77 protein-coding genes and 5 pseudogenes (1 of these 82 only partly in view) are annotated in these 90635 nt (G+C 71.2%); 36 read left to right on the plus strand and 46 right to left on the minus strand.

The window, feature by feature from the left end; all coding sequences use genetic code 11:
* On the plus strand, window positions 1-294 hold the final stretch of the coding sequence (locus ACWCPI_RS32835; RefSeq protein WP_451041596.1) for an FUSC family protein. 2172 nt of this gene lie to the left of the window's left edge; only the last 294 of its 2466 coding nucleotides appear in the window; the start codon falls outside the window, past its left edge; its stop codon occupies window positions 292-294.
* On the opposite strand, the gene ACWCPI_RS32840 is transcribed toward ACWCPI_RS32835, so the two are convergent.
* Entirely contained in the window at window positions 221-1252 is a 1032-nt protein-coding gene (locus ACWCPI_RS32840; protein ID WP_451041597.1) for a YhjD/YihY/BrkB family envelope integrity protein, read from the minus strand. The two genes, ACWCPI_RS32835 and ACWCPI_RS32840, sit on opposite strands and share 74 nt — an antisense overlap.
* A gap of 332 nt (window positions 1253-1584) precedes the next feature.
* Here ACWCPI_RS32840 and ACWCPI_RS32845 point away from each other — a divergent pair, with 332 nt between their 5' ends.
* Entirely contained in the window at window positions 1585-3423 is a 1839-nt protein-coding gene (locus ACWCPI_RS32845) for a glycoside hydrolase family 15 protein (RefSeq protein WP_451041598.1), read from the plus strand.
* Between the two features lie 39 nt (window positions 3424-3462).
* On the opposite strand, the gene ACWCPI_RS32850 is transcribed toward ACWCPI_RS32845, so the two are convergent.
* The 6 genes from ACWCPI_RS32850 to ACWCPI_RS32875 form a co-directional block, all read right to left on the minus strand.
* The gene (locus ACWCPI_RS32850; RefSeq protein ID WP_451041599.1) at window positions 3463-4302 is read right to left on the minus strand and encodes an SDR family oxidoreductase; all 840 of its coding nucleotides are present in this window, start codon (window positions 4300-4302) and stop codon (window positions 3463-3465) included.
* Between the two features lie 817 nt (window positions 4303-5119).
* Window positions 5120-6517: a chloride channel protein gene (locus ACWCPI_RS32855; protein ID WP_451041600.1), complete on the minus strand. Its 1398-nt coding sequence runs from the start codon at window positions 6515-6517 to the stop codon at window positions 5120-5122.
* Window positions 6518-6533: 16 nt separating this feature from the next.
* Window positions 6534-6824, minus strand: coding sequence for an SHOCT domain-containing protein (locus tag ACWCPI_RS32860; RefSeq protein ID WP_451041601.1), 291 nt, complete (start codon window positions 6822-6824; stop codon window positions 6534-6536).
* Window positions 6825-6884: 60 nt separating this feature from the next.
* The gene (locus ACWCPI_RS32865; RefSeq protein WP_451041602.1) at window positions 6885-7346 is read right to left on the minus strand and encodes a DUF6325 family protein; all 462 of its coding nucleotides are present in this window, start codon (window positions 7344-7346) and stop codon (window positions 6885-6887) included.
* 182 nt (window positions 7347-7528) lie between these two features.
* Window positions 7529-7675, minus strand: coding sequence for a morphogenic membrane protein MmpA (gene mmpA / locus ACWCPI_RS32870; protein ID WP_451041603.1), 147 nt, complete (start codon window positions 7673-7675; stop codon window positions 7529-7531).
* A 62-nt stretch (window positions 7676-7737) separates the two neighbouring features.
* Window positions 7738-8433, minus strand: coding sequence for an endonuclease V (locus ACWCPI_RS32875; RefSeq protein ID WP_451041604.1), 696 nt, complete (start codon window positions 8431-8433; stop codon window positions 7738-7740).
* A 63-nt stretch (window positions 8434-8496) separates the two neighbouring features.
* Here ACWCPI_RS32875 and ACWCPI_RS32880 point away from each other — a divergent pair, with 63 nt between their 5' ends.
* Window positions 8497-8793, plus strand: a complete 297-nt coding sequence (locus ACWCPI_RS32880) for a YciI family protein (protein WP_451041605.1) — start codon at window positions 8497-8499, stop codon at window positions 8791-8793.
* A gap of 3 nt (window positions 8794-8796) precedes the next feature.
* Here the strand turns inward: ACWCPI_RS32880 and ACWCPI_RS32885 are convergent, their stop codons facing one another.
* Together ACWCPI_RS32885 and ACWCPI_RS32890 are read right to left on the minus strand one after the other, a co-directional pair.
* Window positions 8797-9120, minus strand: coding sequence for a plasmid stabilization protein (locus ACWCPI_RS32885; protein WP_451041606.1), 324 nt, complete (start codon window positions 9118-9120; stop codon window positions 8797-8799).
* Window positions 9121-9185: 65 nt separating this feature from the next.
* Window positions 9186-10301 (minus strand): WD40/YVTN/BNR-like repeat-containing protein, encoded by a 1116-nt coding sequence (locus ACWCPI_RS32890; protein ID WP_451041607.1) that lies wholly within the window; start codon window positions 10299-10301, stop codon window positions 9186-9188.
* A gap of 241 nt (window positions 10302-10542) precedes the next feature.
* Between ACWCPI_RS32890 and ACWCPI_RS32895 the strand changes: the two genes are divergently transcribed.
* The 5 genes from ACWCPI_RS32895 to ACWCPI_RS32915 all read left to right on the plus strand — a co-directional run bounded on the left by ACWCPI_RS32895 (window position 10543) and on the right by ACWCPI_RS32915 (window position 17283).
* A complete protein-coding gene (locus ACWCPI_RS32895) occupies window positions 10543-10959 on the plus strand; it encodes an SsgA family sporulation/cell division regulator (protein WP_451041608.1) in 417 nt (138 codons plus the stop codon).
* 307 nt (window positions 10960-11266) lie between these two features.
* Window positions 11267-12946: an ABC-F family ATP-binding cassette domain-containing protein gene (locus ACWCPI_RS32900; RefSeq protein ID WP_451041609.1), complete on the plus strand. Its 1680-nt coding sequence runs from the start codon at window positions 11267-11269 to the stop codon at window positions 12944-12946.
* A gap of 10 nt (window positions 12947-12956) precedes the next feature.
* A complete protein-coding gene (locus tag ACWCPI_RS32905) occupies window positions 12957-15212 on the plus strand; it encodes an ATP-binding cassette domain-containing protein (RefSeq protein WP_451041610.1) in 2256 nt (751 codons plus the stop codon).
* A 101-nt stretch (window positions 15213-15313) separates the two neighbouring features.
* Complete coding sequence (gene ddaH, locus ACWCPI_RS32910; protein ID WP_451041611.1) at window positions 15314-16090, plus strand: dimethylargininase; 777 nt, start codon at window positions 15314-15316, stop codon at window positions 16088-16090.
* 218 nt (window positions 16091-16308) lie between these two features.
* Window positions 16309-17283, plus strand: coding sequence for an acyl-ACP desaturase (locus ACWCPI_RS32915; RefSeq protein ID WP_388806381.1), 975 nt, complete (start codon window positions 16309-16311; stop codon window positions 17281-17283).
* Between the two features lie 451 nt (window positions 17284-17734).
* On the opposite strand, the gene ACWCPI_RS32920 is transcribed toward ACWCPI_RS32915, so the two are convergent.
* Entirely contained in the window at window positions 17735-17995 is a 261-nt protein-coding gene (locus tag ACWCPI_RS32920; RefSeq protein ID WP_388806383.1) for a WhiB family transcriptional regulator, read from the minus strand.
* A gap of 272 nt (window positions 17996-18267) precedes the next feature.
* Here ACWCPI_RS32920 and ACWCPI_RS32925 point away from each other — a divergent pair, with 272 nt between their 5' ends.
* Complete coding sequence (locus ACWCPI_RS32925; RefSeq protein WP_451041612.1) at window positions 18268-19059, plus strand: VOC family protein; 792 nt, start codon at window positions 18268-18270, stop codon at window positions 19057-19059.
* A gap of 202 nt (window positions 19060-19261) precedes the next feature.
* Here ACWCPI_RS32925 and ACWCPI_RS32930 read toward each other — a convergent pair whose 3' ends face one another.
* The 3 genes and pseudogenes from ACWCPI_RS32930 to ACWCPI_RS32940 form a co-directional block, all read right to left on the minus strand.
* Entirely contained in the window at window positions 19262-20299 is a 1038-nt protein-coding gene (locus ACWCPI_RS32930; RefSeq protein ID WP_451041613.1) for a LacI family DNA-binding transcriptional regulator, read from the minus strand.
* A 104-nt stretch (window positions 20300-20403) separates the two neighbouring features.
* Window positions 20404-21340 (minus strand): annotated as a pseudogene (locus ACWCPI_RS32935) (NAD(P)-binding domain-containing protein).
* Between the two features lie 14 nt (window positions 21341-21354).
* Entirely contained in the window at window positions 21355-22368 is a 1014-nt protein-coding gene (locus ACWCPI_RS32940) for a multicopper oxidase domain-containing protein (RefSeq protein WP_451041614.1), read from the minus strand.
* A gap of 178 nt (window positions 22369-22546) precedes the next feature.
* On the opposite strand from ACWCPI_RS32940, the gene ACWCPI_RS32945 reads away from it, so the two are divergent.
* A complete protein-coding gene (locus ACWCPI_RS32945; protein ID WP_451041615.1) occupies window positions 22547-25030 on the plus strand; it encodes a ThuA domain-containing protein in 2484 nt (827 codons plus the stop codon).
* A gap of 56 nt (window positions 25031-25086) precedes the next feature.
* A complete protein-coding gene (locus ACWCPI_RS32950; protein ID WP_451041666.1) occupies window positions 25087-27240 on the plus strand; it encodes an OmpL47-type beta-barrel domain-containing protein in 2154 nt (717 codons plus the stop codon).
* Here ACWCPI_RS32950 and ligD read toward each other — a convergent pair.
* Window positions 27227-28261, minus strand: a complete 1035-nt coding sequence (gene ligD, locus ACWCPI_RS32955; RefSeq protein WP_451041616.1) for a non-homologous end-joining DNA ligase — start codon at window positions 28259-28261, stop codon at window positions 27227-27229. The two genes, ACWCPI_RS32950 and ligD, sit on opposite strands and share 14 nt — an antisense overlap.
* A 115-nt stretch (window positions 28262-28376) precedes the next feature.
* On the opposite strand from ligD, the gene ACWCPI_RS32960 reads away from it, so the two are divergent.
* Entirely contained in the window at window positions 28377-28601 is a 225-nt protein-coding gene (locus ACWCPI_RS32960) for a hypothetical protein (RefSeq protein ID WP_388806399.1), read from the plus strand.
* 236 nt (window positions 28602-28837) lie between these two features.
* Window positions 28838-29908, plus strand: a complete 1071-nt coding sequence (locus tag ACWCPI_RS32965; protein ID WP_451041617.1) for an ATP-dependent DNA ligase — start codon at window positions 28838-28840, stop codon at window positions 29906-29908.
* An 18-nt stretch (window positions 29909-29926) separates the two neighbouring features.
* Here ACWCPI_RS32965 and ACWCPI_RS32970 read toward each other — a convergent pair whose 3' ends face one another.
* Window positions 29927-31117 carry a zinc-dependent alcohol dehydrogenase gene (locus ACWCPI_RS32970; RefSeq protein WP_451041618.1) on the minus strand — a complete coding sequence of 397 codons (1191 nt, stop codon included), beginning with the start codon at window positions 31115-31117 and terminating at the stop codon, window positions 29927-29929.
* Window positions 31118-31334: 217 nt separating this feature from the next.
* On the opposite strand from ACWCPI_RS32970, the gene ACWCPI_RS32975 reads away from it, so the two are divergent.
* Window positions 31335-32339: a DUF3048 domain-containing protein gene (locus ACWCPI_RS32975; protein ID WP_451041619.1), complete on the plus strand. Its 1005-nt coding sequence runs from the start codon at window positions 31335-31337 to the stop codon at window positions 32337-32339.
* A 17-nt stretch (window positions 32340-32356) separates the two neighbouring features.
* Here the strand turns inward: ACWCPI_RS32975 and ACWCPI_RS32980 are convergent, their stop codons facing one another.
* Window positions 32357-32821 carry a MarR family winged helix-turn-helix transcriptional regulator gene (locus tag ACWCPI_RS32980; RefSeq protein WP_451041667.1) on the minus strand — a complete coding sequence of 155 codons (465 nt, stop codon included), beginning with the start codon at window positions 32819-32821 and terminating at the stop codon, window positions 32357-32359.
* A 211-nt stretch (window positions 32822-33032) separates the two neighbouring features.
* On the opposite strand from ACWCPI_RS32980, the gene ACWCPI_RS32985 reads away from it, so the two are divergent.
* The 8 genes from ACWCPI_RS32985 (at window position 33033) to ACWCPI_RS33020 (ending at window position 40339) form a co-directional block, all read left to right on the plus strand.
* On the plus strand, window positions 33033-33788 hold the full coding sequence (locus ACWCPI_RS32985) for a CoA transferase subunit A (RefSeq protein ID WP_451041620.1): 756 nt from the start codon (window positions 33033-33035) through the stop codon (window positions 33786-33788).
* Window positions 33788-34432 (plus strand): CoA transferase subunit B, encoded by a 645-nt coding sequence (locus ACWCPI_RS32990; protein WP_451041621.1) that lies wholly within the window; start codon window positions 33788-33790, stop codon window positions 34430-34432. The genes ACWCPI_RS32985 and ACWCPI_RS32990 overlap by 1 nt, the downstream gene beginning before the upstream one ends.
* The gene (locus tag ACWCPI_RS32995) at window positions 34429-35631 is read left to right on the plus strand and encodes a thiolase family protein (RefSeq protein WP_451041622.1); all 1203 of its coding nucleotides are present in this window, start codon (window positions 34429-34431) and stop codon (window positions 35629-35631) included. The genes ACWCPI_RS32990 and ACWCPI_RS32995 overlap by 4 nt, the downstream gene beginning before the upstream one ends.
* Before the next feature lie 27 nt (window positions 35632-35658).
* Complete coding sequence (gene pcaH, locus ACWCPI_RS33000) at window positions 35659-36432, plus strand: protocatechuate 3,4-dioxygenase subunit beta (RefSeq protein WP_451041623.1); 774 nt, start codon at window positions 35659-35661, stop codon at window positions 36430-36432.
* Window positions 36433-36438: 6 nt separating this feature from the next.
* Window positions 36439-37044: a protocatechuate 3,4-dioxygenase subunit alpha gene (pcaG, locus tag ACWCPI_RS33005; protein WP_451041624.1), complete on the plus strand. Its 606-nt coding sequence runs from the start codon at window positions 36439-36441 to the stop codon at window positions 37042-37044.
* Window positions 37041-38354, plus strand: a complete 1314-nt coding sequence (gene pcaB, locus ACWCPI_RS33010) for a 3-carboxy-cis,cis-muconate cycloisomerase (protein WP_451041625.1) — start codon at window positions 37041-37043, stop codon at window positions 38352-38354. The genes pcaG and pcaB overlap by 4 nt, the downstream gene beginning before the upstream one ends.
* A complete protein-coding gene (gene pcaDC, locus ACWCPI_RS33015; protein WP_451041626.1) occupies window positions 38351-39478 on the plus strand; it encodes a bifunctional 3-oxoadipate enol-lactonase/4-carboxymuconolactone decarboxylase PcaDC in 1128 nt (375 codons plus the stop codon). Before pcaB ends, pcaDC begins: the two co-directional genes overlap by 4 nt.
* A 69-nt stretch (window positions 39479-39547) precedes the next feature.
* A complete protein-coding gene (locus ACWCPI_RS33020; protein ID WP_451041627.1) occupies window positions 39548-40339 on the plus strand; it encodes an SDR family NAD(P)-dependent oxidoreductase in 792 nt (263 codons plus the stop codon).
* A 15-nt stretch (window positions 40340-40354) separates the two neighbouring features.
* Here the strand turns inward: ACWCPI_RS33020 and ACWCPI_RS33025 are convergent, their stop codons facing one another.
* Window positions 40355-43030, minus strand: a complete 2676-nt coding sequence (locus ACWCPI_RS33025; protein ID WP_451041628.1) for an ATP-binding protein — start codon at window positions 43028-43030, stop codon at window positions 40355-40357.
* A gap of 572 nt (window positions 43031-43602) precedes the next feature.
* On the opposite strand from ACWCPI_RS33025, the gene ACWCPI_RS33030 reads away from it, so the two are divergent.
* Window positions 43603-44613 (plus strand): DUF2510 domain-containing protein, encoded by a 1011-nt coding sequence (locus ACWCPI_RS33030; protein ID WP_451041629.1) that lies wholly within the window; start codon window positions 43603-43605, stop codon window positions 44611-44613.
* A gap of 244 nt (window positions 44614-44857) precedes the next feature.
* Here the strand turns inward: ACWCPI_RS33030 and ACWCPI_RS33035 are convergent, their stop codons facing one another.
* Complete coding sequence (locus ACWCPI_RS33035; protein ID WP_451041630.1) at window positions 44858-45472, minus strand: TetR/AcrR family transcriptional regulator C-terminal ligand-binding domain-containing protein; 615 nt, start codon at window positions 45470-45472, stop codon at window positions 44858-44860.
* 200 nt (window positions 45473-45672) lie between these two features.
* Here ACWCPI_RS33035 and ACWCPI_RS33040 point away from each other — a divergent pair, with 200 nt between their 5' ends.
* Window positions 45673-46500: a phosphatase PAP2 family protein gene (locus ACWCPI_RS33040; RefSeq protein ID WP_451041631.1), complete on the plus strand. Its 828-nt coding sequence runs from the start codon at window positions 45673-45675 to the stop codon at window positions 46498-46500.
* Window positions 46497-47465 (plus strand): DMT family transporter, encoded by a 969-nt coding sequence (locus ACWCPI_RS33045; protein WP_451041632.1) that lies wholly within the window; start codon window positions 46497-46499, stop codon window positions 47463-47465. The genes ACWCPI_RS33040 and ACWCPI_RS33045 overlap by 4 nt, the downstream gene beginning before the upstream one ends.
* A gap of 18 nt (window positions 47466-47483) precedes the next feature.
* Here ACWCPI_RS33045 and ACWCPI_RS33050 read toward each other — a convergent pair whose 3' ends face one another.
* Window positions 47484-49535, minus strand: a complete 2052-nt coding sequence (locus tag ACWCPI_RS33050; protein ID WP_451041633.1) for a phosphocholine-specific phospholipase C — start codon at window positions 49533-49535, stop codon at window positions 47484-47486.
* A gap of 162 nt (window positions 49536-49697) precedes the next feature.
* Between ACWCPI_RS33050 and ACWCPI_RS33055 the strand changes: the two genes are divergently transcribed.
* Window positions 49698-50996, plus strand: a complete 1299-nt coding sequence (locus ACWCPI_RS33055; protein WP_451041634.1) for an MFS transporter — start codon at window positions 49698-49700, stop codon at window positions 50994-50996.
* 31 nt (window positions 50997-51027) lie between these two features.
* On the opposite strand, the gene ACWCPI_RS33060 is transcribed toward ACWCPI_RS33055, so the two are convergent.
* The 3 genes from ACWCPI_RS33060 to ACWCPI_RS33070 all read right to left on the minus strand — a co-directional run bounded on the left by ACWCPI_RS33060 (window position 51028) and on the right by ACWCPI_RS33070 (window position 54122).
* Window positions 51028-51468, minus strand: coding sequence for a hypothetical protein (locus ACWCPI_RS33060; RefSeq protein WP_451041635.1), 441 nt, complete (start codon window positions 51466-51468; stop codon window positions 51028-51030).
* Window positions 51469-51546: 78 nt separating this feature from the next.
* Window positions 51547-52083 carry a cysteine hydrolase family protein gene (locus tag ACWCPI_RS33065; protein WP_451041636.1) on the minus strand — a complete coding sequence of 179 codons (537 nt, stop codon included), beginning with the start codon at window positions 52081-52083 and terminating at the stop codon, window positions 51547-51549.
* Window positions 52084-52136: 53 nt separating this feature from the next.
* A complete protein-coding gene (locus ACWCPI_RS33070) occupies window positions 52137-54122 on the minus strand; it encodes a glycoside hydrolase family 31 protein (protein ID WP_451041637.1) in 1986 nt (661 codons plus the stop codon).
* Between the two features lie 523 nt (window positions 54123-54645).
* Here ACWCPI_RS33070 and ACWCPI_RS33075 point away from each other — a divergent pair.
* The 4 genes and pseudogenes from ACWCPI_RS33075 to ACWCPI_RS33090 form a co-directional block, all read left to right on the plus strand.
* The gene (locus ACWCPI_RS33075) at window positions 54646-56955 is read left to right on the plus strand and encodes a beta-L-arabinofuranosidase domain-containing protein (RefSeq protein ID WP_451041638.1); all 2310 of its coding nucleotides are present in this window, start codon (window positions 54646-54648) and stop codon (window positions 56953-56955) included.
* A gap of 149 nt (window positions 56956-57104) precedes the next feature.
* The gene (locus tag ACWCPI_RS33080; protein WP_451041639.1) at window positions 57105-58520 is read left to right on the plus strand and encodes a non-reducing end alpha-L-arabinofuranosidase family hydrolase; all 1416 of its coding nucleotides are present in this window, start codon (window positions 57105-57107) and stop codon (window positions 58518-58520) included.
* 89 nt (window positions 58521-58609) lie between these two features.
* Complete coding sequence (locus tag ACWCPI_RS33085; RefSeq protein ID WP_451041640.1) at window positions 58610-60256, plus strand: glycoside hydrolase family 27 protein; 1647 nt, start codon at window positions 58610-58612, stop codon at window positions 60254-60256.
* Window positions 60257-60475: 219 nt separating this feature from the next.
* A pseudogene (locus ACWCPI_RS33090) lies at window positions 60476-60737 on the plus strand (DUF418 domain-containing protein); the annotation flags it as partial.
* On the opposite strand, the pseudogene ACWCPI_RS33095 reads toward ACWCPI_RS33090, so the two are convergent.
* From ACWCPI_RS33095 to ACWCPI_RS33115, 5 genes and pseudogenes are all read right to left on the minus strand, one after another.
* Window positions 60737-60928 (minus strand): annotated as a pseudogene (locus tag ACWCPI_RS33095) (hypothetical protein); the annotation flags it as partial. The pseudogenes ACWCPI_RS33090 and ACWCPI_RS33095 sit on opposite strands and share 1 nt — an antisense overlap.
* A 9-nt stretch (window positions 60929-60937) precedes the next feature.
* Window positions 60938-61267, minus strand: coding sequence for a hypothetical protein (locus ACWCPI_RS33100; RefSeq protein ID WP_451041641.1), 330 nt, complete (start codon window positions 61265-61267; stop codon window positions 60938-60940).
* Between the two features lie 212 nt (window positions 61268-61479).
* Window positions 61480-62586 (minus strand): ricin-type beta-trefoil lectin domain protein, encoded by a 1107-nt coding sequence (locus ACWCPI_RS33105; RefSeq protein ID WP_451041642.1) that lies wholly within the window; start codon window positions 62584-62586, stop codon window positions 61480-61482.
* Window positions 62587-62775: 189 nt separating this feature from the next.
* Window positions 62776-62919 (minus strand): hypothetical protein, encoded by a 144-nt coding sequence (locus ACWCPI_RS33110; RefSeq protein WP_451041643.1) that lies wholly within the window; start codon window positions 62917-62919, stop codon window positions 62776-62778.
* A 711-nt stretch (window positions 62920-63630) separates the two neighbouring features.
* Window positions 63631-64989: a glycoside hydrolase family 43 protein gene (locus tag ACWCPI_RS33115; RefSeq protein ID WP_451041644.1), complete on the minus strand. Its 1359-nt coding sequence runs from the start codon at window positions 64987-64989 to the stop codon at window positions 63631-63633.
* A 496-nt stretch (window positions 64990-65485) separates the two neighbouring features.
* Here ACWCPI_RS33115 and ACWCPI_RS33120 point away from each other — a divergent pair, with 496 nt between their 5' ends.
* Window positions 65486-66916, plus strand: a complete 1431-nt coding sequence (locus tag ACWCPI_RS33120) for a glycoside hydrolase family 43 protein (protein ID WP_451041645.1) — start codon at window positions 65486-65488, stop codon at window positions 66914-66916.
* Window positions 66917-67407: 491 nt separating this feature from the next.
* On the opposite strand, the gene ACWCPI_RS33125 is transcribed toward ACWCPI_RS33120, so the two are convergent.
* The 7 genes from ACWCPI_RS33125 to ACWCPI_RS33155 all read right to left on the minus strand — a co-directional run bounded on the left by ACWCPI_RS33125 (window position 67408) and on the right by ACWCPI_RS33155 (window position 73551).
* Window positions 67408-68283 carry a glutathione S-transferase C-terminal domain-containing protein gene (locus tag ACWCPI_RS33125; RefSeq protein ID WP_451041646.1) on the minus strand — a complete coding sequence of 292 codons (876 nt, stop codon included), beginning with the start codon at window positions 68281-68283 and terminating at the stop codon, window positions 67408-67410.
* Between the two features lie 515 nt (window positions 68284-68798).
* Window positions 68799-69071: a hypothetical protein gene (locus ACWCPI_RS33130; protein WP_451041647.1), complete on the minus strand. Its 273-nt coding sequence runs from the start codon at window positions 69069-69071 to the stop codon at window positions 68799-68801.
* An 81-nt stretch (window positions 69072-69152) separates the two neighbouring features.
* On the minus strand, window positions 69153-70316 hold the full coding sequence (locus ACWCPI_RS33135; RefSeq protein ID WP_451041648.1) for an LLM class flavin-dependent oxidoreductase: 1164 nt from the start codon (window positions 70314-70316) through the stop codon (window positions 69153-69155).
* Between the two features lie 26 nt (window positions 70317-70342).
* Window positions 70343-71539 (minus strand): SfnB family sulfur acquisition oxidoreductase, encoded by a 1197-nt coding sequence (locus ACWCPI_RS33140; RefSeq protein WP_451041649.1) that lies wholly within the window; start codon window positions 71537-71539, stop codon window positions 70343-70345.
* Window positions 71536-72093, minus strand: a complete 558-nt coding sequence (gene ssuE / locus ACWCPI_RS33145) for an NADPH-dependent FMN reductase (RefSeq protein WP_451041650.1) — start codon at window positions 72091-72093, stop codon at window positions 71536-71538. The genes ACWCPI_RS33140 and ssuE overlap by 4 nt, the downstream gene beginning before the upstream one ends.
* A 39-nt stretch (window positions 72094-72132) precedes the next feature.
* A complete protein-coding gene (gene sfnG / locus ACWCPI_RS33150) occupies window positions 72133-73260 on the minus strand; it encodes a dimethylsulfone monooxygenase SfnG (RefSeq protein ID WP_451041651.1) in 1128 nt (375 codons plus the stop codon).
* 210 nt (window positions 73261-73470) lie between these two features.
* A complete protein-coding gene (locus ACWCPI_RS33155) occupies window positions 73471-73551 on the minus strand; it encodes a putative leader peptide (protein ID WP_351078001.1) in 81 nt (26 codons plus the stop codon).
* A 139-nt stretch (window positions 73552-73690) separates the two neighbouring features.
* Between ACWCPI_RS33155 and ACWCPI_RS33160 the strand changes: the two are divergent.
* From ACWCPI_RS33160 to ACWCPI_RS33170, 3 genes and pseudogenes are all read left to right on the plus strand, one after another.
* Window positions 73691-73873, plus strand: a pseudogene (locus ACWCPI_RS33160) (LysR family transcriptional regulator); the annotation flags it as partial.
* A gap of 511 nt (window positions 73874-74384) precedes the next feature.
* Complete coding sequence (locus ACWCPI_RS33165; protein ID WP_451041652.1) at window positions 74385-75203, plus strand: DUF1684 domain-containing protein; 819 nt, start codon at window positions 74385-74387, stop codon at window positions 75201-75203.
* A gap of 97 nt (window positions 75204-75300) precedes the next feature.
* Window positions 75301-75669 (plus strand): annotated as a pseudogene (locus ACWCPI_RS33170) (ATP-binding cassette domain-containing protein); the annotation flags it as partial.
* A gap of 69 nt (window positions 75670-75738) precedes the next feature.
* Here ACWCPI_RS33170 and ACWCPI_RS33175 read toward each other — a convergent pair.
* The 12 genes from ACWCPI_RS33175 to ACWCPI_RS33230 all read right to left on the minus strand — a co-directional run bounded on the left by ACWCPI_RS33175 (window position 75739) and on the right by ACWCPI_RS33230 (window position 86915).
* On the minus strand, window positions 75739-76866 hold the full coding sequence (locus ACWCPI_RS33175) for an LLM class flavin-dependent oxidoreductase (protein WP_451041653.1): 1128 nt from the start codon (window positions 76864-76866) through the stop codon (window positions 75739-75741).
* Window positions 76859-77944: an LLM class flavin-dependent oxidoreductase gene (locus ACWCPI_RS33180; RefSeq protein WP_451041654.1), complete on the minus strand. Its 1086-nt coding sequence runs from the start codon at window positions 77942-77944 to the stop codon at window positions 76859-76861. Before ACWCPI_RS33180 ends, ACWCPI_RS33175 begins: the two co-directional genes overlap by 8 nt.
* A complete protein-coding gene (locus tag ACWCPI_RS33185; protein ID WP_451041655.1) occupies window positions 77941-79314 on the minus strand; it encodes an NtaA/DmoA family FMN-dependent monooxygenase in 1374 nt (457 codons plus the stop codon). The genes ACWCPI_RS33180 and ACWCPI_RS33185 overlap by 4 nt, the downstream gene beginning before the upstream one ends.
* Window positions 79315-79333: 19 nt before the next feature.
* Window positions 79334-80539, minus strand: a complete 1206-nt coding sequence (locus tag ACWCPI_RS33190) for an LLM class flavin-dependent oxidoreductase (RefSeq protein WP_451041656.1) — start codon at window positions 80537-80539, stop codon at window positions 79334-79336.
* An 81-nt stretch (window positions 80540-80620) separates the two neighbouring features.
* On the minus strand, window positions 80621-80767 hold the full coding sequence (locus ACWCPI_RS33195) for a putative leader peptide (protein ID WP_451041657.1): 147 nt from the start codon (window positions 80765-80767) through the stop codon (window positions 80621-80623).
* Between the two features lie 127 nt (window positions 80768-80894).
* On the minus strand, window positions 80895-82163 hold the full coding sequence (locus tag ACWCPI_RS33200) for a vanadium-dependent haloperoxidase (RefSeq protein ID WP_451041658.1): 1269 nt from the start codon (window positions 82161-82163) through the stop codon (window positions 80895-80897).
* 255 nt (window positions 82164-82418) lie between these two features.
* Window positions 82419-83402, minus strand: coding sequence for an ABC transporter substrate-binding protein (locus ACWCPI_RS33205; protein WP_451041659.1), 984 nt, complete (start codon window positions 83400-83402; stop codon window positions 82419-82421).
* A 38-nt stretch (window positions 83403-83440) separates the two neighbouring features.
* Window positions 83441-84247, minus strand: coding sequence for an amino acid ABC transporter ATP-binding protein (locus ACWCPI_RS33210; RefSeq protein WP_451041660.1), 807 nt, complete (start codon window positions 84245-84247; stop codon window positions 83441-83443).
* Window positions 84244-85266, minus strand: a complete 1023-nt coding sequence (locus tag ACWCPI_RS33215; RefSeq protein WP_451041668.1) for an amino acid ABC transporter permease — start codon at window positions 85264-85266, stop codon at window positions 84244-84246. Before ACWCPI_RS33215 ends, ACWCPI_RS33210 begins: the two co-directional genes overlap by 4 nt.
* 31 nt (window positions 85267-85297) lie before the next feature.
* Complete coding sequence (locus ACWCPI_RS33220) at window positions 85298-86254, minus strand: ABC transporter substrate-binding protein (protein WP_451041661.1); 957 nt, start codon at window positions 86252-86254, stop codon at window positions 85298-85300.
* Window positions 86251-86775 (minus strand): GNAT family N-acetyltransferase, encoded by a 525-nt coding sequence (locus ACWCPI_RS33225; RefSeq protein ID WP_451041662.1) that lies wholly within the window; start codon window positions 86773-86775, stop codon window positions 86251-86253. The genes ACWCPI_RS33220 and ACWCPI_RS33225 overlap by 4 nt, the downstream gene beginning before the upstream one ends.
* Complete coding sequence (locus ACWCPI_RS33230) at window positions 86772-86915, minus strand: hypothetical protein (protein ID WP_451041669.1); 144 nt, start codon at window positions 86913-86915, stop codon at window positions 86772-86774. Before ACWCPI_RS33230 ends, ACWCPI_RS33225 begins: the two co-directional genes overlap by 4 nt.
* Window positions 86916-87510: 595 nt before the next feature.
* On the opposite strand from ACWCPI_RS33230, the gene ACWCPI_RS33235 reads away from it, so the two are divergent.
* Both ACWCPI_RS33235 and ACWCPI_RS33240 read left to right on the plus strand, forming a co-directional pair.
* Window positions 87511-88518: an amino acid ABC transporter permease gene (locus tag ACWCPI_RS33235; protein WP_451041663.1), complete on the plus strand. Its 1008-nt coding sequence runs from the start codon at window positions 87511-87513 to the stop codon at window positions 88516-88518.
* The gene (locus ACWCPI_RS33240; protein ID WP_451041664.1) at window positions 88515-90491 is read left to right on the plus strand and encodes an FAD/NAD(P)-binding protein; all 1977 of its coding nucleotides are present in this window, start codon (window positions 88515-88517) and stop codon (window positions 90489-90491) included. The genes ACWCPI_RS33235 and ACWCPI_RS33240 overlap by 4 nt, the downstream gene beginning before the upstream one ends.
* Window positions 90492-90635: the final 144 nt, after the last annotated feature.

Consider the following 90635-nt stretch of genomic DNA (forward strand, 5'->3'; position numbering starts at 1 on the left):
GCGGCCTGGGCGCGCGAGGCCGCCGAGTCGACGGCAGACGCGGCCGACCTGGCCGCCGGCTTTCCGCAGGGCGGCGTGCGGGTGCCGCCGGTGCGCATCCCGTACGCGATCGCGTCGTCACTGACCGGCCCGTTCCTGCCGGTCCTGGTGGACGTGGAGAACTGGCTCGGCACCCTCGGTGCGGACCTGCGGGCGATCGGCGACGACACCGCGCCCGCGGTCAGGGCGGTGATGTCGGCGTTCCCAGGCGGCGCCTCAGGAAGGGCTCCTGGGACAGCACGGCGCCCACGCTGAGGCCGATGGCGACGGCCACGCACACGACGATCAGCCAGGACAGCAGCACGAAGACGGAACCCGCGGAGCCGTAGTCGGCCAAGGCCCGGTCGAGCGCCCGCGGCATGTAGAAGTGGGCCGTCACCGACAGACAGCTGACCGCGACCGCCGTGATGGCGGCACCCGGCACGAGGGGCGCCCAGCGGACCGCCCCGCCGAGCAGCAGGTGCTGGGTCCACCACCACATCACCATCTGCATGGCCAGGACGATCGGGAACCCCGCCCACGCCCCCAGCCCGAGCCCGTTGTGCAGCAGCCCCTGCACGACGAGTGAGCCGAGCCACAGGAGGATCCATGCGACCCAGCGCCACGGAGCGACCTTGCCCACTGTCCGGGGCAGCTGCCAGGCGCGTCGGCACAGGCGCTGCACCGCGCGGCTGACCGCGGTGGCCGACAGCAGCACCATCAGCCCGCCCACCAGGCCGGTCGCCTGGCGCAGGTCCTCGGTCGGCGGCTCGAACGCCTGCTCCACCTGCGCCTTCGTCTGCCCCGTCAGTCCGAAGACGGAGCTGATCGACGCGGCCACCTGGTCCTGCACCGCCTCCGGGGCGTAGGCGCCGAGCACGAACAGCAGGGGCACCGCGGTCAGGAAGCACTGCGCAGCGATACGGGTGGCGGAGTCGAAGATGTTCACCGACACCAGGCGGTCCACGAGTGCGGTGACCACCGGGAAGCGGGTCTCCACGCGCGCGTGGAGCGTCTTCTGCCAGGCCGTCAGGCTCTCGATGCGGCCACGCCACCACGACGGGCGCAGCAGGGCGCGGATCCGCCGGTGGCCGCCGGCCGCACGGCTCACGCGGGCGGGCCGGCTCGGCGGCTTGCCCGCGTCGCCGGCGGCTTCGCTGCGGAAGTCTCCATCGAGCCGCTCCTTCCCGACTCCAGGGTGCGTGACGAGGCGGGGCCCGGCACGCCGCGTCACGAGGCGCCGCCCGGGTCCGCCGCGTGCGGACGCGGCGGACCACGGCCGTACTCACCCTCGACCCGTACGGCGCCCGAGCACGGGTGGCGGGTCTCTGGCGTGTCCTCCCGGTGATCGACCTGGTCCCGGCCCTGACCGGCGGGCAGCCCCGGAGCCGAGGGGACTTCCGTCGACGCCGCACCTCTCGGCGGAGCTCGTCGCCGGTCTGTCGCTGGTCGCGTACGGCCCGCACGGCGTGGCGACGGCCCCCGCCCGCGCGCCGTTCTCCGGCCCTCGGCTTAGTCTGATCCAGGGGCGTTCGGGTGAATCGCACACCGAAAGGGCGGGCCCCGATGCACGACTACCCGCTGATCGAGAACCACGGCCTCCTCGGCGACCTCCAGACCGCCGCACTGGTGACGACCGACGGAAGCGTCGACTGGTTCTGCGCCCCGAGATTCGACTCGCCGAGCGTGTTCGGCGCACTGCTGGACAAGGACAAGGGCGGGCACTGCACGGTCCGCCCGATGCACCGGTCGTACGCGACCAAGCAGTTGTACCTTCCCGACACGGCGATCCTGGTCACCCGCTTCATGACCGAGGCGGGCGCCGGAGAGGTCATCGACTTCATGCCGGTGACCGGCCGCACGGTCACGCAGCGCCACCGACTGGTGAGGATGGTCCGCTGTGTACGCGGCAGGATGACGTTCGAGGTGGAGATAGCGCCGAGGTTCGACTACGGGCGGCGGCCGCACCGTCTGCGCATCGGCACGCACGGAGCGGTGTTCACCGCGGAGGGCGGCGCGGAGCTCACCGTGCACCGCATCCGCGAACCGGACGACGAGCGGCTGCTGGACGTGCTCGCCGACCGCCGGGACGCCCTGCACTTCACGCTGACGCTGGAGGCGGGCCAGGAGCGGGGGCTGGCCCTGGAGTGGGCAGCCGACGGGCCGCCGAGGGAGATGCGGCTGTCGGAGTACCAGCAACTCTTCGACGAGACGGTGCTGTTCTGGCGCGGTTGGCTGCGCCAGTCGCGGTACAAGGGACGCTGGCGTGAGACCGTGGAGCGCTCCGCGATCACGCTGAAGCTGATGACCTTCGCGCCCACCGGCGCCGTGGTGGCCGCTCCGACCACGGCGCTTCCCGAGCAACTGGGCGGGGAGCGCAACTGGGACTACCGGTTCACGTGGATCCGGGACGCGTCCTTCTCGGTGTACGCCCTGCTGGGGCTCGGCTTCACCGACGAGGCCAGGGCGTTCATACAGTGGCTCTCGGACCGGGTCGAGGAGCGGGCCGGAAGGGACGGCGACACCGGTCCGCTGAACGTCATGTACCGGGTGGACGGCTCCTCCGACCTGGACGAACAGATCCTCGGCCACTGGGCGGGCTACGCGGGTTCGGCGCCGGTGCGCATCGGGAACGGCGCCGCCGCACAGCTCCAACTGGACATCTACGGCGAGGCGCTGGACAGCATCTACTTCGCGCACCGGCACGGACTGCAGATGGGGCACCGCGGCTGGAACGCGCTGCTGACCAACCTCGACTGGCTGGCGGACCACTGGGACCAGGCGGAGGAGGGCCTGTGGGAGACCCGCGGCGGCCGGGAGGACTTCACGTACGGCCGTGTCATGTCGTGGGTCGCCTTCGACCGCGCCCTGCGGCTCGCCGAGTCCAACGGCCGGCCGGCCGCCGCCCACCGCTGGCGCGGCGCCCGGGACGACTGCTACGAACAGGTCATGGCCAAGGGCTGGAGCGAGGGGCGCCAGGCCTTCGTCCAGCATTACGGCGGCGATGTCCTCGACTCCTCGCTGCTGCGTATGGCGACGGTCGGGTTCATCACCCCCGACGACCCCCTGTGGACGTCGACGCTTGTCGCCATGGAACAGGAACTGGTCAGCGACAGCCTGGTCTACCGCTACAACCCGGAAGCCTCACCGGACGGCCTGCGCGGCTCGGAAGGCACCTTCTCGCTGTGCACCTTCATGTACGTCGACGCCCTGGCCCGCGCGGGGCGGACCGACAAGGCGCGGCTGGTGCTGGAGAAGATGATGGGGTACGCCAACCACCTCGGTCTGTACTCGGAGGAGATCGACCCGACGGGCCGTCAACTGGGCAACTTCCCGCAGGCGTTCACCCATCTCGCCCTCATCGACGCGGCGATCACCCTCGACTCGGCCCTGGACCGTGCGTAGGCCTGCCGGCTGCGGCCTGGCCGGCACACCGCGGAGGGGTCAGCCGCCGGTGGCGAATCCCGGGAAGAGGGTCATCCCGCCGTCCACGAAGAGCGTGGCGCCCACCACGTAGTCCATGAGGTCGGAGGCGAGGCCGACGGCCGCGTTCGCGATGTCCTCCGGGTCGCCGATGCGGTCGTAGGGAATCAGCTTGAGGAGGTCCTCGCGGGCCTGGGCCGTCTCCCAGGCGCTGTGGTTGATGGGGGTCTGGATGGCGCCCGGGGCGATGGCGTTCACGCGGATCTTCTTCGGCGCGAGTTCCTGGGCGAGCGTCTCCATCATCATCCGCACGCCCCCCTTGGAGGAGGCGTAGTTGACGTGCCCGGCCCAGGGGATGACCTGGTGCACGGAGCTCATGCAGATGATCTTCCCGGCCGCACGCGACACCTCGGGGACGACACCGCGCCGCAGGAACTCCTTGGTGGCCTCGCGGGCGCACAGGAACTGGCCGGTGAGGTTGACGTCGATGACCTTCTGCCACTGGGCGAGCGTCATCTCGGTGAAGGGGGCGTCGCGTTGGAGGCCGGCGTTGGCCACCAGGATGTCGAGGGTGCCGAACTCCTCGACCGTCCGGTTCACCATGGCGACGACCTGGTCCTCGTCGGAGACGTCCGCCTCGTGGGCGACCGCCCGCACGCCGAAGGACCTGATCTCCTCGACGACCTTCTCGGCTTCCTCGGGTCCGGCCACGTAGTTCACGACCACATCGGCCCCGGCCCGGCCCATGGCCAGGGCCGTCGCCCTGCCGATGCCGGAGTTCGCGCCGGTGACCAGGGCCTTCTGGCCCTTGAGCAGTTGGGCGGGGATCACGTCGCGGGGCGTGCCCTCGGGGGAACTCACGATGGCTGTCTCCTGCACTGCGGGGCCGGGTCGCCCGGGCCGTGGCCCGGAGGTCGAAGCGTCACCCAATCACCGGGTGCGGGCCGCGTCGTCGCGGCACGAACCGGTGTTGCGCCGACCGGCGGAGGATCTTCCCCCGCCCGAAGACGGGTCCCCCGCTCCCGGTCGAGTCAACCGCTCCACGAGGTGATCACCCACCCTCAGGGCGTTCGCCATGGCCGTCAGGGACGGGTTGACCGGGGCCGGGGCCGCCTCGTCGTTGCCGTCCGACCCGAGGACGGCCACGCCCGCGGCCGGAAGCGCATCGTCTGCGGATGCGGACCGGCACGGGCCCGAGCCGGGTCCCAGGCACCGAGGGTGCGGCGTCGACGACGGGGCCCACCCGCACGAACAGCGGGTCGCCCGGCCCGACCGTGGCCCCTGGGCGGACCGGGCGGCCGCCGGGTCACAGGCGCTCACCTGGTCGCCGGGCTCCAGCCACGGCACGCCTTGCACCCGGGAGCGCCCAGCGGGACACCGCGTCCGGCACCCACCACGGCCACCACACGCCCGGGCGTGAGCGAGGCCAGGGCCCCCGGCCGGCGCTCCGTGTCCGCGGTCGCCGACGCGGACAGCCCCTGGCACGGGCCCTGAAGTCCGTCTCGGACATGCGGTGCGTGCGGTGTCGCAGCGCCGGTCATGTGGCTCCTTCCCGGCAGGGCTTCGGTCCCCAGTGGGTCGCCGTCGGCGGGCGCGCATGCCCGGTCGGTGCGGCGCGAGGGCGGGCCGGGAACGCGTCACCGGGTCCGGCGCGCCGGCGCCGCGGGCCCCGGCCGGATCAGCCGCGCTCGGGCCCGCCGCCCCGCCTGCCGGGGGCCCGTTCGGCCGTCGCCCTGTCCGGCTCTTCGGGTGGCGGAACGGCGCGGCCCGGTGGCAGCAGTTCGGCCGTCACGAAGCTCACCACCGCCGCGATGATCACCACGGAGGTCATCGCCCCGCTGCCCAGCAGCAGGACGACCAGCACCGCGCTGCTGACCGGCAGCCGCAGGGCCGCGGCGCCCGTGGCCGCCATGCCGGCGGCCAGCCCGGGCACGACGCCCAGGCCGGGGAGCGGGGCCAGCAGCACGCCCGCCGCGGCCCCGAGGAACAGCGCGGGGAAGACCGGGCCACCGCGGAGGCTGCCCAGGCACAGCGCGTACGCCGCGGCCTTGCACAGCAGTACGGCGATCAGCGCGCCGACGCTCCAGGCGTGCGGGTCCTCGGCGAGGCGGGCGAGGGTTGCCTGGCCGGACGAGGCGACCTCCGCCGGGGAGCGGTCCACGGCCAGCGCGTACACCGAGGCGCACGCCCCGGCGGCCAGGGCGCAGGCCACCGTGTGCACGACGGTTCGTCTGCGGACGAACAGCGCGGTCAGGCGGCCGGTGTTCAGCACGTAGTGCGTGGCGGTGCCGAGGGCCACGGCCATCGGCACCGTCCAGAGGATGTCCCCGGCGTCGAGGCGGGACGCCGGGAGCCCCTTCAGTGTCAGGTCGCCGGTGGACAGACCGGTCCAGCGGCCGAACCCGGTGAAGACGAGCGAGCCGACCCCGCTGGACAGGAGTGCCGGAAGCATGACGGCGAACAGCCGCGCGCCGCCCAAGCCGGCCACCTCGATGAGGATCACCGCTCCGACCAGCGGGTTGCCGAAGATCGCCGGAAGTGCCGCGGCGGCACCTGCGGCGCCGAGCAGGGCGGTGCTCTGCGGTGTCAGCGGGGCCCTGGCCGCTCGCGCGAGGAGGAGGGCCAGACCGCCGCCGAGGGCGATCAGCGGGCTTTCGGGGCCGAGGACGGCACCGAGCGGCAGGCCGGCGAGGGCCGCGAGGAGGATCCCCGGCAGGGCGGAGGGGGCCGCTCCCTGGGGGTGCAGACCGGAGGCGGCGACGTGGCCGCCGGCTCCGGGCAGGTGCCGTACCACGAGACCCACGGCGACCCCGGCGAGGGTCAGCAGGGGCAGCGGCCACCACCAGGGAGGGGTGTGCCGGCCCAGTGCGGCGGGCAGTTCGACCCACCACGCGTGTTCGAGTTCGTGCACCGCGGCCAGGAACCAGAACGCCGTCAGGGCGACCGGGACGCCGATGAGCACGGAGAAGACGAGCGCTTTCCGGTAGGCCGGTTGCCGCAGCACGTCGCGCAGCCGTTCGGCCGCTTCCGGCTGCGTGCCGAGGGCGGGCGCAGCCGGGGGCTCCGGTTCGGTCACGACCTGTGCTTCCGCGTCAGCCGAGGACCCGGCGCTTCTGGGCCGCGAACTCCTCGTCGGTGAGCGCTCCCGCGGCCCTGAGGTCGGCGAGTTGCTTCAGCTGGTCGATCTTGCTGGTCATGTCGTCGGCGGCCGGTGGAGCGGCGGCGGGCGCCGGAGGCTCGACGGCCTGCTCGTAGGTGCGCTGCCGTTCGCGGTCCTGCTGCGCCCATCGGCCCGCCTGGCGCCGTGAGACGCGGTTGGACACCGCTGTGGCCGTACCCGAGATGACGGCGGTGCGGGCGACGCCGCGGAGGAGTCCTGGCATGTCACTCATCTCCCTGCGATCCGTGCGCGGTGCGGCGCTTCCTGCCGGCGGAGGGCGCTCTCACCCGGCGGTGACCCCACCCGGAGGGACAGTCCCCTCGGCGGCGTCCAGCGAGGCCAGCAGGGCGTCCACGGGGATGCGCCCACTGGCCACCAGCTCGGCCCCGCCGCGCCGCAGCGCACCGGCCAGGGGCGCGGCCCACACGTTCTCGTACACCAGGACCGCGGCGGAGTTTCCGGGCTCCAGAGCGGCACCGGCGTCCTCCAGGTCGCTCTGGTCCAGCAGTCCCGAGGAGGCTCCCTCGAACACCGTCAGATCGACCTCGTCCCCGATGTTCCTGAGTTCCAGCGCCTCGACCGACCCGTCGGTGCCCTTGCGGAGGAAGACGAGGTCGAGGATGCGGATGATGCCTCTGTCGACGAGGTCCACGAGGAGGGGCAGGCCCTCTCCGGTCATACGGCTGCCGGGGAACTCGACGATCAGGTAGTCGACGGGCCCCATCTCCCCGATGTCCTGGTGCATGGCCGCTCCTCAGCCGGACGGTCCCCTCAGCCATTGCAGCATTCGGTACGGCCGTCTGCATGTTCAGGCGCGAGCCGCCCGCCCGGGTCCGGGTCCCGTCGTCCGCCCGGAGGGCGGCCCGGCTGCGTGCCAGGCGTCGCAGGGCAGGCGTCGCAGGGCAGGCGGGAATGTGACGGCAGGACCTAGAGGGGCCATTCCGCGAGCGTGTAGATCATCCCGGCGATCCAGCCCAGCCCGGCCAGTGTGGCCAGGACCAGCGCCGCCGTCACGGCGTGCTCGACGGGGCGGTCGGGGTCGGCGAGGGGCTTCGGGGAACGGTGCGTCGTCATGCGGCCCACCCTGCCGACCGGGCCGATCCCGCCGCATCCGTACGGGTACTCAGGGCACGTACTCAGATCGCGCGGGTCGCCTGCTTCAGCGCCTGCCGGCACAGGGCGTCCGCACGGCGTGTGGTCTCCGGCAGCCGGTAGCCGGGCGTCAGGGCCAGGGTGTGGGCGCAGGCGTTGTCGAGGCTCACGCGGTGGCCGACGGACACGAACACCGGTTTCACGCCGTCCCGGGTGCGCAGGGCGCGCCCGACCTCCTCCTCGTCGGCCATGAGGGGCGCTGACGAGCCGCGTGCGGCGCCGGGGTCGTCGTAGGTGAAGGTGAAGGGGTTCTTGGCCACGCCGATGGTCGGCAGGCCGGTGAGAACGCCGAGGTGGGCGGCGAGGCCGAAGCGGCGGGGGTGGGCGAGGCCGTAGCCGTCGCAGACGACGAGTCCGGGCGCGCAGGGCAGGGCGTCGAGCGCGGCCAGGACCGTGGGGATCTCGCGGAAGGCGAGCAGGCCGGGGACGTACGGGAAGGAGATCCGCCCGACGGCGGTGGCCTCGGCGACGACGTCGAGGCTCGCCGCGTCCAGGACGACGGCCGCGGCGGCGACCACGTCCCGTTCGTCGTCGTAGGCGACGTCGACACCGGTGACGTGCCCGGAGCCCGGCGGGGGTCCCGGCTCGTCGAGCACCACCCGCTCGCGCAACTCGTCCTGGACGGCGCGGGCTTCTTCGTCGGTCGCGGGCCAGCCCGCGGGAATGCGTACGGTCGTCATGGTGGGCACGAGCGTACGGGGTCGTGGCCGGCGGGCGCGGGCCGCGGGGGTAGTCTCGCGGTCATGTTCGTACTGGAGTTGACCTACACCGCACCGCTGGCTGCCGTCGACGCCGTGCTGGAGGCGCACGTGGCGTGGCTCGACGAGCAGTACGAAAAGGACCTCTTCCTCGCGTCCGGGCGCAAGAACCCCCGCGACGGCGGAGTGATCCTCGCCGTCGCGGGGGACCGGGCGCTCATCGAGGAAGTCACCGCCACGGATCCGTTCGTCGTGGCCGGCGTGTGCGCGTACCGCGTCACGGAGTTCGCCGCCACGAGGACGGCCCCGGAGCTGGCGCGGTACCGCGAGACGCCCGGCTGAGCCTCACTTGCCCAGTGCCTGCTTGAGCTGGCTCTTGTTCATGTCCGAACGTCCGTGGATGTTGCGCTTCTTGGCCTCCTCGTACAGCTGGTCGCGGGTGGGGCCCTGGGAGCCCTTGCCGGACCGCTGGCCGCCCCGCTTGCCCGAGGACATGTCCTGGGTGGAGGTACGGCTGGCGGACTTGGACTCGCCGGACCGTGCGCGTTCCTTGTTCACCGTCCGCGCCGCGATCTCCTCGGCGCGCGAGGCGCTCTCGCCCCGGTCCTGGGCGCTCTTCTTGATGTGCTCGTACTGGCGTTCCCGCTTCGGGCTCGAACCGGCCGGCATGTGAGTCACTCCTCTCGCAGTCGGCGACCGAGTGCGGTCGGCGACCGGGTACCCACATTCCGGCGTCAGCTCTCCAGCCGCGCGACCCGGCCCTTCTCCCCCGCCGCCCAGCAGCCGAGGTCCGGCGTGCAGTCCACGGTGTCGTACGAGCCGGTGTCGACGGTCCGCCAGGTGCGGCCGCCGTCCGTCGTCAGGTCGGTCCCGGTGGGCCCGACGGCGAGGGCGGCGGTGCGGCTGTGCGGGAGCCAGGCGACTGCGGAGCGGTAGGCGGGCACCGGGCTCGCGGCTGCCCGCCAGGTGGCGCCCCGGTCGCCGGTACGGGCCGCGGCCCGCGGGGAGGGCTGGTCGGGGCGGTAGTCGCCGCCGACCGCGAGGCCGTGCGTGCGGTCGCGGAAGGCCAGGGCGAAGACGCCGCGCGCCGGGTCGCCGGCCGGGACCGGTGTGTCGGCGGCCGTCCAGGTGAGCCCTCGGTCGGCGGAGTGCAGCACACGCGCGCGTGCCGCCCCGCCGGTGGCCAGCCAGACGTCCTTCGGTCCAGAGGTGACCAGGCACTGCCCGCTCGCCGCGAAGCCCGCCTCACCCTCCAGCGCGGCGGGCATCCCCGTGTTCGGCAGCACCGTCCAGGAGCGGCCGCCGTCACTGGTCGACAGGATGCGGAACCGGCCGTCCACCGGGTCGCTCATCGCCAGGCCGTGCCGGTGGTCGAAGAAGGCGAGGCAGTCGTAGAAGGCCCGCGCGTCGGTGTTGCGGAAGGACTCGGTCCAGGTCGCGCCGCCGTCGTCCGTGCGGTACACACGGGACGCCTCGCCCTCTCCGATGGCCAGCACCACGGCACGGCGCGCGTCGAACGCCTCGACGTCCCGGAACTGGAGTTCGCCGGCCCCGGGCGGTGAGACGTTCCGCCAGGTCGTGCCGCCGTCGGTGGTGCGCAGGACGGTGCCCTGGGTTCCGGCCACCCAGGCGGTCTTCCGACTGACCGCGGACAGCCCCCGGAAGCGCACCTCGGGCGCGCCGCTGTCCTTGGGCTCCCAGTGCGGGACCCCGCGCTCCGGCAGGTCCGCCTGTGCCCGCGCCTGTGCGGGCAGCACGGTCAGCGCGGCCAGCGCCGCGCCGCAGACCACCCCCGCCGCACTTGTCCGAAACCAGTACCCCGACCGTCGCGTGTTCCCCGAACGCCTCATGGCGGGCGAAGCTAGCCCAGTGCCGTATCGGCGTCCAGATGGCCTCGGGGGCCACAGGAGGGACGGGAGACACAGGTGACTTTCCTGGCACACAAGGGCATACGGATCCCTCCCGTGCATGAAGGCGGTGACCGAGGTCACTCGGCTTCGGGGTGCACGGATTGGCCGATTCCATCGTCTCTACCAGTGCCCGGTCTCGTCCGCCCGGATAGTCGTCCAGCCGTCACAAGGGAGCAAGGCGTTGTCCACCGTCATCGAGCAGCCCGTCGAGGCCCGTCTGGTCGCCGCCGCGCCGCGGATGCCGAGCATTCCCGCGACCCTTCACTACGACCGGCGCGACCCCTTCGCCGTCCGTATGACCTTCCCGGCGCCGGCCACCCTGGAGGGTGTCGAGGTCTGCTGGACCTTCAGCCGTGAGCTGCTGGTGTCCGGCCTGGAGGGCCCCGAGGGGCACGGGGACGTCCGGGTGCGGCCGTACGGCTTCGACCGCACGGTCCTGGAGTTCCACGCTCCCGAGGGCACGGCGGTCGTGCACATCCGTTCCGGCGAGGTGCGGCGCTTCCTGCAGGCCACGAGCGAGCTGGTGCCGCTGGGGCTGGAGCACCTCCAGCTCGACCTGGACCACGACCTCGCCGAGCTGATGCGGGACGCCTGCTGAGGCATCCCGCCCAGGGTCTCCCCCGCTGAGACCTCCGCGCAGGACCGTCAATTGCGTTGACACCGTCGGCACCCGCTCCTACGGTGTACAGCGGTCCTGTTGCCGTCGATTGGAGAAGGACGTTGCTCGTCTGAGGTCCTGAGACACCGCGCCACACCTGAGGTGTGTGCGCCGCGTGCGACCTCGGCGTTCGAGCCGTCCTCCGGAAACAGGGCTTTTCTCATGCCCTCCTGAGGCCTCCCCGTGGGTCGCCGGTGTCTCGAAACGCGTTTGCCCTTGATCGCTTCGAGCATCCGCGGAGGCCCGTATGTCTACTTCCATCACCTGTACGTCCCTTGCCTTCACCTGGCCCGACGGCACCCCCGTCTTCGAGAACCTCGACGTCGCCTTCGGCCCCGGCCGCACCGGCCTCGTCGGGGCCAACGGGTCGGGGAAGTCGACCCTGTTGAAGCTCCTCGCGGGAGAACTCACCCCGCTCGACGGCGCCGTACGCGTCGCGGGCGAGGTCGGCTACCTCCCGCAGAACGTCACGCTGGACACCGCCCTGAAGGTCGACGAGGCGCTCGGCATCGCCGCCAAGCGGACCGCGCTGCACGCCATCGAGGCGGGCGACGTGGCCGAGGTGCACTTCGAGACCGTCGGCGACGACTGGGACGTGGAGGAGCGCGCGCTCGCCACGCTCGGCGAACTCGGGCTCGGCCACGTCGAGTTGGACCGCACGATCGGCGAGGTCTCGGGCGGCGAGTCCGTGCTGCTGCGCCTGGCCGCGCTGCTGCTGCGCCGCCCCGACGTCCTGCTGCTCGACGAGCCCACCAACAACCTCGACCTGTACGCGCGCCGGCGGCTGTACACGGCCGTCCAGTCCTGGCCGGGCGTGATGGTCGTCGTCAGCCACGACCGTGAACTGCTCGACCTCGTCGACCAGATCGCCGATCTGCGCCGAGTGAGTCCTGCGGCGCGAGGCGCCTCGGCCGAGGGCGGTGGTGGCGGACGGGTGGGCGAGATCACCTGGTACGGCGGCAACTTCTCCGCGTACGAGCATGCTCTGGAGATCGAGCAGGAGGCGGCCGAGCGCATGGTGCGGGTCGCCGAGGCCGACCTGAAGAAGCAGAAGCGTGAACTGGTCGACGCCCAGGTCAAGTTGGCCCGCCGCAAGCGGTACGGCCAGAAGATGTGGGACCAGAAGCGCGAGCCGAAGATCGTCATGGGGGCACGCAAGCGCGCGGCACAGGAGTCCGCGGGCAAGCACCGCATCATGCACGAGGAGAAGCTCACCGAGGCCAGGGAGCGGCTCGACGACGCGGTGGAGGCCGTACGGGACGACGACGAGATCCGCGTCGATCTGCCGTACACGGCCGTTCCGCCGGGCCGCGGCGTCCTCACGCTGCGGGAGCTGGAACTCGTGTACGGCGCCCGGGTGGCCGGTGGTCTCGATCTGCACGGCCCGGAGCGGATCGCGCTGATCGGGCGCAACGGCTCGGGCAAGACGACGTTGCTGCGGACGATCGCCGGGGAGCTGGCGCCGGTGGCCGGCGAGGTGACGGCCCATGTCCCGCTGCGCTTCCTGCCGCAGCGGCTGGACGTCCTCGACGACGAGCTGACGGTCGCCGAGAACGTGGCCCGGTTCGCGCCGGCCGCCACCAACAACCGGATCCGGGCGCGGCTGGCCCGCTTCCTGTTCCGGGGTGCCCGTGCCGACCAGAAGACGCAGACCCTCTCCGGAGGCGAGCGCTTCCGGGCGGCGCTGGCCGCGCTGATGCTGGCGGAGCCGGCACCGCAGCTGCTGATGCTGGACGAGCCGACGAACAACCTGGACATGGCGAGCGTGCGGCAGCTCACCACAGCCCTGGAGTCGTACGAGGGCGCACTGATCGTGGCCAGCCACGATCTGCCGTTCCTGGAGTCGATCGGCATCACACGCTGGCTGATGCTGGAGGACGGAGAACTGAAGGAAATCACGCCAGAAGCTGTCGGGTATACCGCCTAGCTTCGACTGCATGCCCGATTTCATCACCATCACCGGAGCCCGGGAGAACAACCTCAAGGACGTCACGCTCCGCATCCCGAAAGGCCGGCTGACCGTGTTCACCGGCGTTTCGGGATCGGGGAAGTCCTCGGTCGTGTTCGACACGATCGCGGTGGAGTCCCAGCGCCAGCTGAACGAGACCTTCACATGGTTCGTGCGCAACCGGCTGCCCAAGTACGAGCGCCCGCACGTGGAGGACCTCCAGGACCTCTCCCCCGCGATCGTCGTCGACCAGCGGCCCATCGGGGGGCACTCCCGGTCCACGGTCGGCACGATGACCGACATCCAGTCGGTGCTGCGGGTGCTGTTCTCCCGGTACGGCGCCCCCAGCGCCGGACCGGCGACCGCGTACTCGTTCAACGACCCCTCCGGCATGTGCCCGGACTGCGACGGCCTCGGGCGGTCGGTCCGGCCCGACTGGGACCGCATCCTCGACCCGGCCCGCTCCCTGGCCGACGGCGCGGTGCGCTTTCCGCCCTTCGCCGCGGGCACCTGGCAGGGGCAGGCGTACACCAACAGCGCCGACCTCGACCCGGACAAACCCGTCGGGCGTTTCACCGCCGCCGAACGCGAGTTCCTGATGCGCGGCCGCCCCGGCAGCAAGGTCACCGTGTCCGGCTCGGGCGGCACCTGGACCACCGACTACGAGGGCCTGGCCACCCGCTTCGAGCGGTTGTACCTGAAGCGGGACCTGTCGGCGATGAGCCAGAAGACCCGCGACCTGGTGCGGGAGTTCCTGACGGAGGGCACCTGCCCGGCCTGCGACGGGGCCCGGCTCAACGCGGCGGCGCTCGCGACCCGGATCAACGGCCGGAACATCGCGGAGTGCGCGCGCATGCAGGTCACCGACCTGATCGCGGTACTCAAGGACATCGACGACCCGGTGGCCGGCCCCGTCGCACGCGCCGCCGTCACCGCACTCGAACGCGTCGACGCCATCGGCCTGGGCTATCTCAGTCTCGATCGCGAGACGTCCACGCTCTCCGGCGGCGAGGGACAGCGCCTGAAGACGGTCCGCCACCTGGGCTCCAGCCTCACGGGCATGACCTACATCTTCGACGAGCCCAGCGTCGGCCTGCACCCACGCGACGTCGGACGCCTCGGCGACCTGCTGCTGCGACTGCGCGACAAGGGCAACACCGTGCTGGTGGTCGAGCACGACCCGGACCTCATCGCGCTCGCCGATCACGTCGTCGACATGGGACCGGCGGCCGGCGCGGGCGGCGGACGGGTCGTGTTCGAGGGGACGCCGGCCGAGCTGGCCGGGTCGGGCACGGTGACCGGGCGGTGCCTGGGCCGCCGTACGGCGATCAAGGCGGACGTACGGCCGGCGAGCGGTGGGCTCTGGGTGAAGGGCGCCGACCGGCACAACCTGCGGGAGGTGACGGTGGAGTTCCCGACCGGGGTGCTGACCGTGGTGACCGGGGTCGCCGGGTCCGGGAAGAGCACGCTGGTCGCGCAGTTCACGACGGCTCACGAGGGCGCGGTGGTGGTGGACCAGTCGTCGATCGGGATCTCGGGGCGGTCGACTCCGGCGACGTACCTGGGAATCATGGACACGGTACGGAAGATCTTCGCCCGCGAGACGGGCGCCGAGCCGGGCCTGTTCAGCTTCAACTCCTCCGGGGCGTGCGGCACCTGCGAGGGCCGCGGGATCATCTACACCGACCTCGCCTTCATGGATCCGGTCACCACGACGTGCCACGACTGCGAGGGACGGCGCTTCAAGGACGAGGTGCTGCGGCTGACCGTCGAGGGCAACTCCATCGCGGACGTCCTGGAGATGACGGCGGACCAGGCACTGGAGTTCTTCCGGGATCCGGGCGTGCGCCGGCGTCTGCGCGCCCTGCGGGACGTGGGGCTGACCTACCTCACGCTGGGCCAGCCGCTGTCCACGCTGTCCGGCGGGGAACGGCAGCGCATCAAGCTCGCGACGCGGCTGCACCGCACCGGCGCGGTGTACGTCCTCGACGAGCCGACGACCGGGCTGCACATGTCGGACGTCGACGGGCTCCTCGGGCTGCTGGACCGGCTGGTCGACGCGGGCAACACGGTCGTGGTCGTCGAGCACAACCTGGAGGTGGTGGCGCACGCCGACTGGATCATCGACCTGGGGCCGGACGCCGGTCGCGACGGAGGACGGGTGATCTTCGAGGGGACCCCGCGGCAGCTCCTCGCGGCACACGGCTCCTTCACCGCGGAGCATCTCAGGAGGGCCACAGCCTGACCACGAGGGTTTTGTACCGGCGGGTAGGCACTGCATGATGGCGGACCGGCGGCCCGTGCATCATGGTCGCCGACACCTGCCACCGATCCGGAGATCCCGTCGTGCCCAGCAAGAAGGCCCTCGTCCGCCGCCCCAGCCCGCGCCTCGCCGAAGGGCTGGTGACGCACATCGAGCGGGAGAAGGTGGACGTCGACCTCGCGGTCGAGCAGTGGGAGGCGTACGTGGCGGCCCTGCGGACGCACGGCTGGGAGACGATCGAGGTCGACCCGGCCGACGACTGCCCCGACGGGGTCTTCGTCGAGGACACGGTCGTCATGTACCGGAACGTCGCGCTGATCACCCGGCCCGGTGCCGAGTCCCGGCGCGGGGAGACCGCCGGCGTCGAGGAGGCCGTCGCCTCGCTCGGCTGCTCCGTGAACTGGATCTGGGAACCGGGCACGCTGGAGGGCGGCGACGTCCTGAAGGTCGGCGACACGATCTACGTCGGCCGCGGCGGCCGTACCAACGCGGCCGGCATCCAGCAGCTGCGGGCCGCCTTCGAACCGCTGGGCGCACGGGTCGTCGCCGTACCGGTCAGCAAGGTGCTGCACCTGAAGTCGGCGATCACGGCGCTGCCCGACGGAACGATCCTGGGCCGTATCCCGCAGCTGGACGTACCGTCGCTGTTCCCGCGCTTCCTGCCGGTTCCGGAGGAGTCCGGCGCCCATGTGGTGCTCCTCGGAAGCGACAAGCTGCTGATGGCCGCGAGCGCGCCGAAGACGGCGGAGCTGCTCGCCGACCTCGGCCACGAACCCGTCGTCGTGGACATCAGCGAGTTCGAGAAGCTCGAAGGATGTGTGACATGTCTCTCGGTCCGCATGCGGGAGCTGTACGCCTGACCGGCTGAACGCGAGACTCGTCCAGCCCCAGGACCTGCGGGTCCTGGGGCTTTTCGCGTCCCCGGTGAGTCCGGACGGAACAGCCGCTGATCAGCGGTCTTTACATCACTCTTAACCTACGGCTTCGTAACCTACGGCTTCGTAGCCTACGATCCCGTAAGTTCCCGGCGACCGCTCGCCGGGTGCCTGCCTGTGTTGTGCGTCCCCCTGGAGTACCCGTGACGATCACTTCCCCTCACCTCGGCAGTCCTGCCGTCTGGACCGACGCCCGGCTGTTGTACGCGCTGGAGGAAGTCGTCGAGCAAGAACTCAACCGGCACCTGAAGATCGCCAAGGACTGGATGCCGCACGAGTACGTGCCCTGGACGGACGGCCGTAACTTTCCCGGCCACTTCGAGGACGGGGAGGCCTGGGACAAGGAGCAGTCCAAGGTCACCGAGATCGGCCGCATCGCCCTCGTCGTGAACCTGCTGACCGAGGACAACCTGCCCAGCTACCACCACGAGATCGCCTCGCTCTTCGGCCGGGACGGCGCCTGGGGCACCTGGGTGCACCGCTGGACCGCCGAGGAGGGCCGGCACGGCATCGTGATGCGCGACTACCTGCTCACCTCGCGCGCGGTGGACCCCGACAAGCTGGAGCAGTTCCGGATGGCCCACATGAGTGAGGGCTTCGAGTCGGACAACCGGCACTCGATGCTGCACTCGGTCGCCTACGTCGCCTTCCAGGAGCTCGCGACCCGCATCTCGCACCGCAACACCGGCCACCAGTCCGGTGACCCGGTCTGCGACCGCATGCTGGCGCGCATCGCGACCGACGAGAACCTCCACATGGTCTTCTATCGCAACCTGCTCAAGGCGGCGTTCGAGCTCGCGCCGGACCTCACGATGCAGGCGGTACGTGACGTGGTCGTGAACTTCCGCATGCCCGGCCACGGCATCCCCGGGTTCGAGCGCGCCGCCGCCCAGATGGCCATCGGTGAGGTGTACAACCTGCGCATCCACCACGACGACGTCCTGCAGCCCGTGCTCCGCTTCCTGAAGATCATGGAGATCGACGGCCTCGGCCCGGAGGGGCAGAAGGCGCAGGAGGAGCTGGGTCTGTACATGGGCGGCCTCGACGCTGAGGCTGCGAAGTTCGACGAGAGGCTCGCGGCGCGCAAGGCCCGGATGGCGGCCCGCGCCGCCGGCTGACCGGTAGCACCCGCCGAGACGACGGCCGGCCCGCTCACCCGCGGGCCGGCCGTCGTCGTCCCGGTACGGGCCCCCCGCACGCCATGGACGCGTGGGAACAGCGGGGTGGAGGAGGCGGTCGGCCTTCTGCCGGGCCCGGTCGGCGGGAACACCACCGAGCGAGTCGGGGAAGGTACCGGGATGAGCACTTGGGTGACCGTGAGGATGGCTGGGCGGTGCATGCGGGGCGTGTCCAGGACGCTCTCGACCTCGGCGAGCGTCCGGCGCGGCTGACGCACGTCCCCTTGAGAACGCCCGGAAGCCGTGGGACGGCGGGCGCGATCGCCTGGCGTGAGGAGGCTCCCCCTCGCGAGGGGGCCGGGGCGGCCGGCCGCGAACCAGTGTGTTCCGGTTCCGGGAGACATCGCCCGGGATGCGGCTGGGAACCGGCCGGGTGAACGGCCGCACCGGTTCACGTCCAGCGGGACGTGCGCCTGAGCTGGAGTCGTTCCTTCTCCGACAGGCCGCCCCAGACGCCGAAGCGTTCGTCGTTGTTCAAGGCGTACTCAAGGCAGGCGGAGCGGATCGGGCACATGCCGCAGATCCGCTTCGCCTCCCGCACGGAGCTGCCCGGCTCGGGGAAGAAGAAGTCCGCTCCGGTCTGCGCGCACAACGCCTCCTGCTGCCAGGCCAGATCGGGCGAGGTGATCGTTGCGATCGTTTCGATGTGCATGCCCGGGATCGTGCCGGTCGGCGAAAAACGTTCGATCAACGCGCGATATACGGCGCGCGGCCACGACCGGGGCCGAGCCGATGGTCCCCCGCCGCGCGTAGCGGTGCACGACGGCGCGCGGAAGCGGGCGGGAGCCGGCGGACCGGCAGCCGGTCACCGACCCTGGTCACCGTAGGCCGCCTCCGCCGACTGCGTGCTTCCGGCGGCGGTTGTCAGTGGGCGGTGCGAGACTCGGCGGAGCAGGCAACGGGACCCTTCCGAGGAGGGCGATCATGCTCACCACCCGTTATGTCACGGGCGCGCCGATCTGGATCGACCTCGGCACACCCGACATCGAGGGCTCGAGTTCCTTCTACGGCGGGCTGTTCGGCTGGCGTTTCCAGCCGGGCGGGCCCGAGACCGGTGGTTACGGCCTCTTCCAGCTGGACGGCAGGACCGTGGCCGGCGGCATGCAGACCACACAGGAACAGGGCCCACCGTCCTTCACCGTGTACTTCCGGACGCCGGACGTGGACGCCACGGCCAAGGCCGCCGAGCAGGCGCACGGCTCGGTGCTGGTGCAGCCCATGGACGTGATGGACCTGGGCCGCATGGCCATCCTGGCCGACAAGGCGGGCGTCGGCTTCGGCCTGTGGCAGCCCGGCACCAACAAGGGCATGGACGTCGTCCAGGAGCCGGGCTCACTGTGCTGGCTGGAGCTGTACACCACGGACGTGCCGGGCGCGGCGGGGTTCTACAACGCGACGCTCGGGATGGAGACCTTCGCGGTCGACTTCTTCGGCGGCACGTACACGACGTTCGCGCCCGGGGGTGAAGGGGAGGACGCCATGTTCGGCGGGGTCGTGGACAAGGCCGACGACCCGGCGGAGGCGCACGGCCCCCCGTACTGGCTGCCGTACTTCGAGGTCACCGACACGGACGCCACGGTCGCCAGGGCGCAGGAACTGGGCGGCACGGTCCGGATGCCCGCCACGCATCTGCCGGACGTGGGCCGGGTGGCCAAGCTCGCCGACCCCTACGGGGCACGTTTCGCGGTGATCAGGAGCGAGCCGCCGCAGGGCTGAGCGGACGCCGGGGCCTGCTCGGGTCGGCTGCGTCCAGCCGTTCGTCCCAGCCGACCCGGACGACGGGCCCAGGTGTGCTGCTCGGTCAGGTTGGTGACGCGGCCGGCTGGTGCGTGCTCCGGGGGTGCTCCGGTCGAGGGCCGGGGGCGTGCAGGGCAGAGCCCCTCGTACGGGATGTGCCGACCTGGTCCGTACGACGGACCTAGGCGGAAGCCCGCCGCACCAGCGTGGTCGGCAGGACGACGCCGGACGGCGCGGCGACCCCGTCCGGCTCGGCCGTGTGCCGGTCGAGGCCCCGCAGCAGCAGGCGGGCCATCAGCCGGCCCATCTCCTCGATGTCCTGACGGACCGTGGTCAGGGGCGGCTCGGTCTGCTCCGCGACGGGCAGCATGTCGTCGAACCCGACCACGGCGACGTCGTCCGGCACCCGTCGTCCCGCCTCGCGCAGCACCCGTAGGGCGCCAGCCGCGGTGAGGTCGTTGGCGGCGAACACCGCGTCCAGGTCGGGGCAGCGTTCCAGCAGCTCGCGCATCGCCCGTTCCCCGCCGCCCGGCGTGAAGTCGCCCTCGACGACGAGCCGGGGATCGGCGCCGGCCATGACGTCCCGGTAGCCGTCGAGCCGATCCACCGCCGAAGTCTGGTCGAGGGCGCCGGTGATGTGCGCGATGCGGGTGCGGCCGAGGGAGGCGAGATGGCGTACGGCGTCGCGGGCGCCGCCGCGGTTGTCGCTGTCGACGTAGACGACGCCGTCCCGGTCGCCGTGCCAACCGGGGCGTCCGCCGAAGACGGTGGGTACGCCGGCGCGCTGGATCAGCTCGGGCAGCGGGTCCTGGAGGTGCAGCGAGAAGACGAGTGCCCCGTCGACATGCCCGCCGGCGAGGTAGCGGCCGACCCGGGCGTGGTCGTCGCGGCCCTCCGTGAGCAGCAGCACCAGCTGGTTGTCGTGGGCGGTCAGCTCCTTGCTGATGCCGCGCAGTTGCAGGGCGAAGAACGGGTCGGCGAAGACCCGGGTCTCGGGTTCGGCGACGACGACCGCGATGGCGTCGTGCCGCCGGGTCACGAGGCTGCGGGCGGCCTGGTTGGGCACGTACCCGAGCTCGTCGACGGCCTTGCGGACCCGCTCGACGAGCGGCTCCCTGACCCCGTCCCCGCCGTTGACCACCCGGGACACGGTGGCCCGCGAGACACCGGCCCGTGCGGCCACGGCCTCCAGGGTGGGACGCGGGGCGGTGTCGGTCACTTCGGGACTCCTCGTCGGCGGTTGCGGATCAGGATAGCCGCCGGGAAGCCGGAGGTGAGAGCGCTCTCGGGCCGTTCGTGGATCACCCGAAGCGCTCTGCGACCTCAAGCCGGCAGGTCCACCGTCCGCCCCACGCCCTCCCGCCGCGCCGCCCGGTACGCCGGCCGGCTCAGCGCCAGGTCCTGCCAGGGCAGCCCCACGGGTGCGGAGACCGTACGGCTTCGGGCGCTCACCCACCCCGGATGGTCGCCCCGCGGCACATCCGTCAAGGTGGCGTCGGCGGCGTGCGGCGGGAGGCCGCCCGCCGCCAGGGCCCCGTTCTCGCGGCGAGTCCACGGTCGTCCACCACGAGCAGCGCGGCCCGCAGCAGATCGGCGGACAGCTCCTGCTTGCCGGGTTCGTCGGCGCCCAGGCTCGTCAGGTGCCGGCCTTCCGGTGTGTCCGACAGCCGCGGCAGCGGCTCTCGGGCCCCGGTCGCCAGCAGCACGGTGTCGGCGGCCGCGGCGGCCTCCCGAGCCGAGTCCGCGGCCCGGCCCCGGTGCCGTACCGCGAACGCGGCGGCCCGTTCGGCGTCCGTGTCGTGGACGACGAGCGCGCGGTGCGGCCGCAGCTCCGCCAGGCCCCGCACCATCTACTCGGCCTGGGCGCCCGCGCCGATCACACCGGGGTCGCGCCCCGGGCCGGCCAGCAGATGGGTCCCGAGCGCCGCCGACAGCCCGGTGCGCCACGCGCCGTCGCGGTCGCCGAGGTCAGCAGCGCCGGCAACTCCCCGTCCTGCCCGCTGCGCAGGCAGATCACCCCGCGCAACGCGGGCCGCGCGAAGGGGAGCTTGGCGTTCACCTTCACCGTGTATGCCTCGACGCCCGGCAGCACACCGGGGATCAGCGCGGTGGCGGTGCCGGGGAAGGGCAGGTCGGTCCGCACCCGTTGCCCCCAGACCGCGGCGTCCGGGGCGCGCAGGAAGCCGTCCCGCAGCGCCTCCGGACAGGGTCCGGGTGCCAGTACCGCTTCCAGGTCGCCACGCGTCAGGACAAGGGTCAACCGCACATGAGGGGTCAATGCCGGTGCGCGGACCCCGAGGAGGACGATCCATGGCCGTGTTCGTGCGGGTCGTAGCCGGGAATCGTCCCGTCCGCCTTCTTCACCAGGAACAGCCCCACCATGCCCATGTCCGAGTGGCTCTGCACATGGCAGTGGTACATCCAGGCGCCCGCGCCGACGCCCTCACCCGCGATCACCTGGAAGCCGAAGGAGTCCGCAGGGCCGACGATCTTGTTGTCGACGACCTGGCTGGGGTCGTCGGGCCCGGTGAACATGCCCGTACGGTTGTCCGCCCAGCGGTGACCGTGCATGTGGAAGGTGTGGTAGTACTCGCCGTGCGTGATCACCACGAACTCGACGCGGTCGCCCACCGTGGCCTCGAAGTGGGGGCCGCTGTGCGCCGGTCGGTTGTTGATGAGCATGTCGTTCAAGACGACTGTGTGGGTCGCGTCGGGAAGGACGTCGCCCTTGCGGCGCACGATCACCGGCCCGTACAGGCCCTTGCGGATGCCGCCCGTGCCGTGCTCGGTGCCCACGACGTGGTCGTGGTAGTGCCAGTAACCGGCGCTGCCCGCCCGCCAGGTGCCGTCCTTGCGGCGGCCGGGGGCATGGGTGCGCCAGGTGTAGGTGCGGGTGCCGCCGGGTTCGACGTGGCTCCTGTTCAACTTCGTGCCGTCGCTGGTGATCTCGTAGTCCAGTCCGTGGACGTGCAGGCTCACCGGTACGTCCATCGTGTTCTCGAACTCGATGTGCAGGGTGTCGCCCTCGTTGAGCTCGATCAGCGGGCCGGGGATCGTCGCCTTGCCCTTCTCCAGGCCGTATCCCATCTGCCCGTCGGCCAGTTTCTCGGCGTACAGCTTGAGGTGTCTGGTCTCGCCGCCGGCCGGGGCCGTCCGGGGCGGGGCGTCGGCGCCCGCGGCCTGGGGCACCGACCCCAGCGACAACGATGTCGCGACGGTCGCGCCGCCCAGCAGTACGCGCCGGTTGAAGGTGCGCCTGTCGACGTTGCGTCTGTTGCCTGTGTCCATGCCGAACTCCCCATGGCAGTAAGGACATTGCGGGGGTGAACCGGTGAGACGGTACCGGCCGCTCCGCCGTTCATCCACTGTCAGGACAAAGTTCGCCCCAGTCCGGTCATAGGTATTGGCGAGTCGCTCAAAGGGGTCTAGCTTCCTTGTCGCTGTTGCTGTGACCGAGGAGGTGCCCATGCACGTGCGAGGGCTGAGCGCGAGAAGACGCACCTGGGTGGCCACCGTGGCTGCCGGGGCCGTCGCCGCCGGAGTGATGTCGGCCCCGGCAGCCGACGCACGCCCGGCCCCGGAGCCATCCCTGACAACGATGTCCGTCAAGTCGCCGCCGGGCGGCGCGAATGTACGGGTGCTGATCTTCCACGGGTCGGCGGCGGCCGGTGAGGAGTCGCCCCTGGTGAACGCCGGTATCGAGGCGATCGAGAAGATCGGCCTGTCCGGGCCCGCCGACCGGCGCTTCGAGGTCGAGGCCACCAAGGACGCCTCGGTCTTCACCGACGGGACGAAGCTGGGCCGCTTCAACGCGATCGTGTTCCTCACGGGCGGCGGCGACGTCCTCGACCCGGAGCAGGAGGCGGGCCTTGAGGCCTACATGGAGGCGGGCGGCGGTTTCGTCGGCATCCATGACGCGGCCCGCGCCGAACCGTACTCGGACTGGTTCACCGGATTGATCGGCGCCCGCCCTGCGGCCGGTGGCCCGGCGGACGTGCAGCGGGCCGTCGTCGAGGTCGGCGACCGGCGGCATCCGGCCACCAAGGACCTGCCGTTGCAGTGGAAGCGGCCGGACAAGTGGCTGAACTGGGCCAAGAACCCGTCCGGCACGGTGCACACGGTCGCGCGGGTCCGGGAGGCGTCGTACCGGCCCGGCACGGCCGCCAACGGCTGGGACCACCCGGTGAGCTGGTGCCGCGACTACGACGGCGGCCGCTCCTTCTACACCGGCATGGGCGGCACGGTGTCGTCGTACGACGAGACCGACTTCCGTGCGCATCTGCGCGGCGCCCTGCTGTGGACCACCCGGCTCGCCCAGGCCGACTGCAAGGCCACCATCACCGGCAACTACCAGGCCGAGCGCCTGACCAAGGCCAACCAGCCCGGCCGCAACGACCAGATCGGCGAGCCCCACGGCCTGGTCACGGCGCCCGACGGACGGGTGCTGTACATCGGGCGGGGCGGGGCCGACTCCTCCCAGCCGGTGATCACCGACTGGAACAACCCGGACATCGGCAAGGGCAAGGGCGAGATCCACGTCTACGACCCGAGGACCAAGAAGGTCACGCTCGCGGGCGAGTTGACCGTCTTCGGCAACAAGGGCGGCGGGGACGAGCTGATCAAGGTGGAGGAGGGGCTGCTCGGCATCGAGCTGGACCCGCGCTTCGAGCAGAACGGCTGGGTGTATCTGCACTACACCCCGCACTCGCGGATCAACCGCGACACGCGGATGGCCGAACGGCGGGTCTCCCGCTTCACCCTGGACCCGGCCACCGACAAGCTGGACCTGGGCAGTGAGAAGGTGCTGCTCACGTGGCCGGTGCAGATCCACAGTTGCTGCCACGCGGGTGGCGGGATGGCCTGGGACTCCCAGGGCAACCTGTACATCGCGACCGGCGACAACAACTCCAGCCGCTTCAGCGACGGTTACTCGGGCAACAACCCGGAACCGAACCACAAGGGCGTGTCCTTCGCCGACGCGCGCCGCACCGCCGGCAACACCAACAACCTCAACGGCAAGATCCTGCGCATCCACCCGGAGCCGGACGGGACGTACACGCTCCCCGACGGCAACCTCTTCACCGGCGAGGAGACCGACGAGGGCGGGGGCAAGACGCGCGGCGAGATCTATGTGATGGGCGTCAGGAACCCGGCGCGCATCTTCGTCGACCAGCGGACCGACACCCTGTACGCCGGCTGGGTCGGCCCGGACGCCTCGGCGCCCTCCCCGACCTGGGGCCCGGCGAAGTACGACACGTTCGCCGTCATCACCGAGGCGGGCAACCGGGGCTGGCCGTACTGCATGGGCAACAAGCAGCCCTACCGGGACCGCAACCTGCCCGATCCGACGAAGCCGCTCGGCTGGTACGACTGCGACCACCCGAAGAACGAGTCCCCGAACAACGACGGCCTGGTCAACCTCCCGCCGGTCACCGGCAACAACATCTGGTACGCGCCGCAGGGGGGCGCCCCGGACTTCCCGCGCGACGCGAACAACGTTCCGTCGTACAAGCAGGACGAGGCCACGTACGGGCTGCCCTGGCTCAAGGGCGGCGGGCAGGCCGCCATGAACGGGCCGGTCTACCGGTACGACGCCGCATCGGCCGACAGTGGCGTCAGGTGGCCGGCGTACTGGGACGGCAAGTGGTTCGTCGGCGACTTCTACGACGGCGACCAGCCCCGCCACGCCGTGATCACCGACCCGAAGACGCACGGGGACGGCGGTCTGCCGGTGCACTCGGAGTCGCTGAAGAAGATCGTGCCGACCGGCAACGAGGGGATCAGGAACCTCATGGACTGGAAGTTCGGTCCGGACGGCGCGCTGTACGTGCTCGACTACGGCCGCGGCTTCTTCACCTCGGACGCCAGGTCGGCGCTGTGGCGGGTGACCTACACGGGCGGTGGGCCGACTCCGGCCGCCGACCTGCTGGCGAGAGGAGGAGGCCGGTGATACGCCGCAGTCGGCGACGAAGGGTCTGGACGGCGCTGCTGGCGGCGCTGCTGGTGATGCTGGGCCTGCAGGCCGCGCCCGCCGCCGGGCAGCCCGAGCCCCTGTCCGACACGGCCGCGGCGGCGCAGGTGCTCACCTGGACCGCCGGTGACGACATCACCAGGTACACGACGGCGCCCACGACGGCCGTCGCAGGTCGGGCGACGATCGTCTTCGAGAACAGCACGGCGACCGGGAACACCACCGGGATGCCGCACACGCTGACGTTCGACACCTCGGACGTCGAGTTCAACAGCGATGTGCAGCTCAACATCCTCGCCAACCCGAACGACGACCAGGGCGGCCGGCACACCGCCGAGGTCACGCTCACCCCCGGCCGCTACCGCTACTACTGCACGATTCCCGGTCACGGGCAGATGCAGGGCATCCTCGTGGTGACCGAGGGCACCGGCGAGGACACAACGGCGCCCGAGGCGTCGGCCCACGTCAGCGGGGTGCAGAACGCACAGGGCCAGTACGTCGGTTCGGCGAGCGTGGCGATCCACGCCACCGACGAGGGCGGCTCCGGGCCGGACCGGATCGAGTACGCGGCCGGTGACGCGGGCGCCTGGCAGCCGTACACCGCCCCGGTCGTCGTCGACCGGGTCGGCGACCACCGGATCCGTTACCGCGCCTTCGACAAGGCGGGGAACGTCTCGGCGGAGAAGAGCGTCGCGTTCACGGTCGTCGCGCCGCCGACCGACGACACGACGGCGCCCGAGACGTCGGCGACGGTCACCGGCGAGCAGAACCCCGACGGTGCGTACATCGGCATGGCGACCGTCACCGTCTCCGCCTCCGACACCGGTTCCGGCGTCAACACCGTCGAGTACGCGATCGGTTCCGGCGCCTGGCGGCCGTACACCGCGCCCGTGATGGTGCACGAGGCCGGCACGCACACGGTGCGCTACCGGGCCACCGACAAGGCGGGCAACGTCACCGCCGAGAAGAGTGTGCGGTTCGCCGTCGTGGTGACGCCGGATCCGGACACGACGCCCCCGGTGACGGGTGTGACGGTCGAGGGCACGAAGAACTCGGACGGGGCGTACGTCGGCAACGCCAGGGTGACCCTCACGGCGACCGACGCGCACGGCTCGGGGATCGACCGGATCGAGTACGCGCTGGACGGCGGGCCGTACCTGGCGTACGGCGCCCCGGTGGTCGTCGACCGCGCGGGTACCCACACCCTGGCGTACCGGGCGACGGACAAGGCGGGCAACACGTCGGCGGCGCGCACGGTGACCTTCACCGTGGTGTCCGGTCCGGTGCCGGCCCCCGACTGCCCCGAACTCGACGAGCGGTTGACGGTGATCGTCGGCACGGTGGATTCGGGTGTCCCGAACCGCCTGACCGAGAGCAGGTGCCGGATCAACGAGTTGATCGAGGACGAGAAGCAGTGGACGTCCCACGCGCTGTTCCTCAAGCACGTCACGACGGTCCTCGACAAGCTTTTGACCCGAGGCGTCGTCGACCGGCGCGAGTACGACGCCGTCCGCAAGGCCGCCCGGCAGTCGGGGATCGGCAAGCCGGGGCAGACCGAGGGCTACCGTCCGATCCTGGACGGAAGCTCGGAGTCCTTCGCCAAGTGGCAGCACGTGGGCGGCGGTTCGTTCGGCCGCAACACCGACGGGTCGATCACCAGCGGGACGACCAGGCCGGGTCTTGGCATGCTGTGGTTCCCGCAGCGCAAGTACGGTGACTTCTCGCTGCGGCTCCAGTGGCGGGACGACGCGCCGGGCACGGGCCACGCCAACTCCGGCGTGTTCGTCCGCTTCCCGTGGATCCACGACCACCCGGAGGAGCCGCGTCCCGAATGGGTCGCCATCAAGTACGGCCATGAGGTGCAGGTGCTCGACCGGCCCGACGGCGACATGTACAAGACGGGCTCGGTCTACGGCTTCGACCGCGTCGGGCTCGCGGGCGCCGGCGTCACGCAGAAGGGCACCTGGAACGACTACGAGATCCGTGTGGTCGACCAGCACTACTCGGTGTACCGCAACGGCGTGCTGATCAACGAGTTCGACAACGCCGGCGGCCAGGCGTTCACCCCGCCGCGCTCGGACGACCCGGGCACGGACGGGCGCCGGTTCGCCTCCGGCTACATCGGCCTCCAGGTGCACGGCACGACGGACGTGGTGTCCTACCGGGACATCCGGATCAAGGAGCTGTAGGAGGCGCCTCGGGTGCCTTCCTGGCGCGGCTCGGCTGTACCCGCTTGGGTTCTCCCGGCATCTTCGGATACTCGGGCGGGTACGGCAGATCACCGAGTCCATGGTCGCGCTCGTCCTGGTTGGCCAGCTCCAGCAGGGCCTCCAGGGAGAAGCGGTGGTCGTCCATGTCCGCGTGTACGTCGCCGAGTTCGGCGAAGCGCGCGGGCATGGTGGCCAGGTCGAAGTCCCGGGGGTGGGCGACGCCCACCTCGTCCCAGCGCAGGGGTGCGGAGACCGGGGCGTGCGGGCGTGGCCGTACGGAGTAGGCGGAGGCGATGGTCCGGTCGCGGGCCGTCTGGTTGTAGTCGAGGAAGATGCGCTCGCCCCGCTCCTCCTTCCACCACTTGATCGTCACACGGTCCGGCATCCGCCGCTCCATCTCCCGGCCCACGGCGATCGCGGCCCGCCGCACCTGGGTGAAGGTCCAGCGCGGCTCGATCGGCACGAAGACATGCAGGCCGCGGCCGCCGGAGGTCTTGGGCCAGCCGCGCAGGCCACCGAACTCGTCGAGCACGGCCCGCAGTTCGTGAGCGGCGCGGACGGCGTCGTCGTAGTCGGTGCCGGGCTGCGGGTCGAGGTCGATGCGCAGTTCGTCCGGGCGGTCGACGTCGTCGCGACGCACCGGCCAGGGGTGGAAGGTGAGCGTGCCGTACTGGGCGGCCCACACGACGGCGGCCTCCTCGGTGGGGCACATCTCGTCGGCGCTGCGGCCGCTGGGGAAGGTGATGTGGGCGGTCGGGATCCAGTCGGGCATGTTCTTCGGCGCCCGCTTCTGGAAGAACCACTCGCCGGTGACGCCGTCCGGGTAGCGCTCCAGGGTGGTGGGCCTGTCGCGCAGGGCGCGCAGGATGCCGGGCCCGACGGCGACGTAGTAGCGGGCGAGGTCGAGCTTGGTGAAGCCGCGCTCGGGGAAGAAGACCTTGCCCGGATTGGACAGGCGCACGGTCCTGCCGCCCGCCTCCAGCTCCACCGCTTCTCCCATGCGTGCCACGGTAGGCGGACGGGGCACACCTCGCACACCGGGCGGCGGCCGTGCACCCACGTCCGAACCGGGGCGCCCGGATGCGGGCCCGGGGGCGCCGCATGATCCTGGTGCCATGCAGACGCCGCCGCCTGTGATCGTCTACCCGCCCGCCGAGGACGGCGGGCGACGGGTCCGTGCCGGTGATCACTTCCTCGGGATGGCGTACACGCTGCTGGACATCGTCGAGTTCCTGCGCCGCTTCGGCCATGAGGACGTCGAGCCGGAGGACGTCGCGGCGGCCACGTGGATCGAGTGGCGGGGCGGGGGCCCACAGGTCTGGACCGGGACCGCCGGGTGAGAACCGAACCTCGACTCGGCGCCTCGGCAAGCCCGGCTGGGGAAGCGCTGTCGTGCGCCGGTGGGTTCGGCCTCCTCGCTCGGTAGCGCCTTCCCGGGTGGGTCCGTCGGCAGCGGCATGCGTTCCGGGCGGCCTGGCCGCGTCCCGCGGGACGGGGCAAACACCCAGGTGACAGGGAGTGCCGTGGTGCGGGCGTGCGGCAGGCGGGCTCCGGGAACCGCTCGTAGAGTCGGAGCATGGACCTGCCGGTGATGCCGCCCGTGAAGCCGATGCTCGCCAAGTCGGTCGCGAGGATCCCGCCGGGCATGCAGTACGAGGCGAAGTGGGACGGGTTCCGGGCGATCGTGTTCCGGGACGGCGCCGAAGTCGAGCTGGGCAGTCGTACCGGAAAGCCGTTGACCAGGTACTTTCCGGAGCTGGTGGCGGGTCTGAAGGAGCGGTTGCCGCAGCGGTGCGTGCTGGACGGGGAGATCGTGATCGCACGGGAGGGGCGGCTGGACTTCGACGCGCTCACCGAGCGCATCCACCCGGCCGACTCCCGGGTGCGGATGCTGGCCGAGCGGACCCCCGCGTCCTTCGTGGCTTTCGACCTGCTCGCGCTGGACGACCGGTCCACGCTGGACGTCCCGCTCGCGGACCGGCGGGCGCTGCTCACCATGGCGTTGTCCGGTGTGACGGCTCCGGTGCACGTGGCCCCCGCGACCACCGACATCGAGACGGCCCAGGGATGGTTCGAGCAGTACGAGGGGGCCGGGCTCGACGGTGTCATCGCCAAGCCGCTCACCCTGCGCTATCTGCAGGACGAGCGCGCCATGTTCAAGATCAAGCACGAGCGGACGGCGGACGTCGTCGTCGCGGGCTACCGCCTGCACAAGAGCGGTCCGGTGGTGGGATCCCTGCTGCTGGGCCTGTACGACGACCACGGCGTCCTGCAGCACGTGGGCGTGTCGGCGGCGTTCCCGATGAAGCGGCGCGCCGAACTCGTCGAGGAGCTGGAGCCGCTGCGCATGGAGGAGGTGCGAGGGCACCCGTGGGCCGCCTGGTCCGACGAGGCGGCGCACGAGTCGGCCCGGCTGCCGGGCGCGCCGAGCCGCTGGTCGGGCAAGAAGGACCTGTCCTGGGTCCCGCTGCGGCCGGAGTGGGTGGCCGAGGTGGCGTACGACCACATGGAGAACGGGGCGCGTTTCCGGCACACGGCACGCTTCCGTCGCTGGCGCCCCGACCGCACCCCGGAGAGCTGCACCTACGCGCAGTTGGAGGAGCCGGTGCGCTACGACCTCGCGGAGATCTTCGCGCCCCAGGCCTGAGCCACCGCGGCGTCAACGTCAGGGCTTCATCAGCACCTTGATGGCGCCCTCCTCCTTGCGCTGGAACATCTCGTACGCGTGCGGAGCCTCGCTCAGCGGCACCCGGTGCGTGGCGAAGTCGTCGACGCCGAGGGGATCGTCGTCCGTCAGGTACGGCACGATGTCGTCGCTCCAGCGGCGGACGTTGGCCTGGCCCATCCGGATCTGGATCTGCTTGTCGAACAGCGTGAGCAGCGGCAGCGGGTCGGCCATGCCGCCGTAGACGCCGGACAGCGAGATGGTGCCGCCGCGCCGTACCAGGTCGATGGCGGTGTAGAGGGCGGCGAGCCGGTCGACGCTGAAACGCTCGGCCATCGGGCCGCTCAGCTTGCGCGGCAGCAGGGCGGAGGTGTTCTGCACCAGCCGGGCCACCGCGCTGCCGTGGGCCTCCGTGCCGACCGCGTCGATCACCGCGTCCGGGCCACGGCCGTCGGTCTCGTCGCGGATCGCGGCGACCAGTTCCTTCTCGTCGTCGAAGGACTTGAGGTCGTACGTGTCCACGCCCCGCTCCCGCACCCGGCGCAGCCGTTCGGGCACCAGGTCCACGCCGAAGATGCGTCCTGCGCCCCGCAGCCGGGCGATCCGGCAGGCCATGTCACCGATGGGCCCAAGACCGAGCACCGCGACGCTGCCGCCCTGCGGGATCCCGGCGTACTCGACCGCCTGCCAGGCTGTGGGCAGGACGTCGGAGAGGTAGACGAACCGGTCGTCGGCCGGCCCCTCGGGGATCTTGATCGGGCCGAACTGCGCCTGCGGTACCCGTAGGTACTCGGCCTGGGCACCCGGCACCGAGCCGTACAGCCGCGTGTAGCCGAACAGGGCGGCCCCCATGCCCTCGCCGCTGACCTGGGTGGTCTCGCACTGGGTCGGCAGCCCGGTGAGGCACATCCAGCAGTTGCCGCAGGCGATCTGGAACGGCACCACGACCCGGTCGCCGGCCTGGAGGTCCGGCACGGCGGCACCGACCTCCTCGACGATGCCGATCGGTTCGTGGCCGAGGATGTCCCCCGGGGTCATGAACGGGGTGAGCACCTCGTACAGATGCAGGTCGGAGCCGCACAGCCCGGTCGACGTGACGCGGATGACCGCGTCCGTCGGCTCCTCGATCCGGGGATCCGGCACGTTCTCCACGCGCACGTCACGCTTGCCCTGCCAGGTCACTGCCCTCATCGCCCCGTGCTCCCTCCGTCGCCAGTGCGCGTCCGTTCGTACGGTGGGCGCCGGGTACCCCTGGGGTCCTCGGCCGAACCGCTCGACGGACCCGATCGGCTGCCGACCCGTGGGCCGATAGGTGGACCACCGCGGACGGCTCGGAACCGATCGGGTATGGGCATCTATGAACTGATAAGCACACAATTGATGACACGGATCGGGTGGGTGGGTGCGGGTGACGAAAGCGCACGGACGACGAGGGGCGCGCACCAGACGCGTCACGGCCCTGGCGGGCCTGCTGGCCGCCGCGCTGACGGCCTCCCTGGCGGCAGGCTGCACGACGTCGGACGGTTCTCGCGACGACGGCCGCGGCCAGGTGCTCCCCCCGTCGCCGAGCGAGCGCGCGAACGGGTCCCTCGCACCGGAGAAGGCGGTGCTCGCCGTCAAGATCGACAACGCCCGCGCCGCTCGTCCCCACACGGGCCTGAACGCCGCGGACATCGTCTACGTCGAGCAGGTCGAAGGCGGTCTGAGCCGTCTGATGGCGGTGTACGCGCAGCAGCTGCCGAAGTACGTCGGGCCGGTACGCAGCGCGCGCGAGACCGATCTGGAGCTGCTGCGCCAGTTCGACCGGCCGATGCTCGCCTACTCGGGAGCGCAGAGGAAGCTGGAGCCGCTGATCGACAAGGCCCCTCTGCAGGCGAGGCCGGCGGAAGACACCTCCCGCGCGTACTTCCGCTACTCCAAGCGGCCCTCGCCGCACAACCTCTACCTGCGCCCCCACCGGCTGATGGCCTCTCCGCCGGGCACCGACGTCCTGACGACGGGCTTCCGCTTCGGCGCCGCCCCACCGGGGGGCAAGGCCGTCGCCGCCCAGACCGTGCGCTACCCGGCGGCGCGCTTCACGTTCACCTGGTCCAGGAGTCACGACCGCTGGCTGGTCGCCATGGACGGCAAGGCCGCGAGGACGACCGACGGAAAGCGCGTGACGGCCGGGACGGTCATCGTCCAGTACGTCAAGGTGCGCGCGTCCGCCTTCCATGACTTCCTCGGCAACAACACGCCGTACACCGAGACGGTGGGTGCGGGAAAGGCACGGGTGCTGCGCGACGGGCTCGCCTACGACGTCAGATGGAAGCGCCCGAAGACCACTTCCGGCACGAGGTTCACCACCGCCGCGGGCAAGCCGATGCTCTTCCAGCACGGTCAGGTGTGGGTGGTCTTCGCGGAGGCGCGCTGAGCGTCCGGCAGGCGGGCTCAGGGTCGGCCGGCGAGGGGTTCGGCAGGGTTGCGGAGCCCCTCGGCCGCGTCCGCGACGCGCCGGATCAGATCGAAGAACTGCGTCTGCTCCTCTGCTGACAGCGGAGCGAGGAAGACCTGGTTCATCCGGGCCGTGCGCACGGTCAGCTTGCGGTGGGTGCGCAGCCCGTCGTCCGTCAGTCGCAGCAGGAAGCGGCGGCCGTCCTGGGGGTCGCGCACCTTGTCCAGCAGCCCGCGACGGCCGAGCCGGCTGATCACCTCGGCGATGGTGGACCGGTCGAGCCCCACTCGCTCGCCCACCGTGCGCTGGTCGAGGCCCGGCTCGGCGACGAGGGTGTTGAGGACGGCGAACTGGGGCGAGGTGATCTCCTCGGAGACCATCGTGTTCCACAGCAGGTAGTGCGCCTGCTGGAGCCGCCGGGCCAGATGCCCGGGGTGCGTCGCGAGGTCCACGGCGGCCATCCGCGCTCCCATGGTCGTCATCATCGGTGCACTGAACAATACTCGACGCCGTGGGCAGTGTCTCGGGTCCCATCGCCCCAGCGGCGTTCGTGTTTGCCGAGGTCTTGACGGTTTACCGCGACAGTGGCAGCGTGAGAGCCAACCTCACACAAATAATCAGTGCCCTGATTAACCCGGGTGCTGACGCTCGGGAAGAGATGGGGCTCCTCGGATGGACAAGGTGGTCGCCACGGCCCTGGAGGCGGTGGCCGATGTGGGCGAGGGCGCGTCGCTCGCGGTGGGTGGCTTCGGGCTGAGCGGCGTGCCGAACGCGCTGATCCAGGCGCTGTACGAGCGTGGCGTGTCCGGGCTGTCGGTCGTCTCCAACAACTGCGGGGCGATGGAGTCGGGGCTGGCCGTCCTGCTCTCGGCGGGGCGGATCGCGCGGGTGACCGGCTCCTACATCGGCGCCAACAAGGAGTTCGCCCGCCAGTACCTGGCCGGGGAGCTGGAGGTCGAGATGATCCCGCAGGGCACGCTGGCCGAGCGGCTGCGGGCCGGCGGGGCGGGAATCCCCGCCTTCTACACGCCGGCCGGGGTGGGCACGCAGGTCGCCGAGGGCGGGCTGCCCTGGCGCTACGACGGCTCCGGCGGGATCGCGCTCGCCTCGCCGCCCAAAGAGGTGCGCGAGTTCGACGGCACCGAGTACGTGCTGGAGCGCGGGATCCGCACCGACTTCGCGCTGGTACGGGCGGCGAAGGGCGACCGGCACGGGAACCTGGTGTTCAACAAGTCCTCCCGGAACTTCAACCCGCTGGCCGCGATGGCCGGGCGGGTGACGATCGCCGAGGTGGAGGAGCTCGTGGAGCCCGGGGAGATCGATCCGGACGCGGTGCACCTGCCGGGGATCTTCGTGCAGCGGGTGGTGGCTCTCACGCCGGAGCAGGCCGCCGACAAGGGCATCGAGAAGCGGACGGTGAGCAGCTGATGGCCTGGACACGTGAGGAGATGGCCGCGCGGGCCGCGCGCGAGCTCCAGGACGGGCAGTACGTCAATCTGGGCATCGGGCTGCCGACCCTGATCCCGAATTACCTGCCCGAGGGCGTCGAGGTCGTCCTGGAGTCCGAGAACGGCATCCTGGGCACCGGCCCCTACCCCACCGAGGACGCCGTCGACCCCGACCTGATCAACGCGGGCAAGGAGACGGTGACCGTCCTGCCGGGCGCCGCTTTCTTCGACTCGGCGCTGTCCTTCTCGATGATCAGGGGCGGGCACATCGATGTCGCCGTACTCGGCGCCATGCAGGTGTCCGAGAAGGGCGACCTGGCGAACTGGGCGATCCCCGGCAAGATGATCACCGGGATCGGCGGGGCGATGGACCTCGTCCACGGCGCCCGCACGGTCGTCGTCGTGATGACCCACACCGCCAAGGACGGCTCGGCAAAGATCCGCACCGAGTGCGCCCTACCGCTCACGGGCGCGGCGTGCGTGAACCGGATCATCACCGATCTCGGCGTGCTGGACGTCACCGGCGAAGGCCTGGTGCTCGTGGAGACCGCGCCCGGCGTGAGTGTCGACGAGATCACCGCGAGGACCGACGCGAAACTCACCGTCGCGGAGAATCTGCTGTGAACACCGTGTACATCGTCGACGCCGTCCGCACACCGATCGGCCGCTACAACGGCGCTCTCGCCCCCGTACGCCCCGACGACCTGGCCGCGCACACCCTGCGCGCGCTCATCAGCCGTACGCCCGCCTTGGACCCGTCCCGCATCGAGGACGTGTACTTCGGCAACGCCAACGGCGCCGGCGAGGAGAACCGCAACGTGGGCCGCATGGCGGCGCTCCTCGCCGGCCTGCCCACCTCCGTACCCGGCGTGACCGTCAACCGGCTGTGCGCGTCGGGACTGGAAGCCGTCGTCCAGGCGGCCCGCGCCATCGCCCTCGGCGACGCCTCCGTCGCCGTCGCGGGCGGCGTGGAGTCGATGACGAGAGCACCGTACGTGCTGCCCAAGTCCGACAAGCCGTTCCCGGCCGGGCACACGGAGCTGTACTCCACCACACTCGGCTGGCGCATGGTCAACCCCAGGATGGAACCGCAGTGGACCATCCCCCTGGGCGAGTCCGCGGAGCTGATCGCCGAGAAGCACAAGATCAGCCGGGAGCAGCAGGACGAGTTCGCCCTGCACAGCCACCGCAAGGCCGCAAGGGCGCAGGCGGAGGGCCTGTTCGACGCCGAGCTCGCGCCCGTGCCGATCCCGCGGGGCAAGGGTGATCCGGTCGTCCTCGGCGCCGACGAATGCGTACGGCCCGATGCCTCGCCGACGGCGATGGCGGGGCTCAGACCGTCCTTCCGCACCGCTGAGGGGACCGTCACCGCGGGCAACGCCTCCCCGCTCAGCGACGGTGCCGCCGCCCTGCTCCTCGTCGACGAGGAGGGCCTGAGGGCCACCGGCCGCGAACCCCTCGCCCGGGTCTGCGCCACCGGCGTCCACGCCCTCGACCCCGACTGCTTCGGCCTCGCCCCCGTCGAGGCCGTCAACCGGGCCCTCGCCAAGGCGGGCAGGACGTTCGACGACCTGTCGGTCCTCGAACTGAACGAGGCCTTCGCGGCCCAGGTGCTGGGCTGCGTCGCCGAGTGGCCCGACGTCGACCCGGCGATCCTCAACCCGCAGGGCGGCGCCATCGCCCTCGGCCACCCGCTGGGCGCCTCCGGTGCCCGCCTCGCCGGTACCGTCGCCCACCAACTCGCCCGCCGGGGCGGCGGAGTCGGTGTCGCCACCCTCTGCATCGGCGTCGGCCAGGGCCTCGCCCTCGTCCTCGAACGCTGAGAAACCCAGGAACCCGCAGGGAGCCCCATGACTCTCACCCAGCACGACATCGACCAGGAGATCGCGGCCGAGCACGCCGCGTACGAGAAGCGGATCGCCGACGGCGCCCCCGTCGAGCACCACCCGCGCCGCGACTACGCGCCGTACCGCTCCTCCGTCCTGCGCCACCCCGAGCAGCCGCCGATCGCCATCGACGTCACCAAGGACCCGGAGCTGGTGGAGCTGTCCTCCCCCGCCTTCGGCGAGCGCGACATCACCGAGACCGACCACGACCTGACCCGGCAGCACGACGGCCAGCCGATCGGTGAGCGCATCACCGTCTCGGGCCGGCTCCTCGACCGCGACGGCCGCCCGGTCCGCGGCCAGCTCATCGAGATCTGGCAGGCGAACTCCGCCGGTCGCTACGCCCATCAGCGCGAGCAGCACGACGCCCCGCTGGACCCGAACTTCACCGGTGTCGGCCGGACCCTGACCGACGACGGCGGCCGCTACGCGTTCACCACCATCCAGCCGGGCCCGTACCCGTGGAGCCAGCACGTCAACGCCTGGCGGCCGGCCCACATCCACTTCTCGCTGTTCGGTACGGCGTTCACCCAGCGGCTCGTGACGCAGATGTACTTCCCGAACGACCCGCTGCTGCGCTACGACCCAATCATCCAGTCGGTGACGGACGACGCGGCCCGGCAGCGACTGGTCGCGACCTACGACCACAGCCTGTCGGTGCCGGAGTTCTCGATGGGCTACCACTGGGACATCGTGCTCGACGGCCCGCACGCCACCTGGATCGAAGAAGGACGCTGAGCCGCCATGACGAAGATCGACACGAGCCGTCCGGAATCCGTGCTCCCCACTCCGTCGCACACGGTCGGCCCCTTCTACGGACACGCACTGCCCTTCCCCGGCGGCGGAGACATCGCGCCGATCGGCCACCCGGACACGATCGCCCTGCAGGGCTACGTCACCGACGGCGAGGGCAAACCGCTGCCGGACGCCTTCCTGGAGCTGTGGGGTCCCGACCCGGACGGCAACCTGCCGCGGGTCGACGGCTCGATGCGGCGCGACCCGGCGAGCGGCGGCTTCCTCGGCCGCAACGGCGTGGAGTTCACCGGCTGGGGGCGCGTCCAGACCGATGCGAACGGGCACTGGAGTGCGCGGACGCTGCGGCCGGGGGCACGCGGGCGCAGCGCGCCCCATCTCAGCGTGTGCGTCTTCGCGCGCGGGCTGCTGGTGCACCTGTTCACCCGGATCTACCTGCCCGGCGACGAGGCCGCGCACGCCGCCGACCCGCTGCTGTCCCGGCTGGACGCGGAACGCCGCGACACGCTGATCGCGGTGGACCAGGGCCGCGGGACATACCGTTTCGACATCCGCCTTCAGGGCGAAGGCGAGACGGTCTTCCTGGAGTTCCGGTGACACCACCTGTCGACCCCGCCGTATCCGAAGCCGACGTCGGCCTGCTGGCCCCGGGGCGGGTCGGCTCCCCGGCCGCCGCCGCGACGAGCGACACCGCCTGCCTGCGGGCGCTGCTCGACGCGGAGGCCGCGCTGACCCGGGCTCAGTGGGCGCTCGGCCTCGCCCCCGCCGAGGCGGCCACCGCGGTGACCGAGGCGGCCGGCGGCCACCCCTTCGACATGCGGTCCCTGGCCGAGCGGGCCCGCGCGGGCGGCAACCCCGTGATCCCCCTGGTCGCGGAGCTGACGAAGGCGGTCGGCGACGAGTACGGCCCCTACGTCCACCGGGGCGCGACCAGCCAGGACATCATGGACACCGCCATGATGCTGGTCGCCGTGCGCACCCTCGACCTGATCCTCGGCGACCTCGGCCGCACCGAACGGGCACTGGCCGGCCTGGCCGCCGAGCACCGGGACTCCGTGATGCCCGGGCGCACACTGACCCAGCACGCCGTGCCGACCACGTTCGGGCTGAAGGCGGCCGGATGGCGGTCGCTGGTCCTCGACGCCCGGGACCGGGCCACGGCCGTACGGGACTCACTGCCCGCCCAACTCGGCGGCGCGGCCGGGACGCTGGCCGCCTTCGGGGCGTACGGCGCGAGTGATCCGACCGCGCTGCCGGCGGCCTACGCCCTCGAACTCGGCCTGCGGGCGCCCACCCTGCCCTGGCACACCCTGCGCACCCCCGTCGCCGACCTCGCCGGGTGTCTCGCCTTCACGGCGGGCGCGCTCGGCAAGCTCGCGGCGGACGTCCTCACCCTGTCCCGGACCGAGATCGCCGAGGTCGCTGAGGGCGGCGGCGGAGGTTCGTCCGCCATGCCGCACAAGTCCAATCCCGTACGCTCCACGCTCATCGCCTCCGCAGCACGGCGCGCCCCCCAGCTCGCGGCCGTCCTGTACGGCGCGCTGGCCGCGGAGGACGAACGGCCGGCCGGCGCCTGGCACGCGGAGTGGGAGCCGCTCAGGGATCTGCTGCGGCTGGTCGGCGGGGCCGCCCGGGACGCAGTCGAGCTGGCCGAGGGACTGCGGGTCGAGGACCACGTCATGCGCGAACACCTCGACCTGACCCACGGGTTGATCGTCTCCGAGCGGCTGGCCGCCGAGCTGGCCCCGGTGCTGGGCCGGGCGCATGCCAAGGAGCTGCTCACCAGACTGGCCTGCGCAGGTGAACCGCTCGACCGGGCACCGGAGTTGGCGGACGTCGACCTCGACCCCACGCACTACACCGGCTCCGCGGGAGCCCTCACCGACCGCGCTCTGGAGCGACAGTGAAACTGCTTCACCACCGTGCCGAAGGACCCGCTTTCGGGCCTCCCCTCCTGCTCGGGCCCTCGCTCGGCACCTCGTACGCCCTGTGGGAGAAGGTCGCGCCGGAGCTGTCGAGCACGCATCGGGTGGTCCGCTGGGACCTGCCGGGGCACGGCGGTTCGACGGGCGATCTCATCGCGGCGGGCGCCACGGTCGGTGACCTCGCCCGCCTGGTGCTCGCGCTCGCCGACGCGCTCGGGATCGAGCGGTTCGCGTACGCGGGGGTGTCGCTGGGCGGTGCGGTGGGACTGCACCTCGCCGTGCACCACCCCGAGCGCGTCGAGTCCCTGGCCGTGATCTGTTCGTCGGCCCACTTCAACGGTGCGAAGCCGTGGCAGGAGCGGGCCGCGCTGGTGCGGCGCGAGGGGCTGGCGGCTCTCGCCGAGACCGCGAACGACCGCTGGTTCACCTGCGGCTTCACCGTGCCCGAGCTGGTCCGGGACCACCGGGACGCCGACCCGGAGGCGTACGCGGCATGCTGTGACGCGCTCGCCGCCTTCGACGTGCGCGACCGGCTGGCCGGTATCCGCGCGCCCACGCTGGTGATCGCCGGTCGCGAGGACCCCGCGACCCCGCCGGCGCATCTGCGGGAGATCGCGGACGCCGTGCCGGGTGCCGCGCTGGTCGAGATCCCGGGCGCCTCGCATCTGGCGCCGGCGCAATGCCCGGAGGCCGTGCTGACGGCCCTGCGCGCCCACCTGGGCGGGAGTGCCGGGCGGGGCATGGAGGTACGGCGGCAGGTGCTCGGGGACACCCATGTGGACCGCGCCCAGGCTCGGCAGACCGCCTTCACGGCCCGCTTCCAGGACTTCATCTCCCGCTACGCCTGGGGCGAGATCTGGACCGATCCGACACTCACCCGGCGCGAGCGCAGCATGATCACCCTGACGGCGCTGGTGGCGCACGGCCACTACGAGGAGCTGGCCATGCACGTACGGGCGGCCCGGCGCAACGGGCTGTCCCCCGACGAGATCGGTGCCGTACTGCTCCAGACGGCCGTGTACTGCGGCGTTCCGGCGGCGAACTCGGCGTTCGCGACGGCCCAGCGCGTGCTCGCCGAGGAGTCCGAGGAAGACGCGGGCGCCTGAGGGTGACCCCGGCGGTCGTACGCTCGGCGGCGCCTCGCACATGTCTCCACCCGTGCCTACGGTGGAGACATGTCGACCGTTCTGCTCACCGGCGCCACCTCGGGGCTCGGCCGCCACGTCGCCTTCGAGCTGGTCCGTGCCGGGCACCGTGTCCTCGCGCACGGACGGGACGCGGAGCGCACCGAGGGGCTCGTCGAGGAGCTGCGGGCCGAGGGCGAGGCCGAGGGGTTCGTCGCCGATCTGGCCTCGCTGGGTCAGGTCCGGGAACTGGCGGCCCATGTCGCCGGGGCACACCCCGAGCTGGATGTGCTGATCAACAACGCGGCCGTGGGCGCCGGGCCGCCCGGTTCCGGGCGGGAACTGAGTGCCGACGGGCACGAACTGCGCCTGGCCGTGAATTACTTGGCGCCGGTCGCGCTGACCCGTGCCCTGCTCCCGGTGCTGCGCTCCAACGCTCCCGCGCGGGTGGTGAACGTGGGCTCCGCCGGACAGGAGCCCCTGGACTTCGGCGATCCGGAGTCGGCCCGCGGCTACTCGGGACTCTCGGCGTACTGCCGTGCCAAGTTCGCCCTCGCCGCGTACACGTTCGTCCTCGCCGAGGAGCTTCGGGGCACCGGCGTCTCGGTGAACGTGCTGCACCCGGCGACCCACGGGGACACGGCGATGGTCCGCGAGGGCGGCTTCCCGCCCCGGCACAGGGTCGCCGACGGCGCACCCGGTGTCCTGGCACTGGCCACCCGGGACCTGGGGACGGGCCGGTACTTCGACGGCACCCGTCCGGCACGGGCGCACGAGGGAACGTACGACCCGGAGGTCCGCAAGCGGCTGGCGGCGGTCACCGACCAGCTACTGGCCCTCTGAGCGATCCGGCCCCGCCTACACCAGCCCCGCCGACAGGGCCGCCTCCGCCTGTGCCACCAGTCCGTCCGCTCCGCACGAGCGGGCCAGGGTCAGACCTCGCTGCAGCTCCGCGGACGAGCGGGCGGCGATGCCGAACTCGACACGGGCGGCCGCGTGCTCGTACTGGCAGGGCGATGCCTCCAGATAGGTCACGGCCTGCTCGGCCAGGCGTACCGCGCGCTGGCCGGTCTCCAGGGCGGCGGCGCAGCGCAGGGCCTCACCGATGGCGGTGTCGGTGCCGAGTCGCTCGGCGCGGCGGCGGACGTCGGTGGCGAGCCGGCCGGCGCGCGCCGGGTCCTCGTTCGCGAGGGCGCGGGTCAGGTCGACGGCCCAGGGCACCAGCACCGGGTTGTGGTGGCCGCGCACCGCCGCCGCCTTCTCCGCCGCCTCCAGTTCGTTGACGCCCTCCTTGGTGCGGCCGACCGCGAGGAGCAGGCGACCGCGGACCGAGCGGGGGTCGGGCAGGACGATGGTGGACGGGTAGGGCGGGGCGAAGCCGTACTCCTCGGCTACCCGCCACGCCTGCTCGACATGGCCGCGGGCGAGCAGGGTGTCGACGAGGTTGCAGGTCGCGGACCAGTGCAGGGGCAGCCGACGGCCGACGCGCTCGGCGAGCGCCAGCGACTTGCGCAGGGACGCCTCGGCCTCGCGGAGCCGGCCGCGTCTGCGGTGCCCGAGGCCGACGTAGGCGTGGGCCAGCGAGAGGTGGCCGCCGCTCCAACCGGCGGACTCGTAGGCGCGCAGGGCCTCGTTGTAGAGGGCCTCGGCCCGGTCGAGCCGGTCGGTGAAGGCGTAGGAGCTGGCCAGCATCATCGGCAGCTCCAGGCCCCATTCGGGGTCGGTCCAGCCGAGTCCGGGGGCGAGGCGGCCGTTGATGAGGGCGCGGTCGCACAGTTCGACGACCTCTTCGGCGTTCTCGCCGCGGGCCATCGCGTCGAAGCCGCGCAGGATGAGCAGGGCGCGCTCGGCGTTGTCGCGGCCGGTACAGGTGGCGGCGAGTTCGGCGAGGCGTGCGGAGCGTCCCGCGGCGGTCGCCTCGCCCGCGTGGATGCCCTCCCACATGAACTGCACCGCCTGGAGCCGCAGTTTGACCGGCCCGGCCGGGTGGCGGGCGGCCTCCGCCTCGACGGTGCGGACGGCCTCCTCCAACTGGTCGTTGTGGAGCAGGGCCTGGGAGAGGCGGTAGACGGCGTCGATGCGTTCGTCGCCGTCCAGGCCGGGCATCGCGAGGGCGGTCTGGAGGTGGTCGATGGTGGTGGCGGGCGCGGTGAGGAGGGTGGCGCAGCCGAGTTCGTGGAGCACGCGCGCGTGGACCTCGCGCGGCGGCGGTTCGAGCAGGGCCCGCTCCAGGCAGCGGCGGGCGGCGTCGGGCGCGCCGACGGCCAGGTGTTCGCGGGCGGCCTCGCGCAGCTGCTCGACGAGTTCCTCGTCGCTGTCCGGGTGGACTTCGAGCAGGTGGCGGGCTGCGACGGCGGCTCCCCGGCCGTTGTCGGTGACGACACGGGCGGCGATGCCGTGCATCGCGGTGCGCAGCGCGTCGGGGATGGAGTTGTACACGGCGGTGGCGATCAGGGGGTGGACGAACTGCAGCTCGCCGTCGTCCGGTTGGACCCCCGCCGGGTCGGGCTCGGTGAGGATGCGCGCGGTGCGCAGCAGCTCGGCGCAGCGCACGGCGTCGTCGAGGCTCATGGTGGCCAGCTCGGCCACCAGGTCGACGGAGATGCCGGTGCCGAGGATCGCCGCCGCCCAGGCGAACCGGGTGGCGTCGATGCCGAGCGTCTCCAGGCGGGCGACGAGTCCGCCGCCGCGTGCCGCGCGGTTCAGGGCGCGTAGTTCACCGGCGGCGGACTCGGTCGGCTCGAACTCGCTGTCCTGCACCTTGGCGAGGAGTTCGACGGTCTCGTACGGGTTGCCGCCGGTGACGGCCCAGACCTCGCGGCAGAACGGGGCGTCGGCGTGCGCGCCCAGGGTGGCGCGGGTGAGGCCGGTGGTGGCGTCCGGGGTGAGGGCGCTCAGGTTGGCGACGGAGCTGCCGGCGGCGGCGACCGTGTCCAGGTGGCGGGCGCTGTCGCCGCCGACCTCGCCGGGGCGGCGGGCCACCATGACCAGGACGTTCTGCTCGCCCACCCGTTCGGCGAACGCGGCGAGCCAGCGCAGGGACTCCTGGTCGGCCCAGTGCGCGTCGTCGATCAGCAGCACCAGCGGCCAGTCGCGCCGGGCCAGGCGGCGCACCGCGGCCACGAGGCCGTCGCACACGCCCTGCGGATCGGCCTGGCGCTCACCGGGGTCCGTGATGCCGAGGGCGGGTCCGGCGATGTCGTACCAGTCGCCGAGGTACTCGCGTGCCTCTTCCGGCATCAGCGACAGCAGCGCGGGCTGCATCAGCTGCCGTACGACGTTGAAGGGGACGGAGCGCAGGGTCTCGCTGCCGCGGGCCGCCCACACCGTGCAGCCACGGGCTTCGGCTATACGGCGGGTTTCGGCCAGCAGTGCGGTCTTGCCGAGTCCGGCCTCGCCCCGGAGCACCAGGAGACTGCCCGAGGAGGACTTGTCCGTGCACAGGGTGTCGAGCGCCCGCTCGACGGCGGCGAGTTCCTCGTCACGCTCCCACAGGGCGGCCGAGGCGGCCGGTGTGGGCCGTACCTCCGTCATCCCGCTCCCTCCCCAAGTAGCCCGAACGACGTTCAGATCGAGCGTAGCCTTCCGGCCGACCGAGTGGAGGGTGCTCGGGGCAGCTGTTGCCGTGAAGGGTGACGGCGGGTCCGGACGGGCGACGCGCAGGGCCCCCGACCTGCCCGGCTGAAACTTACTCATAGTCAAAAACCGTCGGTGGAAAGGCGCGTGCACGAAGCCGACGCTCGGCGACCGTGGCCCGGTCCACCGATCGAGGGCGGCGCTGGGGTTCAGCGGCGGGCCGCCGGTGCCCGGCGTGGACGGGGCACCGGCCGGGTCCGTGACGCTGCCGGCGGACGACGTCGTCGCCACGCCGACCTCGCCGACGGCTCGTACGGTCTCCGTGGCCGTGTGCGCGCCGCGGGCGACGGAGGTGATCGCCTCGGGTGGCGGGCCGCGTGATCACCCCGGGACGCGACGCCCTGCACCCGCCACCACCTGCTCGGCAGCGGCCGGTACGGCCCGTCGTGGAGTGAGGCCGGCCGGCATCCGCGGGCCCATGAGCGGGGTCCTCTCATCCGGCTTTCACCGAGACCTCATACGGTGGGCCCATGACGCAGGTGACACCACCCGGCTGGTACCCCGACCCCGGCCGGAAAAGTGACGGTCCGCCCACCGAGCGCTGGTGGGACGGCAAGGCATGGACGGACCAGGTCCGGCCCGCGGGGTCGGCCGCGGCGTGGGCCCCTCCGCAGCCGCCGGCCCCGGGCGCGCCCGTGGGGCAGCCGACGGCCCCCGGGGCGCCTGCGGCCTACCCGGGCTATCCGGTGCACCCGGGGTATCCCGGTCAGGTGCAGTCGGGTGGGCGGCGTGGTCTGCGTACGGGCATAGCCGTGGGCGTGGCGGCCGTGGTGCTCGCGAGCATCGGCGTCGGTGTGTACGCGCTGACCGCCGACGGCGGCTCGGGAGGCGGTGGCGCCGAGTCGCAGCGGCGGGGGCCCGGTGGGCCCGGCGGGCCCTTCGGTGACCCGGGAGGCGGCGGTGGCGGGGACGGCGGGCGGTCGCCCTCTCCCGACGGGTCCGCAGCGCCGCGGGTCGAGAGCGGTGCGGTGACGGACTCGGTGAACGGGATCAGCCTGCCGGTGCCGGACGGCTGGTACGGCGAGAAGATCAACTGGGGTGCGCAGGTGTCGTCCGACGACACGTACAAGTGCCCCGACGGCACCTCCGACCGCTGCACGAAGGGCGGCGCCTTCTCGGCGCCCGCACTCGCGCTCGGCACCAAGGGCGACACGGCCGAGGAGATCGCCAAGGCGGACATCTCCGAGAACGCGGAGCAGTCCTACGGCAAGGGGTACGGCGAGATCACCTCGCACCAGGTGCTGGCCTCCAAGGCGGTGACCGTGGCCGGGCAGAAGGGCTACATGGTCCGCTGGAAGGCCGTCACCAGCAAGGGTGCCGACGGCTATGTCGAGTCCCTCGCCTTCCCGTCGCCCGTCAACGAGCAGCAGCTCGTCGTGGTCCGGTTCGGCGTCGACGTCGACGAGGGGCAGGCGGTCCTGGACGAGATCACCAAGGGCATCAAGGTGTCCACGGGCGGCGGCGACGGCCAGGAGGTCTAGGTCCTGTCGTCACATTCCCGTCGTCCGCCCGCAGGGCGGGCCCGGCGGCGTCTGATGCTCAAGACCCGCCAGGGTCAACAACGCTCGTGATCAACACACCTGGGGAGTCCCGGGCGGCCGGGTGGGGTGCCCCTCCGCTCAAGAGGAACCCCACCCGGCCGGGGGGTGCGCGCCGCCCCCGTCCCCACGGTGCGGCGCGGAAACAGGTCGCCGCCCAGTCATCCCGTGGACGGCGGCCTGAGTCTCAGGTCAGTCCCAGGCAGGGCAGCACGGCGGCCTCCACGAAGCCGACCAGGTAGTCGGCGTCGGCGTCCTCGCCGTCCAGGACGGGACGGGCGCGCAGCACACCGAAGATCTGGGCCGGGACGTAGTCCAGCGCCGGGTGGTCGGCGGCCACCTCTCCTCGGGCCACTCCTCGCCGCAGCAGCTCCTTCAGCGCGTCGATCTCGGGTTCGATGAGTGCCTCGCGCAGGGCGCACCTGAGTTCCGGGTCCTGCATCGCGGCGTGACCGAGTGCCTGGAAGAGCCGGGTGTCCTTGCCCGACCAGGCGCCCGCGACCCGCGCGGCCTGGCGCAGGTCCCCGGCGAGCGTGCCGGTGTCGATGCCCTCGAAGCGGCTGCGGCGGCTGGCGCGCAGGGCGGCCGCCACGAACTGCGGCTTGGTCTTCCACTGCCGGTAGAGCGTGGACTTGCTGCAGCGCGTGCTGGCGGCGACGCCCTCCATGGTGACGGCGTCGTAGCCGCACGCGCGGATCTGTTCGAGCACGGCGTCGAAGAACTCCCGCTCACGCTCGGGCGTGATCTTGGAGCGGCGCGAGGCGATGACCGTCTCCGGTCCGTCCGCTGCCTGGGACGTCATGACTCTTCTCCTCACTCGGTGCGACGACCGGTTCGTCCGGCGGTGGTGTGGGCCCGACTCCAGTGTGTCGCACGTCTATCGATACGCCACTGTACCGGAACGGTCGCGTATCGGTACAGTGGCGTATCGGTACAGATGCGTTTCGGTACGCCGACGTGTCGATGCCGCATGCACCAACCGTTCGGCGAAAGGGCCGGGGGATGAATGGCCGCACCGAGCCCGCACCGGCGCAGACCGCACCGGCGACGCGGCCCCCGATCGTCCGTGAGCTCCTGCTGGTCGCCGGGCTCTTCCTCGTCTACAAGTTCGGCCGGCAGCCGGCCGCCGACCACACCGGTGAGGCCTTCCGCAACGCCGACCGCGTCTGGGGCCTCGAACGCGCCGTCCACCTGCCCGGCGAGGGCTCGGTGCAGCACCTCCTGCTGCACGGCGACACGCTCATACGCCTCGCGAACACCTATTACGCGACCGTCCACTTCCCGGCCACCGCCGCCTTCCTGATCTGGCTCTGGCTGCGGCGCCCCGCGCACTACGTCCGGGCCCGCCGCGTCCTCGCCGCGGTCACCGCGATCGCCCTCGTGGTCCATCTGGCGTTCCCGCTGGCCCCGCCGCGCATGCCGGCCGCGACCGGTCTGATCGACACCGGGCGGGTCTACGGCCCCTCCGTGTACGGCTCCCCCGAGACCGACCATCTGTCGAACCAGTTCGCGGCGATGCCGTCACTGCACTTCGGCTGGGCCCTGATGGTGGCGATCGGCCTGATGGGGGCGACCCGGTCGCGGTGGCGTCTGCTGTGGCTGCTGCATCCCCTGGTGACACTGCTGGTCATCGTGGGCACGGCCAACCACTGCTGGCTCGACGCGATCGTGGCGACGGCCCTGCTCGGCCTGGCGCTCACCGCGGTCGGCCGGCCAGGGCTCCCGGCCGCGACGGCCGGACCCGGCGCCGACCGGTTCGTCCCGGCTCGGGCGGCCGGGAGCGGGAAGAGCGCCGAGAAGGACGTCGTACTCGCGGGAGCGACCCGATGAACGCCACCGTCCTCGCCGTCACCCTGTCCCTGTTCTCCGCCGCCGCCTACGCCGCCGCGGCCGTCGCCCAGGAGCGGCTGGCCGCCCGCGCCCCCGGCACGGGCCTCGTACGGCTGCTGGGTTCCGGCGCCTGGTGGGGGTCGGTCCTGCTCAACGGCTCCGGCGCCCTGCTGCATGTCGTGGCCCTCACGTACGGCCCGCTGACCGTGGTCCAACCGCTCGGCGCGCTCACCCTCGTCGCCGCGGTACCGCTGGGCGCGCGGCTCGCGGGGCGGCGGGTCAGCGCGGTCGAGTGGCGGGGCACGGCCCTGACCCTGGCCGGGCTGTCGGCGATCCTCGTCACGGCGTCCGGACCCGCCCCTCAGGACGTGCTGAGCGCGCCCCAGGCGCTGGCGGTCGCGGCGGTGACGACGGCGCTGATCGGCATGCTCTCGTGGCCGGGCACCCGGCCCGGCCTGCGGCACGCGACCGCGTCCGGCATCGCCTCCGGGGTCGCCTCGGCGCTCACGCAGACCGTGACGGTGGCCGCGTCCGACCGTGCCGGTGCACTGCTCAGCGTGCAGGTGGTCGGGGTGGCCCTGCTGGTCGCGGCCTTCGCGGCGAGCGGACTGCTGCTGTCGCAGACCGCCTACCGGGGCGGCCTGGGCGCCCCGCTGGCGGTGGTGACCCTCGCCAACCCGCTGGCCGCCGCGCTGATCGGCCTCGTCCTGCTCGGCGAGCGTCTGCAGGGCGGCGCGGTGGGCGTGCTCCTCGCGTCGGCCGGTGCGGGGCTCGCGTCCTGGGGCGTGGTGCTGCTCAGCCGGGCCGCGCCGGAGCTCACCGGCGTGGCCGGTGAGCTGACCGACCCCGCCTGCGAGGCGGACCACCCCGTGGCCGCGGTCCTGGCCCTGGAGCCCGGGTCGGCCGCCACGGGACCGGGATTGGTGCCCCGGCAGCCGGAACCGGGGCACCTCAGTCCGCTGTGAACGGACCTCCGGTGGGGACTACTCCGTGATGATCGCGGGGTCGCTGACCCCGGGCCGCCCGTTCTCGACGTGCCCGGCGAACCGCCGCAGGAACGCCGGGTCGGTGTCCGAGGTGACGGTCAGGTCGTACCAGCGCCTGCTCGCCGCGAGGCCGATCCTGCGGCACACGGTGGCGCCGGGTCGTACCGTCACGGTCGTGGGCCGACCGCCGTATCCGTCGACGATCTTCAAGCGGGCACTTCCCTTTGCCTTGTTGGTGCAGGTCAGCTCGATGTCGTCGCCCCGGTGCCGCGCGGTGACCTCGGGCCCGTCGGCCTTGTTCGAGCCCTTGAACCAGCGCACGAAGCCTGCGGGGCCGTGCACGGTCAGGTCGTAGGAGCCGTTCGAGTACGCCGAGTTCCAGGTGTCGGCGATGCTCTTGCCCGCCTCGGTGGTGTACATCCACGGGCCGTCGGCGCGGTTGCCGGAGGTGACGTGGAAGGCGGCACCGGCCTTGGCGCCGGAGGCGAAGGTGAGCGTGAACCGGCCCGCGGCCACGTCCACCGAGCCGTCCACGTGCGGGGCGTACTTCAGCGGGCGCGACGGGCGCAGACCGGGCTCCTGCCCGGGCATGTCCGGGTCGGCCGGCGGCGTCGGCCGGTAGTCGGGGTGACGCTCGCGGTCCGGCGGCTCGTACGCCTCGGTCCCAGGCAGCGCGGCCGGGCGGCTGTCCTTGCGGGAGAAGTCGAAGGCCGAGGTCAGGTCACCGCAGACGGCCCGGCGCCACGGCGAGATGTTGGTCTCCCGGACGCCGAAGCGGCGCTCCATGAACCGCAGGATCGAGGTGTGGTCGAGGGTCTCGGAGCAGACGTAGCCGCCCTTGCTCCACGGCGAGACGACCAGCATGGGCACGCGCGGGCCGAGGCCGTAGGCACCCGCCGGGCGTTTGCTGTCGCCGGGGTACAGGTCGAGGGAGACGTCGACCGTGGACCTGCCCCGCGAGGCGTCCTTCGGCGGGAGCGGCGGCACCACGTGGTCGAAGAAGCCGTCGTTCTCGTCGTACGTGATGAACAAGGCGGTCTTCGACCAGACCTCCGGGTTGGAGGTGAGGGCGTCCAGCACCTGGGCGATGTACCAGGCACCGTAGTTCGAGGGCCAGTTGGAGTGCTCGGAGAAGGCCTCGGGGGCGGCGATCCAGGAGATCTGCGGCAGCCTGCCGGCCTTGACGTCGGCGCGCAGCCGGTCGAAGTAGCCGTCACCGTTCTTGACGTCGGTCCCGGTGCGTGCCTTGTCGTACCAGGGGTCGCCGGGCTTCGCCTCACGGTACTTGTCGAAGTACAGCAGCGAGTTGTCGCCGTAGTTGCCCCGGTAGGCGTCCTCGATCCAGCCCCAGGAGCCGGCCGCGTCGAGTCCGTCGCCGATGTCCTGGTAGATCTTCCAGGAGATCCCGGCCTGCTCCAGGCGCTCGGGGTAGGTCGTCCAGCCGTAGCCGAGCTCGTCGTTGCCGAGGACCGGTCCGCCGCCGGTGCCGTCGTTGCCGGTGTAGCCCGTCCACATGTAATAGCGGTTCGGGTCGGTGGAGCCGATGAACGAGCAGTGGTAGGCGTCGCAGACGGTGAAGGCGTCGGCGAGGGCGTAGTGGAAGGGGATGTCGTCACGGGTGAGATACGCCATGGTCGTGGTGCCCTTGGCGGGGATCCACTGGTCGTACTTGCCGCCGTTGTAGGCCTGCTGGCCGTCGTTCCAGCCGTGCGGCAGGCCCTCCAGGAACTGCATCCCGAGGTCGTCGGCGTCCGGGTGGAACGGCAGGACGTCCTTGGTGCCGTTCGACTGGTGCCAGATGGACGTGCCGTCGCCGTGCTTCACCGGGCGCGGGTCGCCGAACCCGCGGACGCCGCGCAGCTTGCCGAAGTAGTGGTCGAAGGAACGGTTCTCCTGCATCAGGACGACGATGTGCTCGACGTCCTCGATCGACCCGGTGCGGTGGTTCGCCGGGAGGGCGGCGGCCCGCTGGATGCTGCTCGACAGCGCCGTGAACGCCGTGGTGGCGCCAGCGAGTTGAAGGAATCTGCGCCGGTTGACTTCGGGCATGAGTGAGGGACCTCTTCCCATAGGGGGGTGGTGTGACCGGCCGTTGGTGACGGAATGCGCGCGGAAGGAGTGTTCCAGGAGCATCAAACGTCAGGGAAGGGTCCGGTGGCGCTCGTGTGAAAGTCGCCGGTACGGGAGGTGTGCCGCTGCCGGTCCACGGGGATGGTCGCGACCATGACACAGACGACGCGCACGGGTTCCCCGCCCGCGAACCGGCCCGCACGTCAGCTTCTCGCGGCCTCCGTGGGCAACGCCGTGGAGTGGTACGACTGGTACGCCTACACCTTCCTGGCCACTTTCATCGCCGCCGAGATCTTCCCCAAGGGCGCCGGCAACTCCCTGGTGCCGCTGCTGTCGACGTTCGCGGTCTTCGCGGTGGGCTTCTTCATGCGGCCGGTGGGCGGGCTGCTCATGGGTGCGATCGCGGACCGCCGCGGCAGGCGGGCCGCCCTGACGGTCACCATCCTGCTGATGGGCGGCAGCAGCCTGCTGGTCGGCCTGACCCCGACGTACGCGTCGGCAGGCGTCCTCGCCCCGGTGATCCTCGTCCTCGCCCGGCTCCTCCAAGGGCTGTCCGTGGGGGGCGAGTTCGCGGCGTCGACGACCTTCCTGGTCGAGTCGGCCGGACCGGGCCGCCGCGGGCTGTTCTCCAGCTTCCAGTACGTGTCGACGACCACCGGGCAGCTGGTGGCGTCCGGCATCACGGCACTCCTGGTGGACACATTGAGCGAGGGCCAGATGAACGGCTGGGGGTGGCGGGTGCCGTTCGTTCTAGGGGCCGTGCTGAGCCTGGTCGGCTTCTGGATCCGGCGGGGCGCCCAGGAGACGCGGAGCGCCGAGCAGCAACAGGCGCCCCGTCCGGGCCTGTTGGAAGCACTGCGGCGCCATCCGCGCCAGTCGCTGCTGATCTGCGGGATCACGGCGGGCGGCACGATCGCGTACTACACGTGGACGTCGTACCTGCCGACGTACGCCGAGCTCAACGCCGGCGTCGAGAAGTCCGACGCGCTGCTCGCGGGCACCATATCGCTGGCCTTCTTCGCCCTGCTCCAGCCCGTCGGCGGACTGCTCTCCGACCGCTTCGGCCGCCGTCCCCTGCTCCTCTTCTCCGGCCTGGGGTTCACCCTCCTGACCGTCCCCCTGCTGCACGCCCTGCGCGACTCCTTCACGGTGCTGCTGCTGGTGCAGTGCGCCGGCATGGTGCTGCTGACCGGGTTCACGTCGATCAGCGCGGCCGTGAACGCCGAGCTCTTTCCGCCGCGGGTGCGGGCGGCCGGTATCGGGTTCCCGTACTCGCTGACGGTGGCGCTGTTCGGGGGCACGGCGCCGTACGTGGGGACGCAGTTCAAGGAACTCGGGCACGCGGATCTCTTCCCCTGGTACGTCGCCGCCCTGTGCCTCGGCTCCTCGCTGGTGTACCTGCGGCTTCCCGAGACGGCGCACAAGGCGTTGCGGCGCTGAGCCCGCCTTTGCGCCGTCCGGGAGCCGGCCGTCAGATCCGCCCGCCGGTCAGACGGGTGATCGGACCCAGCGTCCGGCGGCCCGCACGCCGGCCCGCCGCGTACGACGTCGCGCCCAGGGCGGTCAGTCCCGCGCCCAGCCCCGCGGCGAGGACCTTGCGGTCGGCGACGACCGTCCAGGCCGTCTTGGCGAGGACCGCCGCCCTGCCCGATGCGGCGACGACGGCCTGCCGGCCGGACTCGACACGCTCGGCCGCCGTGTGGGCGACCTTGGTGGTCACCTCGGCCGCGCGCCCCGCGCCACGTCCCGCCGTGTCCGCGGCCGCAGACGCCGCGTCACCGGTCTTGCCGGCCGCCTTCTCCGCCGCCGTGGACGCCGGCGCGGTCGCCTTCGCCGCGGTGCTTCGGGCCTTGGACGCCGTCCCGCGTGTCGATCCGGACTCTTGGTTCGTGTCGTTGTTCGAAGGACTCATGGACAACGCGTTGCCGCTCCCCTCGACGCCAAACACATCCGGGCCGGTCCATGTGCGCCGGGCCCGCGACGACCACCCTCACTTCCACAGGTCGTCGCTCGCGCAGACGTGGGCGCCCATGTTCCGTTCCATCATGCGGAGCGCGGCGTCGGCCAGGTCGGTGTGGATGTGGGCCACCGCGTCCCGGGGGACGGTCACGTCGAGGTGGCGGATGTGCGCGTCCAGCGCCGAGTAGAGGACGCACTGCTCGGTGACCTGCCCGGTGAGGACCAGCCGGTCGATGCCCTGCTGGGACAGCAGGTACCCCAGGGGGGTCTCGAAGAAGATCGAGTGCCGGGCCTTGACGACGAAGAGGGAGCTGCCGTCGGGCCGCAGCGGCTCGACGAGCGAGGCGTGCGGCCCGGCGAGCGCCTTGTCGAGGAGCTCACCGTGATGCGAGCGCCACTCGCCGAAGTTGTCGTTGACGTAGATGACCGGGGCGCCGCTCCCGCGCGCCCGTTCCAGAAGTGCGGCGACGTTCGGCACCACTTTCGCCGCGGCGGGCAGAAGCAGGTCGGCGTCGGCGTGATCGTAGGTGTTGATCATGTCGATGACGATCAGCGCGGTCTTGCCCATGCTCTCCAGGGTGCCCCGAAACACGGCGACGCGCCTCACGCAGACCCAGGAGGTCAGCGGAGCCACGCTGCGACGTCGGCCCCTTCCCGTACGTACACGGGGATCCGTTCCAGTGGGGTCTGCGCGTCGAGCCGCGTACCGCCCTTCAGCACGCGCCCGGTGATCGCGTCGAGCCACTGCGCGCCGACCGGCAGATACACCTGGCGGGCCCGCGCGCCCGCCTCGTACACGGGTGCCACCAGCACATCGGGGCCGAGCAGGAACTGGTCGTCCACGTCCCACGCCCGCGGGTCCTCGGGGAACTCGAAGAACAGCGGGCGCATCGCCGGGGCGCCGGTGCGGTGGGCCTCCTCGGACAGCCGGGTCAGGTACGGGCGCAGCCGCTCGCGGAGCATCAGGTGGTCGCGGAGGATGCCGTACGCCTCCTCGCCGTAGGACCAGACTTCGTTGGAACCCCCGGTCATGTCCGTGGAGAACGCGGGGTGGTTGGGCTTCCGGTCCCCGTGCAGCCGCATGACGGGGCTGAAGGTGCCGTACTGGAACCACCGGATCAGCAGCTCGCGGTACGCGGGATCGTCCGGGTCACCGCCGCCGAAGCCGCCGATGTCGGTGTTCCACCAGGGGATGCCGCTCATCGCGACGTTCAGCCCGGCCCTGATCTGGCGTGCGAGGGAGTCGAAGGTGGTGGGGATGTCACCGGACCACAGCAGGGCCCCGTGCCGCTGGCTGCCCGCCCACGCGGAACGGACCAGCGATAGCGGCCGGTCCTCACCCGCGGCGCGCAGGCCGTCGGCCACCGCGCGGGTGTGCAACAGGGGGTAGAGGTTCGCGGCCTCGGCAGCCGGCCCGGCCGCGTAGACGGCGCGGTCGGCGACCTCCCGGGGCAGATCGGGCTCGCAGGCGTCCAGCCAGAAGCAACCCACCCCCAGCGCGCGGTAGTTGTGGTCCAGCCGCTGCCACAGCGCGGCGCGGGCCCCGGGGTGGGTGGCGTCGTAGTACGCCATGGGGAGCGTCAGCGCCTGCCCGGCCTCCCGGGACGGCCACGCGAAGGTGAGCAGAGCGCCGTCCGCGTCCCGAACGAGGTGTCCGCAGGTGCGCAGCTCGTCGTAGGTGTCGCTGCCGGGCTCGACGGTCGGCCACACCGAGACCGCGAGCTTCACCCCGAGGCCCGCCAACTCCTCGGTCATGGCCGCGGGATCGGGCCACTCGCTCTCCTCGAAGCGCCAGTCACCCATCTTCGGCCAGTGGAAGAAGTCGCAGACGATGACCGACAGCGGCAGCCCTCGTGCCTTGTACTCCCGTGCCACCGCCAGGAGTTCGTCCTGGGTGCGGTAGCGCAGTTTCGACTGCCAGAAACCGGACGCCCACTCGGGGAGGAGGGGCGGGCGCCCGGTGACCAGGGTGTAGGCGTCGAGGATCTGGGCCGGGGTGTCCCCGGCGGTGATCCAGTAGTCGACCCGCCCGCCGCCGTCGGCGGTCCACCGGGTGGTGTCGGCGCCGAGCTCGACGCGGCCGGTGGCGGGGTTGTTCCACAGCAGTCCGTAGCCGCGCGAGGAGTGCAGGAAGGGGATGGCGGCCACGGTGTTGCCCTGGACGAGGTCGATCACACAGCCCTTCTGGTCCAGGCGCCCGTGCAGATGCTGCCCGAGACCGTGCAGCCGTTCCCCCTCGTACGCCTCGAAATGCTGCTCCGTGCGGCCGCCCGCCGCGTGGACACGAGGGCCGGCGTGATGGGTGTAGGGGGCCTTGTCCGCGAGGAGTTCACGGCCCGAGACGGCGTGGCAGAACCTCAGCCGGCCGTCGGCCAGGGCCTCGACGACGAGGCGGCCGTTGAGGAGACGGGCACGGCCGTCGTCCGATACGAGCGCTTCGGCCTGCGGGGAGGGCGAGGGCGGGCTCTCCAGCGCGCCCGGGGCGGTGGGGTCGATGCTCCCCGATGAGGCCCGGACCCGGACGGCGTCCGGCCCCCAGGGCTCGATGCGGAGGACTTCTTCGGCGGTGTGCCGTTCCAAGCCGCCTTCACGGACACGGTAGGACAAGGGGATTCCTCGGTTCGGCTCGAGTGCCCGGGCACATGGTCCGTGCGGGCAGGGGCTGCTGTCGGTGTCCACGCGTTGACCCGGAGCGGCGCAGGCGGGGCGGGAGCCCTGTCGACAGTTCGAGGCGACCTTATCCAGCCCGCGAGTTCCTCACACTCTTCACGGCACTCCAATGTCTGACTCTGCGTCAGACGACGGGCCGAACACATACCCGCAGGTAATAAAGTCTTTCGCGTCGCAAGACTAGACAGAGGCAACGTTCGTATCCGTTAATCCATCCCATGTATCTGTGGAGAGGGGTGATGGGACCGAGACCTCTATGTATTCCAGGCCTCGTTGCCCAGCAGGGCTGCCGCCCGGCTCACCGTGGCCGCCCACGGCCTTGCTGCGATGTCGTCGGCCTGCCGCGTACGGCGCCGCATCGGCAGCAGACCAGCCCGTGACATACCGCGCCCGACCGTCCCACAGCGAGGGAAGGCATCGACGGCCAAGCAGTCACTCTCCCCTCACCGAAAGGTTCAAGATGTCTTCCTCCGTCAGCAGACGGCGCCTGCTCCAGATGGCCGGGGCCACCGCCGCCGCCTCTGCCACCGGGGCCTTCGTCGGGGCTTCCGCCGCCCACGCGGCGGCCGTTCCTCCCGCGCGGCCCGACATCGGGGTCTCCGCGCACCCCTTCGAACTCGACCAGGTCCGGCTCACCGCGAGCCGGTGGCTGGACAACCAGAACCGTACGCGGAACTACCTGCGGTTCGTCGATGTGGACCGGCTGCTGTACAACTTCCGCGCGAACCACCGGCTGTCGACCAACGGCGCGGCTGCGACCGGCGGTTGGGACGCGCCGGACTTCCCCTTCCGCACCCACGTCCAGGGGCACTTCCTCACGGCATGGGCACAGCTGTACGCCGTGACCGGGGACACCGTCTGCCGGGACAAGGCCACCCACATGGTCGCGGAGCTGGCCAAATGCCAGGCCAACAACAGCGCCGCCGGCTTCAACACCGGGTATCTCTCCGGCTACCCCGAGTCCGACTTCACCGCTGTCGAGCAGCGGACCCTGAGCAACGGCAACGTGCCGTACTACACCATCCACAAGACCCTCGTCGGCCTGCTGGACGTATGGCGCCACATCGGCAGTACACAGGCCCGGGACGTGCTGCTCGCCCTGGCGGGATGGGTCGACTGGCGCACCGGCCGGCTGACCGCCCAGCAGATGCAGGCCATGCTGCAGACCGAGTTCGGCGGCATGAACACCGTGCTGACCGATCTCTACCAGCAGACGGGCGACGCGCGGTGGCTCACCGCCGCCCGGCGGTTCGACCACGCCGCGGTGTTCGACCCGCTGGCGTCCAACCAGGACCGGCTCAACGGACTGCACGCCAACACCCAGGTACCCAAGTGGATCGGTGCCGCCCGGGAGTTCAAGGCCACCGGCACCACCCGCTACCGGGACATCGCCACCAACGCCTGGAACATGACAGTCAACTCGCACACCTACGCCATCGGCGGCAACAGCCAGGCGGAGCACTTCCGCGCCCCGAACGCCATCGCCGGGTTCCTGAACAAGGACACGTGCGAAAGCTGCAACACCTTCAACATGCTCACCCTCACCCGGGAACTGTTCGCCCTGGACCCGAACCGAGTCGCGTTGTTCGACTACTACGAGCGGGCATGGCTGAACCAGATGATCGGCCAGCAGAACCCGGCCGACGACCACGGCCACGTCACCTACTTCACGCCGCTCAACCCGGGAGGCCGACGCGGTGTGGGACCGGCATGGGGCGGCGGCACCTGGAGCACCGACTACGGCACCTTCTGGTGCTGCCAGGGCACGGGCCTGGAGATGCACACCAGGCTGATGGACTCCATCTACTTCCACAGCGACAACACGCTGATCGTCAACATGTTCGTGCCCTCGGTGCTCAACTGGTCGCAGCGCGCGATCACGGTCACCCAGACCACGACCTATCCCGTCAGCGACACCACCACCCTGCAGGTCACCGGCAACGTCAGCGGAACCTGGGCGATGCGCATCCGCATCCCGAGCTGGACCTCCGAGGCCACCATCAGCGTCAACGGCACACGGCAGAACATCGCCACCCACCCCGGCAGCTACGCCACCCTGAACCGCTCGTGGACCTCCGGCGACACGGTCACCGTCCGCCTGCCCATGCGGGTCGTCATCCGAGCCGCCAACGACAACGCGAACGTCTCCGCGATCACCTACGGCCCGGTGGTCCTGTCCGGCAACTACGGCAACACCGCGCTCAGTTCCCTCCCGACGCTGAACACGTCCTCGATCACCCGGACCAGCAGCACCTCGCTCGCCTTCACCGCCAGTGCCAACGGCTCCACGGTCAACCTGGGCCCGTTCCACGACGCGCACGGCCACAACTACACCGTCTACTGGAACGCCGGCGGCAGCGTCCGTCTCGTCAACGCCTCCAGCGGTCTCCTGCTGGGCATCCAGAACATGTCCACGGCCGACGGTGGGCGCGCTCTGCAGTGGTCGGACAACGGCACCGCCGACCACGACTGGTACATGATCACCGACGGAAGCGCGGTCCGCCTCCGCAACGCCCACAGCGGCAAGGTGCTCGGCGTCCAGGGCATGTCCACGGCAGACGACGCGACCGTCCTGCAGTGGTCGGACAACGGCACCGCCGACCACCGGTGGACGCTGCTCGACCAGGGAGACGGGACCTACAAGATCCGCAACGAGAACAGCGGCAAGCTGCTCGCCATCGCGAACGACTCCACCGCTGTCGGCGCGTTCGCGGTCCAGGACTCGGACGACGGCAGCGCCGACAACCGGTGGCGCATCGTGAGGAACTGAGAACTGGTCGCGCTCCGCCCTTCAGTTTTGCTCGACGCTTCGACCGTCGTTCGGCATACCGAACGACAGGGGTCGAGTCGCAGCACATCAGTCCGGACAGCCTCTGACGGGGCCGCCCGGAACCGCTCACCCAAGAAATGAAGGTCCCCATGCTCAGACGTAATTTCAGCCGCAGGCACGCGCCCGTGGTGCTCGCGGCCCTGGTCGCCTCCGCGGCGACGCTCGTCGCCAACCCTGCTCAGGCGGCCACCACCAGCGCCGTGCGCGGCGTCGGTTCGGGCCGGTGCCTCGATGTGCCGGGCGCCGGCCAGGCCGACGGCACGAACGTGCAGATCTGGGACTGCCACGGCGGGACCAACCAGCAGTGGACACTGACGGACAACAACCAGCTGACCGTGTACGGCAACAAGTGCCTCGATGTTCCGGGCCACGCCACCACGGCCGGGACGCGGCCGGTGCTCTGGTCCTGTAACGGCGGCACCAACCAGCAGTGGCGGGCCAACCCCGACGGCACGATCGTCGCCGTGGAGTCCGGGCTGTGCCTGGACGTCAGCGGCGGCGCCACGGCCAACGGCACGGCGGTGCAGCTCTGGAACTGCACCGGCGGCAGCAACCAGAAGTGGACCGGCCTGTCCGGGTCGCCGGGCAACACGTGTGCCCTTCCGTCGACGTACCGGTGGAGTTCGACCGGCGCGCTGGCGCAACCGGCGAACGGGTGGGCCTCGCTGAAGGACTTCACCACCGTGACGCACAACGGCAGGCACCTCGTCTACGCGACCTACTCTGACGGTTCGTCGTGGAAATCGATGGCGTTCAGTCCCTTCACGAACTGGTCGGACATGGCGTCGGCCCCCCAGACCGCGATGAGCCAGGGCGCGGTGGCTCCCAAACTGTTCTACTTCGCGCCCAAGAACATCTGGGTGCTGACCTCGAACGGGTGGGGCACCCAATGGCCCTTCGTCTACCGCACGTCGAGCGACCCCACCAACCCCAACGGCTGGTCCGCGGCGCAGCCGCTGTTCACCGGCAGCCTCCCCGACGGCAGCGCGATCGACCCGACCATGATCGCCGACGACCAGAACATGCACATGTTCTTCGCCGGTGACAACGGCAAGATCTACAAGTCGACCATGCCGATCGGGAACTTCCCGGCCAGCTTCGGCTCGTCGTACACGACGATCATGAGCGACACGGTGAAGAACCTGTTCGAGGCGCCGGAGGTCTACAAGGTCCAGGGCCAGAACCAGTACCTCATGATCGTCGAGGCTCGCGGTGTGAATGAGAACCGCTTCTTCCGCTCGTTCACGGCCACCAGCCTGAACGGTCCGTGGACCCCGCAGGCCGCCACCGAGAGCAACCCCTTCGCGGGCAAGGCCAACAGCGGCGCCACCTGGACCAACGACATCAGCCACGGTGACCTGGTCCGCAACAACCCCGACCAGACCATGACCATCGACCCCTGCAACCTGCAGTTCCTCTACCAGGGCCTGTCCCCCGACGTCCCGCCCGGCACCGACTACATAGACCTGCCGTACCGGCCGGGCCTGCTCACCCTGCAGCGCTGACCCGCGGGCACACGACCTGAAGCTTGTGACCGTGCCTGACAGGCACGGTCACAAGCGGCTTCCGCTTGTCTCCCAGGAAGGAACCCCCCATGGTCCCCATACACAGACGACTGCTGCGCCTCCTCGCGGCCACCGCACTGACGCTCACCGCCTGCGTCACCGCCTCCGCCGGCACGACCGCCGAGGCCGCGCCGGGCAGCCCCGCGCTCACCCCACCGCTGGGCTGGAACAGCTGGAACAGCTTCGGGTGCGGGATCACCGAGGCGCAGGTCCGCGAGGCCGCCGACGCGATGGTGTCCTCGGGCATGCGCGACGCCGGCTACCAGTACGTCGTCGTCGACGACTGCTGGTTCGACCCGCAGCGCGACGCGGCCGGCAACCTGCGGGCCAACCCGACCAAATTCCCCAGCGGCATGAAGGCGCTCGGGGACTACATCCACAGCAAGGGACTGAAGTTCGGCATCTACCAGGCGCCCAACGAAAAGACCTGCGCGCAGGGCGTGGGCACCTACCCCGGCTCCACCGGCAGCAAGGGCCACGAGGTCCAGGACGCCAACACGTTCGCCTCATGGGGCGTGGACTACCTCAAGTACGACTGGTGCTCCGGCAACGGCACCCTCAGCGAGCAGGTCGCGCAGTTCACCCTCATGCGCGACGCCCTGCGCGCCACCGGCCGCCCGATCGTCTACAGCATCAACCCCAACAGCTTCCACGCCCCCACCGGAGACAAGTTCAACTGGGGCGAGGTCGCCGACCTGTGGCGGACGACCGAGGACCTGCTCGACATCTGGCAGAACAACAACACCAACAGCTACCCGATGGGCGTCGGCAACGTCCTGGACGTCACCGCGCCGCTGGCCGCGCAGTCGGGTCCGGGACACTGGAACGACCCCGACATGCTGGTCGTCGGCCGTCCGGGCCTGTCCCTGACCGAGTCCCGCTCCCACTTCGCCCTGTGGTCGCTGCTGGGCGCCCCGCTCATGGCCGGCAACGACATCCGCACGATGTCCGCCGACGTGAGCGCGATCCTGCGCAACCCGCGTCTGCTGGCGGTGAACCAGGACTCGCTGGGCGCGGGCGGGCGCCGGGTGCGCGACGACGGGGACACCGAGGTGTTCGCCAAGCCCCTGTCGGACGGCTCGGTCGCGGTCGGCCTGTTCAACCGGGGAGGGAGCACCACGACCATCACCGCCACGGCCGCCCAAGTCGGCCTCACCGGCGGGCCGTTCACCCTCACCGACCTGTGGACCGGCGGCACGTCCAGCACCTCCGGCCAGATCTCCGCGAGCGTCCCCGCGCACGGTGTCGCCGTGTTCAAGATGACCGGCGGAAGCCCGCTGGCCGCCACCACCGCACGCCTGCGCGGTACCGGGTCCGGCCGCTGCCTGGACGTGGACCGCGCCGCCACCACGGCCGGGACGACGACGCTCGTCTGGGACTGCCACACCGCCGCCAACCAGCTGTGGACCAGCTGGGCCGGAGGCGAGATCCGCGTCTACGGCGACAAGTGCCTGGACGCCCGCAACCAGGGCACCACCAACGGCACACCGGTCGTCATCTGGCCCTGCAACGGCCAGAACAACCAGAAGTGGACCATGCAGGCCGACGGTTCGGTCCGCAACGTCCACGCCGGGCTGTGCCTCGACGTCAACGGGGCCGGCACCGCCAACGGGACACCGGTCATCCTGTGGACCTGCAACGGCCAGAACAACCAGAAGTGGACCACGCTCCGGTAAACCCGCCACCCCTGGCACCGCGCAGCACGACACCCGACCGGAAGGGGGCAGTCCCACCGCAGCGGGCCAAGCTGCGGGGGCTGCCTTCCCGCGCCGGGACCGGGACTTCGCGCCCATCGCCGACCCCCGCCGATCGGAGGGGGTCGGCCGCCCGAGTGCGGGGCACCTCCTGTGGCCCGGCGGATGGTCGAGCGTCGGCGCCTGAGCCAGGTTGTCCCGGTGTCAGAGATCGAAAGCGCCGAGAAGGCGCCTTTCCAGCCCTTACCCGCACCCGAGTCCGCCCCGGCGACGGAACATCCCTCGTCGACGGCGCGGCTGGTCGGGGTGGACCTGGCCCGTGCGGTGGCCGTGTTCGGGATGTTCGCCGTGCACGTCGGCCCCTTCAACCCCCTTCCCCACGTCCGGCGACGGCGTGGGCACCTGGTCCGTCTGGCTGGCGAGCGGCCGGGCCTCGGCGTTGTTCGCCACCCTCGCCGGGTTCCCGGCGGGCCACGCGGACTGGGCGAGGAAGTGACCGACGTAGGCCGTCGGCAACATGGTGCCCACGGCGATGACCGGTTTCGCCAGGCGGCGCAGCCGCGTACCCGACAGCAGCATGGCCAGGCCGTAGGCGCCTGCGGTGAGGGCGGCGCCCAGCGCGGCCAAGCGCCGCTGGACGGCGGGACCGGACAGCCAACCGCCCTACTTGATGAGGGCGTTAGCCAACACGACCATGAGCCCGAGCAACGAGTCCAGTGTGCCGATCTTCAAAGCGGAGCCCCAGGTGCGACCGGCGGCGCGAGCCGCGAGCAGGCCCCAAGCGAACAGCAGCACCACGTTCACGGCGAAGGCCACGTACTCGATGCCCTCCGAGGGCCACCACCTCCAGCCCGCGCCGAGCAGCAGGACCACGGTCGGCGACGTCGCCACCACCAAGGGCCACTCGGACAGCAACAGCCTCACCGCGGCGCGCACACCGTGCTGGGTTCGGTCACCACGCAGGGCGATCAGATGTGCGTAACCGTACGCCAAGGCCGAGACGACAGCCGCCGCCGAGCCTCGCCCAACCGCCCGCCGACGGGCCGGAGCGCTCCCCCAAGCGGCTGGAACAGACCTGCCGGGTGGTGGGTGTCCACAGCGACCGCGCCGGCGCGCGCCGTGCCGGACGTGGACATCCCGGGATGCGGCACCGGTGTCCTGCCGGGGTCCGTGCCCGGAGGGGGCTCGGACCCCGGGCGCGGGGTTCATCCGGCGGTCAGAGTGGTCCACTTCTGGTTGGAGCCGCCGTTGCAGTCCCACAGCACGAGCTGTGTGCCGTCGGTCGTGGAGGAGCCCGGGACATCGAGGCAGCGGCCGGAGGCGGGGTTGCGGTAGCCGCCGTTGTAGGGCTGCCAGACCTGGTTGGCGCCACCGTGGCAGGACCAGATCTGCACCTTGGTGCCGTTGGCGGTGCTGCCGCCGGCGGCGTCGAGGCACTTGCCCATGGAGCGCAGGGTGCCGTCGGTGTAGAACGACCAGAGCTGGTTGGGGCTGCCGCTGCAGCCCCAGCTCTGGACGGTGGTCCCGTCGGCGGTGCCGGCTCCGTTGACGTCCATGCACTTGCCGGCGATGCCGGACCGCACGGGGGCGGGGGCGGGCGCGGGGTTCTTCAGCCACCCGGCGCTGTCCGCGGCCTGGACACCGCGGTGGAAGGCAGCGGCCATCTTCTCGTAGCCCGAGTCGTTGGGATGCAGGGGATCGGCCAGGTCGGCCGTGGTCAGGCTGCTCATGTCGACGAACGCGACCCGCTTGCCCGCGGCTTGGGCGTCGCTGACGATGCGGCGGACGGCCTGGTTGTACGTGCCCCGCCACTGCTCCTCCGAGCTGCTGGTGGACACGACCAGGGAGGCGACGAGGACGGTTGCGTCGGGGACGTCGGCGGTGATCTGGCTGACCAGCGACCTCAGCCGGGCGATGGCGGTGTCGACCTCCGAGGCTCCTTGGAGGTCGTTGGTACCGATGTGCAGCGTCACGACGTTGGGCCGGTAGCGGGTCAGCGAGGCGTCCGCGAGTGCGGCGATCTGGTCGATGCGGTATCCGGAGTGGCCTTCGTTGTCGGGGTCGGACATCGAACCGCCCCGCACCGTGCCCACGAAGTCCAGCGGATGACCGTCCGCCGCGAGCTTGTTCCACAACGGCCCCCGGTAGCCGTTGCCCGTACTGCTTCCCACACCCCACGTGATGGAGTCACCCAACGGCATCACCCGCAAAGGCGTGTCGGAGGCGGCGGAGGCAGGGGCCACCCCTGCCGCTGTCACCCCGAGCGTGGCGGCGACGAGCGTGACCAGGGGGAGAACCCAGGACTTTCTCATGCGGTGCTCTCTCTTTCGTGAGTGATTGCTGATCGGCGGGGCTGGTCGCCGCACGGCCGTACCAGGGCGTGGTGCGCGACGCCCCCCTCGGCTGCCGGGTGCGGGGTCTCCGTGCTTCGACGGGGTGCCCCGGAGCGGGGCCATGATCTTGAAGGGGCGCCGGTACCGAGCTTCTCCGGAACCGAGGCTTCAGTGCCGCAGGTCGACCTTGCCGGTGCAGCCGGCCGCCGAACCGTTCTTCGACGGCAGGTCCGGCTCGGCGATCGCACCGGCCACACAGGTCGGGAGCAGCCTGTCGGCGGCCTTGCCGGAGGAGGCGGCGTTCGGCGTCATTGCGTCAACCCTTCATGGCGCACCTGGACACCCGGCGGTGGGCCGTCGGCTGCGGTGTCGTGACTGGAGCTGGCCGAGCTGAGGGAAAACATCCCATTACTGCGATGTCACACGTAGTCGAAGCGCTTCGATACCGCTGCGAGGTTAAGTGAAGGCATGCGGGCGCACAAGAGTCGCTTCCAAGATTCCACCGGGGCACGGGAAGAGGCTCACCGCACTACTGTGCGTGACACAACGATGCGGCCCTCTTGAGGTGCCTTACTACTCCGACGCCATCGAAGCGCTTCGAACTACCCCCCTCCCCCACCTCAGGGGAATCCCAGGCGTCGGAACCCACGCCGCACAGACCAACCACGTTCCGCGAACTCGGCTGCCGTTCGCGAGTTACGGCCCAGCCGCGCCCACAGGACGAGAAGAGCAGGGTCTACTACGCCACCGGATTCTCCGGCAAGGGCTTCAAGTGGCCGCCGGCTACGGCCATATCGCCGCACACGAGGCGCTCGGCGAACAGACCACCGGGGGCCTGGACTTCGTGCGTCCGGACCGCTTCAGGACCAGGTAGCCCACCCGCAGAGACGACCTGCTCGACACAAGCCCCTGGAGCAGGCGCTTGGATCCGACCAGAAGTGGACCACTGCGACCGCCGGATGACACCGGCTCCCGGGATCTGGGCCTGACGGGCTCAGATCCCGGGAGAACATCGCGGACGGGTCAGGCCCAGGGGCCGCCCACCGTGAAGGAGCTGTCGGCGCGGAAGGCGTCGGTGTTCTGGTACGGGTCCACGCGCAGGGCGTAGTTGTAGTGGCGGATGTAGCGGCCGGGGTAGTTGTACGACTCCAGGCGGACGGAGCCCGAGGCGCTGCCCGGGCGGGCGCAGTAGGTGGCGTCCTTCTTGAAGGTGTCGGTGCCATTGCTGCTGTCGAAGCGGACCCGGAAGTCCCAGTGGCGGAGATAGCGGCCGGCGGAGTCGCGGAAGGAGTAGCAGTTGGCGTCGGCGAGGCCGGGTACGACGGTGAAGGTGGCGCTCTGCTTGACGGCGGTGCTGCTGGTGGTGCTCACCGGGTCGATATAGCCGAGGCTGTCGGGGCGTACCACGGCGTACCGGCCGGGGAAGTTGACCGACTGCAGTGACCTGGTGGTGTTGGTGGGCAGGGTGACACCGCCGGGGACCGTCTCCTTCAGCACGGTGGCGTGGCGTATGAAGCCGGTCAGGCCGGGCACCTCGGTGGGCGTGGTCCAGGTGGCGAAGTTGTCGTAGCTGTCGCTGTACCAGTACTTCCCGGCGCGGTAGCCGTCGTAATAGATGCGCCAGCCGCCGTTGTCGAGCTGGACCAGGGCCGGGCCCTCGACCCAGTCTCCGAACCCGGCCCAGTTGCCCGTCTTCCGCATGGTGTAGGGGCCGGTGAGGCTGGAGGCGGTGGCGTACTCGATGTACTTCGTCGTCTCGTTCTTGGTGAACGCGTGGTAGGTGGAGCCGATCTTGACGATGAAGGTGTCGATGTAGTTCGGGCCGATGCCGGACAGTTGAGTGGGCGCGGACCAGGTGGTCAGTGCGGAGTTGGTCGCCGTGATCTTGTAGGCGGTGAAGTGGGTGGCGGTGCTCGCCGACGTCAGGGACATGATGACGTTGACGCTGCCGTCGGTGTCGATGAACCACTCGGGCGCCCAGGTGCGGGTCAGCCCGCCGATCGGGATCGTGTAGTTGTACAGGAACGTCCAGTTCACCCGGTCGGTGCTCCGGGCGAAACCGATCGTGTTCCCCGTCCAGTTCGTGGTGTAGGTGAGGTAGTAGAAGCCGTCGGTGTGCTTGAAGATGCTGGGGTCGCGGATCAGCCCGGACGGCGGGGTGTAGGCGGGGCCTTTCTGCAGGGTGAATCCGGTGGCGTCCGGCGAGTCGTACACATACAGGTTCGACTCACTGCTGTTGGTGAACGCGGTCATCGTGTACCGCGTGGCCTGCCCGGCCGGCGGGGCGGCGGCGGAGGCGGTGCCTTCAAAGACGGCGCCGCCCAGCAGGACCAGCAGCAGCGGACCCAGCAGGGCGAGCAGCTTTCTCACGGTTCTGTTCAACTCTTCCTCCGGGCTCGGCCAGTCCGCTGGACCGATCGCCGTGACGAGGGATGATTGTTCGACATAACGAACAGCGTGCGGAACTTCGAGCAGAAGATAAGTTTGCGTCGTGGTTCCGTCAACGTTTCCGACGAGTACCGTTCGCGCGTTTCACGCCACCCGGATGCCGAAGAACCTGGTGGGCCTGTGCAACCCAGACCCCCTCTTCAGACCCCACGGGCTACTGCTGCCGCAGGTATTGACGCATCACGCGCCTCACACTTAACGTCTGTCCGGCTTTACGAACGACGTTCGATTTATCGGACAACTCAGCTCGGCGATCCCGCTCGCATCGACAACCGCTCGGTCGGCCCCCGCACCCCGACCGTCCTACTCGGGTGGCAAGCGTGCCGTCACCACGACGAAGCACACCGCATACGGGAGACCCGCGTCACCCGGATATCAGTCGGCCCCCTCCGCGCCCGGTTGTGGCCATTGCAGAACGACAGGAGGAGACATGTCCGCGCTTCGCGCCCGGCTGTCGGCGATACTGCTCGCCGCGTGCCTGCTCTTCACAGGCCAAGCCTTGACCACACCGGACCGGGCGGCCGCGGCCGACCCGGGCTACCTGATGACGCACTTCATCGGGGAGGGGTCGAACGCTCAGCAGATCTACTTCTCGTACAGCGCGGACGGCCTGAACTGGACTGACCTCAACGGCGGCGGAATCGCCCTCCGATCCACGGTCGGCACGAAGGGGGTGCGCGACCCCGCACTGGTGAGATCCCCGAACGGTGACAAGTACTGGATCATCGCGACCGACCTGTGCATCAGCTGCGGGCAGAACTGGGAGGACTCCATCAACAACGGCAGCCGCAACCTCGTGGTGTGGGAGTCGACGGACCTGATCAACTGGTCCGAGCCGTGGCTGCTCAACGTCGCCGGCGCGATCCCCGACGGACGCAACGCCTGGGCCCCGGAAGCGCACTTCGACCCGGCCACCAACAACTACGTCCTGTACTGGGCGACTAACAAGCCGGTCGACGGCGTGAAGAAGCACCGCATCTACTACGCCCACACCAGCGACTTCCGCTCCATCACCACCCCGCAGACCTACATCGAGCGCCCCGGCATGCAGGAAATCATCGACACCCAGATCGTCGAGATGCCGGCCGGCGTCGGCAACTACCGCTACGTACGGGCTTCCGGCGACGGCCAGATCACCCTCGAAGGCAGCAACTCGATCCTCGGCACCTGGACCCCCCTCGGCAACCTCTCCGGCATCGGCCTGACCGGTGCCCAGGTCGAGGGACCGATGTGGATGAAGTTCCGCGACCGCAACGAGTGGGCGCTCTACCTCGACCAGTACTCCTCCGGACGCGGTTACATGCCGGTCTCGACGACCAACCCCTCGGCCCCCGGCACCTACCAGCTCCCGGCGTCCGGCAGCTACGACATGGGCGTCAACAAGAAGCGCCACGGCTCGATCCTGCCCCTCACGGCCGCCGAGGAGTCCCGCGTGCTCGCACGCTGGACCGACATCCCGGCCAAGCGGCTCCAGTCGTTCAACTTCCAGGACCGGTACGTGCGCCACGCCGGCTTCGACGTGCGCATCGACCAGAACATCACCGGCCCCGACGCCCAGTTCCGGCTGCGGCCCGGCCTGGCCGGCTCCGGCACCGTCTCCTTCGAATCAGTGAACTACCGCGGGTACTTCCTGCGGCACTCCGGATACGACTTCCAGTTGGTCCGCAACGACGGCACCGCCCAGTTCGCCGCAGACGCCACCTTCCGGCAGGTCGCGGGGCTCGCTGACGCGAGCTGGTCGTCCTTCCAGTCGTACAACCATCCCGACCGCTACATCCGCCACTACGCCTACGAACTCCGCCTCGACCCGATCACCACCGCGACAGGACGCGGCGACGCCACCTTCCGCGTGACGAACTGACCCGCACCGACAGGGATGCCGGCGCCTCCGCGAGAGCGCCGGCATCCCCTTTTCCGACCAGTGGACGCGACGATCGGCGCCGCTGCCGACGCCGGTCTCGGCGAGGTCACCGCCACCGCCGGTGCCGCCGCCGAAGGCCCTCCAGGACCGGTTGTGTACTGCCGCAGGGAGGTGGACATGAGCGCCTCGACGTCCGGGTCGTCCACTTCGCCCGCGAGGATCGCCTTGTGCTGCTCTGGCCGCATCCCGTGCCGGATCGCCGTGGGCGCCGTCCCCGAGCGGTGCGTGCGGACGCGGCCGCCGGGACGGCCGACGGCCCGCCCGCTCGCCACCAGGTCCGCGGGGAAACGGAAGTGCTCGTCGAAGGGGTTGGCGGTGGCGGTGTCCGTCATGGCACGGGACGCTGTGCGGCAGTGCGGGGCGGATGGTGGGGGCAGGATTGCAGTCGCATGAAACCGCCGGAGGCCGGGCGTCCACGTCCCGATTCCCGGTCAGCCGGGCCGCCGTGCCGGCTCCGGTGCCTCATGGCGTGCGTACGCCGCCCAGTCCACGATCTGCACCGCCGCGCCCGCTGCCTCCTCGCCCCGGCAGTGGGCGTGGTGCCTGCGGGCGATGCCGTCCAGGTCGAGGTGGGAGCCGAAGGCGGGGTGCGCCGTCAGACGCCGTGCGTACGCCCACAGACGGGGGTGGTCGGTGATGCGGTGCACGGCGGCGGCGTCCAGGTGGTGGCGGTGCACAGTGTCCAGCTGGACCAGTGCTACCCACAACTGCACGTCGGCGAGGGTGAGTTCGCCACCCAGAACCTGCTCCCGGGAACGGAGCCGCCACTCCAGCACGTGCATCGCGCGCAGGAGAGTGGCCAGGGCGATTTCCCGTGCCGCCGGGTCGCCTCCGGACTCGCCGGCACGCTGGGCGGCCCAGGTGATGCCCCGCTCGCAGAGCCGGCCGACGGCCTCGATCGCCTCCTCGGCGCCGCGCGGGTGGAGATCGGGGCCATGGCCACCGAACTGCCGGGCGAGGTCCCGCAGGATGTCGGGGGTGTGGGTGCTGACGATCCTGCCGGTCCAGTCGTCGCTGAGGACCGGCGCCACCGTTGGTCCGGGATGCTGGTGCGAGCCGGCCTCGTACAGCGGGCGCAGCGCACGATGCCCGCCGTCCGGGGCGTCGGGCACGGCGGGCAGCAGCGTCACCGGGAGAGTGTCGTCGAGGCCGAGCAGGCTGTGCGTGACGGCGATCTGCAGACACTGTGGACAGGACGGCGAGAGGTGGAGCCGGTAGCGGTGCGGCACAGCGTAGTAACCGCTGCGCGCGTCACAGCCGATCCTGCTCCGGAAGGACGGCACGGCTGTCGGGGATGAGGCGGGCATACGTCTCCCTCGAAGTGCTCGGTCACGGGCATACGACGGCGACGGCGCGCGACGGCTTCGGCGCGGCCGGAATGCGGTAGGGGCAAGGGAGGGTCAGGCGGGGGCGGGGCCACCGGCGGGCGGGAAACTTGCCGCACTGCACACACGTACGAGGTCGATGTGGCGGCGGGATGTCAGCAGGGGCAGCGGCCGGACGGCGACACGGACAGCGTCGCTGCCGAGGACCGGCGCAGCACCATCCATTTTTCCCTACCAATTCACTAGGATTCCCGTAATGGAGTGTCAGGCCCCGGCCAAGCCGCGTCAAGAGGCCCGCACAAACCGCACCGGGACGTCTCACCACGTGAGAGGGTGCGGGCCGACCGGCGCGGTCAGGCCGCGCGGCCGGTCTCGCAAACGGCGAGCGGTGCGCGGACCGCTTCGACGGCGGCACCGGTCAGCGAGGGGTCCGCACCATGCCCGGGGCGCGCGCTGAGCCGTACCGGAGAGACAGAGGGCATGCCCTCGACCGGGGGTCAGCCCGTCGGGGTGCTGGCCGCCGGGCACCGTGAGCAGCGCGGCGCCGCGCGGGCCGCGCCCAGGACGCCCGCAAGACATCCGGCCTCGGCGACGACGGTGTCCTGGGTGCGGTCGGCGGCCAGCGCGGCAAGGGCGCGGCGGCGGATGACACCCGGTTCGTTGATGGCGACCGGCGTCAGCGGGGCGGGTGCGACGGGCGGCTTCCAGCCCGGGGCGGCGTACCGACGCGGCGGCAGTTCACCCTCCGAGGGTGGTGCGTCCCGTGTCACGGAGGGGCGGCCTCGCGGGCGAACTCGACGGCTGACTCGGCAGCGAGGGCGTCCGCCTCGGCGCGTCGGCGATCACGTGGGTCATCGCCGGGCCCCGGCGTCCGCGAAGGGGATCTGAGCGACGGGTTTTGCCGCCGTCGCGCCGTGGAACGGATGGTTCCACAGCCCGCGCGCCTGAAGCCGTGGCAGGACGCCCTCGCCGAACCAGTACGCCTCCTCCAGGTGCGGGTAGCCGGAGAGCACGAACTCGTCGATGCCGAGGGCGTGGTACTCCTCGATGCGCTCGGCGACCTCGTCATGGCTGCCGACCAGTGCGGTGCCCGCGCCGCCGCGGACCAGGCCGATGCCGGCCCACAGGTTGGGGTGGATCTCCAGCCGGTCGCGGCCGCCACCGTGCAGGGCGAGCATGCGCTGCTGCCCCTCGGACTCGCTGCGGGCGAGCCCGGCCTGGACCGACCGCACGGTTTCCGGGTCGAAGCCCTCCAGGAGACGGTTCGCCTCCGCCCAGGCCTGCTCGGCGGTGTCGCGGGTGATGACGTGCAGCCGGATCCCGAAGCGCAGGGTGCGGCCCTCCTTGGCCGCCAGCCCTCGGATCCAGGCGATCTTCTCGGCGACCGCGGCCGGTGGCTCGCCCCAGGTGAGGTACACGTCGACGTGCTTCGCCGCGACCTCCCCGGCGACGGGCGAGGACCCGCCGAAGTACACCTCCGGCACCGGGTCGGGCAGCCGGGCCAGCTCCGCCTCCTCGACCCGGAGGTGCTCACCCGCCAGGTCGACGGTCTTCCCCTGCCACAACCCCCGGACGATCTCCAGGAATTCGCCGGTCCGGCGGTAGCGGGCATCCTTGTCGAGGAAGTCGCCGTAAGCCTTCTGCTCGTGGCTCTCGCCGCCGGTGACCACGTTGAGCAGCAGCCGTCCGCCGGTCTGCCGCTGGAAGGTGGACGCCATCTGCGCGGCGAGCGTCGGCGAGACGAAACCGGGCCGGAAGGCGACCAGGAACTTCAGCCGCTCGGTGTTCTGGCTGACCATCGCCGTGGTCAGCCACGCGTCCTCGCACCAGGCGCCGGTGGGGGTGAGCGCCCCCACGAAGCCCAACTCCTCCGCGGCACGGGCGATCTGGCTCAGATAGGCGACCGTCGGTGGCCGGTCACCGCCGGTCGTGGTGACCGGGGTGCCGTGGCCGCCGCCGACGACGTGGCGGCTGTCGCCGTTGGTGGGCAGGAACCAGTGGAAGGTGAGGGTCACTTGGGCCTCCGGTGGGGATTGGTTCGTCAGAGCAGGCCGTGCCGGGGCGGCCGTGTGCCGTTGAGCAGGTGACGGCCGATGTGCTGGACCTTCCAGCGGGCCGGGTCGTGCAGCGTGTGGGTGCGAGCGTCGCGCCAATGGCGGTGCAGGCCCAGGGAGTCGAGCGCCGACCGGGTGCCGGAGACCTCGAAGAGGGCGCTGCCGACCTCCAGGGCCGCCTCCGCCGCCGTCACCTTGGCCGCAGCCACCGCGATGGACGCCTCCGCGGCGGAGTCGTCGGTCAGGTCGGCGCGGGCCGCGTCCACGGACCTCGCCGCGGTGGCGAGCAGCGCGTCGGCGGCCCGGACGCGGATCGCCAGTTCACCGAACCGCTGGATCAGCAGGGGGTCCTCGGCGGCGGTCGGGTGGCCTTCGTCGACGCTCTCGAACCAGGGGCGGCTCTTGGTGCGGACGAACTCCACGGCCTCGGCCAGTGCTCCGGCGGCGATCCCGGCGTCGATGGCGGTGTGCAGCAACTGGGCGACTGCTCCGTGGAGTTGGGGGCCCTGGAAGGTGAGGTGGTGCGGCACGACCCGGTCGGCCGCCACGGTCACCGACTCCAGGCGGACGGTTCCGCTGGCGGTGGTGCGCTGGCCCATGCCGTCCCAGTCGTCCACGACCGTGAGGCCGGGCGCGTCGCGGGGCACGTAGGCCACGTGCGGGTTGTCGTCGTCGGCGCGGGCGAGGACGGGGATCCAGTCGGCGAACAGCGCGCCGGTGGAGTAGTGCTTGACGCCGTCGAGGACGTACGACCCGTCGGGGCGCCGCGCGAGCCGCGTACGGATGTCCTGCACATGGCTGGTGCCCGCCTCGGACTGGGCGTTGCCGAACCGCTTGCCCGCGAGCACCTCGCCGAAGAAGAACTCCTTCTGCGCCTGCGTCCCCTGCCGGCGGAGAACGTTGACGTACACGAAGTGACTCTGCGGGATCTGGGCGAGGCTCGCGTCGGCCGAGGCCAGCAGCCGGAAGATCTCCGCGAGCGTCCCGGTGCTGACGTCCGCGCCGCCGAACCGCGCGGGCACCGTCACGGCGAGCAGCCCGGACGCGGACAGCCGCTCCAGTTCCGTGTGCGGCAGCCGCCGCCGGGCGTCCCGCTCGGCGGCGTCCTTGCGGAAGTCCGCGGCCAGTTCGGCGGCGACGGCGAGGGCCTCGGCATCATCGGCGATCACGGCCGCGGCGCTCATCCGGTGGCCGCCAGCAGGGTCGGGCGGCCACCGAGCGCCAGCGAGAACTGGTCGGTCACCTGGGCCAGGGCCTCGGCGGGGCCCGGTGCGACGGACAGGGTGCCGTCGTCGGCCACGCTGATGTCCTTGTCGAGCGTGAACCAGCCGGGCGTGATGTGGGCGGGTCCCATGGAGTTCAGCACGGGGCGCAGGGCGTAGTCGATGGCCAGGACGTGGGCGGTGGTGCCACCGGTGGCCAGCGGCAGGACGGTCTTGCCGGCCAGCGCGTACTGCGGGAGCAGGTCCAGCAGCGCCTTCAGCAGCCCGGAGTAGGCGGCCTTGTAGACGGGGGTGCCGATCACGACCCCGTCCGCCCGTTCGAACAGGGCGGTGGCCTCGACGATCGCCGGATGCCGGAAGTCGGCGTGCAGCAGGGCCTCGGGCGGGAGCGTACGGACGTCGAAGGGGATGACGTCGTGCCCCTGGGCCCTGAGCCGGCCGTCGAGGTGGCGCAGCAGCCGGGCGGTGCGGGAGGTGACGGAGGGGCTTCCGGAGACGGACAGAACGGTGGCCATGCGAGGACCTTTCAGGGACGTGTCGGATGCGGATGGCGGTCAGACTCGGGCGTCGACGGGCTCGGACTCGGCTTCCCGGGCCTCCAGTTCACGGACCAGGGGCAGCACCCGCTTGCCGAAGTACTCGACCTCCTCCAGGTAGTGCAGGAAGCCGAGGAGGAAGAGGTCGACACCGAGGCGCTTGTAGGCGACGATCCGCTCGGCGATCTGCTCGGGGGTGCCGATCAGGCCGGTGCGGAAGCCGTCGTTGTACTGGACGAGGTCCTCGAAGGCGGAGTCCTGCCACATGCCCTTGCCGTCGGTGGTGGACTGTCCGGCCTGCTGGACGGCGTCGCGGAAGCCGTGCACGGCCTGGGTATCGGCCTTGGCGACGATCTCGCGGAGCGTGTCGCGGGCCTCGGCCTCGGTGTCGCGGGCGATGAGGAAGCCGTTCAGGCCGAACTTCGGTGGCCTGCGGCCCGCTCGGGCGGCGGAGGCGCGCACGTCATGGATCTGCTCGGTCACGCCGTCGAAGTCCTTGCCGTTGGAGAAGTACCAGTCGGAGACGCGGCCGGCCATGGCGCGCGCGGCGGTGGAGTTGCCGCCCTGGAAGATCTCCGGGTGCGGCCGCTCGGGGGTGTTGAGCGGCTTGGGCTTGAGGGAGAAGTCGCGCAACCGGTAGAAGTCACCGGCGAGTTCGGTGTGGTCCTCGGTCCAGATCTGCCGCAGGGCGCGGATGAACTCCTCCGAGCGGCGGTAGCGCTCGTCGTGCTCCAGCCAGGGCTCGCCCAGGGCGGTGAACTCGCCCTTGAACCAGCCGCTGACGACGTTGACGGCGAACCGGCCGTTCGACAGGTGGTCGGCGGTGGCGCCGAGCTTGGCGAGGACGCCCGGGTGCCACAGGCCGGGGTGGACGGCGGCGATGACCTTCAGGCGCTGGGTGGCGAGCAGCAGGGCGAGGCTGAAGCTGGTCGACTCGTGCTGGTACTCGGCGCCGTAACTGGCCATGTAGCGGACCTGGCTGAGGGCGTAGTCGAAGCCGTTGTTCTCGGCGAGCACGGCCAGTTCGCGGTTGTAGTCGTAGCCCCAGTCTGTGCGCTGCTCGATCGTGCTGGTGACCAGGCCGCCGCTGACGTTCGGCACCCAGTAGGCGAAGCGGACGGGGTCGGATCCGGGCGGTACGGGCATGGGGGACTCCTCGCGGGAATACGCACGCGAAAAAGGGCGCGGACGGTGACAGGGAAACGTGTTCAGTGATCGGGATTCAGACGTGCGGGGACGACGTGCCCGGGAAAGACGGAATCACCACGGAAGACGGCCGGTGGTGGAATTCACGAAGCCGGTGGTGGAATCTGCGAAGGAAGATCGGCGCGGGTGCGAGGGTTTCCCTCGGTGCGCTCAGACCCGACAGCGACAGCAGGAGCTGGAGACACGCGCGAGGTCGACGTGACGTCGCCGCGTGAGGTCCTGTCGCTTCATGCCTTCGATCAAAGCAGCGGGGAGTCCGGCCGGTCAAGAATGCCCGGATGTCATTCCACATGCTGAGAGTCGGTATTCACGAGGTTGTGACAGGGATTCCCTTGAACGTGACGTGCGGGGACCGGCAGCCTTCCTTGGCGTGCGTATCGAACAGCTCGAATACATCGCCGCCGTCACCCGGTTGGGGTCGCTGCGACGCGCCGCCGAGGAACTGCACCTCTCCCAGCCCGCACTCAGCGAAACCGTGCGCAACCTTGAGCGCGAGCTCGGCGTGGACCTGCTGGAACGCAAGCGGTCCGGGGCGAAGATCAGCGACGAGGGCGCTTCAGTGTCATCGGCGATCCCCTGGAACGGCGGGGCACCATCACCGTACGGCCGCTCGCCGGGGACGCGACCGACGTACTGCTGGTTATGCAGCGCCGGCACTCCGGTTCCGTCCCACGGGCCGTCCGCGATCTGCACGAGCTGTTCGTGCGCAACGCCCGTGCGTACCGCGCCCCTTCGTGAATCGAACGGCCGCGCTGGTGCGCGCATGCGCCCGTGTGGTTACCTGGCTCCATGACCGTGCTCGTGACCCGCCGCCACGTCGACTACGTGCGTGTCACCACCACGGGTTGTTCCGCCGTGAGCTGACTCCGTCCTCCGGCGCCCGACCAGCCTTTTCTCACCGTAATCGCGCTGACCGCTGCTGCAGGCAGCACGCTGGGCTCCCTCCACCCTGGAGCGGCTGCCCATGTCGCCGGGGTTTTTGGACGCTACCGGCCTCCTTGCCCGGGCCGGCCGCCACCCCATTCCCCCTCTGAACATCAGCGCCGCATTCCGCAGGAGTACACATGACCGTCCAGGCTTCCGCCACCGACATCGGCACCTTCGCCACAAAATGGGAGGCGTGGCACCGGCGGAGGGATTCCGCCCTCGCCCATGAGCACGGATTCCTCGCCGTCACCGGCCTGCACTGGCTGGCCACCGACCCCCAGCGCTTCCCCGACGCGCCCGGCATCTGGTCGACGGGCGACGACGGCGTCAGCGTCGTGCTCGGCGAGGGGGAGGAACTCGTCGTCGACGGCACCGCGGTGCGTGGACGGCACGTTTTCGGTGTCATCCCGGAACGCGGCGGCGTCGACGCCGTCTGGGGGGATGCGGTGATCGAGGTCGCCAAGCGCGGCGGCCACGATCTGATCCGGCCGCGGCACCCGGAGCATCCGCTGCGCACCGCGTTCACCGGGACACCCGCGTACGCGCCCGACCCACGCTGGGCGGTCACCGGCACGTACACCCCGTTCCCAAAGCCGCGGCCGACCACCGTGGGCGCGGCAGTCGAGGGGCTGCAGCACGTCTACGACGCCCCCGGCCGGATCCGCTTCCACATCGGAGGCCGCACACTGGGGTTGACCGCGTTCAACGGGCACACACCGGGCAGCCTCATGGTGCTGTTCACCGACGCCACATCGGGCGTGACCACGTATCCGGCCAACCGCGCCCTCCACATCGACCCGCCCGGACCCGACGGCACCGTGGTGCTGGACTTCAACCGCGCCACCAACCTGCCGTGCGCCTACACCGACTTCGCGACCTGCCCGCTGCCGCCCGCCGAGAACCGGCTCCCGGTCGCGATCGAGGCCGGTGAGAAGATCCCCCACGAGCGGATCTGATGTGCTCGTATGAACCTCGTACGACAGCGAACCGTCGCTCGGTCGCGGGCGGCAGGATGAACCGTGCTCGTCGTGATCGGTGGCCTGCCCGCCACCGGTCTCCGGCGGTCAGCAGCAGCGCGTCGCCATCGCCCGGGCCCTCGCTGCCGAGAATCCGCTCTTCCTGCTCGACGAGCCGTTCGCGGCGCTGGACGCGCTGACCCGGGAGCGGTTTCAGGAGGACGTCCGCCGGGTGACCGAACGGACCGGGCGGACCGCCGTGTTCGTGACGCACTCGGCGGAGGAGGCGGTGTTCCTCGGCTCCCGCATCGTGGTGCTGACCAAGAGCCCGGGCACCGTGGCCCCGGACCCGCCGATCACCCTGCCGCGCGGCGACGTCGACGCCGAGGAGCTCCGCGGCTCCCGCGAGTTCGCCGAGCTGCGCGCGCAGGTCTCCCACGCCGTCAAGGCAGCCGCAGCGGTCTGATCCCTTTGGCCGCCGGGCCGCGCGCAGGGCGCCACCCGGCGGCGGTCTCCCGCACGCCGGGCCTCCCGCTCACCTCCGGCTCCACTCCCGCGAGAGCAGTTCGTACGACCTCACCCGGTCGGCGTGGTCGTGGGTGATGGTCGTGATGAGCAACTCGTCGGCGCCGGTGGCCTCTTGGAGCTGCACCAGGCGGTCGGCCACCTGTCCGGGTGAGCCGACGAACTGCGTGTCCACGCGGTCCCGCACCAGCTCCCGGTCCTCCTCACTCCACTCGAAGGCCCGGGCCTGCTCCGGCGTCGGGTACTCGATGGCGCCCTCGGCGGTGCGGATGCTGCGGACCCAGGCCGCGTAGCCGGTGGCGAGCTCGCGGGCCGTCTCCTCGTCCTCCGCGACGACCACGTCGGCCGAGACGCTGACGTACGGCTTGTCGAGGAAGTCGGAGGGCTGGAAGAAGGCCCGGTAGCCGTCCACGGCCTCCAGCACGGTGGCGGGGCTGACGTGGTAGTTCGCTGCGAACCGCAGCCCCCGTGCGCCCGCGACCTCGGCGCTCCGGCCGCCACTGCTGCCCAGGATCCACACCTCGACTTCGGCGCCCTCACCCGGCACCACGTGTGCCTCGACGCCCTCCGGGGTCCGGTAGGTGCCGGCCAGCAGGGCGAGGATGTCGTCGATCTGCTCGGCGTAGTCCTGCGACTCGGCACCGGGCAGCAGGAGCAGCTTGCGCTGCAAGGCGACGCGGGGTGAGGCGAGGAGGCGTTCGAAGGAGAAGCGGGGCGGGATGAGGAGGCCGTTCGGGGCCCGGCCGTCCACGACGGGGGTGACGGTCGCAGGGGCTGCGGTCGGTTGTCCCGGCGGACGGCCGCCCGAGCGGCCCAGGCCGAGGTCGAAGCGGCCGGGGTGCAGGGCGTCGATCAGGCCGAACTCCTCGACCGTGCTCAGCGCGGTGCGGTGGCCGAGCTGTACTGCGCCGGAGCCGAGCCGGATCGTGGAGGTGGCGGAGGCGGTCAGCGCGAGGACGACCGCGGGTGAGGTGCCCGCGACGCCCGGGTTGAGGTGGTGCTCGGCGAACCAGTACCGGGCGTAGCCGAAGCGCTCGGTCTGCTGTGCCAGGTCGATGGAGTTGCGCAGGGCGTCGGCGGCCGTCGAGCCGGACGGTATCGGCACCAGGTCGAGGACGCCGAGGGGGATGTCAGGCATGGGCGGGCTCCTCCTCGGTGTGGGGCAGGACCGGCCCCCAGGCGAAGGGCGGGTCCGGGATGTCGCGGCGCAGTACCGGGGCGACATCGGACTGGAAGAGCTGGAGCGAGGCGCGGTGCTGGGCATCCGTCAACCCGTTCGCGTCCGCGTGCAGATGGAGCACCGTGTGCCCGAACTGTTCGTGGTAGCGGTGCACCTTGTCGATGATCTGCTGCGGGCTGCCGATCAGGGCGGAGCTGCGCTCGACGAAGTCCTCCACTGTCTCGAAGACCACCGGCAGGCCGAACTGCTTCTGGAACGCCAGCGTCGACTCGAAGACCGGCCGGTACACCTCGATCGCTTCCTGGGAGGTGCGGGTCACGAGGAGCCCGGCCGTGCCGGCACCGACCGCGATCTTCGCCGGGTCGTGGCCGTAGAACTCCCAGCGCTCGCGGTAATACCTGATCAACTCGGCGTACGGCGCGATGGGGTTGGTGACGTTCGCCGAGAACAGCGGGTCGCCGTAGCGGGCGGCCAGATCCACCGACTCCTTGCTGGTGGCGCTGCCGTGCCAGACCCGGACGGGCCGCTGGTAGGGCCTCGGCCACACCTCGGCGTCCTGCAGCGGCGGGCGGAAGCGGGTCGCAGCGGTCACCTTGTCCTGCCGCCAGATCTGCCGGAACACCTCGTAGCTCTCGGCGTTGCGGTCCCACTGGTCCTCGGGTGTGACATGGAACAGCTCGCGCTGGGCGGCGCCGTTGCCCTTGCCGATGATCAGCTCCAGTCGTCCCTCGGAGAGATGGTCGAGGGTGGCGTAGTCCTCGTAGGCACGCACCGGATCCAGGAGGCTGAGCGTGGTCACGGCGGTGAACAGCCGGATGCGTCGGGTCAGTGCCGCGATGTGGCTGAGGACGACGGTCGGCGAGGAGGAGATGAACGGCCGCTCGTGCCGCTCCCCCACGCCGAAGCCGTCGAAGCCCAGTTCCTCGGCGAGCAGGGCGTTGTCGAGGACCTCGCGGAAGCGGGCATGGGTCGGCTTGTGCACCCCGGTGATCGGATCCGGCCGGTGCACGATCAGGGTGATGGCGAGGAACTTCACGACGCTGCCAGTTCCTCGCGGACGTCGTCCGGGTGCGCGAGGCCGAGGTGGTCGCGCAGGGTCGGGCCCTCGTACTCCGTGCGGAACACGCCTTGTTCCTGCAGGAGCGGGACGACCTTGTCGGCGAACTCGTCGAGGCCGGTCGGGGTGATGTGCGGGACGAGGATGAAGCCGTCACTGGCGTCGGCCTGCACGAACTCGTTGATGGTGCGGGCGATCGTCTCGGCCGAGCCGATGAAGTTCTGCCGGTTCCCTGTCTCGATGACCAGGTCGCGGATGGACCAGTTGTTCGCGGCGGCGAGCTCGCGCCACTCGCGGGCGGTGGCCAGCGGGTCGCGGTACATGCGGACCTGGGCGCGGCCCTTGGAGATGTGGTTGTCGCTGACTTCGGGGTCGATGTCGGGGAGCGGCCCGTCCGGGTCGTAGGAGGACAGGTCCCGGTTCCAGACGAACTCCAGGTGCTTGAGGGCGGTGGCGCCGCTGACCTGCTGGCGGCGCACCTCCTTGGCCAGTTCCTCCGCCTCGGCGTCGGTGTCGGCGAGGGTGAAGGTGGCGGCGGGCAGGATCAGCAGCTCGTCGTGGTGGCGGCCGTACTTGGCGAGGCGCTTCTTGACGTCGGTGTAGAAGGCCCGGCCCGCTTCGAGGGTGGCGTGCCGGCTGAAGATCGCGTCGGCTTCGGAGGCGGCGAACTCGCGGCCCTCCTCGGAGTCGCCGGCCTGGAAGATCACCGGGCGGCCCTGCGGGGAGCGCGGCACGTTGAACTGCCCGTGGATGTCGAAGTGCTGCCCGGTGTGGACGAAGGCGCCGGCCTTGGCGTCCCGCAGGAAGGTGCCGGTCTCCTGGTCGGCGAGGATCTCGTCGCCGTGCCAGGAGTCGAAGAGCTCGTTCGCCGTGGCGAGGAACTCCTTGGCGCGGGAGTAGCGCTCCTCCTGCGGCAGGAAGCCGCCGCGGCGGAAGTTCTCGCCGGTGAAGGCGTCCCAGGAGGTGACCACGTTCCACGCGGAGCGCCCGCCGGAGAGGTGGTCGAGGCTGGCGAACTGGCGGGCGACCTCGTAGGGCTCGTTGAACGTGGAGTTGATGGTGCCGGTCAGGCCGAGGTGCTCGGTGACGGCGGCGAGCGCGGCGAGCACGGTGAAGGTGTCGGGGCGGCCGACGACGTCCAGGTCGTAGATCTGCCCGCCCTGTTCGCGCAGCCGGAGTCCCTCGGCGAGGAACAGGAAGTCGAACTTGGCGCGTTCGGCGGTCCGCGCGAAGTGGACGAAGGAGCTGAACTCGATGTGGCTGCCGGCCTTCGGGTCGCTCCACACGGTGGTGTTGTTGACACCGGGGAAGTGGGCGGCCAGATGGATCTGCTTGAGCGGCTTGGTCATGGCTGCGGTTCCTTCCGGCTCAGGCGGTGGCTGCGTAGCGGCTGGCGGGGCGGGCCAGGCCCAGCAGGCCGCGCAGGGTGTCGGCCTCGTAGGCGCGGCGGAAGGCGCCCCGGCGCTGCAGCTCGGGGACCAGCCCCCGGGTGATCGCTGGGAGGTCGTGGCCGGCGACGGCGGGACGCAGCCGGAAACCGGTCAGCCCGGCGCTGTGCAACTCCTGAAGCAAGTCGGCGAGTTCGGAGGGCGTGCCGGTGAACATGTGGGCATCACTGGCGTACGGCTGTCCCGCGAGCGCGTCGAGCCGTTCCCGGCGGGCGGTCGCGGCGGCCGGGTCGTCGTCGAGGAAGACGACCAGGTCGCCGAAGACATGGAGGGGTTCGGTGGCTCGCCCCACGGCGTTCTGCTCGGCGCGGATCCGGGCGACGATGGCGCGGGCCTCGTCGGCGTCGTGCGGGGTGACGTACCCGATGTCGGCGGCGCGGGCCACCAGCCGGTACGGGATGGTGTCGTGGGCGAGGGCGCTGACGATCGGCTGGCCCTGCGGCGGGCGGGGCGTGATGCTGGGGCCTCTGACGCTGAAGTGCCTGCCCTCGAAGTCGATGTGGTGCAGCTTGTCGCGGTCGATGAAGCGGCCGGTGACCGCGTCGCGGATCTCGGCGTCGTCCTCCCAGCTGTCCCACAGGCGGCGCACCACCTCCACGTAGTCGGCGGCCTCGTCGAAGAGGTCGGCCACCAGCTCCCGGGTGTCCGGGTGGTCGTAGGCCTCGATGCGCGGGATGGTGCGCCGGCCGAAGTGCGCGGCCTCGTTCGGGCGGGCGGTGATCTGCACGCGCAGGCCTGCGCGGCCGGCGCTGACGTAGTCGAGGGTGGCGATCGCCTTGGAGATGTGGAACGGCTCCGTGTGCGTGGAGACCACTGTCGGCACCAGACCTATGTGCCGGGTCAACGGTGCGATGCGGGAGGCGATGAGGACGGCGTCGAGGCGGCCGCGGATCTGGTCGGTGCGCTCGTCCGGGTCCAGGAAGTGGGAGGACTGCGGGCCGAGGCCGTCCTCGATGGTCACGAAGTCGAGCAGACCGTGCTCGGCCTCGGCGACGAGATCGGCCCAGTATCCGGCAGTGAACAGGTCGCGCGGGCGGGCCACCGGTTCGCGCCAGGAGGAGGGGTGCCAGCCGGTGCCGTCCAGGGCGACGGCAAGGTGCAGGGAAGAAGGAGGTGTCGAGGACACGGGTGGGTGCCTTCCTGGAAGTCCGTGACGAGAACACCGGCCCCCTCAGACAGGAGGAGGCAACGGCGGTGAAGGAACGGGTCAGGAACAACACAGCGCGCCGGCCACGCGCTGGAGGTCTATGTGGGGCCGGGAGTGGAGGTGTACGGCGTGGAATATGGGCGTCACGTCCGTCACTGGAGCTGCCGCCGGCGCACCGAGCGTGGACGTGAGCAGGCTCGACAGCATGGCGGTGGGTCCCTCCGAGCCCGGGCTGAGGCCGAGTGCGGTGCTCGCGACAGCCAACCGCTACGACGCCGAGCCCGGTGACGGCCAGGGACGCTCCGTGGGCGGCCGCACCTGGTGCCGGTGCCGCTCACAGCGTGCCGAACAGGCGCGCGGCGTTGCGCAGGGCGTGCGTCGCGACCCGCTCGCCGAGGACGAGACCGGCCTCGTCGGCCGAGCGGGTGTGGATGCCGGAGTACACGCGGGCGTCCACGTTCTCCCGGGACAGTCGGCTCCAGGACGTGTAGGTGCGGGTCACTCCGGGGGCGGTGGGGCTGGTCAGCCGGAAGGGTGCCGTGCGCGGCCCGACGAGCGCCGACAGGACCGCTTCCGCGGCGCCCGAGTAGGTGTTGTGGCCGCTGGGGTAGTCGGGATGGGCCGGTGTGGTGTGCAGCGGCGTCCATGCGGGGTCGGGGTCGATCGAACCGGTACGGACGGCCGTGACCGGGCGCCACCGCAGATAGGCGTACTTGCTGTCGGAGGTGGCGATCTGCGTGTCCACCAAGGCGACGTGGAACAGGGCCACCAGCCTGGCCCGTCCGGCGCTGGAATGCGGTGACCGGGCGAGGGCCACCCGCAGGGGCTCGGTGTACAGCGTCAGTGAGGAACCGAGCCAGAAGGTGGCGGTCTCTGTCTGCCTCTGAGTACGTACGGTGCTGTCCACGGCCCCGTAGGCACGGACTTCGGCCAGATCGGCGCGGTAACGCGCGGAGTCCAGGGCGGGCGGGGCGGGCAGCCGGTACTGGTCGGGGCTGTCCAGCAGGAAGGGCCGGGCGAGCCGGTTGCCGTACTGCGCGGCCGGGGCGTAGGCGGGCGGGGTCGGCTGCCACACTCCAGGGGCCGCCGGTGGGACGGTGAACGGCGCGTTGACCGAGGCCGGGTCGAGGCCGTCACCCTCGCGGGCGGCGAGCACCAGCCGCGCCTGGCGGGCACCGGCCGCCACGCCCTTCGACTCGGCCGCTCCGTCGGGAACGCCCTCCAACGTCGCGCGCAGAGCGGCGTCCAGCTCCTCAGTGCGGGAGGGGACCAGCGCCACCAGTGCGTCGTGTACGGCGGACGCCAGGGCCGCGTCCTGGAAGTCGCCCCGGTCGACGCCGGACGGCACCACACGGGTGGCTCGGGCCGCCGCGAGCCAACTGACGGCCCAGGTCCGGCTGTTCGTGATCTGCGTTGGGGCGCCGTCCGCCGCGATGGTGGCCGCTGTCGTGTCGTACCAGTCGAGCGCGACGGACGAACGCGGCTGTTCCTCCACCACGGCAGCCGCGGCGGACGGGACGGTGACGGAGGCGGCCAGCAGGACGGCCGAGCCCAGCGCCACCAGGACGGGTCGGACGGGATGACGGGTTCTGAACGGGTTCACGCGTACTCCTTCGCGGACGTGCGGATGACCGGTGGTGCTGTTGACGCCGGGGAGTGAGCGGCGAGGTGAACTCGCTTTCGGGTCCCGGCCGTTGCGGTGGTTGTCGTGGTGTGCGTCGTCGGGCTCCGGGCCCGGTGCCGCCCCCGGGATCGACCGCGGCGCGTACCAGCACCCGCAGCGCCTCCGGCATGGCCTCGTGTCCTGTGCGACGGCGGGGGTGCGCAGGCGTCGTACGGTCTGCGCACCCCGGGTCGGCTACTTGTTGGTCTTGGGCAGACCGGGCGGGTTGATCTCGGACTTGGTCACGGCCTCGTCGGACAGGCCCCAGCGCTTGAGCACCTTCGCGTACGTGCCGTTGTCGATGACATGGTTGAGGGCGTCGGCGAGCGGCTTGACCAGGCCGCTGTCCTTCTTGGTGGTGGCCGCGATGAGGCCCTGGAGGGTGGCGCCGGCGCCGGAGTACGTGCCGACCACTTCTGTCTTGCCGGTGGTGGCCGCGTGGTAGGCGGCGGTCGGGTTGGGGCCGAGGTAGAGGTCGATGCGGCCGGACTGGAGGGCGAGGTAGGTGTCGCTGTCGTTCTGGTAGTACTTGATGTCCACCGGTTCGCGGCCGGCCTTCTCGTTCTCCTTGCTCCACTCGATGAGCAGCTTCTCCTGGTTGGTGCCGCTGCCCACGGCGACCGTCCTGCCCGCCACGTCCTCGGGCCCGGTGATCTTCAGGCCGCTGCCCTTCTTCGCCTCGAAGCCCAGGTTGTCCTCGCGGTAGGTGGCGAAGTCGTACTTCTCCTTGCGTTCCTCGGTGACGGTGATGTTGCTGAAGCCGACGTCGTACTTGGCGCTGTCGAGGCCGACGAAGATGTTCTCCCAGGACACCGTGTTGATGTGCAGCTTGAGGCCGAGCACGTCGGCGACCAGGGAGGCGATGTCGGGCTCGACGCCGATGACGGTCTTGTTGTCGGTGGCGAAGAAGGTCAGGGGCGCGGCGGAGCCGGAGGAGTCGACGATCTCCAGGGTGCCTCTCTTGCGGATCTTCTCGGGGACCTCGGCGGCTATGGAGTCGACCTTGTCGGTGGTGATGCGGTTCTGGTCGGGACTGATGTTGATCTTCGTCTTGCCGCCCGATGTGGCCGCGACCTCGGTCGTGCCGCCGTCGTCGGGGTTGCTGCACGCGGCGAGGACGAGGGCCGTGGCGAGTCCGAGCGCGGCTGCGGCGGTGCGGCGGGTGATCGAGGTGGACATGGTCGTGCTCCTTGCTTGCGGAAAGGGGTGAGGATGGGTCAGAGGACCTTGGAGAGGAAGGCGCGGGTTCGCTCGTGCTGCGGGTCGTCCAGGACGGCCGCGGGCGGGCCCTGCTCCACGACGACACCGCCGTCCATGAACACCACGGTGTCGGCGACCTCGCGGGCGAAGCCGATCTCGTGGGTCACGACGATCATGGTGGTTCCGGTGCGGGCCAGGTCCTTGATGACGTCGAGGACTTCGCCGACCAGTTCCGGGTCGAGTGCCGAGGTGGGCTCGTCGAAGAGCAGCACCTTCGGTTCGAGGGCGAGCGCGCGGGCGATGGCCACGCGCTGCTGCTGGCCGCCGGAGAGCTGCCGGGGGTAGGCGTCGGCCTTGTCGGCGAGGCCGACCCTGTCGAGGAGCCGGCGGGCTGTCTCCTCCGCTGCCTTGCGCGGGCGGCGCAGTGCGGAGACGGGGGCCTCGATCAGGTTGTCCAGCACGGTCAGGTGGGGGAAGAGGTTGAAGTTCTGGAAGACGAACCCGATATGGGTGCGCTGCTTCAGTACGTCCTTCTCCTTCAGCTCGTGCAGCTTGCTCCCGGAGCGGCGGTAGCCGATGAGTTCGCCGTCGATGCTGATCCAGCCGCTGTTGACCTTCTCCAGGTGGTTGATGGTGCGCAGCAGCGTGGACTTCCCTGAGCCGGACGGGCCGAGGATCACGGTGACTTCGCCGGCCCGGACCTTCAGGTCGACACCGCGCAGTACCTCCAGCGGGCCGAAGCTCTTGTGGACGCCGTGGACGTCCACCATCACGTCGTCGACCGTCGGCGTCGCGTCCTCGACGGCCACCGTCACGTCGCTCATCGGCTGTCTCCCAAGGGCTTCAGGGGTATGACGGGCTGGTGGCGCTGGGCGGCGGCCGCGCGCAGGGTGCGGACGAAGCGCCGGGCGCGCTGGATCGGGGTGGGCGGCGGGGTGCGGTTGGCGCCCCGGGCGTAGCGGCGCTCCACGTAGTACTGGGCGACCGACAGCAGGGAGGTCAGCACCACGTACCAGGCGGTGGCTACCAGCAGCAGCGGGATCACCCGGCCGTTGCGGCCGTAGATCACCTGCACCTGGTAGAACAGCTCGCCGATCGACATCACGTAGACCACCGAGGTGCCCTTGAGCAGGCCGATGATCTCGTTGCCGGCCGTGGGCAGGATGGCGCGCATGGCCTGCGGCAGCACGATCCGGCGGATCTGCCGCAGCCGGGGGATGCCCAGCGCGGCGGCCGCCTCCAGCTGCCCGTGGTCGACGGCGATGACACCACCGCGCACGATCTCGGCGGCATAGGCGGCCTGGTGCAGCGTCAGCCCGATGATCGCCGCCCCCATGGTGCCGATGATGCTGTTGCTGTCGACGGACCAGAACACCGGGCCGAAGGGGATACCGAAGCCCAACTCCTCGTACAGCGCGCTCAGGTTGAACCAGAACACCAGCTGGACGATCATCGGGATGGACCGGAAGATCCAGATGTAGGTCCAGGCAACGGTCTGCAGCACCGGACTGCGCGACAGCCGCATGAAGGCCAGGACGGTGCCCAGAAGGAAGCCCAGTACGGTGGCGTACGCGGTGAGCTGAAGGGTCACCCACACCGCCTGCACGATCGTCTCGGACAGCACGTAGTCACTGAAGACACCCCACTCCCAGACCGGGTTGGTGGCCAGCCCGTGCACGAACTGGGCGACCAGCACGGTCACGGCGACGGCCGCCACCCAGCGGGCGTAGTGGCGGGCGGGGACGACCTTGAGCGAGGCCGGATCGTCCGGGGCGGGCGGGGCCCCGGGGCCGGTGCCCGGGGTGGCCGCGCCGGGCGGCGCGGTGTCGGTGGTGGATGGCAGCGTGGACATCGTGGAGGTTCCTGCTCAACTCTCAGGTGTGCTCGGGCGGGTTGATCCGCGACGTGTCGATCGCGGAGGCGGCGGTGCCCCACTTCTTGAGGATCCGGGCGTACGTGCCGTCCTTGATCAGCTCGTTGACGGCGGCCTGGAAGGCCTTGGTGAGTGGGGAGCCCTTCTTGAAGGCGAAGCCGACGTCGAGGCGGTGGAACTCGCCGAGGAAGCTGGTCCGGGAGGCGGGCTGGGCCGCCTGGTGGCGCAGGCCGTTGATGGTCGACATGATCACGTCGATACGGCCCTGCTGGAGCGCGGTGAGCGTCGCCGCGTTCTCCGAGTAGACCTTCACGTCGTACGGCTTCCTGCCCGCCTTCGCGCACACGCCCTTCTGCGCGGTGAGGGTCGCTTCGAAGGTGGTGCCGGCGCCGGTGCCGATGGTCAGCCCGCACAGCTGGGTGAGGTCGGTGACCTTCTTGCCGAGGGTGGTGTGGCCCGTCTTCACCGCGAAGCCCTGGCCGTCGTTGATGTAGGTCACGAAGTCGATGGTCTTCAGGCGTTCGGTGGTGACGCCGAAGTTGCCGGTTCCGAAGTCGTACTTGCCGCTGCCCAGGGCGGGCAGGATCGTCTCGAAGGAGGCGTCCTGCCGCTCCAACTTCACGCCGAGGACCTTGGCCACCGCGTCGGCGAGGTCGATGTCCTGGCCGGCGGGCGCCTTGTCCGTGCCGTTGGGGTAGTACGCCCCGGGCGGGAACCCGATCGAGCTGCCGACGCGCAGGCTGCCCGCCTTGCGAACGTCCGCCGGGAGCAGGGCGGCGACGGAGTCGACCTTGCGTACGGCGGCGACCGGGTCGTCGGTCGGCGCGGGAGATGCCTGAGCGCCCGCCGGTGCGGTGCCGGAGGTGTCGCCGGAGCCACAGGCGGTCAGCGCCAGTACGGGCAGCAGCGCGATGGTCGCGGCGATACGCAGGCGGGTTCTGATCGGGCGAGGGTTCACAGGTCGGCTGCCTTTCCCGTGCGTGCTGTGCGTGCTTCGGCCGGCAGATGCTTCTCGAAGGGCAGCGGGCCGATGGTTTCCGGGTCGGCCTCCGTGTCGAACAGCGGTGTGTAGCCGGTGGCCAGGTACAGGCCGCGGGCCTCTGGCTGGCGTGGCCCGGTGGTCAGGTAGATCCGCCGGTAGCCGCGTGTGCCCGCCTCGCGTTCCAGCTCGGCGATGACACGGCGGGCGAGGCCGCGCCGCCGGTGGGCGGAGTGGGTCCAGATCCGCTTCAGTTCGGCGGTGGTCGCGTCGTACCGCCGGAAGGCGCCGCCCGCGACGGGCTCGCCGCGATCCAGCAGCAGGAGCAGCAGGCCGCCGTACGGTTCGGTGAACTCCTCGTCGGGGTAGCGGGAGATCTCGGCGTGCGCGTCCTTGCCGTAGCGCGTGGAGTACTCGTGGCCGAGTTCGCGCAGCAGGGGTCTCACGCGCGGGTCGGACACCGGTACCTGGATGACCGTCAACTCTGGTGCGGACGTCATGCGTTCACCGCCACCCGCGTCCGTGCCTGGCGCGCCGCCCGTTCGGCGTCGCCCTTGTCGAACGCGGCGCCGGAGCGGGGCGTGGTTTCGGAGCCGTCGTCGGTGGCGGCGATGCCGAGGAACTCCACAGGCATGGGCATGGCCTTTCAGGGATTGCGGCGGCACGCAGGCATAGCGGAATCGCCTTTCGTGCGGGCATGAGTGAACAGACGGACCGTCAGGCAGGCGGGCCGGTGCAGTCGTGACGACGTCGAGCGTCGGGAGAAGCGGAGTTGCGGCAGCGCGCGTAGGGAGAGAACTCGGCCCGCGACGGGGTCACCGAGGGAGGGAAGGGCCGGTCAGACGGCCCGCTGCCGAGTCAGGCGCAACACGCGGCGGACCACACCCGACCGAAGTCGATGTGGTCGCGCGAGACCAAGCGCTGCTGGGCATTCATGCGACTAATTGAGCAGTACATCGTGGCGCTCGTCAAGCAGCGCCCGGATGCCGGACCGCCTGGACCGGCCCTGCCCAGGGCGCTGTTGACACATCGATGCCCTGGGCACATACGATCGACAGCGGACCGGCTCCGCACTGCGCGGCAGCCTCCCCAGCCGCGTTGAGGGACGCGGCGAATGTGACGACATCGAGCCCCGGCCGCACCGTATGCGCGCAGCGCCTGTGCCGTTGCGCTCCCTGCGAGTGCCACCGGGTGGTCACCCACGCCTGCGATCCCCTCCCCCGGAGAGCCTCTCGATGGTCACGCCTTGCGAAGTCACGCCGGCCCCTGCGACGAAACCCCCGAAACGGGCGAGCACGCCTGGCCCCGACGTGCCGCGGATCGTGCCGCGCCGGCACGTCGGCCGGTGGCTGACCGCTACGGTCGCCCTGTTGCTGTTCGCTATGGTGCTCATTTCCGTCGCCCGCAACGACGCCTTCCAGTGGGACGTGGTGGGTCAGTACTTCACCACCGCCGCCGTGCTCGACGGACTGCTGCTCTCCCTGTGGCTGACGGCTGTGGTGATGGTGCTCGGCTTCCTGCTCGGCACCGTGCTCGCGGTGATGCGGCTGTCGGCCAACCCCGTTCTGCGCACGCTGAGTTGGGGTTATGTGTGGGTCTTTAGGTCCACGCCGCTGCTGGTGCAGCTGCTGTTCTGGTTCAACATCGGCGCCCTGTATCCGACGCTGGGCCTCGGCATCCCGTTCGGCCCGCAGTTCCTCACCGTCAAGACGGTCAATCTGTTCGGCCCCACCCTGACCGCCGTCATCGGCCTGACCCTGCACGAGACCGCCTACGCCGCCGAGGTGGTGCGCGGCGGCATCCTCTCCGTGGACTCCGGGCAGACCGAGGCAGCCCATGCCCTCGGGCTGAGCAGACGCCGCACCCTGCGCCGGATCGTCGTCCCCCAGGCGATGCGCTCCATCGTGCCCACGGCCGGGAACATGCTGATCGGCACGCTCAAGGGCACCAGCATCGTCAGCGTGCTGGCCGTGCACGACCTGCTGTACTCGGTGCAGCTCATCTACAACCAGACCTACCAGGTGATCCCGCTGCTGATGGTCGCCACCCTCTGGTACATCGCGGTCACCACGGTGCTGAGCGCGGGCCAGTTCTACGTCGAGCGGTACTACGCGCGCGGGGACTCCCGCGCCCTGCCGCCGACCCCGCTGCAACGGCTGCGCGGCCACCTGACCGCCGTGCGCCACCGACTGAGCGCGGCCACGGCCGCCGACGCCCGCCCGGCGATCGGCGGTGACCGGTGAGCAGTACCCCTTCGCCGGCCGTTCTGGTCGTGGTCGGCGCGGGGCCGCGCGCCACGGGCCTGCTGGAGCGGATCGCCGCCAACGCGCCCGAACTGTGGAACGCGGTACGGGAGTTGCGCATCCACCTGGTGGACCCGCATCCGCCCGGCCCGGGACGCATCTGGCGCCACGAGCAGTCGGTGCTGCTGCGGATGAACTCCATGGCCGAGGACGTCACCATGTTCACCGACGCGTCCTCCACCATCGACGGCCCGGTACAGCCGGGCCCCTCGCTCGCCGAGTGGGCCGCCCAGTTCTCCGGCCGGAGCCCGCGCCACGCCCCGTACGCCGAACCCACCGACCCGGAGGTGCTCGCCGAACTGCGCACGCTCGACGGGTCCGACTTCCCCACCCGCCGCGCCCAGAGCGCCTACCTGGACTGGGTGTTCCGCAGGGCGCTGGCCCAACTGCCGCCCACCGTCACGGTCGAGTGGCACCCCACCACCGCGACCGCCGTCACCGGTCCCCCGGACGGCCCGCAGCAGGTGCACCTCGCCGACCGTGCCACTCCGCTCACCGCCGACCTGGTGATCCTGGCCCAGGGACACCTCGGCTCCACTCCCGCCGCCGAGTACCGTAACCACGCCGCCTTCGCCCGCCGGCACGGGCGCTTCCACCTCCCGCCCGAGTTCTCCGCCGACGCCGACCTGTCCGCACTGCGACCCGGCGAACACGTCATCCTGCGCGGCTTCGGGCTGGCATTCATCGACCTGATGACCCTGCTCACCGAGGGCCGCGGCGGCAGTTACCGCACCGAGGCCGACGGCACCCTCACCTACCTCCCGTCCGGCCGCGAGCCCGTCCTGCACGTCGGATCGCGGCGCGGAGTGCCGTACCACTCGAAGACGCGCTACCGCCTCCAGGGTCCCCTGCCTCCACTCCCGCGCCACTTCGGCCCCGAGGCGGTCGACGCGCTGCTTGCCGAGGGCCGCCCGCTGGACCTGCGGCGCGATGTGTGGCCGCTGATGGCCAAGGAGATCGGCTTCGGCCACTACCACGAGCTCTTCCACGCCCACCCCGAGCGCACGGCCCTCCCCTGGCCGGACTTCGTCGCCGCCTACGACCGCCTGGGCTGGTACGACGCCGAGATGGCGGCCCTCGTCGCCACGGCCGTACCCCACCCGGTGGACCGCCTGGACTTCGAGGTCCTTGACCGCCCGCTGGACGGCCTCGCCTTCCCCACGCCGGAGGCCTTCCAGGACCACCTGCGCGATCACATCGCCCGGGACGTCGCCCGCCGCGAGGACCCGGCGTTCAGCGCCGACCTCGGGGCATTCCTCGCCCTGCTCTCGGTCTACGGGCAGCTGCCCGGCCTGGTCGCGGCGGGACGGCTGACCGCGCAGTCCGTCGCCGAGCAACTCGACGGCTGGTGGCACGGCTTCTTCAGCTTCCTGGCCTCCGGCCCGCCCGGCTTCCGCCTGCGCCAGCTGCTGGCTCTGTCCCGGGCCGGGATCGTCCGCTTCTTGGGCGCCGGCATCCGGATCGACACCGACGAGAGCACCGGCACCTTCACCGCGACCGGCCCCACCGTCCCCGGCCACACCCTCCACGCCACCGCCCTCGTCGAGGCGTACCTTCCGGGCCCCTCCCTCGACCGCGCCGAGGACCCACTCCTGCGCGGCCTGCACCGGGCCGGCGCACTCACCGAGGAGGTCATCGCCGACCCCACCCACACCCACCGCTCGGGCCTGCTCGCCGTCTCCCCCACGGACGGCCACGTCATCGACCCTTCCCTCGGCAGCCCCCATCCCCGCCGCGTCGCCCTCGGTGCCCCCACCAACAGCCGGGCCGTCGCCGCCTTCGCCCGCCCCCGCACCAACGCGCCGGCGTTCCGCCAGAACGACGCGGTGGCCCGCGCGCTCCTGCGTGCCCTGAGCGCCACCGAGGCTGACACGGCTACGTCACCGGTGGACGGCCGGCCTCTCAGAGTGTGAGACCTTCCCTACTTTTCCTATTGGATTACTAGGGAAGCCTTGACTGCGTCCGTCGGGGTGCCCAGGATGATGGACATGTCCCCTGAGCAGCAGCGACTCGTTCGTCGTCGGCATGTCGACTTTGGTCACGTCGTCAGTGCCGCC

Source organism: Streptomyces sp. NPDC001920, assembly GCF_053594495.1.

Bases quoted from the DNA above. Each gene is read 5' to 3' on its own strand.
- ACWCPI_RS32960 (WP_388806399.1), top strand. From the start codon at position 28,377: ATGCAGACGCCGCCGCCTGTGATCGTCTACCCGCCCGCCGAGGACGGC.
- ssuE (WP_451041650.1), bottom strand. From the start codon at position 72,093: ATGGCCACCGTTCTGTCCGTCTCCGGAAGCCCCTCCGTCACCTCCCGC.
- ACWCPI_RS32845 (WP_451041598.1), top strand. From the start codon at position 1,585: ATGCACGACTACCCGCTGATCGAGAACCACGGCCTCCTCGGCGACCTC.
- ACWCPI_RS33140 (WP_451041649.1), bottom strand. From the start codon at position 71,539: ATGAGCGCCGCGGCCGTGATCGCCGATGATGCCGAGGCCCTCGCCGTC.
- ACWCPI_RS32965 (WP_451041617.1), top strand. From the start codon at position 28,838: ATGGACCTGCCGGTGATGCCGCCCGTGAAGCCGATGCTCGCCAAGTCG.
- ACWCPI_RS33020 (WP_451041627.1), top strand. From the start codon at position 39,548: ATGTCGACCGTTCTGCTCACCGGCGCCACCTCGGGGCTCGGCCGCCAC.
- ACWCPI_RS32940 (WP_451041614.1), bottom strand. From the start codon at position 22,368: ATGGACACAGGCAACAGACGCAACGTCGACAGGCGCACCTTCAACCGG.
- ACWCPI_RS32860 (WP_451041601.1), bottom strand. From the start codon at position 6,824: ATGCCAGGACTCCTCCGCGGCGTCGCCCGCACCGCCGTCATCTCGGGT.
- ACWCPI_RS32890 (WP_451041607.1), bottom strand. From the start codon at position 10,301: ATGAGGCGTTCGGGGAACACGCGACGGTCGGGGTACTGGTTTCGGACA.
- ACWCPI_RS33225 (WP_451041662.1), bottom strand. From the start codon at position 86,775: ATGACGTCCGCACCAGAGTTGACGGTCATCCAGGTACCGGTGTCCGAC.
- ACWCPI_RS33175 (WP_451041653.1), bottom strand. From the start codon at position 76,866: ATGCCTGACATCCCCCTCGGCGTCCTCGACCTGGTGCCGATACCGTCC.
- ACWCPI_RS32985 (WP_451041620.1), top strand. From the start codon at position 33,033: ATGGACAAGGTGGTCGCCACGGCCCTGGAGGCGGTGGCCGATGTGGGC.
- ACWCPI_RS33125 (WP_451041646.1), bottom strand. From the start codon at position 68,283: ATGCCCGCCTCATCCCCGACAGCCGTGCCGTCCTTCCGGAGCAGGATC.
- ACWCPI_RS33185 (WP_451041655.1), bottom strand. From the start codon at position 79,314: ATGACCAAGCCGCTCAAGCAGATCCATCTGGCCGCCCACTTCCCCGGT.
- pcaG (WP_451041624.1), top strand. From the start codon at position 36,439: ATGACGAAGATCGACACGAGCCGTCCGGAATCCGTGCTCCCCACTCCG.
- ACWCPI_RS33025 (WP_451041628.1), bottom strand. From the start codon at position 43,030: ATGACGGAGGTACGGCCCACACCGGCCGCCTCGGCCGCCCTGTGGGAG.
- ACWCPI_RS32980 (WP_451041667.1), bottom strand. From the start codon at position 32,821: ATGGCCGCCGTGGACCTCGCGACGCACCCCGGGCATCTGGCCCGGCGG.
- sfnG (WP_451041651.1), bottom strand. From the start codon at position 73,260: ATGCCCGTACCGCCCGGATCCGACCCCGTCCGCTTCGCCTACTGGGTG.
- ACWCPI_RS33060 (WP_451041635.1), bottom strand. From the start codon at position 51,468: ATGAGTCCTTCGAACAACGACACGAACCAAGAGTCCGGATCGACACGC.
- ACWCPI_RS33080 (WP_451041639.1), top strand. From the start codon at position 57,105: ATGCTCAGACGTAATTTCAGCCGCAGGCACGCGCCCGTGGTGCTCGCG.
- ACWCPI_RS33235 (WP_451041663.1), top strand. From the start codon at position 87,511: ATGGTCACGCCTTGCGAAGTCACGCCGGCCCCTGCGACGAAACCCCCG.
- ACWCPI_RS32920 (WP_388806383.1), bottom strand. From the start codon at position 17,995: ATGCACATCGAAACGATCGCAACGATCACCTCGCCCGATCTGGCCTGG.
- ACWCPI_RS33065 (WP_451041636.1), bottom strand. From the start codon at position 52,083: ATGGGCAAGACCGCGCTGATCGTCATCGACATGATCAACACCTACGAT.
- ACWCPI_RS33030 (WP_451041629.1), top strand. From the start codon at position 43,603: ATGACGCAGGTGACACCACCCGGCTGGTACCCCGACCCCGGCCGGAAA.
- pcaH (WP_451041623.1), top strand. From the start codon at position 35,659: ATGACTCTCACCCAGCACGACATCGACCAGGAGATCGCGGCCGAGCAC.
- ACWCPI_RS32880 (WP_451041605.1), top strand. From the start codon at position 8,497: ATGTTCGTACTGGAGTTGACCTACACCGCACCGCTGGCTGCCGTCGAC.
- ACWCPI_RS33110 (WP_451041643.1), bottom strand. From the start codon at position 62,919: ATGACGCCGAACGCCGCCTCCTCCGGCAAGGCCGCCGACAGGCTGCTC.
- ACWCPI_RS32925 (WP_451041612.1), top strand. From the start codon at position 18,268: ATGCTCACCACCCGTTATGTCACGGGCGCGCCGATCTGGATCGACCTC.
- ACWCPI_RS33055 (WP_451041634.1), top strand. From the start codon at position 49,698: ATGGTCGCGACCATGACACAGACGACGCGCACGGGTTCCCCGCCCGCG.
- ACWCPI_RS33040 (WP_451041631.1), top strand. From the start codon at position 45,673: ATGAATGGCCGCACCGAGCCCGCACCGGCGCAGACCGCACCGGCGACG.
- ACWCPI_RS32865 (WP_451041602.1), bottom strand. From the start codon at position 7,346: ATGCACCAGGACATCGGGGAGATGGGGCCCGTCGACTACCTGATCGTC.
- ligD (WP_451041616.1), bottom strand. From the start codon at position 28,261: ATGGGAGAAGCGGTGGAGCTGGAGGCGGGCGGCAGGACCGTGCGCCTG.
- ACWCPI_RS33155 (WP_351078001.1), bottom strand. From the start codon at position 73,551: ATGAAGCGACAGGACCTCACGCGGCGACGTCACGTCGACCTCGCGCGT.
- ACWCPI_RS32905 (WP_451041610.1), top strand. From the start codon at position 12,957: ATGCCCGATTTCATCACCATCACCGGAGCCCGGGAGAACAACCTCAAG.
- ACWCPI_RS33165 (WP_451041652.1), top strand. From the start codon at position 74,385: ATGACCGTCCAGGCTTCCGCCACCGACATCGGCACCTTCGCCACAAAA.
- ACWCPI_RS33105 (WP_451041642.1), bottom strand. From the start codon at position 62,586: ATGAGAAAGTCCTGGGTTCTCCCCCTGGTCACGCTCGTCGCCGCCACG.
- ACWCPI_RS32875 (WP_451041604.1), bottom strand. From the start codon at position 8,433: ATGACGACCGTACGCATTCCCGCGGGCTGGCCCGCGACCGACGAAGAA.
- ACWCPI_RS32885 (WP_451041606.1), bottom strand. From the start codon at position 9,120: ATGCCGGCCGGTTCGAGCCCGAAGCGGGAACGCCAGTACGAGCACATC.
- ACWCPI_RS33045 (WP_451041632.1), top strand. From the start codon at position 46,497: ATGAACGCCACCGTCCTCGCCGTCACCCTGTCCCTGTTCTCCGCCGCC.
- ACWCPI_RS32990 (WP_451041621.1), top strand. From the start codon at position 33,788: ATGGCCTGGACACGTGAGGAGATGGCCGCGCGGGCCGCGCGCGAGCTC.
- ACWCPI_RS33210 (WP_451041660.1), bottom strand. From the start codon at position 84,247: ATGAGCGACGTGACGGTGGCCGTCGAGGACGCGACGCCGACGGTCGAC.
- ACWCPI_RS33205 (WP_451041659.1), bottom strand. From the start codon at position 83,402: ATGTCCACCTCGATCACCCGCCGCACCGCCGCAGCCGCGCTCGGACTC.
- ACWCPI_RS32945 (WP_451041615.1), top strand. From the start codon at position 22,547: ATGCACGTGCGAGGGCTGAGCGCGAGAAGACGCACCTGGGTGGCCACC.
- ACWCPI_RS33230 (WP_451041669.1), bottom strand. From the start codon at position 86,915: ATGCCCATGCCTGTGGAGTTCCTCGGCATCGCCGCCACCGACGACGGC.
- ACWCPI_RS33085 (WP_451041640.1), top strand. From the start codon at position 58,610: ATGGTCCCCATACACAGACGACTGCTGCGCCTCCTCGCGGCCACCGCA.
- ACWCPI_RS33195 (WP_451041657.1), bottom strand. From the start codon at position 80,767: ATGCTGTCGAGCCTGCTCACGTCCACGCTCGGTGCGCCGGCGGCAGCT.
- ACWCPI_RS33075 (WP_451041638.1), top strand. From the start codon at position 54,646: ATGTCTTCCTCCGTCAGCAGACGGCGCCTGCTCCAGATGGCCGGGGCC.
- ACWCPI_RS33050 (WP_451041633.1), bottom strand. From the start codon at position 49,535: ATGCCCGAAGTCAACCGGCGCAGATTCCTTCAACTCGCTGGCGCCACC.
- mmpA (WP_451041603.1), bottom strand. From the start codon at position 7,675: ATGACGACGCACCGTTCCCCGAAGCCCCTCGCCGACCCCGACCGCCCC.
- ACWCPI_RS33120 (WP_451041645.1), top strand. From the start codon at position 65,486: ATGTCCGCGCTTCGCGCCCGGCTGTCGGCGATACTGCTCGCCGCGTGC.
- ACWCPI_RS32970 (WP_451041618.1), bottom strand. From the start codon at position 31,117: ATGAGGGCAGTGACCTGGCAGGGCAAGCGTGACGTGCGCGTGGAGAAC.
- ACWCPI_RS33035 (WP_451041630.1), bottom strand. From the start codon at position 45,472: ATGACGTCCCAGGCAGCGGACGGACCGGAGACGGTCATCGCCTCGCGC.
- ACWCPI_RS32900 (WP_451041609.1), top strand. From the start codon at position 11,267: ATGTCTACTTCCATCACCTGTACGTCCCTTGCCTTCACCTGGCCCGAC.
- ACWCPI_RS32950 (WP_451041666.1), top strand. From the start codon at position 25,087: ATGCTGGGCCTGCAGGCCGCGCCCGCCGCCGGGCAGCCCGAGCCCCTG.